102 protein-coding genes, 1 pseudogene and 1 riboswitch (1 of these 104 cut by a window edge) are annotated in these 115,343 nt (G+C 47.9%); of the genes and pseudogenes, 82 read left to right on the top strand and 21 right to left on the bottom strand.

Annotated features, from left to right (window positions below; genetic code table 11):
• Positions 1-57: 57 nt before the first annotated feature.
• The 3 genes from GGC63_RS11500 to GGC63_RS11490 are packed head-to-tail and all read left to right on the top strand — an operon-like array spanning position 58 to position 3,825.
• Positions 58-1,752 carry a DUF6138 family protein gene (locus GGC63_RS11500; protein ID WP_225948131.1) on the top strand — a complete coding sequence of 565 codons (1,695 nt, stop codon included), beginning with the start codon at positions 58-60 and terminating at the stop codon, positions 1,750-1,752.
• 45 nt (positions 1,753-1,797) lie between these two features.
• Positions 1,798-2,214, top strand: coding sequence for an immunity 22 family protein (locus tag GGC63_RS11495; protein ID WP_179136066.1), 417 nt, complete (start codon positions 1,798-1,800; stop codon positions 2,212-2,214).
• Positions 2,215-2,274: 60 nt separating this feature from the next.
• Positions 2,275-3,825 (top strand): leucine-rich repeat domain-containing protein, encoded by a 1,551-nt coding sequence (locus tag GGC63_RS11490; RefSeq protein WP_192702446.1) that lies wholly within the window; start codon positions 2,275-2,277, stop codon positions 3,823-3,825.
• Between the two features lie 171 nt (positions 3,826-3,996).
• On the opposite strand, the gene GGC63_RS11485 is transcribed toward GGC63_RS11490, so the two are convergent.
• From GGC63_RS11485 to GGC63_RS11470, 4 genes are all read right to left on the bottom strand, one after another.
• Complete coding sequence (locus GGC63_RS11485) at positions 3,997-4,476, bottom strand: hypothetical protein (protein WP_079911674.1); 480 nt, start codon at positions 4,474-4,476, stop codon at positions 3,997-3,999.
• A complete protein-coding gene (locus tag GGC63_RS11480; protein WP_079911672.1) occupies positions 4,476-5,279 on the bottom strand; it encodes a DUF3100 domain-containing protein in 804 nt (267 codons plus the stop codon). The genes GGC63_RS11485 and GGC63_RS11480 overlap by 1 nt, the downstream gene beginning before the upstream one ends.
• A gap of 21 nt (positions 5,280-5,300) precedes the next feature.
• Positions 5,301-6,560 carry a M20/M25/M40 family metallo-hydrolase gene (locus GGC63_RS11475; protein WP_192702445.1) on the bottom strand — a complete coding sequence of 420 codons (1,260 nt, stop codon included), beginning with the start codon at positions 6,558-6,560 and terminating at the stop codon, positions 5,301-5,303.
• Positions 6,561-7,082: 522 nt separating this feature from the next.
• Positions 7,083-7,466, bottom strand: coding sequence for a DnaJ family domain-containing protein (locus tag GGC63_RS11470; protein ID WP_192702444.1), 384 nt, complete (start codon positions 7,464-7,466; stop codon positions 7,083-7,085).
• A 382-nt stretch (positions 7,467-7,848) separates the two neighbouring features.
• Here GGC63_RS11470 and ahpC point away from each other — a divergent pair, with 382 nt between their 5' ends.
• From ahpC to GGC63_RS11455, 3 genes are all read left to right on the top strand, one after another.
• On the top strand, positions 7,849-8,412 hold the full coding sequence (gene ahpC, locus GGC63_RS11465; protein WP_079911665.1) for an alkyl hydroperoxide reductase subunit C: 564 nt from the start codon (positions 7,849-7,851) through the stop codon (positions 8,410-8,412).
• Positions 8,413-8,425: 13 nt separating this feature from the next.
• Positions 8,426-9,955, top strand: a complete 1,530-nt coding sequence (ahpF, locus tag GGC63_RS11460; protein WP_192702443.1) for an alkyl hydroperoxide reductase subunit F — start codon at positions 8,426-8,428, stop codon at positions 9,953-9,955.
• A gap of 301 nt (positions 9,956-10,256) precedes the next feature.
• On the top strand, positions 10,257-11,231 hold the full coding sequence (locus tag GGC63_RS11455; RefSeq protein ID WP_192702442.1) for an SDR family NAD(P)-dependent oxidoreductase: 975 nt from the start codon (positions 10,257-10,259) through the stop codon (positions 11,229-11,231).
• 43 nt (positions 11,232-11,274) lie between these two features.
• Here the strand turns inward: GGC63_RS11455 and GGC63_RS11450 are convergent, their stop codons facing one another.
• A complete protein-coding gene (locus tag GGC63_RS11450; protein WP_192702441.1) occupies positions 11,275-11,976 on the bottom strand; it encodes a DUF421 domain-containing protein in 702 nt (233 codons plus the stop codon).
• Positions 11,977-12,136: 160 nt separating this feature from the next.
• On the opposite strand from GGC63_RS11450, the gene GGC63_RS11445 reads away from it, so the two are divergent.
• Genes GGC63_RS11445 through GGC63_RS11425 form a run of 5 tightly spaced genes read left to right on the top strand, consistent with a single transcriptional unit; the run spans position 12,137 to position 17,458 of the window.
• On the top strand, positions 12,137-14,467 hold the full coding sequence (locus GGC63_RS11445; protein WP_192702620.1) for a xanthine dehydrogenase family protein molybdopterin-binding subunit: 2,331 nt from the start codon (positions 12,137-12,139) through the stop codon (positions 14,465-14,467).
• Positions 14,448-15,281 carry an FAD binding domain-containing protein gene (locus GGC63_RS11440; protein WP_192702440.1) on the top strand — a complete coding sequence of 278 codons (834 nt, stop codon included), beginning with the start codon at positions 14,448-14,450 and terminating at the stop codon, positions 15,279-15,281. The genes GGC63_RS11445 and GGC63_RS11440 overlap by 20 nt, the downstream gene beginning before the upstream one ends.
• A gap of 3 nt (positions 15,282-15,284) precedes the next feature.
• Complete coding sequence (locus tag GGC63_RS11435; RefSeq protein WP_192702439.1) at positions 15,285-15,761, top strand: (2Fe-2S)-binding protein; 477 nt, start codon at positions 15,285-15,287, stop codon at positions 15,759-15,761.
• Between the two features lie 33 nt (positions 15,762-15,794).
• The gene (locus tag GGC63_RS11430) at positions 15,795-16,841 is read left to right on the top strand and encodes an XdhC family protein (protein ID WP_192702438.1); all 1,047 of its coding nucleotides are present in this window, start codon (positions 15,795-15,797) and stop codon (positions 16,839-16,841) included.
• Positions 16,838-17,458 carry an NTP transferase domain-containing protein gene (locus GGC63_RS11425; RefSeq protein WP_192702437.1) on the top strand — a complete coding sequence of 207 codons (621 nt, stop codon included), beginning with the start codon at positions 16,838-16,840 and terminating at the stop codon, positions 17,456-17,458. Before GGC63_RS11430 ends, GGC63_RS11425 begins: the two co-directional genes overlap by 4 nt.
• Here the strand turns inward: GGC63_RS11425 and GGC63_RS11420 are convergent.
• On the bottom strand, positions 17,425-18,447 hold the full coding sequence (locus GGC63_RS11420; RefSeq protein ID WP_192702436.1) for an FUSC family protein: 1,023 nt from the start codon (positions 18,445-18,447) through the stop codon (positions 17,425-17,427). The genes GGC63_RS11425 and GGC63_RS11420 overlap by 34 nt on opposite strands.
• A 275-nt stretch (positions 18,448-18,722) precedes the next feature.
• Here GGC63_RS11420 and GGC63_RS11415 point away from each other — a divergent pair, with 275 nt between their 5' ends.
• The 6 genes from GGC63_RS11415 to GGC63_RS11390 all read left to right on the top strand — a co-directional run bounded on the left by GGC63_RS11415 (position 18,723) and on the right by GGC63_RS11390 (position 26,646).
• Positions 18,723-19,562, top strand: a complete 840-nt coding sequence (locus GGC63_RS11415; protein ID WP_192702435.1) for an SPL family radical SAM protein — start codon at positions 18,723-18,725, stop codon at positions 19,560-19,562.
• A 333-nt stretch (positions 19,563-19,895) separates the two neighbouring features.
• Positions 19,896-21,743 carry a sigma-54-dependent Fis family transcriptional regulator gene (locus GGC63_RS11410; protein ID WP_192702434.1) on the top strand — a complete coding sequence of 616 codons (1,848 nt, stop codon included), beginning with the start codon at positions 19,896-19,898 and terminating at the stop codon, positions 21,741-21,743.
• Between the two features lie 102 nt (positions 21,744-21,845).
• Positions 21,846-22,802, top strand: a complete 957-nt coding sequence (locus tag GGC63_RS11405; protein WP_079911651.1) for a 2-keto-3-deoxygluconate permease — start codon at positions 21,846-21,848, stop codon at positions 22,800-22,802.
• Between the two features lie 160 nt (positions 22,803-22,962).
• Positions 22,963-24,321 carry a four-carbon acid sugar kinase family protein gene (locus GGC63_RS11400; protein ID WP_192702433.1) on the top strand — a complete coding sequence of 453 codons (1,359 nt, stop codon included), beginning with the start codon at positions 22,963-22,965 and terminating at the stop codon, positions 24,319-24,321.
• Positions 24,314-25,306, top strand: a complete 993-nt coding sequence (pdxA, locus tag GGC63_RS11395) for a 4-hydroxythreonine-4-phosphate dehydrogenase PdxA (protein WP_192702432.1) — start codon at positions 24,314-24,316, stop codon at positions 25,304-25,306. Before GGC63_RS11400 ends, pdxA begins: the two co-directional genes overlap by 8 nt.
• A 260-nt stretch (positions 25,307-25,566) precedes the next feature.
• Positions 25,567-26,646, top strand: a complete 1,080-nt coding sequence (locus tag GGC63_RS11390; RefSeq protein ID WP_192702431.1) for an ankyrin repeat domain-containing protein — start codon at positions 25,567-25,569, stop codon at positions 26,644-26,646.
• 323 nt (positions 26,647-26,969) lie between these two features.
• Here GGC63_RS11390 and GGC63_RS11385 read toward each other — a convergent pair whose 3' ends face one another.
• Positions 26,970-27,641 carry a response regulator transcription factor gene (locus GGC63_RS11385; protein ID WP_192702430.1) on the bottom strand — a complete coding sequence of 224 codons (672 nt, stop codon included), beginning with the start codon at positions 27,639-27,641 and terminating at the stop codon, positions 26,970-26,972.
• A 2-nt stretch (positions 27,642-27,643) separates the two neighbouring features.
• A complete protein-coding gene (locus GGC63_RS11380; RefSeq protein WP_192702429.1) occupies positions 27,644-28,813 on the bottom strand; it encodes a sensor histidine kinase in 1,170 nt (389 codons plus the stop codon).
• A 207-nt stretch (positions 28,814-29,020) separates the two neighbouring features.
• Between GGC63_RS11380 and GGC63_RS11375 the strand changes: the two genes are divergently transcribed.
• Both GGC63_RS11375 and GGC63_RS11370 read left to right on the top strand, forming a co-directional pair.
• A complete protein-coding gene (locus GGC63_RS11375; protein ID WP_192702428.1) occupies positions 29,021-29,548 on the top strand; it encodes a hypothetical protein in 528 nt (175 codons plus the stop codon).
• Between the two features lie 243 nt (positions 29,549-29,791).
• Positions 29,792-30,988, top strand: coding sequence for a macrolide family glycosyltransferase (locus GGC63_RS11370; protein ID WP_192702427.1), 1,197 nt, complete (start codon positions 29,792-29,794; stop codon positions 30,986-30,988).
• A 98-nt stretch (positions 30,989-31,086) separates the two neighbouring features.
• Here the strand turns inward: GGC63_RS11370 and GGC63_RS11365 are convergent, their stop codons facing one another.
• Complete coding sequence (locus GGC63_RS11365; RefSeq protein ID WP_079911638.1) at positions 31,087-31,296, bottom strand: hypothetical protein; 210 nt, start codon at positions 31,294-31,296, stop codon at positions 31,087-31,089.
• A gap of 518 nt (positions 31,297-31,814) precedes the next feature.
• Between GGC63_RS11365 and GGC63_RS11360 the strand changes: the two genes are divergently transcribed.
• Positions 31,815-32,459 (top strand): hypothetical protein, encoded by a 645-nt coding sequence (locus GGC63_RS11360; protein WP_192702426.1) that lies wholly within the window; start codon positions 31,815-31,817, stop codon positions 32,457-32,459.
• 79 nt (positions 32,460-32,538) lie between these two features.
• Here the strand turns inward: GGC63_RS11360 and GGC63_RS11355 are convergent, their stop codons facing one another.
• Complete coding sequence (locus tag GGC63_RS11355) at positions 32,539-33,795, bottom strand: stalk domain-containing protein (protein WP_318781030.1); 1,257 nt, start codon at positions 33,793-33,795, stop codon at positions 32,539-32,541.
• Positions 33,796-34,112: 317 nt separating this feature from the next.
• Here GGC63_RS11355 and GGC63_RS11350 point away from each other — a divergent pair, with 317 nt between their 5' ends.
• The 6 genes from GGC63_RS11350 (at position 34,113) to GGC63_RS11325 (ending at position 38,705) form a co-directional block, all read left to right on the top strand.
• A complete protein-coding gene (locus GGC63_RS11350) occupies positions 34,113-35,000 on the top strand; it encodes a YwqG family protein (RefSeq protein ID WP_225948129.1) in 888 nt (295 codons plus the stop codon).
• A 63-nt stretch (positions 35,001-35,063) separates the two neighbouring features.
• Complete coding sequence (locus tag GGC63_RS11345; protein ID WP_192702425.1) at positions 35,064-35,969, top strand: DUF4261 domain-containing protein; 906 nt, start codon at positions 35,064-35,066, stop codon at positions 35,967-35,969.
• 201 nt (positions 35,970-36,170) lie between these two features.
• Complete coding sequence (locus GGC63_RS11340) at positions 36,171-36,860, top strand: queuosine precursor transporter (protein ID WP_192702424.1); 690 nt, start codon at positions 36,171-36,173, stop codon at positions 36,858-36,860.
• Between the two features lie 193 nt (positions 36,861-37,053).
• Positions 37,054-37,431: a VOC family protein gene (locus GGC63_RS11335; RefSeq protein ID WP_192702423.1), complete on the top strand. Its 378-nt coding sequence runs from the start codon at positions 37,054-37,056 to the stop codon at positions 37,429-37,431.
• Positions 37,432-37,711: 280 nt separating this feature from the next.
• Positions 37,712-37,978, top strand: coding sequence for a CD3324 family protein (locus GGC63_RS11330; RefSeq protein ID WP_192702422.1), 267 nt, complete (start codon positions 37,712-37,714; stop codon positions 37,976-37,978).
• Positions 37,979-38,153: 175 nt separating this feature from the next.
• Positions 38,154-38,705 carry a GNAT family N-acetyltransferase gene (locus GGC63_RS11325; protein WP_318781029.1) on the top strand — a complete coding sequence of 184 codons (552 nt, stop codon included), beginning with the start codon at positions 38,154-38,156 and terminating at the stop codon, positions 38,703-38,705.
• A gap of 304 nt (positions 38,706-39,009) precedes the next feature.
• Here the strand turns inward: GGC63_RS11325 and GGC63_RS11320 are convergent, their stop codons facing one another.
• A complete protein-coding gene (locus GGC63_RS11320; protein ID WP_225948128.1) occupies positions 39,010-39,252 on the bottom strand; it encodes a DUF1259 domain-containing protein in 243 nt (80 codons plus the stop codon).
• A gap of 163 nt (positions 39,253-39,415) precedes the next feature.
• Here GGC63_RS11320 and GGC63_RS11315 point away from each other — a divergent pair, with 163 nt between their 5' ends.
• A complete protein-coding gene (locus GGC63_RS11315; RefSeq protein ID WP_192702421.1) occupies positions 39,416-40,327 on the top strand; it encodes a LysR family transcriptional regulator in 912 nt (303 codons plus the stop codon).
• A 357-nt stretch (positions 40,328-40,684) separates the two neighbouring features.
• Here GGC63_RS11315 and GGC63_RS11310 read toward each other — a convergent pair whose 3' ends face one another.
• The 5 genes and pseudogenes from GGC63_RS11310 to GGC63_RS11290 all read right to left on the bottom strand — a co-directional run.
• The gene (locus GGC63_RS11310) at positions 40,685-41,077 is read right to left on the bottom strand and encodes a VOC family protein (RefSeq protein ID WP_192702420.1); all 393 of its coding nucleotides are present in this window, start codon (positions 41,075-41,077) and stop codon (positions 40,685-40,687) included.
• 231 nt (positions 41,078-41,308) lie between these two features.
• The gene (locus GGC63_RS11305; RefSeq protein WP_225948152.1) at positions 41,309-41,728 is read right to left on the bottom strand and encodes a transposase family protein; all 420 of its coding nucleotides are present in this window, start codon (positions 41,726-41,728) and stop codon (positions 41,309-41,311) included.
• Positions 41,729-41,753: 25 nt separating this feature from the next.
• Positions 41,754-42,935, bottom strand: coding sequence for an MFS transporter (locus GGC63_RS11300; RefSeq protein ID WP_192702419.1), 1,182 nt, complete (start codon positions 42,933-42,935; stop codon positions 41,754-41,756).
• Between the two features lie 74 nt (positions 42,936-43,009).
• Entirely contained in the window at positions 43,010-43,300 is a 291-nt protein-coding gene (locus tag GGC63_RS11295) for an ArsR/SmtB family transcription factor (protein WP_192702418.1), read from the bottom strand.
• A 125-nt stretch (positions 43,301-43,425) separates the two neighbouring features.
• Positions 43,426-43,920: pseudogene (locus GGC63_RS11290) on the bottom strand (aminotransferase class I/II-fold pyridoxal phosphate-dependent enzyme); the annotation flags it as partial.
• On the opposite strand from GGC63_RS11290, the gene GGC63_RS11285 reads away from it, so the two are divergent.
• The 32 genes from GGC63_RS11285 (at position 43,910) to GGC63_RS11130 (ending at position 81,036) form a co-directional block, all read left to right on the top strand.
• Positions 43,910-44,230 (top strand): PaaI family thioesterase, encoded by a 321-nt coding sequence (locus tag GGC63_RS11285; RefSeq protein WP_225948127.1) that lies wholly within the window; start codon positions 43,910-43,912, stop codon positions 44,228-44,230. The pseudogene GGC63_RS11290 and the gene GGC63_RS11285 overlap by 11 nt on opposite strands.
• Positions 44,231-44,524: 294 nt before the next feature.
• Entirely contained in the window at positions 44,525-44,908 is a 384-nt protein-coding gene (locus tag GGC63_RS11280; protein ID WP_192702416.1) for a hypothetical protein, read from the top strand.
• Positions 44,909-45,027: 119 nt separating this feature from the next.
• The gene (locus tag GGC63_RS35105; protein WP_192702415.1) at positions 45,028-45,801 is read left to right on the top strand and encodes a GNAT family N-acetyltransferase; all 774 of its coding nucleotides are present in this window, start codon (positions 45,028-45,030) and stop codon (positions 45,799-45,801) included.
• A 107-nt stretch (positions 45,802-45,908) separates the two neighbouring features.
• The gene (locus tag GGC63_RS11270) at positions 45,909-46,760 is read left to right on the top strand and encodes a nucleotidyltransferase domain-containing protein (RefSeq protein ID WP_192702414.1); all 852 of its coding nucleotides are present in this window, start codon (positions 45,909-45,911) and stop codon (positions 46,758-46,760) included.
• A gap of 102 nt (positions 46,761-46,862) precedes the next feature.
• The gene (locus GGC63_RS11265; protein ID WP_192702413.1) at positions 46,863-47,411 is read left to right on the top strand and encodes a shikimate kinase; all 549 of its coding nucleotides are present in this window, start codon (positions 46,863-46,865) and stop codon (positions 47,409-47,411) included.
• Between the two features lie 191 nt (positions 47,412-47,602).
• Complete coding sequence (locus GGC63_RS11260) at positions 47,603-48,670, top strand: Gfo/Idh/MocA family protein (RefSeq protein WP_192702412.1); 1,068 nt, start codon at positions 47,603-47,605, stop codon at positions 48,668-48,670.
• A gap of 40 nt (positions 48,671-48,710) precedes the next feature.
• Positions 48,711-49,733: an SGNH/GDSL hydrolase family protein gene (locus GGC63_RS11255; RefSeq protein ID WP_192702411.1), complete on the top strand. Its 1,023-nt coding sequence runs from the start codon at positions 48,711-48,713 to the stop codon at positions 49,731-49,733.
• A gap of 66 nt (positions 49,734-49,799) precedes the next feature.
• Positions 49,800-52,085 carry a helix-turn-helix domain-containing protein gene (locus tag GGC63_RS11250; protein ID WP_192702410.1) on the top strand — a complete coding sequence of 762 codons (2,286 nt, stop codon included), beginning with the start codon at positions 49,800-49,802 and terminating at the stop codon, positions 52,083-52,085.
• 319 nt (positions 52,086-52,404) lie between these two features.
• Positions 52,405-53,256: an ABC transporter permease gene (locus GGC63_RS11245; protein WP_225948149.1), complete on the top strand. Its 852-nt coding sequence runs from the start codon at positions 52,405-52,407 to the stop codon at positions 53,254-53,256.
• Between the two features lie 17 nt (positions 53,257-53,273).
• A complete protein-coding gene (locus GGC63_RS11240) occupies positions 53,274-54,149 on the top strand; it encodes a carbohydrate ABC transporter permease (protein WP_192702408.1) in 876 nt (291 codons plus the stop codon).
• 66 nt (positions 54,150-54,215) lie between these two features.
• Complete coding sequence (locus tag GGC63_RS11235; RefSeq protein WP_192702407.1) at positions 54,216-55,865, top strand: extracellular solute-binding protein; 1,650 nt, start codon at positions 54,216-54,218, stop codon at positions 55,863-55,865.
• 83 nt (positions 55,866-55,948) lie between these two features.
• Positions 55,949-57,223, top strand: coding sequence for an alpha-L-fucosidase (locus GGC63_RS11230; protein WP_192702406.1), 1,275 nt, complete (start codon positions 55,949-55,951; stop codon positions 57,221-57,223).
• A 98-nt stretch (positions 57,224-57,321) separates the two neighbouring features.
• Positions 57,322-62,316, top strand: a complete 4,995-nt coding sequence (locus tag GGC63_RS11225; protein WP_192702405.1) for an Ig-like domain-containing protein — start codon at positions 57,322-57,324, stop codon at positions 62,314-62,316.
• 33 nt (positions 62,317-62,349) lie between these two features.
• Positions 62,350-63,336: an acetylxylan esterase gene (locus GGC63_RS11220; protein ID WP_192702404.1), complete on the top strand. Its 987-nt coding sequence runs from the start codon at positions 62,350-62,352 to the stop codon at positions 63,334-63,336.
• Positions 63,337-63,509: 173 nt separating this feature from the next.
• Positions 63,510-64,010 (top strand): NUDIX hydrolase, encoded by a 501-nt coding sequence (locus GGC63_RS11215; RefSeq protein ID WP_318781028.1) that lies wholly within the window; start codon positions 63,510-63,512, stop codon positions 64,008-64,010.
• An 88-nt stretch (positions 64,011-64,098) separates the two neighbouring features.
• Positions 64,099-64,647 carry a DUF4375 domain-containing protein gene (locus GGC63_RS11210; protein ID WP_192702403.1) on the top strand — a complete coding sequence of 183 codons (549 nt, stop codon included), beginning with the start codon at positions 64,099-64,101 and terminating at the stop codon, positions 64,645-64,647.
• 319 nt (positions 64,648-64,966) lie between these two features.
• Entirely contained in the window at positions 64,967-65,527 is a 561-nt protein-coding gene (locus GGC63_RS11205; RefSeq protein ID WP_192702402.1) for a cupin domain-containing protein, read from the top strand.
• A gap of 270 nt (positions 65,528-65,797) precedes the next feature.
• A complete protein-coding gene (locus tag GGC63_RS11200; protein WP_192702401.1) occupies positions 65,798-66,238 on the top strand; it encodes a hypothetical protein in 441 nt (146 codons plus the stop codon).
• An 86-nt stretch (positions 66,239-66,324) separates the two neighbouring features.
• The gene (locus GGC63_RS11195; protein ID WP_192702400.1) at positions 66,325-67,332 is read left to right on the top strand and encodes a hypothetical protein; all 1,008 of its coding nucleotides are present in this window, start codon (positions 66,325-66,327) and stop codon (positions 67,330-67,332) included.
• Between the two features lie 329 nt (positions 67,333-67,661).
• A complete protein-coding gene (locus GGC63_RS11190; RefSeq protein WP_192702399.1) occupies positions 67,662-68,153 on the top strand; it encodes a DUF6530 family protein in 492 nt (163 codons plus the stop codon).
• Positions 68,143-69,357 (top strand): MFS transporter, encoded by a 1,215-nt coding sequence (locus tag GGC63_RS11185; RefSeq protein WP_192702398.1) that lies wholly within the window; start codon positions 68,143-68,145, stop codon positions 69,355-69,357. Before GGC63_RS11190 ends, GGC63_RS11185 begins: the two co-directional genes overlap by 11 nt.
• 13 nt (positions 69,358-69,370) lie before the next feature.
• Complete coding sequence (locus tag GGC63_RS11180) at positions 69,371-70,489, top strand: AAA family ATPase (RefSeq protein ID WP_192702397.1); 1,119 nt, start codon at positions 69,371-69,373, stop codon at positions 70,487-70,489.
• 20 nt (positions 70,490-70,509) lie between these two features.
• A complete protein-coding gene (locus tag GGC63_RS11175) occupies positions 70,510-71,580 on the top strand; it encodes a vWA domain-containing protein (RefSeq protein WP_192702396.1) in 1,071 nt (356 codons plus the stop codon).
• A gap of 37 nt (positions 71,581-71,617) precedes the next feature.
• Positions 71,618-71,977: a GIY-YIG nuclease family protein gene (locus tag GGC63_RS11170; protein WP_079911588.1), complete on the top strand. Its 360-nt coding sequence runs from the start codon at positions 71,618-71,620 to the stop codon at positions 71,975-71,977.
• A gap of 268 nt (positions 71,978-72,245) precedes the next feature.
• Positions 72,246-72,725, top strand: a complete 480-nt coding sequence (locus GGC63_RS11165) for a DUF6530 family protein (RefSeq protein WP_079911586.1) — start codon at positions 72,246-72,248, stop codon at positions 72,723-72,725.
• Positions 72,726-72,891: 166 nt separating this feature from the next.
• Positions 72,892-74,178 (top strand): erythromycin esterase family protein, encoded by a 1,287-nt coding sequence (locus GGC63_RS11160; protein WP_192702395.1) that lies wholly within the window; start codon positions 72,892-72,894, stop codon positions 74,176-74,178.
• 509 nt (positions 74,179-74,687) lie between these two features.
• Positions 74,688-75,527, top strand: coding sequence for a hypothetical protein (locus GGC63_RS11155; RefSeq protein ID WP_192702394.1), 840 nt, complete (start codon positions 74,688-74,690; stop codon positions 75,525-75,527).
• A gap of 153 nt (positions 75,528-75,680) precedes the next feature.
• Entirely contained in the window at positions 75,681-77,615 is a 1,935-nt protein-coding gene (locus tag GGC63_RS11150) for a polysaccharide lyase family protein (RefSeq protein WP_318781027.1), read from the top strand.
• A gap of 160 nt (positions 77,616-77,775) precedes the next feature.
• On the top strand, positions 77,776-78,663 hold the full coding sequence (locus GGC63_RS11145; RefSeq protein WP_225948126.1) for a MetQ/NlpA family ABC transporter substrate-binding protein: 888 nt from the start codon (positions 77,776-77,778) through the stop codon (positions 78,661-78,663).
• An 83-nt stretch (positions 78,664-78,746) separates the two neighbouring features.
• Positions 78,747-79,769 carry a methionine ABC transporter ATP-binding protein gene (locus GGC63_RS11140; RefSeq protein WP_192702393.1) on the top strand — a complete coding sequence of 341 codons (1,023 nt, stop codon included), beginning with the start codon at positions 78,747-78,749 and terminating at the stop codon, positions 79,767-79,769.
• Positions 79,759-80,418, top strand: a complete 660-nt coding sequence (locus GGC63_RS11135) for a methionine ABC transporter permease (RefSeq protein ID WP_192702392.1) — start codon at positions 79,759-79,761, stop codon at positions 80,416-80,418. Before GGC63_RS11140 ends, GGC63_RS11135 begins: the two co-directional genes overlap by 11 nt.
• A 93-nt stretch (positions 80,419-80,511) precedes the next feature.
• Positions 80,512-81,036, top strand: coding sequence for a hypothetical protein (locus GGC63_RS11130; protein WP_192702391.1), 525 nt, complete (start codon positions 80,512-80,514; stop codon positions 81,034-81,036).
• Positions 81,037-81,111: 75 nt separating this feature from the next.
• Here GGC63_RS11130 and GGC63_RS11125 read toward each other — a convergent pair whose 3' ends face one another.
• Entirely contained in the window at positions 81,112-81,630 is a 519-nt protein-coding gene (locus tag GGC63_RS11125; protein ID WP_192702390.1) for a DUF3231 family protein, read from the bottom strand.
• 210 nt (positions 81,631-81,840) lie between these two features.
• Positions 81,841-81,884: riboswitch (PreQ1 riboswitch) on the top strand.
• Positions 81,885-82,009: 125 nt separating this feature from the next.
• On the opposite strand from GGC63_RS11125, the gene queC reads away from it, so the two are divergent.
• From queC to GGC63_RS11075, 10 genes are all read left to right on the top strand, one after another.
• Positions 82,010-82,678 (top strand): 7-cyano-7-deazaguanine synthase QueC, encoded by a 669-nt coding sequence (gene queC, locus GGC63_RS11120; RefSeq protein ID WP_192702389.1) that lies wholly within the window; start codon positions 82,010-82,012, stop codon positions 82,676-82,678.
• Positions 82,678-83,124 (top strand): 6-pyruvoyl trahydropterin synthase family protein, encoded by a 447-nt coding sequence (locus GGC63_RS11115; protein WP_192702388.1) that lies wholly within the window; start codon positions 82,678-82,680, stop codon positions 83,122-83,124. Before queC ends, GGC63_RS11115 begins: the two co-directional genes overlap by 1 nt.
• Positions 83,121-83,849, top strand: coding sequence for a 7-carboxy-7-deazaguanine synthase QueE (gene queE, locus GGC63_RS11110; protein WP_192702387.1), 729 nt, complete (start codon positions 83,121-83,123; stop codon positions 83,847-83,849). Before GGC63_RS11115 ends, queE begins: the two co-directional genes overlap by 4 nt.
• A 37-nt stretch (positions 83,850-83,886) precedes the next feature.
• Positions 83,887-84,384 carry a preQ(1) synthase gene (gene queF / locus GGC63_RS11105; RefSeq protein ID WP_192702386.1) on the top strand — a complete coding sequence of 166 codons (498 nt, stop codon included), beginning with the start codon at positions 83,887-83,889 and terminating at the stop codon, positions 84,382-84,384.
• A 279-nt stretch (positions 84,385-84,663) separates the two neighbouring features.
• The gene (locus tag GGC63_RS11100; protein ID WP_225948125.1) at positions 84,664-86,145 is read left to right on the top strand and encodes a spore germination protein; all 1,482 of its coding nucleotides are present in this window, start codon (positions 84,664-84,666) and stop codon (positions 86,143-86,145) included.
• Between the two features lie 22 nt (positions 86,146-86,167).
• The gene (locus GGC63_RS11095) at positions 86,168-87,259 is read left to right on the top strand and encodes a GerAB/ArcD/ProY family transporter (RefSeq protein WP_192702385.1); all 1,092 of its coding nucleotides are present in this window, start codon (positions 86,168-86,170) and stop codon (positions 87,257-87,259) included.
• Positions 87,256-88,431 (top strand): Ger(x)C family spore germination protein, encoded by a 1,176-nt coding sequence (locus GGC63_RS11090; protein ID WP_192702384.1) that lies wholly within the window; start codon positions 87,256-87,258, stop codon positions 88,429-88,431. Before GGC63_RS11095 ends, GGC63_RS11090 begins: the two co-directional genes overlap by 4 nt.
• Before the next feature lie 139 nt (positions 88,432-88,570).
• On the top strand, positions 88,571-88,711 hold the full coding sequence (locus tag GGC63_RS11085; RefSeq protein ID WP_192702383.1) for a hypothetical protein: 141 nt from the start codon (positions 88,571-88,573) through the stop codon (positions 88,709-88,711).
• A 188-nt stretch (positions 88,712-88,899) separates the two neighbouring features.
• On the top strand, positions 88,900-89,643 hold the full coding sequence (locus GGC63_RS34435; RefSeq protein ID WP_225948124.1) for a DUF3892 domain-containing protein: 744 nt from the start codon (positions 88,900-88,902) through the stop codon (positions 89,641-89,643).
• A 208-nt stretch (positions 89,644-89,851) separates the two neighbouring features.
• Positions 89,852-90,844, top strand: a complete 993-nt coding sequence (locus GGC63_RS11075; RefSeq protein WP_192702382.1) for a phosphotransferase enzyme family protein — start codon at positions 89,852-89,854, stop codon at positions 90,842-90,844.
• Here the strand turns inward: GGC63_RS11075 and GGC63_RS11070 are convergent.
• A complete protein-coding gene (locus GGC63_RS11070; protein WP_192702381.1) occupies positions 90,839-91,780 on the bottom strand; it encodes a LysR family transcriptional regulator in 942 nt (313 codons plus the stop codon). The genes GGC63_RS11075 and GGC63_RS11070 overlap by 6 nt on opposite strands.
• Positions 91,781-91,909: 129 nt before the next feature.
• On the opposite strand from GGC63_RS11070, the gene garD reads away from it, so the two are divergent.
• Positions 91,910-93,445: a galactarate dehydratase gene (gene garD / locus GGC63_RS11065; protein WP_192702380.1), complete on the top strand. Its 1,536-nt coding sequence runs from the start codon at positions 91,910-91,912 to the stop codon at positions 93,443-93,445.
• Positions 93,446-93,596: 151 nt separating this feature from the next.
• Here the strand turns inward: garD and GGC63_RS11060 are convergent, their stop codons facing one another.
• Positions 93,597-94,463 (bottom strand): helix-turn-helix transcriptional regulator, encoded by an 867-nt coding sequence (locus GGC63_RS11060; RefSeq protein ID WP_192702379.1) that lies wholly within the window; start codon positions 94,461-94,463, stop codon positions 93,597-93,599.
• Positions 94,464-94,663: 200 nt separating this feature from the next.
• Between GGC63_RS11060 and GGC63_RS11055 the strand changes: the two genes are divergently transcribed.
• On the top strand, positions 94,664-95,902 hold the full coding sequence (locus GGC63_RS11055) for an oligogalacturonate lyase family protein (protein ID WP_192702378.1): 1,239 nt from the start codon (positions 94,664-94,666) through the stop codon (positions 95,900-95,902).
• Between the two features lie 187 nt (positions 95,903-96,089).
• The gene (locus GGC63_RS11050; RefSeq protein WP_192702377.1) at positions 96,090-97,376 is read left to right on the top strand and encodes an ABC transporter substrate-binding protein; all 1,287 of its coding nucleotides are present in this window, start codon (positions 96,090-96,092) and stop codon (positions 97,374-97,376) included.
• Positions 97,377-97,420: 44 nt separating this feature from the next.
• Here GGC63_RS11050 and GGC63_RS11045 read toward each other — a convergent pair whose 3' ends face one another.
• A complete protein-coding gene (locus tag GGC63_RS11045; RefSeq protein ID WP_192702376.1) occupies positions 97,421-98,260 on the bottom strand; it encodes a helix-turn-helix domain-containing protein in 840 nt (279 codons plus the stop codon).
• 252 nt (positions 98,261-98,512) lie between these two features.
• Between GGC63_RS11045 and GGC63_RS11040 the strand changes: the two genes are divergently transcribed.
• The 10 genes from GGC63_RS11040 to GGC63_RS10995 all read left to right on the top strand — a co-directional run bounded on the left by GGC63_RS11040 (position 98,513) and on the right by GGC63_RS10995 (position 115,111).
• A complete protein-coding gene (locus GGC63_RS11040) occupies positions 98,513-99,955 on the top strand; it encodes a LamG-like jellyroll fold domain-containing protein (protein ID WP_192702375.1) in 1,443 nt (480 codons plus the stop codon).
• Positions 99,956-100,000: 45 nt separating this feature from the next.
• Positions 100,001-101,788 (top strand): family 43 glycosylhydrolase, encoded by a 1,788-nt coding sequence (locus GGC63_RS11035; protein ID WP_192702374.1) that lies wholly within the window; start codon positions 100,001-100,003, stop codon positions 101,786-101,788.
• A 106-nt stretch (positions 101,789-101,894) separates the two neighbouring features.
• Positions 101,895-103,691, top strand: a complete 1,797-nt coding sequence (locus GGC63_RS11030) for a sensor histidine kinase (protein WP_225948123.1) — start codon at positions 101,895-101,897, stop codon at positions 103,689-103,691.
• Positions 103,684-105,294 carry a response regulator transcription factor gene (locus GGC63_RS11025; RefSeq protein ID WP_192702373.1) on the top strand — a complete coding sequence of 537 codons (1,611 nt, stop codon included), beginning with the start codon at positions 103,684-103,686 and terminating at the stop codon, positions 105,292-105,294. The genes GGC63_RS11030 and GGC63_RS11025 overlap by 8 nt, the downstream gene beginning before the upstream one ends.
• Before the next feature lie 115 nt (positions 105,295-105,409).
• Positions 105,410-106,993, top strand: a complete 1,584-nt coding sequence (locus GGC63_RS11020; RefSeq protein ID WP_192702372.1) for an extracellular solute-binding protein — start codon at positions 105,410-105,412, stop codon at positions 106,991-106,993.
• A gap of 27 nt (positions 106,994-107,020) precedes the next feature.
• Positions 107,021-107,977 (top strand): ABC transporter permease, encoded by a 957-nt coding sequence (locus tag GGC63_RS11015; RefSeq protein ID WP_192702371.1) that lies wholly within the window; start codon positions 107,021-107,023, stop codon positions 107,975-107,977.
• 13 nt (positions 107,978-107,990) lie between these two features.
• On the top strand, positions 107,991-108,884 hold the full coding sequence (locus GGC63_RS11010) for a carbohydrate ABC transporter permease (RefSeq protein WP_192702370.1): 894 nt from the start codon (positions 107,991-107,993) through the stop codon (positions 108,882-108,884).
• A gap of 25 nt (positions 108,885-108,909) precedes the next feature.
• Complete coding sequence (locus GGC63_RS11005) at positions 108,910-110,925, top strand: alpha-L-arabinofuranosidase C-terminal domain-containing protein (RefSeq protein ID WP_225948122.1); 2,016 nt, start codon at positions 108,910-108,912, stop codon at positions 110,923-110,925.
• Between the two features lie 13 nt (positions 110,926-110,938).
• Positions 110,939-113,311 (top strand): family 43 glycosylhydrolase, encoded by a 2,373-nt coding sequence (locus GGC63_RS11000; protein WP_225948121.1) that lies wholly within the window; start codon positions 110,939-110,941, stop codon positions 113,309-113,311.
• 36 nt (positions 113,312-113,347) lie between these two features.
• Positions 113,348-115,111 carry a glycoside hydrolase family 2 protein gene (locus GGC63_RS10995; RefSeq protein WP_192702369.1) on the top strand — a complete coding sequence of 588 codons (1,764 nt, stop codon included), beginning with the start codon at positions 113,348-113,350 and terminating at the stop codon, positions 115,109-115,111.
• Between the two features lie 133 nt (positions 115,112-115,244).
• Here the strand turns inward: GGC63_RS10995 and cyoE are convergent, their stop codons facing one another.
• Positions 115,245-115,343: the end of a heme o synthase gene (gene cyoE, locus GGC63_RS10990; protein WP_192702368.1), read on the bottom strand. Its footprint extends 819 nt past the window's final position; only the last 99 of its 918 coding nucleotides appear in the window; its start codon lies off the right edge, out of view; it ends in the stop codon at positions 115,245-115,247.

Genomic DNA, 115,343 nt, shown 5'->3' with positions numbered 1-115,343 from the left:
TCAAAACTTATAATAGAATTTACTGGAATCCTTTTACTAATAAATCAGGTGGTGAAGATGACCGTAATGGATACTCAAGCAATGGTTGAAGCAATAGCTGACGAAATAGCCGATATATTGAACGAATGGTTTGATCAAATCGATAAGAAGGATGCTGAAGACATTATTCGGCGTACCACCTTACAGATTGGCGTACATGATTATGTCCGGTTCGAATATGATGACGGGTCCATCCGTGTATTCTCATTCGACGATGATTTCAGTTCACCGGAATTCGAATCCCAAGGGTCTCGGCCCGTGGTGCCTTTAACAAAGGAAAGCATTGAGCAAGAGCTGCTGCCGCAGCTCGAAGAAAGGCTTCTTCGTCGGTTAAAAAGGTACGATAGCAGCCCCTTGCTCGATTACCGCTTCAGGATAGCAGGAAAATTCGCCTTAGCTGATGGGGAATGGGATGTCATCGTCGTCGATTATATCAATCAAAGCAAGAGAAACAATTTGCTGGAACGAATCCATCAATACATACGCAATAAGCTGGAAGCCAAGAGCTTTCCGACAGCTCCGTTGGACAGCTTCTTTCTGTCGAATCACTTAGTCGATTCCGGGCTGTTCCCGACAATAGACTTAAAGGAACTATTTCGTATTTACGACCGGGTGCTCGAATTAAACAAGAGCAAACAGGAGAAGCTGGCTGAGCATAGGGCAACGTTTATCAGAGCTTTTCGAAGCTGGACCGAGACCGAATTTCTTCCACTTTATTTCCATTGTGCGAAGCAGACATGGGGGCTTCCTGTCTACACGAAGAAGGAAGGGATTGATCCAAGCAGCATAGATTCGCAGGCTATGGAGCTTGCTCTGCAGACTGCTATTCTGATCATCAAGCATGAGCCGAATTACAGCAGAAGCACAGGTATCGAGCTGTTGGAGCTGTTGAAGGAGCTTGGGAGCACCAGGGCGGAGCAGGCTATGGAGAATGGAAGCGGCACTCTCCCCGATGAAGATATCAGTTATAAGGATAGTCAGCTTGAATGCCGGGCTAACGATATTTTTTCGACGATTACGATACATATCAAGGAGGAACGAGCGGACAGCTATGCAAAAGCGCTTGATTTTATTTGCAATCTGCTGAACAAAGGCTTCTCCAGAAGCTATCAAATCAAGCTGAAGTCCAAATCCAAGCAGCTGCTCCCTATCCCCGGGCTAGCTAAATCGCAGACGCATCGTTTCTTCGCCAATGCATTGCAATATGCCGAGCTCTTTCCGAAGCTCGAGTCTTATGCGCGATTAGCCATGGTCGAGCATGAGTGGTACGACGATACTGAAGGGGAGAAAAATTGCATGCCCGGCACATATGCAGTATTCGGCTTGGCCTTGCAGAGTAAGTCCTATTTTCCCTTGGTAGAAGCTTATATGAGCGTAGTTGACCAGGAGCATCAATCGGTACAGCAGGCGTTTACGCTGGCGCTTATCCAGCAGTACGGCATTGACTCGACAACGCTTCCGACTGTCGCAGCATGTCTCTTGAGGTGCAACGAAGGCAAGTTCGCCAAGGAACAGGCCCGATTTGAAAGCGCAGGGAGTTTGCAGGCTCTGTTGACATTCATGGAGCCGCTCAAATCCCATGAGGTAGAGCATTTGGCGTATCTGATCTGGGGCAGCAGGAAGAACCTGGAGGCAAGAGCACGGAAGGAAGCGGGCGAAGAAGAGCAGCAATTATTCGCAGCTATATTGGCAAGAATGGACAAGCGTAAGTAAGGAGAGATATCCCGGGGGTTTGAACTTGAGGGCAGGTGAATGATAATGAAGCACATTGTAACGATATGGGGGGCTAACTTTTCTACGGAAGAAGAATTAGAAGCTTTTACTGAGACCCTGTATGATGATGAAGGAGATGCGCGGCCTTCCGCTTTTTTAATTAGCATAGGATGTTCCTGGATCGATGAAGATTTTCAAGAGCTGCATTTTTTCAGAGCCGAGGAAGATCGTAAGTCCTTTATTAACTATTTGCGGTTGGAATATTCACAGCATCAAGCATTCGTTGAGCAGCTCCCTGCTGCGATCGATGAGGCGATCCAGGCTTATAACGCGATCATCCTCCAATACGGAAACCAATCGCCTTATGGAACTATTAACGAGGAGTTGTTTCGTATCAACAAAGCAGGTTTACAGGCAGTGGCTTCACCCGTGCTTCTAGCATGTGTCGAATATGAAAGCTAATTGAGCTCATGAGAAGCTCCAGGACTCAGCGCCGCTTTATTTAAGGAGGAAATGTACTAAATGAAACAATTACTACAAGAAATAATAGATCTGCTGCAGACCGATCTTCCTGAGCTAGCCGGAGCGTTAAATCCGCCGGCATCGGAGGAGGAGCTTCACAAGGCGGAAGCGGAAATGGGATTTGCCTTGCAAGCAGAGCTGAGAGAGCTTTATTTGGTCCATAATGGGGAAAAGGACGGGGGTCCGGGGTTGTTTTTTGGACTACCGTTTCTATCGTTGGATGACATGCTTGCGGAATGGAGGATTTGGGTCGGTCTAGAGAATCATGCTATGGAAGTCGAGCATTATTCTGTTCCCGCCGGCTGGATCAAGGAACAATATATCCATCGTTACTGGCTGCCGATCAGCAAGGATTGGGGCGGTAACAACCTGGGCATTGACATGGATCCTGCGGACAAAGGAATAAAGGGACAGCTTATTAATTTCGGACGCGACGAAGAGGTTAAGTATGTAATAGCTCTCCGGCTTACTCGTTTGCTTGAATTTATCCGTGATACAGCCAGGGAAGGCAATTACAGCGTCAATCGCGAGGATGAAGAATACATCACCTGGAGCTTCGGCAAGGAAGGGGAAGTTCATTTTCTTGATGCGATCCGCACAATGGAGCTTCCAGTGTGTGAGCCGTTTGGACAAGAGATAGGCGGACAAAACTTGAATGAGTGGTATGACAGTCTAGATAACGATTGGAAAGAGAGAATCATCAAGACGACCGGCTCTCCAGATGCGTTTGTTCGTGCGAAAAAGTTATATTTTATACGAGAAGGATTGACGGATATTTCTCCGCTAGGGCAGTGCACGGATGTACGTGAGCTAGTCCTGAGCGTGAACGAAATCCGCTCCATCGAAGCATTAACCGGCTGCAAGCAGCTGAAAAATTTGTACCTGGTGAAAAATCCGGTTACGGATCTAAGCCCTCTGCAAGAATGTGAGCAGCTGCAGGAGCTGATTCTTTCCGGCTCGGCCGTAACGGATGTTACTCCTCTCAGCTCGCTTCCCAAATTAAAAATACTGGATGTCCAGGATACTCAGATTCGCGATTTTTCTCCATTGAAGCCGGTGAAGAGCTTGCGTGCCCTGGAAATATCCAATCCAGATAAGGAGCAGCTTCGCAGTATAGCTGAACTCAAACAGCTTAAGGAGCTGACCATCTCCAAATTGGGTCAAATAACGGAGAGCGAATTGACTGAATTAGGCAAGCTCGTAAACTTGCGCAAGCTGGTGCTGGAGGGAGGCACTCTGCCGAATATGAAGTTTATGGAAGGACTCCATAGACTGGAAAAGCTGATTGTAAGAGAATCGGCAATAGAGGATATCTCTGCATTGATTCAGCTTGAAAACCTTCAATCTCTGGAACTAAGCGGTACTCATGCTAGCAATCTGGAGCAGCTGGCAAGTTCAGCTTCGCTCAGCAAAATAACGGCCTCATTCCAGCAATTTGCTCTTTTAAAAGACCGATTCGACCGGTTCATCGATTTTTCTACCATCACGGGTGGCATGTCAGATGAGGAGAGCAAGATCTGGCACGAATATTTGGATCGAGTGCGAGCCTAGGGAGGGATTTTCCTGCGGAGTGCCCCCGTATGATCAGCGAAGCAGAGTAGGAGAGATAGGGCAGGTTAAAATTCAAAAAACCTTAGCCGCTGCATGCGACTAAGGTTTTTTGCTGTACAGGAAATGCGGCGAGGCCGGAAAACCGTGTTGGAATCAACCCGCAGCAGGTACTTAGGAAAGATGCAGACCGATTTGCGCCAGGATAGCACTGCCTACGTACATGCCGCTAAAGACGAAGATTGCGACGATAGCAACCTTCCAGGATGTTTTGCGCAGGTCGATCAAACGATCGGCAACGGAAATTCCCGCGAAGGTCAGGATCGGCGTTGTGATCGACAGAAAGTCGACGGCTTGGATCATATGGATAAAAGTATCGGAAATAAGGCAAAAAACTAGGGAAGTAATCGATACCCAGCCGAGCACAGGGAAATCCTGAATCAGCTTGAGCGGCACTTTTTTCATCAGGCTGGAGATCAGAATTCCAATGAAGGAAAACGCCCACAGCACGATCAAACCATATATCGTCATCATCGAAATCGGAGTACTGTTCGGGTTTTTGAGCAGTTTAATTTCCTGCGTGAACAAAATCAGGGATATGCTTAACAGCAGCACCAAAGCGTACTTTACGTATTTATTTAATCCGCCTTCCATTATTTAGCACCTCTAACCAATAGTTTGTACATGAATCGTTGAATAGGTACAGCTAGAAATACCATCGTGTACGTACCCATGAAGCTGGTCAGCAGCTGGCTTGCTGATGCATAGGCCGTAATAGTGGACGCCTTGTCCGGAATTCCAGCGACCAGGGCAGAGGAAGCAGCGGTCATCATACTTGCGGAGCCGACACCCGCCGACATGGCTAAGGCTTCTACGTCGAAGCCGATAGAAAGCAGAATCGGTGTGACGATACTGAAGAACAAGGTTCCGAAGAGCGTACCGATGATGTACAGCGACAAGACACCGCGGCCTTCGTCAGAATCGAGCGTGTACTTCTCGGAAATATAGGCAAGCTCGCCTTCACGTCCGATTCCGAGAGTAGCTCCGATCGCTTCCCGGCGCAATCCGATCAGAATAGCAATCGGCAGGCCGATCAAGACAGTACATAAATGGCCGAATTCCTGGATAACGAAAATCCAGCCGACCTGCAAAATCTCATGAATTTTGGGAGCTACATCCGCCCCGTATCTGGCCATCAAGGGAAGCATGATGAAAATCAAATATTTTCCTGAAAAGTTGACGTTTTCTTTACTGTATACCTTTTTCAGGATGCCTTTGCGCACAACGGTGATCCCTAGTATCATCGTGATCAGGATCGCGTAGACCAGCGGCAGGAAGCTGATCTTAACCGAACCGAACTTCACCGACTGGATGCCGATAAACTCTGATACGGTAATGACCAAAAGCGCGAAAACAAGCAAAAGTATAAATTGGGACTTGGATGCCGTCGATTTCATGATAATCCTCTTTTCCGTTAATTACTGTTGCGCGATGGAGTTAATTAATGTCTCGTATTCTTTATAAGAACGACGATAGAGCCTGGATCGGTCGATCCGGCCATTGAAACGTTCAAATACGTCAGCGAGGAATCTCGGGAAAATTTCGTAAATGAACTCGGGATCGATATCCTTGAAGTCATCTCCATGGATCGTTCCGGTAAAACCGCTGTAGCCGATTTGAATGCAAGGGATCATATAAGACAAATCCCCGATGTCGCCTGCGGCGCTGATGGGCGTCTCGTTCCGGAAGGCGGCGATTTCGTCGTTAGCATGGAACGCTTCAATAACGAACTCGGACAGATAACGGTCCTGTACGAACGGCAAATAGCCCATCTGCGTTTCGATCGACACGCTTCCTTGCAGCGCTAGGGCACTTCCTCTTGCCGCATCGTCCATTTTGACAGCGGCTTCTTTCATATAATCGACCGTAAGCGTTCTTAAGTCAGACCCGACCTTAATCCGGTTCGGAATGACGTTGGTGGACATGTCGGATTCCATCACGATCGGATTCATCCGGACCTTTTCCGAATCCTTCATTTGCTGGCGGGCAAGGCCCAGAGCGACATTGAACAGCGTGGACATACTGTAAGCATTTTTCGCGGAGAACGGGTCGAAGCCGGCGTGGGTAGCCTTACCTTCGAACGTATAGCGCTTGTACAAAAATCCGGCCAAGTCACAGTTCGTTTCAATCGTCCGTACCGGGAATTCGCCGCCCATTGCATGGACGCAAACGCCGATGTCGATATCGTCGAACACGCCAAGCTTCATCGCTTCCGGCTTGCCACCGTAATACGAAATCTGCTTATTCTTGAGAAGCTCGTCCCGATAAGCCAGATCAAGATACTCTTCCGCAGGAACGAAGATGAACGTCATCGTGTAATCCCAAGCCTTGTAAGCGCCCGTAGTATAAAAGTACTTATACAACGCCAGCGCGATGGCTACCTGGGTATAATGGCCGCAATTATGCGCCGCACCTGTAGCTTGATCCGAACGCCAATGCGAAGGGGCGTAGACGGCATCCAGCTCTGCAATGAAAGCGATGTTCAGCTTTTTGCCGCTGCCGAGCGACGTCTTGAGTCCTGTCGTGCTGAAGGATTCGAGTTCGATCCCGTGATGGACGCGAGTCAAAAAATCCACAACAGTCTGCCGGGTCTTCACTTCTTTATAACCCAATTCGGGATTGTCGAAGATCGTCCGCGCGATCCGGTGAATCTCGTCGAATTGCTCTTTGAACAGCATAGTTACCTCCTGATGTCTATTATTTTTCCGCTATATAATATTACTTAATTTAGCATTGAAAATACATAGTTTTTTTCAAAAAGAGAGAAAGCAGACATCCTTACTGCAGGTAATCACCAGAAAGAAGGGGATATGGGATGAAATGGGAACTGTTAAGGAGAAGCATTAGGTAAAAAAAGGAAAATAGGTTAGGGTGTCGAATGATTTAGCTTTAAAAATAGAATCTATGTTAGCTAAGGGGAGCGAAAAGGAAGGGGGATCGTTTTTACCATCGAATGATGTCACCATGGTACAGATTTAACAAATCCATGAGCCTTGAGTGGGTGGAGGCATGGATTCCGCACTATATAACGGATTCATTGAATTGAGGATACTAGAGAAAGTCCTTAACGAGATTCCTAGGACAAAAGTGACCGGCATTGCTGCTGACGGGAAGCAGAATAGCCCGGGAAACAAGCGGCCAATCTGGCTTCCATTATTCGAGACCATTTGCAGTAGCGTAGGCGAGCTGCCTAGACCTCATTACTTTTCATTGTCAGTCAGCTTTTGTTTGATTTGATGCTCATATTCGGAGAATGCATCGGATGCCAGCCAGCCGCGGCCAGACATAAGTGATTGATAACGCAGCTTCTTGACGGTTAACTCGTTCTGAAGCCTCTCGCGTTCCGTATCATCCTGACAGGCGGCAATCAAGTCCCCTAGTGTAACCATTTCCTTGCGAAGCAGCATTTCCTCGGGAAGCAGACCGGCATTTTTAAGGATCTTAAAACCGACGCGAAGCTCCTCCGGGACGTTCTCCAATTCATCGGGAGGCAGCGGCTTTCCGTCACCGGGCAAATGATCGAATTCCCCTTGCCGGATGGCCTTCTGAATTTTCTCTTCCGCAATGGAATGCAAATATTTCATCGGTCTATCAACTCCTTTTACATCATCTTATCATACTTCGGCTCATTATTTTTTAATCTTCTGATCTGTACTGCTCGCGGCTTTTCCGGATACAGCCCGGCTAAACCGATTGTTTCTGCTGCAGTGTAGCGGCTAGAAAATCGGGACCATCATCAACTTCAATATAATGACGGAGACTTTTGCTAGCAAGCAACGGTTTCCCTCTTTTCTTCCTGATCCAAAGGACGTTATAGAATAAATATCCGGTACCCAACCGGAGTCTCCATGATTTTCATCATTCTTTCATAATTTCTTCATCATAACTTCATGATTAAAATGGCAGTTTGAGGTATCATATGATATGTACAAAAACGAATCCAATTTCTAAGGAGGAACTTTCACTATGTCTCTAATCGGAAAAGAAGTGTTACCATTCAAAGCATCAGCTTACCATAACGGCAAATTTATCGATGTTACAGAAGCCGACTTCAAAGGAAAATGGAGCGTTGTTTGCTTCTACCCTGCAGACTTCACCTTCGTATGCCCTACAGAGCTTGAAGATTTGCAAAACCAGTACGAAACCCTGAAAAGCCTGGGCGTTGAAGTATACTCTGTTTCCACAGATACTCACTTTACACATAAAGCATGGCATGATAGCTCCGAGACAATCGGAAAAATCACTTACATCATGATCGGCGATCCTTCCCATACGATCTCTCGTAATTTCGACGTATTGATCGAAGAGGAAGGCGTTGCAGATCGCGGTACGTTCATTATCGATCCGGACGGCGTTATCCAAGCGCTTGAAATCAATGCAGGCGGAATCGGCCGTGATGCAAGCATCTTGGTGAACAAAGTTAAGGCTGCTCAATACGTACGTAACAATCCAGGCGAAGTGTGCCCTGCAAAATGGCAAGAAGGCTCCAAAACATTGAAACCAAGCCTTGATCTTGTCGGAAAGATCTAAGGAGAGATAACTTATGGCATTGGATGCGGATATCAAAGAACAACTAACTCAATACCTGCAGCTCATGGAAGGCGATGTGCAGATCAAAGTGAGTGCGGGTTCTGATGCCGTATCCCAGGAGATGCTGGAGCTGATTGATGAAATCACCGACATCTCTTCCAAGATCACGGTAGAAAGAACCGAGCTTTATCGGACGCCAAGTTTCAGCGTGAACCGTGCGGGTGAAGACACGGGTGTTGTTTTTGCCGGTGTCCCTCTTGGGCACGAGTTCACATCCTTGGTACTTGCACTGCTTCAAGCAAGCGGCAGACCGCCTAAAGTAGAGCAGAACCTCATAGATCAGATCAAGGGCATCCGCGGCGAATACCGTTTCGAGACCTATGTCAGCCTGAGTTGCCACAATTGTCCCGATGTCGTCCAAGCTTTGAATCTGATGAGCATCCTTAATCCCGGTATCAGCCATACGATGATTGATGGCGCGGCCTTCAAGCACGAGGTTGAAACGAGAGACGTTATGGCCGTACCTTCGGTTTATCTCAATGATGAATTTTTCGGCAGCGGCCGTATGACACTTGAAGAGATTCTTGCGAAGCTCGGCAACGCACCTGACGCGGCTGAATTTGCCGATAAAGAGCCCTTCGACGTCCTTGTCGTTGGAGGAGGTCCTGCCGGCGCCAGTGCGGCAATCTACGCGGCACGCAAAGGAATTCGCACCGGGATTGTCGCCGAGCGTTTTGGCGGACAAGTCATGGATACCATGGGCATTGAAAACTTCATTAGCATGAAGTATACCGAAGGTCCCAAGCTCGTGGCGAGCTTAGAGGAGCATGTGAAGGAATACGGTATCGACGTCATGAAGCTTCAGCGTGCCAAACGCTTGGAGAAGAAGGATCTCGTCGAAATTGAGCTTGAGAACGGCGCAGTGCTGAAGAGCAAAACCGTCATTCTCTCGACCGGTGCCCGTTGGCGCAATGTCGGGGTTCCGGGTGAAGCGGAATTCAAGAACAAGGGGGTAGCTTATTGCCCTCATTGTGACGGCCCATTGTTCATCGGGAAGGATGTAGCTGTGATCGGCGGCGGCAATTCCGGTATCGAGGCGGCTATTGATCTGGCCGGTATCGTGAAGCATGTGACGGTCCTCGAGTTCATGCCTGAGCTTAAGGCCGATGCCGTCCTGCAAAATCGTCTCTATAGCCTCCCTAACGTGACGGTCCTCAAGAACGTCCAAACCAAGGAGATTACAGGCACGGACAAGGTAGACGGAATTACCTATATCGACCGCGATTCGGGTAATGAGCACCATGTCGAATTGCAAGGGGTATTCGTTCAAATCGGACTTGTTCCTAATACCGATTGGCTGGGCGATTCGGTTGAACGTACTCGCTTCGGCGAGATCGTCGTAGATCGTCATGGCGCAACGAATGTGCCTGGTGTATTCGCTGCTGGAGACTGCACCAACAGCCCTTACAAACAAATCATTATTTCTATGGGATCAGGTGCCAATGCAGCCTTAGGCGCATTCGACTATCTAATCCGTAATTAATAATTAGCATGTAATAACTCTGAAGTCCCCTTACTTAAGGGGGCTTTTTTGTACATACGACAAAAACACTCGCATCCCGTTTTACGTCTATACGCGCTGTCCACGATGGTTCAACTCCTATATCCGTGCTCAATACTTATAACCAGTCCGTAAAGCTTAAGTAACGGCGTGCCGCGGCAGCTGTTCTATTATTCTTCAGCAAATCGAAAATTAGTTATTGACTAATCAATAACAACTTGGTATAGTTTTCACATAAGTTAGTGATTGATCAATTACAATATAAAAGGAGATCTGATGAACGATGAATAAAGCGATAGTGGTGGGCGCAACCGGAGGTACGGGTGCTGTTATTACGGCGGAGTTGGCAAAAAGGGGGATTCCCGTCATTGCCTTCGGGCGGTCACGCCAAAAGCTCGAGGAGCTTGCTAGAGAACTCGGTCATCCAGGACATCTATCTTTGGCTATTGGGGATGCGTTCAAGCCGGATGATGTCGCTAAGGCCGCGAAGGAAGCAGATGTATTGTTTCATTGTGCCAATGTCCCTTACCACGAGATGGAGAGCAAGCTGATTCCCCTGGGTGAATCCGTAATGGAGGCAGCTAATCGACTGAGCTTGAAGGTAGTCGCAATAGACGGTATCTATCCTTATGGAAGGAGACAGACGAATCCGGTTACGGAAGAGCACCCTAAACAGCCGCATACCAAGAAAGGAAAAGTGCGTCTTGCTTTCGAGCAGATGATCTTTAGCGGCAGATGGGAGCAAGCGCAGGCTATGATAGTTCGTTTGCCGGATTATTACGGACCGACTGCGAATCAGGCTTCGTATCTGGGCGGGACACTCGAAGCGATCGCCGCGGGCAAAATGGCCTTTTTCATTGGCAATATGACCGTACCGCGGGAATACGTATATTTGCCTGACGCGGCTGTGATGGTTGTTGAACTGGCGGGACGCGACCATGCATACGGGCAAAATTGGAATATTCCTGGCTCCGACGTGATTTCCGGACATGAGATAGTTCGGATTGCCAGACAAGCGAGCGGAACGAAGAAGCCCGTTATTGCCCTTGGCAGGTTCGGATTGTCGCTGCTGGGCCTATTCGTTCCTGTCATGAAGGAGGTTGTTGAAATGTTATACTTAACGGAGGAACCGCTGCGCTTAAGCGGGGAGAAATACAAGCGCCACATTGGACCGATTCCGGTTACGAAGCCAGCAGACGGGATTGCAGCAACAATCCAGGAATTGCAGAGCAGAAGTGAGATATTTTTTGCAAAATAGTAATTGATTGATCAATAAAAACCGCTATCATTTTTCAGACATTCTATCTACCGCTATGAAAAGATGATGATTTTAAGTCCACAAAAAGACTGCCATCACTTTGAAGCTCGGCAAAAAACACCTCTTGAATAGAGGCGACGCCGGACTGCCTGATTTGTTCTTCCAGCCACTTATAGCTCAGTTGCAGCTCTTTCAAATTTCTTTTGACAACCTGGCCATCGACGATGAGCTCGGTAGGGAGATACAAACGATCTTGAACAGGCAGCTGGAGATCCTTTTTTGTCGGGCTTTCCATAGCTTCCTTTTTTAACACGCTTAGTTTGCCGTTAGGCTCCAGGATCGCATAATCGACCTCCCGGATGGAGAAAACGTTTTTGTCCCTTAGCAGCATGCTTAAATCATCCATATTTAATTTGCTTAAAGCCATCGCCTTTTGCTGTAATTTGCCATGCTTGATGACGATTGCAGGCTCACCGTCGAATAGAACTCTTATCATCGGTGATTTAAGGCTTAGCTGCTCGACAAAGATAGTCAGCATTGCCCAAACGGTCATGGCTGTGATACCGGAAACGACTTCGTCTTTATGTAAAACCATCTCACCCGCAATGTTGCCAAGGGCAATTCCTGTAATGTAGGTGAAGAAGGTCATTTGACTTAATTGTTTTTTTCCTAAAATACGCGTTAATAACAGCAAAACGATAAAGCCTAACAACGTTCGGATGGAGCTTTGCCATATTGCTTCCATAGTGCAGCTTCAGATCCCTTCCTTGTACCATATAAAATAGGTTCTCCTTTATCTGGAAGTTCATTCATTTAAATAGTTAATACGGACAACATCTCTTGTATATAGATAGAAAAGGAAGATAGGTACGTGCGAATGAACTCAATGTAAGGAGGGGGTCTACATCCGACGGTCGGTTGGGAAAAGCATCCCCAGAAAAGAATCGTGGGATAAGGTTACAGGGGCGGCGCAATACGTAAATGATATTCCGGCATCAAGGCTGCTGCATGCCAAACTTGCTACAAGTCCTCACGCCCACGCTTTAATAAAATCAATCGATTCATCCGAGGCCATGAAGATTTCTGGCGTTAAAGCTGTCGTTACAGGTCGTCATTATCCCGTCTTGACCGGGACGCCATTGTCCGATCGCCCTCCACTTGCAATAGATAAGGTGAGATATTACGGCGAACCTGTGGCGATAGTTGTCGCAGAAGAAGAATACATAGCTGAGATGGCGGCCCGTCGAATTAAGGTAGAATACGAGCTGCTACTCGTCGTTCAGTCCCCCAAGGAAGCTTACCGGAGCAATGCTCCGATCATTCATGAGCGGTTGGAAGAGTATGCGCGCCATGAGGAGGTGTTCCCGGAGCCCGGGACCAACGTTGCAAATCGTACTAAAATACGCAAGGGGAATATGGAAGTGGGATGGAGGACTAGTGACCAAATTGTTGAAATTGAGGTTCGTTCACCTCAGTCAGATCATGCTGCGATGGAAAGGCGCTGCAGTACGGCCCAGATTATGCCCGACGGACAAGTGATCATCCATTCCGCATCCCAATCACCCTATGAAATTCAGAAGGAGATCAGCCAAATTTTCCATATTCCGCTTCATCAGGTGACAGTCCATACTCCGCTGGTCGGAGGAAGCTTTGGCGGGAAATCTACGATACAGCTGGAGTTTCTTGTCTATATGGCAACCCTTGCTGTAGGCGGCAAAGCAGTGAGATTGATTAATTCCCGTGAAGTGGACATGGTCACTTCTCCTGTTCATATTGGACTCGAATCCACCATAAAGCTTGGCTGCACCCGTGAAGGCAAACTGATGGCTGCAGAAATATGGCATTTTTTTGACGCCGGAGCCTATTCGGACAGGGGAGCGATCATGAGCCGGGCCGCAGCCGTCGACTGTACAGGGCCGTATCACATCGAGAATGTTCATTGCGATTCTTTGTGCATGTACACGAACCACCCGTACTCGACTTCCTTTCGGGGATTCGGCCATCCGGAACTGACGTTCGCTATAGAAAGAGCTATGGATGAGCTGGCGAAACGAATCGGGATGGATCCTTTGGAATTTCGATTTTATAATGCGATAGGACCAGGGGCTACGTCTCCGACACAAACAGAGCTGAATAGAAGTAACCTGGGCGATTTGCCCATGTGTATTGCGAAATTAAAAGCATTAATTCATTGGGACGACCGTCCCCAGCGTGAAATTCATGGCCACCTCGTCAGGGCAACAGGGGTTAGCTGTTTCTGGAAAAATTCGAGTACGCCTACAAATGCCGGAGCGGGAGCCACTGTAGTATTCAATCCCGATGGGAGCGTGAATTTGCTTTGCGGTGCAGTGGAAATTGGTCAAGGGACGAGGACCGCGCTGACTCAATTGTTAGCCGAGCGCTTGCGAATGGACGAACAGAGGATCCACATAACGCCGGATGTTAACACAGCAACCGATCCCCATCACTGGAAAACCGTGGCTAGCCGCAGCACCTTTCTAGTCGGTAATGCGATTCTGCAAGCGGCCGATGATGCCATCCTTCAGTTAAAAAGCATAGCGGCTGCCGTAATGCAATGCTTGCCAAAAGACTTGGAGGTAGGAGGGGACCGGGTTTACTTGCAGAATGACCCTGATAGAGGGATTTCTATCGAGAAAATTGCTTACGGCTATACATACCTGAACGGCAATACGATCGGCGGACAAATCATCGGCCGCGGAAGCTACGCTATGCGGAACCTGACTTTATTGGATCCCGAGACTGGAAAAGGGAACCCCGGGCCGGAATGGACGGTTGGCGCTCAAGCGGTAGAGGTGGAATGGAATAGCAAAGATTTCACGTACAAAATCATCAAAGCGGCAGCGGTCTTGGATGCCGGCAAAGTGATTAACCCTGCATTTGCCCGCAGCCAAGTGACAGGCGCCATGAGTATGGGCTTAAGTCTGGCAAGCCGGGAAGCTTTTGCATTCAATGAACAAGGTGCCGTCCTTAATCCGCAATTTAGAACCTACAAATTGATTCATTATGGTGAGCAGCCACAGTACTTCGTTGAATTCGTAGAGACGCCTCATTGGGAAGCGCCTTACGGATTGCGCGGCATCGGGGAACATGGCTTGATCGGCATGCCCGCGGCTTTGGCCAATAGCTTGAGTATCGCCGCCGGTGTGCAGCTGAACCATTTGCCTCTGACGCCCGAGATGATCTGGAGGACGATACATGATACCGCTGAACTTTGAATACTTCAAGCCTTCTACCATTCAGATGGCTGTTGAACAGTTTCAGCATTTGCAGAAGCAGGGGAAGCAGCCTATCTATTATTCCGGGGGAACGGAAATCATTACATGGGCTCGAACTCACGCCATCCATCCGGATGCTGTTATCGATATAAAATCCATACCGGAATGCAATGTTATGGGCATCCATAACGGTTCGCTGATCATCGGGTCCTGCGTCACGTTATCCGCATTATCCGCCGCGAATCTGTTTCCATTGCTCAGCCAAACGGCCTTGGGAATAGCTGATCAAACAGCCCGGAACAAAATTACGCTGGGAGGAAACATCTGTGGCAAAATTCATTACAGGGAAGTAGTTCTTCCACTTCTTCTGGCCGATAGCCGTGTGCTTGTTGCAGGAGCGCATGGCATCCGGGAGGCTTCGATCCATCAGGTGTTTTCACAGCAAATCAGACTGGAGAAAGGTGAATTTCTCGTACAGATATTAACAGACCAAAGTAATTTGTCGCTGCCGTTCGTTCATTACAAAAAACGGCAGATCGGGAGCATCGGCTATCCTGTAGTGACCATAGCCGCGATGAAGAAGGAACGTAAGGTTCATACCGCATATAGCGGCGTCTGCTCGTTCCCGTTCCGATCCATCCCGATGGATGAGCTATTGAACGATTCTTCGATGGCATTGGAGACCAGAATAGAACTGGCAATCGGCAAGCTTCCCGCCCCATTGTTGACTAATGTCGAGGGGGCTGCCCCTTATCGCCGGTTCGTCCTTAAACAAACGATAGCGGATACGTTACACTCATTGGAAGGCAGGTGAAGGATGGTGTTGCGCGATTCGACTATGGTTCAGGTGCAATGTGAAGTGAATGGCGAGAAGCGAACGATCCATGCAAGAGCCGCCGAGCTTCTTTTATATACGCTTCGTGATCATCTCGGGCTTACGGGAACCAAATCCGGCTGCGATAACGGCGATTGCGGCGCTTGTACCATTTTATTAGGTAACCTGCCCATGAAATCGTGCTTAATGCTTACCGTGGAAGCCGATGGAAAGCAGGTAACGACAATTGAAGGCCTGATGAATTCCCCGGTACAAGAGGCATTTGTTCGATATCAGGCGTTCCAGTGCGGTTTTTGCACCCCGGGGTTTATCATGAACTGCGAGGGGTTACGGCGGGCACATCCCCAAGCAGACGAAGAGACCATTCGGGAGTGGCTTCAGTCCAACATTTGCAGGTGCACGTCCTATGAAGAAATATACCTTGCGGTAAAGGAAATATTATCCCCGAAATCATCATGATGGACTAATCTCGAAGCAGAGGGAGGGAAGAGTTTGGCGGATATACATCGTATTCTGGAAGCTGTCCAACGTACCGGAGCTAGGAGTGTATTGGCTACAATTACTCATGTGAAAGGGAGCGCCTACCGGAAAGAAGGGGCCAACATGCTGTTTCAGGAGGACGGTTCACAAATTGGGGTTCTCAGTGCCGGATGCTTGGAAGCTCACCTTGCAGCCTGCGTGCCGGATGTATTGGAAACCGGATTTTCCCGCAGCTTTGTGTTCGATTTGCAATCATCGGATGTCTTGTCGTGGGGGGAAGAGCAGGGGTGCGGCGGTATTGTTCAGGTGACGATGGAGCCGGTAGATGATATTCTCAAGGATCATTTGGCCACATTGAAGCATTACCTGGATCAGCAAAGCCCGGTTATGGCGATCAAAAGATTCGAACCGGATGGCTCCGTTGCCGAATACGGGTTCTTGACCCAAGATCTCCGACTGTTCGGAGAATGGAGGGGAGACCATCCTGTGTCACCTGCAGAGTTGATGTCGACCGGGGAGGGGTCATACTGCAATAGCGGTAACAGATTCCTTTCATCCGACCCGTCCTCCTTGTTTGTGTTTAGATATGAACCGAAGCCGCGACTCGTCTTATTCGGTGCGGCACCCGATGCAAGGCCGCTTGCCGCTTTGGCGGCTGCTGCCGGCTTTTCCGTGTTGGTTAGCGATTGGAGACCCGCATTGTGCGACCAACGTTATTTTCCGGATGCCGATTCCATCCTTGTTGGGTTTCCCGAAGAAACGATACCGGAGATTACGTTTTCACCTTACGATTTTGTAGTTGTGATGACTCATCATTTGAAAAGGGATCAGGAGCTGCTTCGGCTGCTGTCTATGAAGCGCTTTCGCTATCTGGGCATTCTGGGATCAAAAGGAAGAACGGAACGTTTGCTATCCGATGTGCCGATTGCTGTGAAAGCTCATTATCCTGTCGGGCTCGACATTGGAGCGGAAGGGCCTGAGGAAATTGCCGTCAGTATTGTGGCTGAACTCATAGCCGTGCTTAGAAAAAATAGCGCTACAGGGATTGGTGCACCGTGAAGCGGAATAAGATCGTAGGGATTTATTTGGCCGCAGGACTAAGCACTCGAATGGGTTCGGATAAGCTTCGGCTCCCGTTGGGGACAATGCCTTTAGGAAATTATGCGTTGAGAGCGGCCTTAAGCTCCGACTTGGATCATGTAGTGATAGTCTCGGGGGACGGTGAAGCAGATTGGATGGACAGCTCATTGTATGCGGAGCCGAAGTCTCGGAAATGGTCCGTTGTTCCGTGTTCTGATGCACACTTGGGGCAAGCGAGCTCTTTGCGGTGCGGTGTCATGGCTGCACAAGAGATGAAAGCGGAAGCGATTATGATCCTGTTAGCGGACCAGCCTTTGATCACCCCATCAATGATTAACAAACTTCTGCTTGCATATCAATCCCATCCCAACAGCAGCTTTGCAGCCTCAAGATATGAAGGCTTGGCAAGACCGCCGGTACTTTTTTCGAAGGAAAAATTCCCAGACCTGCTTACGCTGCAGAAGGACCAAGGAGCGAGGCAGCTTATCCGCAACGATCCCTCCGGTATTTGTCTAGATTTCACGAGCCCGCACTTGTTTATGGACGTGGATACTCCAGATGACTACAGGAATTTACTGGAGCTCTGGAAATCCTGAATCACCTGTTCTGCGTTCATATATAACGCAAGCGGATACTGCTCGTTTTTTAAATGAGCGGGAGCTTGTATTAGTTGGGTGGACGCTTTAGAAATGGTGTTAACAGCTTCAGGTTCCTCTAACCCTTTTTTCCAATGCTTGATGTGACTTGATAACTCTAACAAATGTTCGGACCAGATTCGTTGATGATCGATTGCAAAATGGCCGCTTTCGGACCATTTCGTTAAAACCCGCAGCATGTCAGACAGATTGGCATAACCGGACCGCAGCCGCTCCATGTGCCTCGTCAGCTGGTTCAAGATCATGCGCTTCCTGGCGCCTAACGGATTGTACTTCAAGCTCTTATCCGCTTGATCCAGCTCGGTCGTTGTCTGATGCAGCTCTTGAAATAACGACTGCAATTGGTTTTGCAGGGCTTGAGCTTTATGAGGGGGACAGCCTTCCTTGATCCATAGCGCCGTATTGGTAAACTGATGGGACAGATGATCTGAGAAATGGACCATCTTTTTGCGGGCTTTGTGAATGGAATCGGGCGGGAAAACCAGCAAATGAATGACCATAGCGACAACAGCTCCGATTAGCGTATCGCGTACCCGGTCCATGGGATAGCTCGGCATTTTGCTTTGAAAGTACATGACCAATAAAATGCTGAGGGCAACTTGTACCAGGATGGCATGGTCTAATTTCAACCAAGTTACCAATAGAGCTCCGACCAACAGGAGGAGGCCGATACTCCAACCGCTGGTACCAACTATAGGCGCAATCCATACAGTAAACAGGACACCGGCAATGGTGCCTGCAATACGCTGCCATGCAAATTGAATGGACTTATCGACGGTTAATTGAATGGATAAAATGACCGTCAGTGGCGCAAGGTACGGATGCTGGGACCCGGCCCATTCCGCAATTTCCCACGAAAGAGCTGCCGCCAGCGGGATTTTCCATACGATCGCTTTGTTTTTGATAACATCCATCCATTTCTGCTTCATGTTGTTCACTCCCATCCTCAATGCCGACTCGCTGCGGCAAATACCCCGTGATGTCTCCCTAGGCAGTTATCGTGACGGTTCCCTACAGTTTACCATTTCCCTGTATTAGGATTATCAATTGCTAGTCTGGTATACGTGAACGGCTCTTATTTTAATAATCGAAAAGCAGTAGACAGAGGAAAGTAACGGAAGCAGGGAGAAAGCTATGTTCGGATACCTCACAAAATGGTACTGTTAATAAAGAAGTCAAATCGGCCAACGGAGGTTAGGGCACCATGCAGATGGAAATACGAAATATCCTTTCGAAAAAAATTCTTAGCGATGCCAAGGGATACTTGGATATAGGTTTTACTCATTCCTTAAATCCGTACAGCGGCTGCGCTTTTTCGTGCAAGTACTGCTATGTGAGAGAAATGCCGATCCAAAAGTTCAAAGAGATCCCTTGGGGAGAATGGGTAGACATCAAAACAAACGCCGCTGAAAATTACAGGAAGGAAATCACTAGCCTTCGTCGAAGAAACAAGCCGGTTCGTCTGTTCATGTCCTCGGCGACCGATCCGTATCAGCCTATTGAGAGGGAAGCGGCTGTTACTCGGCGGGTACTGGAAGAAATGCTGGAAGCTCCGCCGGACTTGCTGCAAATACAGACCCGCAGCCCCCTTGTCACAAGGGACTTGGACTTACTGGTGAAATTGAAAGATCAATGCAAGCTTCTCGTTTCAATGACGATCGAAACAGACCGGGAGGATATCAAGCGAACGTTTGCTCCGTATGCTCCGGGAATCCGATTGCGTGTAAAAGCATTAAAAGAGGTACATGAGGCGGGTATATCCACACAGGCTTCTATTTCTCCGGTGTTACCGTTTACCCCTGATTTTCCCAAGGTGCTCGAAGGCATTGCCGATCGTATTTGGATCGATACGCTTCATATCGGCGACGGTTCGATGGGGAAGCGTTCAGAGCGTTTGGGGATGTCCCGTATATTTGAAGCGCATGATTTATCGAAGTGGTACCATAAGGATATCCATTTTAAAGTTGAAAAGTATTTTATGAAGTTTTTTCCAAGCGATAAGATACACATCTCCAAAAACGAAGCTTTTCCCGTGGACATATAAAGGCTAGACAATATATCTATGCTAACTTCTCCGCTAATTTCCCCATATATCACATGCTTGTGATGCCCTACTTACGGGCGTTTCGGCCCAATCAACCCATTCCAGATTGATACTACGCCGGTCTGATAAGCAGATCTGACAGACTAATCAACCTGCCCTCTCAGGTGAATTCTATTTGCTCACTTTAGGGAAAATAGTTGAAGCAACGGATAAAATTTTTAAGATTGTTTAGAAAATGAACATATACATTTGAATAGACCTCCAACATTTGGTTTGTAATGAGGTATAATTATGTTTGATGATTAATTTAGCAACAAAGCTTGGAGGATTTCTATGCAAACGAAAATTCGCGTATTAGCGATTGCGCCTTATCCCGGCTTAAAGGATGTACTGCTTGATGCGGCAAGGCAAAAAGAGACGATTCAAATGGACGTAGAGGTTGCCGATTTGCAGGAGGCGATCCCGCTCGTTCAGCATGCGGAGGAAAGCGGATATGACATGATTGTGAGCCGGGGCGGTACGGCAACGGTGATTCGCGAGCATGTGACCATTCCAGTCGTAGACATTCCAGTCTCGGGATATGACATCCTGAGGGTATTAACGCTTGTGAAAAATTCCAACGCCTCCGTGGCTATTATTGGATTCCCTTCCATATGCCGCGGGGTTAAAGAAGTATCCAGCCTACTGCAAATGGACATCCCTTCCTATGAAGTGCAGCACAAGTCCGAGGTTGCGGCAGCGCTGCAGAAGGCTTTTCAATCGGGTGTCCAGCTTGTACTCGGCGACATGGTTACTATCCGTACCGCTCAGGACATGGGGCATCGGGGCATATTGATCACATCCGGCAGGGAATCGGCCGCGGATATGCTGGGCGAAGTGCACAGAGTGTACGAGGTCTACCGCAAAGGTCAGGAGCAGGTGCGCTTTTACCAGCGTTTGCTGGATGCGGATTCTCGCGGGATCATCGCTCTGGATGACAAGCGGCGTGTCGAATATGTTAATGAAGCGGCTTGCCGGATGCTGCGTCAGGCAGAAGGAACACTGCGGGGGCAAAACATCGTCCTGGCTTCGGCCGCCTTGGCGAATGTAATCAAGCAGACCGGAGAAAGCCGGAACACCTCAGACCGCGAGCACTATGTGCATTTGTTTGATGAGCAGTACAAGGTCAGTGTCATGCTTCGAGAGGAGGAAGAACATCGGGGCTATTTGGTTTATCTGGAGTCGCTTACCGCATGGAGGAGTGAGCGTCGATTTGAAGCATACATCCCGTCACGTCTTGCTACTTTCACACAGCTTGTAGGCACAAGCCCGACACTGCAAAAAACAGTCAACCGCGCCAAAAAATTCGCCGAATCGGACCGGAATATTTGGATATCGGGGGAGAGGGGAAGCGGCAAGTTCATGTTCGCGCAAGCGATCCATTCGTCCAGCCGTCGGCAGCAGGAAGGCTTCTATATGATTACATGCGAGGATGTAACCGATGAAGAGATGAACCGGCTTGTTTACGGAAGTGCAGGAGTTCCCGGGTTATTGCTCGGAGGTTATACAGGGACACTGTATTTTAACCGCGCGGACCGTCTAAGTCCGGAGGCGCAGGAGATCGTTCTGCAGCTCATTCGCAGCAACCGCAACTTTCGCTTTATCGCTTCCTCCTCCATTGCTATGTCCAAGCTGGCTAAACGTGGCGATTATAACCAGGATTTGATTTATGCCGTAGGTGAGCTGCATCTAACCGTTCCGCCGCTCCGCGAACATCTGGAGGACGCGGAAGAAATGATAAGGGGACTCATCGCAGAATATAATTCACAGTTCGGGAAGCAGATCGTAGGGATGAGAGAGACGGTGCTCGAGCGGCTCACCCAATACGATTGGCCTGGTAATATCCCGGAATTTGAGAGTACGATCCAGGAAATGCTTCTTATGACAAAAGGTCATTATACCGAGTGGGAAGAAGTCCATGAAGTCTGGGAGCGTCTGATACAGCATGCAGGCTCCGGCACATCCCGCGCAGCGTATGCTCAGATTGATTTAAGCGGTACCTATGAGGAGATTGAGGAACGGATCTTGTTGCAAGTGCTGCAGGAAGAGGGAATGAATCAATCCAAAGCCTGTAAGAGACTTGGCATTAATCGGGCTACACTGTGGAGGAAAATGAATAAAATGTTTAAAAATAAAACATAAACAGGATTGAGCGACGAAGAAAGAGCTTGTTATAATACTAAGGAAAGGTCTTGTAACTTTCAAATTGTTGCAAAATAATACAAACATCTTGGAGGGTTACTTGTGAAAATTAAAGCGACAATTGAACGCATTCCCGGCGGAATGATGATTGTACCTTTGCTTTTGGGTGCCATTATTAACACGCTCTTTCCTTCGATTCCCAAGACGTTCGGTTCGTTTACCGGAGCGTTGATGACCGGTTCGCTGCCGATTCTGGCTGTATTCTATGTCTGCATGGGTTCGACCATCGATTTTAAAGCTACCCCCTATATTTTGAAAAAAGGCGGGACGCTGCTCGGGACTAAGATTTTAACTGCGGTTATCGTCGGCTTGATTGCCTCAAGATTTCTCGGTGAGGGCATGATTGAAAGCGGATTATTCGCAGGCTTGTCCGTCGTAGCGATTGTAGCAGCGATGAATGACACGAATGGCGGCTTGTATATGGCGCTGATGGGTCAGTTCGGCAAGAAGGAAGATGTCGGGGCTTACTCTATTATGTGCTTGGAGTCCGGCCCGTTTCTTACGATGATTACACTTGGCGTAGCAGGGTTGGCTGCATTTCCATGGCAGACGCTTGTAGGAGCCATCCTGCCGCTTGTGGTCGGCATGATTCTGGGGAACCTGGATAAAGAGCTGCGCGAGTTTTTGGGTAAGGCCGTACCGGTGATGGTTCCTTTCTTCTCGTTCGCCCTTGGCGCCGGTTTGAATTTGCAAAATGTATGGCAAGCCGGTATTCTCGGTGTGCTGCTCGGTATTGGTGTTGTTGTTATCTCAGGAATTACCCTTCTGTTGATGGATCGTCTGACAGGCGGTAACGGGATTGCAGGCTTATCCGCGGCATCCACAGCAGGGAATGCAGCAGGAGTTCCGGCGGCAGTAGCCGCAGCCAACTCCGTGTACGCTCCGGTTGTTCCGTCAGCGACGGCCCTGGTGGCGTCGTGCGTTATCGTCACAGCGATTTTGGTGCCGATTGTCACGGCCTGGTGGGCCAAACGCGTCGGTGTAACGGCACGGCAATAACCGGTAGGAAGGCGTGTTCCGGCAGGTTTGCCGGACATGCTTTCTCATCTATTATAGGGTTTATAAATTTCGGGGCTCCCCGCAAAGTACCTGAATCAGCTTCGAAGCCAAGGCCCCACTTTGTGGGGATATTTTATTCAAAGTAAGGGAGGGAGACGGATTGCTGCGGTTAGCAATTATTGCGGACGATTTAACGGGAGCTTCCGATTCCGGTGTGCAAGTGGCTAGAAAAGGGCTGCCGACTCAAGTAGTCTTTAATTGGTCGGAGCTGAACGCTTCATCTTCTAGAACGGAGACCATTGTCCTAGATACCGACAGCAGATCGGTGCCAGGGGAGCTGGCGTACCAGCGCGTACGAGAGGCGGCCGCGTCCTTGAAGGAGCAAGGCTGCGCCTTTATATATAAAAAAATGGATTCCACGCTTCGTGGAAATCTGGGTCAAGAAATCGAAGCCGTCCTGGATGTGTACGGCTTTGAGGGGGCCATTATCGTTCCGGCCTTTCCGAGAATAGGGAGAACGACGGTCGGCGGCAGGCATTACTTAAATGGGGTGCCGATCCATGAGACAGAGATCGGCAGGGACCCGAAGACGCCTGTTCCCGAAGCTGATATCAGCAAGCTGCTGTCGGGGCAAGCGAGGAGAACAGCGGTGAGCATTCCGCTCGCCGCTGTTCGCGGAGGTCTTTCGGCGTTGGAGGAGAGCATCGATCAAGCATTGAAGTCCGGTGCCGAGCTATTAGTGATCGATGCTGAGACGGACGAGGACCTTCAACATATTGCAGAGCTGATGCCAAAATTTAAGGAACGATTATTATGGGCTGGCTCTGCCGGATTGGCTGAATATTTGCCTCTGTCATCCATTGGAATGGACGGCTTGGATACGGCTCCCGAAGGGGCTGATGTGGCTGAAGCTGCGGCAGATGCGGAACTGAAGCAAAAGGTTCAACGCGGCGGACAGCCTGTCATGCTCGTGGCCGGAAGCATCTCTCGCGTAACACGCGCTCAGGTACAGAAGGTAAATGAGCAGCCGGATGTGGCATGCGTGGAGCTGGACCCTTTGACACTGCTCGCATCGCCGGAGCAAGCCGCTCAGGAGAAGGAGCACTGCTACCGCAGCCTGTCCTCGGCGCTTAACGTAGGCTCGGACGTTTCGTTCTATGCAGGTTCATCGCCGGAGCAGGTAGCTGAGGCGCAGAAGCTCGGGTCGAGCCGGGGGATGGATGCATCCAGCGTATCCAATGCCATCGCGGATGCATTAGGGGAAGTAGCCGCGGCTGTGTGCTCGGCATATACGCTGCAGGGAATGGTGTTGACCGGAGGCGATACCGCTAAGGCGGTATGCCGCCATCTAGATGTAAGGGGTATTGAATTGACTTCGGAGCTTGAACCGGGTATTCCGCTCGGCAGACTGATTGGCGCACGGAATGTACCTACAGTCACCAAAGCAGGAGCTTTTGGCAATGTCGATTCGTTATGGCATGCCATGCAAATTTTGAAAGGGGAGTATACACATGAATAGACCGATCATTGGTATTACCATGGGGGACGGAGCCGGAGTCGGGCCGGAGATTATTATGAAGGCGCTGAGTGATACGGAGATGTATGTGCAAAGCCGTCCTTTTGTTATCGGGGACGCCAAGCTTCTTGAGAGAGCGGCGCAGGTTGTTCACAGCGGACTCAAGGTCAATACGATTGCAGCGCTTCAGGAAGCAAAATTCGAGCACGGTACCGTTGACTGCTGGGATTTGAATTTGCTTCCCGCAGATTTGCCGTTCGGCAAGGTAAGTCCTGAGGCGGGCCATGCCGCGTTCATGTACTTGCAGCAAGCCATAGAGCTGGCGAACCGGGGAGAGATTGACGCGATCTGTACGGCGCCGTTGAATAAAGAAGCTCTTCACAAGGGAGGCCATATTTACCCGGGCCACACGGAAATTTTGGCGGAGCTGACCGGCACCGAGGACTATTCGATGATGCTGTCCGCACCTAAGCTGAAGGTCATTCATGTGACGACGCATGTCGGCATTATCGATGCGGTGAAGCAGATTAATCCGGACCGTGTGTACAAGGTGATCCGTCTGGCCCACGAAACCTTGCAAAAGGCAGGCTACGCCGCACCAAAAATTGCGGTATGCGGCATCAACCCGCATGCGGGCGAGAACGGTTTGTTTGGCTACGGCGAAGAGGAAGAAAAGGTCATTCCCGGTGTACAGCGTGCTCAACAGGAAGGCATTCAAGCCGTCGGTCCACTGCCTGCTGATACGTTATTTTTCCGTGCTACGCGCGGGGATTTCGATATCGTCGTAGCTATGTATCACGATCAGGGTCACGGCCCGATCAAGGTGCTCGGCCTGGAAGCCGGCGTCAACATCACGGTAGGACTGCCGATCATCCGTACGAGCGTCGACCATGGCACGGCTTTTGACATCGCAGGAAAAGGCATTGCCGATGAACAAAGCATGAAGGAAGCGCTGCGCCAAGCTATTGAGCTCGCTCCTAAGCGTTAATGGATTTTGCCGATAGGCTGCAGTAAGGCCCTGAATCGCCATTCTCATATTCCCAATCCAAGTCTGCTAGGCTCCATGGGAATATGAAGCGGCTGATAAGGGCCTTTTTCTTTATGGCACGAAAACCAACGCCCCGCTTTGCGGAGGTATTTTATGTCCCATAAAGAGTGTACGAATAGTCTTAAGCCCAAAGACCCGTTGTTTTTTGTCTGGCAGTTTTCTATACTCTTCATAAGACTTTGACTGGGAGCGGGTATGTCATGATTCATTTGAAAGATATTGGGAAGTTCGCAGAACTGCCGGAAATCGCGATGCACATTTACGAAGGGAATATTCCCGCATTGCTGGAAGCCGTAGCATCGGGATGGGATATAGAGGAAGGTATTGTACTTAGCCAATATACCACGTTAAGTCCATTAGATCTGGCGATAATATCCGGAAGACTGGATGTTGTTAAGCTGCTGGTCGAGCATGGAGTTAACTTGAATGTTGAACATAATCCTGCTTTTTTACGCGCAGTACGCTATGGCAAGGAAGATATGGTTCGTTACGTTGCCGAACATGGCGCCAGGATGGACATGCTGAATCAAGTTCGGTCCGGAGCTTATTCCCAAGCCTACTACGGCAAAAAATCCAATATTCCGCTTATTCGTGAGCTGGGATTGGATATTAAACAGCATGGGGGTGCCGTGCTGCGTCAAGCCGTATCCGATCATGATTTGAAAACAATCGATTATTTACTCGAGCATGGGGTGGATATTAATTACAATCAGCCGGATATGGTGTACCCTTATCGTGCGACTCCTTTAACCGTTGCAACGCGCTTGGGTAATGCAGCGATGGTAAAACATTTGATTGAACGCGGTGCGGACGTTACGCTGGCAGAGAAAGACGGCGAGAGGCCTTACACGATTGCGGTAATGAATAAAAATACGGCTTTGGCTGATTATCTGAAATCATTGGAGCCGGCTGAGTTTCATCATTTGGAAAACAAAAAATATGAACTGAAAAAGTATAAATTGACCGATGAGCTGATCCGCTTTCTTACCGGAGATGAGCTTCGTATCGAGCTACCGGCAAATGATTATGAGATCAGGTATATCGATTTTTTTACCTTGACTGATACCTTTGAGATGCGAATCGGTCGTCAAAAGCTGCTGCGGCTATCGGCCGATATCGATAATTACTCCGATGTTCAGCTCGTGTGGAATCCCAAGAAAAAAGGCATGATCGGCTGTTATGATGCGGAGCATCAAGAGTATGCCGATTTGTGCAGCTTCCCGGAGTTCCTGGCTCAGCCTGCATTGTACCTCATCCGGTTTCTTGAGGGCGAGTGTTGACATGAAGCAGTTTCCTTCAAGCATCTCGTTTCGCTATTCATGGCGATCTTATCAGCAAAGAATATAGGACAACCTGGATCAGCATTTAAAAAAACGCCATCTCCGCCAGGCTGAAAGCTATGTCCGCCCGTTTTGCCGATAAATCCGAACGGATCAGTGCTTGGAGATAAAGAAGAAGCGATTCTAAAAAAGAAAAAAATGACAACTCAGCTAAAAAGGGATAGATCATCCAGTAAAATGGACAGATCTATTCTATTTTTACTTTACAGGGATTCCTCTGACGCATTGGCTATCAGAACTTTAACCCCTCTCCGCTTTGCGCATCAATCCACCATCCCGTTTCGAAGAGCGGCGACTACGACCTGTGTGCGGTCCTCGCAGCTGAATTTTTGCAGAATGCGGTGAACATGGGACTTAACGGTGCCCTCGGTAATGAACAGCTTTTTCGCTATTTGGTCATTGCGGAGACCGTAGGCCATTTCCTGAAGGATTTGCTGTTCACGTTCCGTCAATGGGCCAATAAGCGGTGTCTTGACATCCGTTACGTTGGGGGTATTTGCTGAGGAAGCGACTCGAAGCAGGGCGTTGGCCGCAAGACTTGTCTTGTAAATGGCCTCACCGCAAAATGCGGAACGTACAGCCTCCAGCATCTGTTCTACCTCTGCGTCCTTCAATAAATATCCGACCGCTCCAGCCCGAATTCCTTGATAAATATACTCTTGATCATCAAAAGTCGTGAGAATAACCGTTTTCGTAGCCGGCCACTGTCTCATAATTTCTCGCGTAGCTTCGATGCCGGACTTTCTTGGCATTTGGATATCCATTAATATCACATCCGGTTGAAGCTGTGAAGTCAAATCTATCGCTTCCTGACCGTCGGAGGCTTCTCCGACTAACTGCATATCGGACTGCAATCCGATAACATAGCTGAATCCTTGCCTAATCATAGTTTGATCGTCGGCAAGCAGTACCTTGATTTTATGATGCTCCTGCATCCTCAATCCTCCTCATTCCATTCGCCTGATGAACGATCTCTATATGGAATAGCCGCAGTGAGTTCCAGCCCGCTTGGTGCTAAACTCGTGAGAAGAAGACTACCTCCAAGCTCCTCAAGCCTTGTCTTCATAACCTTGATGCCGTAACCTTCCTTGATATCGTTTATAGCTTTGACAACCCCGTTATCGCGGATAGACATCACAAGCTTATCGGACCGCCTAAAAAGCCCAACCTCGACTTGGGTCGCTTGCGAATGACGGATAATATTCGTAATGGCTTCTTGAAGCACTCTGAAACAGGTTTCATAGGCCTCCGCCTCAACTTCTCTATCCTGTAAATCAGTGTGAAAGGTATAAGCAATGGAAGCGGTAGCCTCCATTCGGGCGAGCAGTGATTTTAAACCTGTTACTCCAGGTATGGAGCGGTTGTCCGCAAGAGCATGAACAGAGGTGCGGATATCCTGAAGCCCTTGGCGCGCTACGGCCAGCATACCGTCCAGCGAATGTGCGGCACGCTCCGGATCTGCTTTCACCATATAGCGCAGAGCCTGTATTTGCACAATCAAGGACGTGAGACTATGTCCGACCGCATCGTGGATATCCCTTGCAATCCGTGTTCTTTCTTCGAGAACCGCGTATTGCATAGCGGTGGCCGAAGCCTGATGGAGCTGGTCATAGGCTGATTGAAGCTCCTCCAAATGCTTTTTATTTAATTCATACATTTCATTGCGTTGTCTTCGGCTTCGTATGGAGAAGTACAGGGCTGTCGCAAAGAAGAGAAAGGAGATGATATTAAAAATATCTCCGCTTCCGAATTTCACATAGAATGCTGCGGTTATGCAAATGGCCAGTATCGCAGGGGTCTGCAGTCTGATAAAGGATAGGCGAATAGCCCCCACAAATAGAATGATTGCGATGATGTATATGAGGTTAATTTCTTGAAATCCGAACACCCCGACTGCGGCTTCCAGCAAAAGCAGGCATGCAGCCAGCATTAGTCTTGTTCTTGTCCAGAGCTTCTTAGGGAGAAAAAGCATAAAGGTATAGGTTACCCAGAGTACTCCATTGAGTACGATTTTAAGGGGAGGACCTTGGAAAAAATGATTGAACTGCATTAAAAAAAATAATAAAGCGGAGTCGGTTACAGGTTTTCCGTACAAGTAATATTTCATCGTGACCCTCCTTTACCATGCAACCACTCCATTGTGCCATGTCTTCATGAAAAATATCAATCAGCAGAGCCGATTTTGGAGCAACATCTATCTGTAGATAGAGAAGAGCGGGAATACATTCTATCTTCAGCTAGTCGAACTCAATTCGCGGGAAAGGTAGTATAGAAGCATGAAACGAAACGCATCATGTTAAGGGGGCATCGCTTTATGCAATCACAGGTTGTAATCACGGCTTTACTTATTATTTTTATTATGTACCGTATGTTTTTGAGAATTCGCCGCAATATTGGCTGGCAGCAGCTGCTGCCGCGAAAAATGGGTGTATCCATAGTTCTTTTTAGTATCATTGGGCTGTTGTTTCTTATGGAAGGAACGTTCCGGGCAAGCACTGTCATATCGGATCTGCTCGGTATTCTCGTTGGAAGTATCCTGGCTTATGTTGGAGCTCAGCTTACTCAGATAGAGCTGCGCAATGGTCATTGGTTTTATCGCCCGAATCTATGGATCGGAAGCCTCGTTACTGTTATTTTTATTGGCCGCTTCATTTATCGGTTATTTGGGATATTTACGGCGGGTCCTTCAGGTGCCCTGCAATCAAGCAATCCCTGGGAAAACCCTGTATTCAGTTCGGGCTCCGGCTGGACAGCCGGTCTTATGCTTATTATGTTCGCTTACTACGTCACTTACAATGTAATGATGCTGCGTAAGCAAAGATTTGCAAGCTCGAGGGCATGAACGCCTCAAGAAGTCCGGTCCGTGCAGGAACGGACGCTTCAGCTTCTTAGAGGAGCTGAAGCGGATTGTCCTCTAACTCGCAGCCCACTCCTCAAGCACATGTATGACGCTAAGAGGCGATTAGGCACATGGCCGGTAAGATTCTATCCCCAAGAAGAGATGATTAGTTGAGAAGGGTGGAGTATACTAAACCTAAGACCGCGAAAGGCAGGCGGAAAATTTTTTACTTGAAAGGTGATGGGTATGGCACGTGTATTGGTGGTTAACGCTGGTTCCGAAGGACATATTAATCCAACGCTCGGTGTGGTTCAGGAACTGATCCGCCGCGGTGAAGAGGTGGTTTACTTTTTATCGGAACCCTTTCGTGATCTCGTAGAGCCAACGGGGGCAAAGGTCATTACGCTCGATAACGGCAAATTTATAAAGGCATTTATTGCGGGAGGAAGAAGTCCTTGGGCTCGAGTGGGCGGACTGCTGCGCACCGCCGATATCGTCATTCCCAGCCTCTTGCAGCAAATTGGAGAAGAGCGGTTTGATTACATGATTCATGACTCGATGTTTGGCTGCGGCCGACTGCTTGCACAAATCCTTAATCTGCCGGCAATCAACTCATGCACAAGCTTTGCCTCTCGGCAAAACGACTTTGACAAACTGCAGGATCGCCTGACACAACAGTTTCCGGCAGAGGTAACTGATCAAGCGAAACAGGAGTTTCAACAGCTGGTCAATAAAGTGCAGGCAGAATATCCTGTGCAGATTAACTCCGCTTATGAGGTTTTTAACAATCCGGCTCCAATGACTCTTGTCTACACATCCAAATTATTCCAACCTGATGGCGATAGCTTTGACGAGACGTATAAGTTTGTCGGTCCGTCTATCGTGCCTCGCTCTCAAGGATCGTTTGATTTTTCTAATGTGGACAAGGAGCACCTGATCTACATCTCTCTCGGCACCGTATTCAATCAAGCTGCGGATTTTTATAAGCTCTGTTTTGCCGCGTTCGCCGGAACGAACTACTCTGTCATCATGTCCATCGGAAAACAAACCAGGGTTGAAGAATTAGGGGATATTCCTGCCAATTTTATCGTTCGGGATTACGTTCCTCAACTGGAAATATTGCAGCATGCCCAATTATTTATTACGCACGGAGGAATGAACAGCACCAGTGAAGGACTTTATAACAGTGTACCGCTGATCGTTCTTCCCCAAAGTGCCGACCAGCCTGTTATAGCGCGTCGCGTGGCGGAAACCGGGGCAGGCATCCAGCTGAATAAGGAGAGTTTGACCGCGGATGAGCTCAGAGGAGCGGCAGAACGAGTACTCAAGGATGGATCATTCCGCAAAGCAAGCGAAGCCATTGGGGAGTCTTTCCGTGTCGCGGGAGGGTACCGGCGAGCCGTCGAGGAAATCTTTGCGTACAAACAAAGTCTGGGTATATAGAACTGGAATGTTTCTATGCTGAGGCTTGTCCAAACGTAATAAGGGACCGCGAAGGTCCGTCCAACGAAGAGAAGTTTGGAGGACCCTCAAGCGTCGAATTAATGGCCATAGCCGTGGTGTCCCATTCCATGATGATGATGATATGGGTGGTGAATATGATGCGGATGATATCCATAAGGGTGGTAGCCGTGATACCCATGATAGACATGAGGATGGTACCCATACGGATGATAACCATGATGCGGGTGGTACGGATGATGGTACATATGATGAGGATAATGCTGATAAGAGCGTTTGTTTTGAGCCATTGAAAAATCCTCCTTAAATTCAATATTTTTTATGTTACGTCAACAGTTTATGTTCGTTATCTGTGCATAGATGCTTATCCACATGGATTGGGCAGCAAAATAGACGCATGTCTCTATGAATCTGCCGGAGTGGACAAGGTTACCATCCTCTTGATAATAAGATATATCGCATAAGAAGGAGATTCTTACCTTTATCCCGAACAATTCCTCGAGAAATCGTTCCCATTTGTGACCGATTTCTTTTTTTTGCGCTTTCGTTTTCAAGCACAGCTCTGACGTTTGGTTTAGTGGGGTCTCTAGAAGAGATACTGCTACTTGTATGTGATAATCGATAGTTTGCTCTTCTATTCCATACTGCTTATTGCAAACGGAAGCAGCTGTTTAGTGCACTACTTTGGTAGGTCAGAACGGTGGATTCATAGACCCAACTTACAAGTATATAGTTTGTTTTTCTATCACTTCATCTTCGTTTCTTTCATAGAATAAGACATGCCAAACCTTGTAACGGAGGTGATATTTTGAATCGGAAAAAGATCATGTTTATTGTTACTTCAGTTATTTATTTCGAGCCTTCCCCGTTGTCCTACAGCAAAACTCGTTCCAGGTTTACACCCGAAGAAAGATTGAAACAAACAATGAAAACGCTGGAGTCCATACGTGTAATAATTCCAGACGCTTACATCGTCTTATTAGAATTAGGCACCAGAGATATTCAATCCAAGAAAATCCTCACTATAGCAAACCGATACATTTATTTAGGCGGTATGAAAGCCGTCAGACATGCCGTTGATAGTCCTCATAAAGGTTATGGAGAAGCTGTAGGTTTATTACTCGCTCATCGATATATTCGATCATATCCTGCCGATTATTACTATAAATTTAGCGGGAGATATAAATTGACTCGACACTTTCGATTAGAATCGTGGATGAACGACGGCTTCACGGCAAATATATCTAAGGGATGGATGTCGACTCGATTGTACGGTTTTTCAAAAAAACATTATGGAAATTGGCGAACTGCATTAATGAAAAGCCTACCGAGCTTGAAGCGGGGAAAGGCAATTGAGAAAGTGCTTCCCATTTATATGGGTAAAATCGGTAAAATAGAGAATTTGGGGATCTCAGGGGTCATTGCTCCATGGAACATAAGAATAGAAGAATAGATGAAATAGAAGAGAGGTCAACCAGTAATAGCTGGATGACCTCGAATTAAGTAGAAGTGGCTACCTGTATGCTAAAGAGCTAGTTCTCCTTCGGAATATAGAAGCGGTTCTGCCCGATTTGGATGTTACGGAACGAGTCCTTGCCGTAATTGTCATGGAAAAAGAAAACACTGCGCACGACGGTTCCGTCTTTATAAGTTAGCGTGATTGTGTTGCCCGAGATGTCATAGGTTCCTTTGTCGCTCTTCGATCCGGTCGCACTGGTGGACGATACTGCGTTATTCAATGAGGAAAGAGTCAAATCCGTGCTTTCAAAGGTACCATCGGCGGAGAAGCTCAAATACTCCGTCCATGAGCTGGAAGACGCATTGATCCCGACCAATCCGCTGTAGCCGATATACTGATATGTTCCATTGAGCTTTGTCCCCTCGGGAACCGCTGCGATAGGGGACATATCGACATCATTAATAACGAGCTCGCCCCTATCGTTAAGACGGATGGAACGGATGTCATTCGCACTGATCTGCAGCTTCCCATTCGCGATGGTGTATGTGCTGCAGCCGTCCCTGGAGCAATCGATGGTTTCCGGTCCGCCTTGAGGCGGAGGGCCGACGAAGATATGGTTATCCGGAAGGAAGGTATACAGATCCCAGCAGGCGCCGCCGCATTCAAACCCGCCAAAATCATCCCTCAGACCGTAATACATTCCCGAAAGATTCGACAGATCTACGGGCTTACTGGCTTCAGCAGGAGGTGGTGGGGATGGTTCTTGTGCAGCCGGCGTTGTCTCCTGCCCGGTTTGCGTGCCTTGAGAGGCATGCTGCTTCGCCTGCTTGGCGTCGTACTCCGCCAGCCGCCTCTGTACTTCCTCTTTGGATATGCCTGCTTGTTGTAGAAACGCATCGGTAACAATCTGAATTTCGCGGGTATATTCGTCCCAATGGACAATGGCTCCCGTGGCTTCGCCGATAAAACGCAGCGGCACCATCGTGCTGCCGTCTATAATCTGTGCGCTTTGACTTAATTCCACCCGCTTCCCATTTACGTCTGCTTTCAAATCGTTAATGGTGAGGACAATAGTCAGGCCGGGCCGCGCTCCCGTCACCTGCTGCTTGGTCTCATCCCATTTCACCTCCATGCCCATCGTTTCAAAAAGGGGCCGGAACTGCACCAGTGTAGTACCCTCAATAATTTGAGGCTCCACCTGGAAAGCGATTTTTGTAGTATCGACAAATACCTTTACAGGCTCTTCCGCAGCGGCCGGCAGACTGAACAGCAACGTCAGCAGAACAACGATGACGGGAATGAGCGCCAGCCGCTTGCCTTTGAAGTTCACGATAAACTCCTCCTTCAGCTCTATTTTCGTAACCCAACATTAGGTTAATGAATGTTCCTATATTTTCCAAGGTACCAGAGTACGAAAAAAGAGGCTGCCCCAGGATATACCCGTCTACGTGAACGGTTGCACGATCTCCCGTGAAGGGACGCGTCATTCAACGATGAACATGACAGTAGGGGACACAGACTGATCTCTATTACTTTTGGGGACGTTTTGAGCCTGAAGGCCCTAAGCGGCCTAGGTACATGGCATTATGGAAGCAGATGGGAAATCCCGGTACAATAGACATAATCATTAAAATGGGAGGACTTCAGTTGAATTTGAATGAGCAGCAGCGAAAACAAGTGGAGAGCTTAATTGAGGAGTATGGATTTGCCCATGCTTCCCAGTATATATTGGACCATATCCGTCCAAGCATTCGCTGTACGAAAGCCGGAGAGACTGGCTACGAAACCCTGTGCGATTCCCGAGCCGGAGGAGATCCGGATTTACCGGCTTCCATACAGTGGCCGCTGACAAAGGACGGGGTACCGATGACATTTCTGGCCCAGCTGAATCTGGAAGAGTTGTCTGGTCATGACACAGCATCATTGCTGCCGGTTGACGGGATGCTTTATTTTTTTGTAGGGATAGACCAGCCGGCATATCATATTGACCATCGTGTTTTGTATGTGACCAAGGAAGAGCTTGCTGGCGTCGAAAGACGCTTTGCTCCGAAAGAGACGGCCTTGGAGGAGAGCTTCCGCGGGTTCCGGCTTACGGCCAGGCCTTCTCTTGAACCGCCGAACTATGCTTATGTCGATTATGATCAGATAGAGAACGAATCGGTAGGATATGAGGATTACGAGGATTTAAGCTTTTCGATCAACGACTCCAAGAGCGACGACGTTGCTACGTTGTTTGGCTACCCGGACGGCCAGCACGATGACGCCGAGCATGAAGCAGCCCTGATGATATTGACAGGGACAAGCTACAGCTACAGCAAAAGCAAGGCGCTTGAACAGATCACCGCTCATTTTGCAGGTGATGAAGCGAAGGCCAAGCAGGAGATCGAGGATACTTTGCTGCTTCTTGAGCTGGAATCCGATAATGATATTGGATTTTGCTGGTGGGATGCAGGAGCGCTGCAATTTTTCATCCGCAAAGAGGATCTTCTTGCAAGACGGTTTGACAGAACCTATTGCTCGCTTTATTCAAGCTGAGCAAGCCAGGAGCGCTGAAATAACTAGAAATAGATGATGATCGGATAAAGGAGCTTGGAGATTATGGAAGAGTTGCTTCAGCAGGAACAAGATTTCGGATTTGCGAGAGTATATGCCGTAGAATTGAAATATAAACAGCCGCCCACTCTCGACCGACAGCTGCTTTATGAAAAAATGGAGCTGTATACAGGGAAGCTGAGTCAGCCGGAGCAGCAGCAAGAAGAAGGCTCGAGGCTGGCAGTTTGGGAGGCCAATGACGCAGATAAAGAAAACCTGCTGCATTTCTTTCATATGAATTATATGATCGCCTATTCAGAAGGGGAGATGCCTGCCCAAACCAGCCTGATGAACCTTGATCATCGTCCTGCTTCGGACTACACAACGGCCGTTCAACAAGCCTGGCATTGGCGGGAAGCCGGAGAGACGCTGAATGCATGCAGCCATTCTCTTCTGCTCGTCGACATGATGGCATCAGGCCTGGATCCTAAATCAAGATTGCAGCTATTCACTGGTGCTCTTCAGGCGCTACTGGAGGCGGCACCCTGCGATGCGATTTATTTCAGGGAAAGCGATAAGCTGGTCGAGCCAGGCGCTTATTTAACTGCAATTAAAGAGGGGGCTCTCTTATATGGAGCCATGAACATCCGTTACTATAATGTCGAGGGAAGCGGAAGCGGGCGGCAGGAAGGATTGATGGATTCCATCGGACTCGCGGCGCTGGGCATTCCGGACGTCCAGTGTCACTTCTATGATCTTGACCCTTCCCAGATGGCCGGGACTTTAATGGATATCGCCTATTATTTATTCAACCAGGGAGACGTGATCTCCGACGGTGAGACTATCGGCTTCACGGAAGATATGCGTTGGCGCTGCGAGCATCAATATGCATTGGCGGCGCCTCGGCGAGTCGTGATCGACATTGACCCGGGAGAGCCTTACTATGCCGGGAGACAAGAACATCATTCATGATCAGCCAAGAGCTGCTGCGTGTTCGCGGCAGCTTTTTTGGTTTAATTTTTCAGAACGATGAGCTCGTCTTAGCGCTTAACATATCCCTTATTGCCGGAATTAACGGGCTATGATACAATCATACTCTGCCCAATTGGCGGGCTTTATGCCGATCGCGGTTCGAAACCATCCCGCGTGATCAAAACTAAGGGGAAAGTGATTATGTTCAATTTTGTTTGGGGCGTTGCATTTGTCATCGTCAATTTCGGGCTGTTCTTGCTCAGCTACCGCCTGTTCGGGCGTAAGGGGCTGTATGCCTGGGTAGGCTTCGCTACAGTGCTGGCCAACATTCAAGTCGTCAAGACGATCGAAATATTCGGTATTGTGATGACGCTCGGTAATTCGATTTATGCGTCGATATACATGACGACGGACCTTCTTAATGAGAAGTACGGGCCCAGAGCCGCGCGGCAGGCGGTGTGGTTCGGATTTTTCAGCCTGTTTGCCTCGGCGATCATTATGCAGATGGTGCTGTTCTTCGTACCTCAGCAAGGCGATATTTCACAGGAGGCTCTTGAGACGATTTTTGGTTTGGCACCGCAAATTGCACTGGGAAGTCTGGCAGCTTATTTTGTCAGCCAATTTCTGGATGTTCGTGTCTTTAGTGTTTTGAAGAACCGGTTTCCTAATCATAACCAGTTCTGGCTGCGAATTAACGGAAGCATCGGCCTTAGCCAATTTGTCGATTCTTTAGTGTTCTGTTCCATAGCCTTCTACAAGGTGTATCCGCTAGGCGTTTGGGTACAAATTCTTTTAACAACCTATGTACTGAAGTTCGTCATTTCGGCAGCTGGCACACCGGTGTTATATTTGGCGCGTTCGTTCCGATTTCGGGAAGAAGAGAAGGAGTAAACTCCTCCAAATCATAAACACATCATAAAGATGAGCAAAGCATTTGATCCATGATCAGGTGCTTTTTTCTATTTAGGGACCTTTTCATCATATAAGAACACGAACGTTTATTTACTATAGGAACAAATGTACGTTATAATGGGATGGAATAATATACCTTATAATCCAAAAAATAAGGAAGGTTGTGTGAATATTGGTAGAGGCAACTGAAAAGCTAGTCGAAAGAATTGACGCCGTATTCCTGCCTGTAAAAAATCTCGAATCTTCTTTGAAATGGTATCAAGAATTATTTGGTTTTAAGCTGCGTTGGAAAAATGAAAGAATGGCGGGTCTTGCAGTCGCTTCAAATTGCGGCTTTCATCTTGTACAGGTTGGAAATCACACGCCGAATAAGGAATATGTTCCATTCAACTTTGCTACAAAGGATATTCAGAAGCTGCATCAGACATTAAAAGAAAAGGGTGTTAAAGTAACTGAGGTAGATACAGACACTGATTTTAAAGAGATGCGACTATTTGATTTTTGGGATCCGGATGATAATATCATCAATGTCATTGCTATTGAAACCTGAGTTGGTAAAATATTTGACAGGGGCAGCCAGCACGATCTGCTGACCTTTTATACATTATGGAAAGAGAGGTAATTGAAATGACAAGACATCTCAAGCAAACTTGTCAAAAACTTTCGATGCATAGTTTATCAATAAGCTCCATGCAAAGTCTATGTGACAAACGCTAGCGGTTGTTTGCATGGAGCCTGATGACTTAACCGCTCTAGACACATAGGATACAAAAGTTTGTCACGCAGGCTTTGCAACCGTACATCTACTAACAGATGGAGGGGCGAAGCCAATGAAATATATATCCGCGAATGAAATTTTACCCGAGCATTTACTTCGTGAAATACAACAATACGTTCAAGGCAGGGTGCTCTATATCCCGGCTCGTGAAGGCGCCAGAAAAAAATGGGGTCAGCTGTCGGGACAGAGAGAGTATCTGAACAATCGGAACTCGGAAATTAGAGAATTGTTTCGTAAGGGCATCCGTATGGATCAGCTCTCAACTACATACTGCCTGTCCGAAGACAGTATCAAGAAGATCGTGTACACAAAAGAATAATAATCCAACGGCTTGCGTTCAGTTGAACTAACAACGCAGGCTTTTTTTGTATAATAAACGGTTATAGGTATTGTCTGCCTATCATTCGGTGCTGCCTATCTATATACTTTTCATTGAAAGACCGGGACTATTCCAATCCGGCTTCACCCAACTGAGTGCTAAGGAAGTGATAGATGTGAATGCGAATGTAGTGGTACAGCTTTGCAGCGCCGATGACAAATTTATCATCAACAACATTTACCCGCTTTATTTACATGATTTATCTGAAGTGTGGGAGTTTAAGACCAATCGATATGGTGTTTTTGAAGAGAACGATACCCGGACATTAGCCGAACAGAATCGAATCTTTGACATCTGGTGGGAGCACCCGGGTGTCCTGTTTCCATACATCATCAAGGTGGATGAGATCCCGGCAGGTCTTGCTTTTGTAGCAACCCCGCCTTACGCTCCATGCCCTAGCTTTATCAATTACTTTTTGAATGAGTTCTTCCTGTTGCGTCATTATCGCGGTAAGGGGATCGGAGAACAAGCGATGCGACAACTTATAGGTTTGTTGCCAGGGCATTGGGAATTGCAGACTAACCCTTCCGAACGAAATGTGCGTGCTATCCAATTTTGGCGCAAAACGTTGGAAGCTTGTACTAATGGCGAATACTCTGAAGAAATGGGACGCCACCCCAAATACGGGGAAAAGCTTGTATTTCGTTTTTCCACAAGCAGAACGTAAGATTTTGAATGGCTATAACGTTAACCAACGAATCTGCAAAAACAAGGAGCAAACTACTCTCGCAGCTGCTCCATACTTATTAATCTATTGAGGTTACAACAGGGGGGACCTGCATCATACCAAGGTGGAGCCCCGTCAACGACCATGGTTTGTCCAGCTCAGTGCACATAAGACCGAAAGCTAACGGTGTTGACTCGAAGTGGACTCGTAAGTCCAACCCCTTCTTCTTTTCAGGCGCCGTGTCGATTATAATGAGTTCTATAGCTGATAAATAGGGCTGGAAATTCTAGACTGCTCGATTGTATTAGTTTAATCTTTTCAGAAGCGAGGCCACTTTTCTTGCAAAAACAATGGGATTTTCGACGGATTCTAAATGCACATACATTAATCTAGGCTTGTCGAATAACCAATGGTTGTGAATGGCCGTTACTTTTAGGTTAAGCTTGGTTGCATTACGGACGAAGGATTGAATTTCACGTTGTAACAAGGTAAATTCGCCTGTATTTAATGATTTCCCTGCTCTCCCTCCAACTGTCTCAGAATACAAGTATCTTATTCTAAATATTGCAGACAAGTTCTAGGTTGCAGTTGGTATATTCTATTAATAGGAGAATAGAGATCATGAAAACACCTTGATATAGGGTTTCTCTCATCCAAATTGCTAGACATAACGAATCTAATAAAACCATTGGTGAAAGGGGGCGGAGAGGATGGAGCTTAGACAGCTTGAGTATTTTGCTGCCATATGTAAGGAGATGCATTTTTCGAGGGCAGCCGAGAATCTGTGTACTACCCAATCAAATTTAAGTCAGCAGATCAAGTTTTTGGAAAATGAGCTGGGGATGCCTTTGTTCGATCGTATCGGCAAACGGATCGCTCTAACGGATGCCGGAAAAATCTTGCTGGAGCAATGCCAAATCATCTTCGAACGTATCGACTATATTAAAGGCGCTATTACGGATCTTAAGGATATAGAGGGGGGCAGATTGAACATCGGAATCCTTCCTGGAGATGGAGATTTGTTATTTGATGCACTGCTGATCAATTTTCATCTTACCTATCCCAAGCTATCGATTAGTGTAACGGAGACTATGGATGTATATGAACAGGTTATTAACGGCACAAGGGACCTTGGGGTAACCACAGTTCCTTCGAACCCGGATGACCGTGTCCGTATCATTCCTTTGTTCCACGAAGAGTTTGCTTTAGCTATCCGTTCAGATCATCCCATTACAAAATCAAAGGCAATCCCCTTTGAGCAGCTGCAGCATTTGAAGCTGGTCATGTTCGGGCCGGAGCACCAAATCACGCGAATCTTCCATACCTGCTGTCAAGAAAAAGGGATCACCATCTACAATCCGATTGTCACCTCGAGCTTGTCAACGCTCCTATCTTTAGTCGAACAAGGGATTGGAGCATGTATTCTTCCACGCCTGCTGCTTGATTATCTGAATCGAGAGAACATTTCGGCGGTTAAGCTTATTGATCCGACGCCCAGCCAGGATATCTGCATCATTCATCGGACGGATAAATTTATGGGGCGTGCGGCTAAGGTTTTTATCAACGAATTGCAGTTGTTCTTAGAAGGCGTAATGGAGCGTACTACCCGGTCATCGGGGTAATACAGCAAGCTTCTTGAAGGTATTGTAAACCAATTCAGGTAATAAGAGTTATGCAGATTGGTTTTTATTCCAGATCCTGCTTGCCATAACTTTTTATGTAACAACCTCGTCTAAAAGATGAAGGTGATATCCTGGGATGTGACTTGGAAGAATACGTCGGCGCTTGGATTGTCCGTTTCTTGGGATTCAGTGGGGGGAGAGAATTATCAATTATTACACATGAACGCCGAGTAATTTTCCTCTCTCTGGTTCGACAGTTATGTTCTAGAAATTCATACATATCTAAAGGCCATCCTTTCGGGATTGGCCTTTGTGTGCAAATCAGTGGTTCGATTGAAATACAGGAGCCAATTCTATTTAACCGTTTGTCGCCCCCAGAGAATTTCCATCGAGGTCAAAGAAACCAAATCCGCCAATCTCACCCGGCTTTAATTCGATTGTTTCACGATTCGTAGGGATTCCAAGTGATTTTAAGTAGTTGTGAAACCCGACCAGGTCTTCAGTGTAAAAATCAATGACGCTTTGAGTGTAATTATGATTGGTATTGTGGAACTTAAGCCTGTCCGCTGTATCTGTCTGCACAAGATAGATCCCCACCGGATGGTTGGGGAAATCAAGCATTGCTTCTGTCCATGACTCATCGAATTCGCCTACCGTTTTCACCCCAATCACTCGTTCGTACCATTCGATGGCGGCTTTCAGATTGGAAACAGGAATTTCCACTCCGGCTATTCTTGAAATATAGCGCATTTTATCACTCCTTCTTTGTTATTATGTTTGAAGCAAAGATGATATGAATATGGAATTCGCTTGAAATACAGTAATTTCCTTCTTGTTAGTTGAGTAAATTAAAAATTGAAATCATCTTATTACGGTGAATTAATAAATGCCTTTTTAAATATAAATATTAGCCCCATAGCCCGTTGCTGTGGGGCATTTAATGTGTATCTCGTTAATCCCAAGCCAATTAGGTGTTTCGAATCAAAGAGTTTCTTTAAGATGATTGATGTAATCACGAAAGATGTTACGTATCGTTTTTTCATGCAATCCAACTTCCTCGGATATACTGACAAACGTGCGTTTAAGGCTTTGCTTCACTATATAAGACAATAAACGTTTGGTGCAACTTCGCTTCTCGTCTATAGTGTGGTTTAGGTGTTCCCAAAAGGTTCGATTGCAGTCTCTACAGCGATACCTCTGACGCTTTATAAGTAGCCCAACATGCTTGCCTTGAATAGGTAAGTCCATACAAATCTGTTCCCTGCTGTCGTGTTTGTAAAGGTTGGCTATACTTCCACAATGAGGGCAAGTCAAAGGTGGAGAGTTTGCGACGACTTGAATTAGAATATCGAATTCATTCTCTTTAATACCTAGGATGTTGAATTTCGAAAGATTTAACATATCCATTTGAATTTCTTTTTTGCAGTTATGCTGCATACTCCTTCTTTATTTTCGCATCACTGGCCAAAATACCGCTGAATATAAACAATAACAACGAACCGGCAAAGCAAGTAGCCGCGAACAAGCCAACGGCGAAAAAACCGTTAAAAGACGCGTAAATCAGGCCAGCAATCCAAGAACCGAGCGTTGTCGCGGCGTACATGATCGAATTGGCCAAGCTAGAGATCGTGCCGCGTATGGTCGGATTTAATGAATTCAGCAGTCCCAGTATGAGTGGAAAAGTGACTCCCATGGTAACGAATATGAAAAAGTAAACACTTTCGAAAGCTTTAACCGATGGCAAGTGGGGCAAAACAATAAAACATGCAATAGAGACAAGAAATCCTGCAACCAGCGTGTTGAAACGGTTTAATGTTTTGATTATATAGGCACCGCTGAGGCTCCCGACTATATTCCCGAGACCAAGAAAAAACATCACATACCCAGCTTGATCGATTGAAAGTTGAAAGCGATCCGTCACCCATTTTCCGATGAAAGAGAAGGAGGCAAAGAATCCGCATTGAAATAAGAAATGTGCGAAGAAAGCTCTTCTCGCCATTGAACTATTCAATAGCGGGAGGTACCTACTGAGGATAGGAGATTTATCTTTTTGATCGTGATTCGGTTTCATTTCGGGCAAAGCATAATAAATGAATATTGCCACGAATAATGCGAATGCTCCGATTGTAAAGAAAGAATAAGACCAATGGATGGAAGCAAGCAGACTTCCAATAGGGATGCCGAACGCTTGGGAAGAAGCCAAGCCGGCCATGACGATTCCGGATACTTTGGCGATCTTCGTCGTTGGGAATAGGGCAGGGATCGAAGCCCAGACTTGAGGAGCCGCAAATGCTGCACTGACTCCGGCAAAAAAACGGAATAAGAACATCGACCAAAAACCTGTGGCAAAACCGCATAACAGGGTTGAAACCGAAAAGCATACCATGCCGTAAAGCATGACCTTTTTGCGATCCCAGCCATCGGAAAGCGGTCCTGCAATCAGCGCGAATAGGGCATAACCTAAGGCATAGGCTCCGACCATCCAACCGGCAGATTCGGTCGGGATATGAAACAATTGTTGGAGCGTGGGGAGGAGCGGAGAAATCAAAAAAGTATCCGTACCGATGACAAACATGACGAGGAATAATAGGATTGTTAATCTTAACATGGTATCCACCCTTTCAATTTTGTTCTAAAGTTCAATGACAATTGAACTAATTGAAGAAAAAAAGAGATTCCCTTCTACAACGTATCCAGAAATCCAGGTAAGTAAGTTTGAAATGTCTCCAAATCGATGCTCATATACTTCGCTTGAGCCTCTTTTCGTACCTTGATCAATTTCGCCTCCTTTAAAGTACGCAAGTGATATGAAGTATTCGATTTCGTAGTATCGCGAATGTTCCCTACTTCTCCACAATTCATCTCTTTCTTGCTGGCGTATAGAGCCCGTACGATGTCCAATCTTGTGTCATCAGCTAACGCCTTAAATATTTTGACTCTGTGCTCATCACTTGTTATTTTTAGAGTAGTCATAAAACTATTGTACTAAGATATCATTACAAATCAAGTCTTTAGAAACATACCACCACATTCTCCGATTTATAGGTGAAATGTTTTGATTTTGTCTTCAATAAATACATCCTCCCAAGGTCATCCTTTCAAACCTCGTCTGCCAATTCGACAAGCCTCTGGACGCCTTCTCTCAATAGCTGCTCATTCAGATAGGAATAGCTGAGGCGTATCCATGATTTGTACTCCTTGAGCGGATCGCAAATCGCTCCGGGCACAAAGGTGATTGATTGCTTGATGCATGTACTGAGTAAACGTTCAATCTCCACCGTTTCCGGAAGCTTCACCCATAAGTTGAATCCGCCAGCAGGGGAGTTCCACTGCCAGTCGGTAGCGGACAATTCCTGTTCTACGATTTCCTTGCGGACCGCAAGCGCAATGCGAAGTTTCTCTATATGCTGCTGCAGCCGCTCGCTGAAAAAATAATGCAGAAAAATTTTCTGATTCACCAAAGGCGTCCCGCTGTCCGACAACAATTTGGCTTTTATCAGGTAGTTCATGATGGAAGGGCGGCATGCAACGATGGCGATACCGAGGCCGGGAGCGATATATTTGCTGAAGCTGCGAAGATAAATGACCCATCCTTGGAACAACACGCGAATCCGCAAGGCACATGCAACGGCGGCATCATATCGGCATTCTTGCCGCATGGCCATGGGCATTGCCTACGGTTCCTCCTTGCAACAGGGCGAAACCTTCACTACGATCGAGATGAAAGTAAACTTTTTTAGACCTGTATGGAACGCCAAAATAATAGCCTATGCTATGCTGTACAAGAGTGGACAGACTATCGGGTTTGTCCAGTGCAATATTACTGACGAGAACGGTAAACTCGTCGCTCATGCTTCAAGCACTTGTATGACATTAAGAGGCGATAAGGCGCAAGGCAGGTAGACCCGCAGGACATATACCCATGAAACGAGCGGCGATGGCTTCAACTGTAGGCGATGATGTAATGGAAAAACTAACAAATAAACGGCAGGTTAACAAGAGGAGGAAACATAGCATGCAAGAAACAGTGCTCACGATCACTTCGATGCAGACGCGTCGATGTTTACGCTCCCATCGAATCCGAATGAGATGAAGAGGATAGGGTGAGGACTTTTGTTTCAGTTATTTTTGTATACTGGTGGGTTGCTTCAGTTACAAGGAGGCACCCATTGAAGGCCTAATAAGGGAGACTTATAAATGAGCTATGGAAAAATCATTGGAGAAGGCAATACGGCAACGGTGTATGAAGGGGTGGAAGGAAAAGTACTTAAGCTTTTCAAAAAGGGATATCCCATTAATGCGGTAGAAAGAGAATACAATAATACCAAGGCAATGCAATGTATGCATTTTGCAAAACCAAAGGCATATGGGATTATTAATTGCGACAACCGCATGGATATTGTGTATGATAGAGTCATGGGCGAGTCCCTATTGGATTGGGTTTTGAAAACAGGTGACCTCCAGGGATGCGCGCTGCAAATGGCAAAGCTACATAAGACTATGGTTCAAAACAGAGTTAGCCAAGTACAGAATTATAAGGAATTTTTAAAATTTTATCTGTTACATACCCCTCAGAACTAATAGATCAACAAAAGCACTAACCATTCTGGAGCAGTTGAAGTGACTCGAGACATGATACATGATTATCTATCGGTGATTATGACGGCCAGAAATATAGTAAACAGGGAGGAGATAGAACCGTGAACGTAAATACAGCTCAACAATTCGTTCTAAATAATTTTGAGGAAAAGTTAAAAGCGTTTACCCAAGCGGTCAATGGAAAACTTACCGAGGAGGAAGATTTCGTCATAGCGAATACAGAAATTCCTACCGATACGTTCAACGTGCTGCTGCCGAAATCTCCAAATATCCAAAATGCCGCAAAGCTCGCACACGGAATCGAAAATTTTCGGTTGAAAGCATATCCTTTCTGTACCTGGATGGATGCTGCGTATTTGAGTAATGAGTGGATCAATCTGCTTCGGGAATATGACCTCCAGGAAGCGGAGCGTAATGTGACGATGAAACTTGATAACACGCTTCATGTCAGTGGGAGAATGGCCCATCAGCTTACCATTACTCCTGTTAGAAATAACGAAGAACTCATGAACTACAAAGAGGTTTTTATGAGCCTATTTGAGGGTACATCGGAAAAGGATGCGTTAAAAGCGTATTTTGATAACTTTTCCCATGAAGCCTTAGGTTCAAAGATTCAAATGTTTATCGGCTGTGTAGGGGAAAATACGGTATCCACCGGTTTATTAATAGAAGCCAATGATAGCTACGGCATTTATGACGTAATGACAAGGGAAGGTTACAGGGGCAGAGGATACGGCAGTGAAATGTTCCAATTCCTTCTAAACCAAACAACAGATAAACACAAACCGGTTGTGTTACAGGCTTCCGAGGATGGAAAAAATATCTATAAGCGCTTCGGATTTATGGAAATCGGAGAAATGATTGTATTTCAATAATGGAGGAAGAGCGCTGTGACAGAATTGTTTAACAAATCCTTTCCCTACCCAACAAGGACGGCATTCATTACAATGAACTGATATAACCTTGGATCGGAGCGAAATAGATGGACGCGAACAGCGTAATTTCCAATATTGTCGACAGTTTGAAGCAAATAAATGGAGTAAGCGCCATAGTACTTGGTGGCTCCAGAGCAAGGGGGAGTGACACCCCTACTTCCGATATTGATGTTGGAATTTACTACCATTCGGAAGAGGAATTGGATCTAGCCCGGCTTCGTCAGTCCGCTGCATTCCTTGATGATGAACATAGGGAGAACCTAATAACAGGCATAGGAGAATGGGGACCTTGGATTAATGGCGGCGGTTGGCTGCAGGTGGAGCAAACCCCGGTCGATCTTTTATTTCGCGATTACCATAAAGTGTCTCAGGTCACGGAGCAGTGTGTTAAGGGAGATATTACGATAGATTATCAGCCAGGGCATCCGCATGGGTTCATCAACGCCATTTATTTGGCCGAAATCGCATTGTGCAAAGTTTTATGGGACCCTTCCGGAGCTATCGCAGAGCTGAAATGTAAAACGGCACCCTACCCGACATTGTTTCAAAAAGCGATGATCCAAAAGTTTTTCTGGGAAGCCGGCTTTTCTGTGGATAACGGATGGAAAGGAATCTATAAACAAGATTTGTCCTATATCGCCGGGTGTTGCTTCAGGGCAGTAGCATGCTTGAACCAAGTTTTGTTTGCCATTAACGAAACCTATCTTATGAACGAAAAGGGAGCAACGGCCATAGCCGATTCATTTAACATAGTACCCGGCAGCTACTCAAGCAGAGTTAATGAAATTTTTACCCTAATAGCAGAAAATCGAGAAAGTGCAGCAAAAGCTTTGACCATGCTGCGTGATTTGATTCAAGAAACAGATCATCTTTTGAAGTCCAAATCGATCTTGAGCTAACGTTGACGTTGTTTGATAATCCCACCCCGGTGATTTCGTTATCATTAAGTGGATAAAAATGGTTCGGCATATCCGCCTAAAGTCGGTTTGGAAGGTGATATAGTGGATAAAGTTCATGGGGAAAAAAATATCGTATTTATAGGCATGGCGGGATGCGGAAAAAGCACCATCGGCGTCTTGATTGCGCAAGCACTGGATATGGCATTTATAGATACAGATCATATCATGGAGCACAAATTTGGCAAGCGGCTGTGGCAAATCCTTGAAGACAACGGCAGTAAAGAATTTATTATTCAAGAATCTGTAGTGATTTGTTCGCTTGATTGCACAAATTCCGTTATTTCTACGGGTGGAAGCGCGGTCTATTCGGATAAAGCCATGAGCTTTCTGAAGCAAAATGCAGATATCCTGTTTATTGATCTCTCCTATCCGAATATAAAAAAACGGCTTGAGAACACGGACATACAAAGCCGCGGGATCGTGATAGATCAAGGGAAAACCATGTTGGATGTATACAATGAAAGAAATGGATTATACAGAAAATATGCTGATTATACGATTGATGCAAATGATAAATCTATCGAAGAGTTGGTAACAGAAATTACTGGCATATTTACGGGCAGCACAATCGATGTAAAGGAAGCTAACTAACATTAAAAGTCGCATGTCAATGCGGCTTTTTTCTTTTTTATTAAAAGAAGAACATTACTCACGCTATATACAAGAAAGTTGAATATTGCTTGCGATGGTATTCCGATCTATGTTGAAACTATCTGTACGCATGCGTGACATCGATTATGTTACCACGATACAGCATTCATCAATAGAGGAGAAGATCGTTTATGAAACACACTAGCTTGAAGGCTGGAATAATCGGAGCGGGGAATATTTTCAAATCGGCTCACGCCCCGGCCTTAGCCGGTCACCCGGAGGTCGAGCTCGTTGCATTGTGCGACATCAATTTAGAAAGAGCCAGGCAGCGTGCGGCAGAGCTTGGAATCAATAATGTATATAAGGATTACAGGGAGCTTCTGAAGTCTCATCCCGATCTGGATTTCGTAGATATTTGTACACCGAATACGTATCACAGTGAGATCGCGATTGCAGCGCTTGCTCAGGGAATCCATGTTTTTTGTGAAAAGCCGGATGCCGTAACACCGGAAGAGGCTGAGCATATGGCGCAAACAGCACGCGATAGCGGTAAAATTTTGATGGCAATGCGGAACAACCGGTTCCGGCCGTCTGTGCAATTTTTGCACAAATATATTACAGGCGGGCACGCGGGCGACATTTATACGGGACGATGCGGCTGGGTGCGCCGACGGGGAATTCCGGGCAAGGGAGGGTGGTTTACGACCAAAGCCTTGTCCGGGGGCGGACCATTGATCGACCTCGGCGTACATTTTATCGATGTAGCTGTATGGCTGATGGGGAACCCGCGTCCAGTGTCCGTAACCGGCGCGACTTACAACAAGTTCGCTTCATCCACGATCAGCGATTCGGTGCACAGCCAGTTCGGAGAAGCTCAGGCGGAAGGAATCTTCGATGTCGAGGATCTTGCTTCCGGTTTCATTCGCTTTGATAACGGATCAACCTTGCAAATCGAATTCAGCTGGGCTTCCAATGTAGAGGAGGAGATGAGCTTCGTCGAACTGCGCGGCACGAAGGCAGGACTCTCCTACAAACGCGGTGAAGCCAAAGTGTTTACAGAAGTAGAGGGGACGCTGGTCGATCTGCTGCCGAAGCTCCCGAAGGACGGTAACGGACATAAGGAGCATTTGTATCATTTTATTGATTGTATCCAAGGTCGAGCCAAGCCGCTGAACACGCCGCAGGATGGAGTGGACATGATAAAGATTTTATCTGCTATATACGAGTCGGCGAGAACCGGAGCAGAAGTGAGGCTGTAGTGGCGGCATAATTGGAATAGAAGGATGTGTTTATAACAAGATGCCATTAATTGAAAACGGATTGCTGTTTCATAATGTGACAGCACTAGAAAAGGCTCCTCATTTCGGAGGGACTCATCTACGCCGCTTCCCGCAAGCAGTGCGGCATGCACTTGGCGAACGTGGCAAATTCATTGCCGAGGAATCAACGGGCTGCGAAATCCGTTTTGTCACGACGGCATCCGATGTTCGGCTTTCTCTGGTAGCTCCCGAACAAGAAGGGGAAGTGGCCGTGTACAAAGGAGGGATACTTCACTCGTCACACCGGTTACAGGCAGGAGTTCCCCGTACGCTCCACTTGGAGGAGCCTGCGAGACTAAGTGCAATCCCAAGGGGACAGCTGCTGTCTTCGGGCTTTGCGCCGGAGGTATGGAGAATTATCTTCGGCCGATCGGCTGGTATTTTGCTTCACCTGAATACGTTCGGTCATCCGGTACGTGCGCCGAGACCTGATGAAACACCGAGTCTGAGATGGATCGCCTACGGGTCCTCCATCACACAGGGTCTCTCAAGCTATCCGCTATCCTACATCGATCAAGCGGCGCGACGGCTGCAGGCTGACGTATTGAACAAAGGGATGAGCGGCTCATGCCTGTGCGAGAAGGAGATGGCTGACTTTCTTGTCGACCAGCAGGACTGGGATGTGATGACACTTGAACTGGGAGTGAACATGCGGGACCGGTTCACGCCGGAGGCCTTTGCCGAACGCTCCGAATACCTGCTGCGCCGTGTCGTGAAGCACCACCCGGATAAGCCGGTGTTTATCATCACAGTGTATCCTAACTTCGCCACTCAATCCGACCTTCAAGCAGGGGATCGGGAGCGGCAGTATAATGAAATTTTGCATCAGCAGGTAGCTCTTCTGAGGCATCCTCATTTATACTTACTAGATGGGGCTGCCATCATGCAGGATTACTCATCGTTATCGTGCGATATGATTCATCCCGGACCCTATGGACATATGCTCATGGGTGAACGATTGGCTGGCTTGATGAGACCGGTATTACAGCAATATCGGTGGTAGCCATTACATAAACAGGCAGGTTAATCAACACTTAACCCCAAAACACGGTCATAGGAGAGATGTGCTTTGCAGAAAAAATGGTTGTACCGCTTTATTTTATCTTACATCCCGATTTTTTTTGCGGTCATCTTCTGCTTGATGCTGCTGTTTTTCCTCGGCGTTAACGAATGGACGAAGAAACAGTCGTTGAACGCTTACCATGTATATTCACAGCAAGTTATGCATATTGTCGACTCCACATTGCAAAATATCGATACACTGGCCAGTAAAAATTTGCTGCTGAATCCGAAGGTAGCCGCATATTTCGAAAATACGGGGGAGCAATCCCCCTATTCGTATTATGGTGTAACGGAGGTGCTGCTCGACTTTGTAGCTCCTCTGCCGATGATCGATTCCATTTACTTATACCGTGCAACCGACGGCAAAATATTGATGCAGCAATTTTCGTCGGATCTGAACGAGTTCGGGGACCGGGAATTTATTGAGCAAGCGGTGAAAAGCACGAAGCCGATTACGTGGAGCGGCGTTAGGCCGTTATCGCTATATCAATCAGAGGAGAGGCAGCGCACTGTTGTATCCTTGGTGAAAAAAATGCCGTACTACTCGGGTGACCAAGGATTGATAGTCATCAATATCCACTCCGGATCCTTGCAAGCACTGGTAAAGGAAATGTACGCAGGAGCCGGCGGGGGAGGCGCTGCATGTTTGGCCGATGCAAGCGGGAACAGCCTGGAGGGCCCTGGTCGCGTATGCGGTACTAAGACTTCTTCATCCGCCGACGAGGGGGAGGTCACGCTGGTTTCGCCTTATACCGGCTGGAGGCTGTATATGAACATTCAGCAGGGGAGCTGGTTTTCGTTAATGTCCACATTCTCGTACATCTGGTTCGTGCTTGGCCTCATCGCCATTGCCGGCGGAATCGGCGGGATGACTTACATCAGCCACAGGCACTATCGGCCAATCGATCAGGTGCTAAGCCGTATCGTAACCTTTACGGAGAAAAAGACGGGACGTATCCCTCAAGCCAGTGTGAAGGATGAGTTTGCCTTTATTGATCACGCTCTGGTTAGCTTAATCGAGCAATCGAATCAATTCGAAGAACAGCATGCCGAGGGAATTCAGTACAGGCGTACGATGCTGTTCAAAGAGTTGATGGAAGGCTCCAGGCACGTTACCAAGGAAGAGCTTCATCGGGAATCCGCACTATTGGGGCTGGATGCCCCGTTCAATTATGTCGTTGCAGCTATCGTGGAGATGGATGCATTTGCCGGGTTTGTAGCCAGGTATTCCTCCAGGGACCAGCTGCTGTTCAAATTTACGCTGCGCAGTGCGATTCAGGAAATAGCCGAGGAGGAAGGCGAATTCCTATGGACGGAATGGCTGAGTACTAACCGGCTCGGGCTCTTATATCGAAAAGCGGGCAGCGGGGGAGAGCGACACATGGTTGTGAAAGTAACCGAGCTGGCCGAAAGGGCCCGTGCATGGGTGGAAGCTTATCTGAAGTTTACCGTAACATTCGGTATCGGCACGACGGTCAAGGATCCCAAGGACATTGCCACGTCGTTCCGGCAAGCGGGGAAGGCGCTTGAACGCAAAATATCGTTAGGTGCCAATAAAGTAGTCGTATATGACCCGCAATGGGACTCGTTAGCTGAAGGAACAGGTGTAGATACGTTAGTGCAGGAGCTGCAGGAGACCGCACAATTGTTCCGGTTGGGCAACCCGGATTGGAAGCTGTTAATGAATCAGGCGTTTCAAGCTATAGCGGCAGGAATCTATTCCCGTGAGGATGTCACGGGGATGCTCCGCTTGTTCAAAGGGCAACTGAAACGCGAAATGCAGGAGCTGCCGCCGGAGCTTCAGGACGTGTGGAAGGCGGATGGGCTGCCCAACATTCAGGAGCTGCCCGAAGACCCGGAATGGATCGGGGAGACGCAGAGCCTGCTGCTAGAGCTGCTAGCCAGCGTAGAGCGGAAGCTCCATGGCCTGCGTATAAACCGGGAGCAATACTCGCTTGCTTCCCGGGTTCGGGAGTATGTAATGGAGCATTATGCCAGCAGCGATTTGTCATTGTCTCAGGTCAGTGATGCGCTGAATATGAACCAGAAGACGCTGAGCCGAACTTTTAAAGAGGAATTCGGAGAGAAATTCGTTGATTATTTAGCTAAGGTCAGGGTAGAACAAGCCAAAAAACAACTGATCGAAACTTCGGAACCGGTCCAGGTCATCGCTGAGAAAGTTGGATACTTGTACCCGATGTCTTTCATCCGTGTGTTCAAGAAGGTCGAAGGAATAACTCCGGGCGACTACCGTAAGGAGCACAGCCTGCGAACGGACGATTCAAGCTTATGACAGTAAAACGTGACCCGTCAGCATAGAGCAAATTGGAGCGGCAACCAGCACCTGGCCGCCAATGAGCCTAGGCAGACGGGCTTTTTCGTTATTGCAGCGTATACGAGAAAGATGAATATTGCCGAATACCGTCATCAAAAGGTAAGGTGATCTCAGCAAGGAGAGGCGGGCAACCGCTCGCCGCATTAACAGCCGGGAAGGAGGTACACATATGAATAACCAGCAAGCCTGGGAAGCAGAACTTCAAGAGAAGCGGGCTGCCCGGCGTCGACCCTTATGGAGCAGCAGACGATTTCGCCAAAACGTACCGTTGTGGCTGATGTTTCTGCCTGTCGCCGTCTTTTATGTGCTTTTCAAGTACACCCCTATGCTTGGCCTTGTCATAGCCTTCAAAAACTATACGTTCTATGAAGGCATCTGGGGCAGCCAATGGGTAGGCTTCGATAACTTCAGCAATTTGTTCACACAGGCCCAGTCGGTTCAAATTATCCGCAATACGCTCTTGCTGAGCGTGCTGTCCGTTTTCGTCGGCTTCCCGTTTCCGATCGCACTCGCTATCATGCTGAACGAGGTTCGTAAAATGTGGTTTAAACGTACGATTCAGACACTGGTGTATTTGCCGCACTTTTTCTCCTGGGTGGTCGTCGGAGGAATCGTCATCACTTTATTCTCGCAGACGGGTATGCTGAATGAGCTTGTTACAAAGCTTTTGGGAGAGCCTTACGCCTTTTTGTTTCATGAATGGTCGTGGGTCACGATCTTCTTAGGCTCCGGTATCTGGAAGGAAGCGGGCTTCAGCGCCATCATTTATTTGGCTGCTCTTACAGTCATCGATCCGAGCTTATACGAAGCGGCCAGCATTGACGGAGCGGGCAAATGGAAGCAGATGTGGCATGTGACGCTGCCGGGTATAAGTCCGACGATAATCGTCATGCTTATCTTGGCTATGGGCCGTGTTATGGAGGTCGGCTTCGATCAGGTCTACGTATTGCAAAATTCGATTGTCGCTAATATTTCAGAGGTCATTAGCACATTCATCTATCAAGCAGGCTTACAGGGCGGTCAATTCAGCCTTACAGCGGCGCTCGGCCTCTTCGAATCGCTGGTTGGCCTGGTGCTTGTCGTCCTGACGAATGCCATCGCAAGGCGCTTTAACAAACAGCTGTGGTGAAAGGAGGGTTGGTATCAATGCGCAGCTCATTTTCGAAAAAATTATTTTATGGCATTAATTATATGGTATTGGCTGCTGCCGGTTTACTATGCTTTTTGCCTCTCGTTCACCTTACGTCCCTATCCTTAAGCGGCAAAGATCCCGTCATGTCCGGGTTCGTTACGCTGTGGCCGATGGAGTTCACCTTCGAATCCTACACGATGCTGTTCAAAGGAACGCCGGTAGTGAGAGCTTTTGCCAATAATGTCTTAATAACGGTAGTAGGCGTTGCCTTGAGTATGATGTTTACGGTTTTTGCCGCCCATCCGCTTTCTAGAAAAGCTTTCTACGGCCGGCGCTTCATCACGCTTGCCATCGTTTTCACGATGCTGTTCCAGGGAGGGTTGATTCCGACGTATCTGGTCATCAAGCAGCTAGGGCTGATCGATTCTTACGGGGCGCTTTGGCTGCCAGGGCTGATCAGTACATTTAATATGCTCATCATGCGCAGCTTCTTCGAGAATATCCCCGAGGAGCTGGATGAAGCCGCTCGAATGGACGGCTGCGGGGAGTGGCGCTTGCTGATCCGGATTATTCTCCCGCTGTCGCTTCCTATGCTGGCAACGATAGCTTTATTTTACGGCGTTCAATATTGGAATTCATTTTTCAATGTGCTTATCTATTTGAACAGTCCGGAAAAATACAATCTAACCGTTCTGATTCAACAGATGGTGCGCAGTCAAACGATTTTGCAGGAAATTAACAGCATGAACCAGCAGGAAGTCCCTAATATTACCCCCGAGGGCATGAAGGCAGCAGGCATCATGATCATCATTATCCCGATGCTGCTTGTCTATCCGCTGCTCCAAAAGTATTTTGTCAAAGGGGTGATGATTGGCGCAGTCAAAGGATAACGCTATACAATGGCAGGCCTATAGTTGTCAAAATCATGTACAATACAATGGGGAGGTCGAGATTTCATGATAAAACATAAGGTCGCATGGAAGCGCGCCTATGGCACCGTGCTGGCGCTTTCGTTAATTGCAGCCGGCTGTGAAGGCGGCAGCCAAGGGACAAGTTCTGCGGACACCGGCGGGAACGCTGCGGAGGAGCCTGCAAAGCGCGGATCGATTACCGTATCCCTGTATGACCGGGGCAGCGTACCGGCGGATGAAGGAACGATGGACAATAACCGCTGGACCAAATGGGTCAATGAAAACGGTCCGGTTGATGTCAAATACGTTACGGTGCCGCGGTTTGAATCGCTTCAAAAATTTAATGTCATGTTTGCATCGGGAACGGCTCCTGATTTAATCCTTGAATTCGATACCGCTTATCAGGGACAGCTGTACAGCCAAAAGCAGCTGATGCCCCTGGACGATCTCATTGCCAAGCACAGCAAGGAATATAAGCAAATGCTGGAGAAATACCCGGCCATCAAAAAAGCCGGTACCATGCCCGACGGCAAAATGTACCTGCTCGGACGTCCGATGCAATTCGCACCGCAGCATTATCTGTTTATCCGGGCGGATTGGTTGAAAAAACTTAATCTGCAAGTGCCGAGGACGCCGGAGGAATTGCTTGAGACGGCAAAGGCTTTCGCAGCCAAGGACCCGGACGGCAACGGCAAAGCGGATACACAAGGCATAGGACTAAGCTTCGTATCCGGCATCATCCTCAATCATATGTTTGGAACGGGCTTCACGCTTTTCGGCACAGGGCAATATCCATGGATACTGGAGCATGATAAGGTCGTACACGATTGGGACCGGCTGAAGGCATCGCTGGAATTTCAGAAGCAAATCTACGACGCGGGTATTACGGACAAGGATTTCGTTACGGACAAGAACGGGGAGAAGCAGAAGCAGGCGTGGATAACCGGCAAGCTGGGCATCTACGGAGGCAATGGCGCGGATGTAAAAACCTACGAAGCTCTGAAGAAAAACGTACCGGATGCTGAAGTTATCCCGATTGAGCTGCCGAAAACGACTTTCGGGCAATACAGCCCGATGCTCTCCACACCGATCCAAATGACAGGGATGGTCAATGCTGCAGCGAAGGATCCATTGGCTGTGGTCAAAATGATCGATTTTATGGCAAGCGAGAAGTATACGGGCACGATTATGAACGGCATCGAAGGGGTTCATCATAAGATAGGGACAAATGGATGCCCGGAGCCGATCGACGCGGAGAAGAACAAGAAGGAGCTTGGCTACGCCGGCGATATGAACATGCTGGCACCGCTGCTCGGCAAGTGCTACGGCCTGGAAAATAAATCAAATCCGACCCCGGCCGAGAAGGATATGATTCAAATTGTCAATATGGCCAAAAAAGCGTACATGGACCCGAGCAAGCCGATGGTAGGGATCACCCACAGCAGCTATTTGCCTAATCTTCCGCAGGATTTGGCACCGATCAATGCCAACGCCAACAAGACGATCATCGATCTGGCCGTCAAATCGATCGTGAGCGGCAAGTCGTACACGGTAGACCAGTTTATCCAGGAGGCAAAGGTTGCTTGGGATAAGGCGGGAGGCGCCAAGGTCGATGCGTTCTACAGCAAATGGTACGAGGAGAACAAGGACAAGGCTATCCTGATGAAGGATCTGTACCAAATGGAAGCCAAATAGCATTCCGGTTGTATCCGGACAGGGAGCGCCTTGAGTTCGTTTTGGGTGCTTTCCTTATATGATGAGAGGAGATGAGAGGCAGTATGAATCGCAAAACATTCAACGATGCCCGCGACCGATTTTTCGGCCTTCGCTTCGGTATGTTTATTCATTGGGGACTGTATGCTATCCCTGCCTGGCATGAGCAGCTGCTTTGGCGAGGGAATATGAAACGAAAGGATTACGAGCAGCTGATACATCGGTTCGATCCGGTGAATTTTGATCCGGACACTTGGCTGGATGCGGCCGAGGTGGCCGGGATGCAGTACGTTTGCTTCACGGCGAAGCATCACGACGGGTTTTGCATGTGGGACACATCGTTGACATCCTACAACATCATGAATACCCCCTATGGCAGGGACGTGCTTGCCATGCTGGCGGAGGCTTGCCGGAAGAGGAACATGCCCCTGAGCCTCTATTACTCTTGTCCGGATTGGCATCATCCTCATTATCCGAATGCAGGACGACACCATGAAATGTTCGGACCGCGTCCCGGTCATGAACCGGATATAAATAAGTATTATGAATATGTCGCCGCGCAGATTCAGGAGCTGTTGACCGGATACGGTCCGATTTATCAATGGTTCTGGGACATCAACGTCGCCGAGTATCATAATCCGGCTATCAATAACCTGATTCGTTCGCTGCAGCCCGGAATCCTCATTAATAATCGCGGGCCGGGAGAAGGCGATTACAGCACGCCGGAGAGGCATGTACCGGAGGGCAGAGCTTTTCACACGCCAACCGAGGCCTGCCAATCGTTGGGACGGGAAAGCTGGGGCTATCGTGAGGAAGAAGACTATTATAGCCACAAATTTTTAATGCAAAGCATGGATAAGGTGCTCGCCATGGGCGGTAATTATTTATTGAACGTCGGTCCGAGAGCTGACGGTTCATTGGAACCTGGCAGCGTTAAAACTCTCCATGCTATAGGCTCTTGGTATAAGTCAGTCAAGGAGGCGTTTATCGATGCTGAGCCTGCTTCCCATATGGGCGGGCGTGACGAAATTGTATCGTCTGATGAAGTGCACCATGTCGTGACAAGGGATCACGTACTGCTAACCCGCAAAGGCAACGATCTCTACGTGCATGTATACAAGGATTTGCAAAGCGACTGCATCGTCCTGCGCCCATTGGATAAATTGCCGAAGCGGGCGGTCCTTATGAATAACGGCCAGGACCTTCAATGCAGCGTCGAGCTGCTGCCCTGGTACTGGAAGGAAAAGCCTTACCTGCGTATCAAAAATATCCCTGTCAACGAAATGACCGGGACTGTCATGGTCGTACGGCTTGAGTTCGACGAATCGGCGGTCGATTAGCCGGAAATGGACGATATACACGAAAATTGAATATTGTTTTTAAACCCTTACTGGCCGTATTCTATGCACGAATCGCATGAATCGAAAGGGGTGGAACAATGATTTTACGATTTTGGAAGTCTCAGATTGTATGCGCTTTCTTAATTACTGCTCTTGCAGCCTGCTCGATGAATCCCTTTACTGCAAGCAAAGCATTGGCTGCCGAAGGCGAGCTGTTAACTGACACGTTCGATGAGGTCCCACTCGGCCAAAAGCCACCGTCCTGGAGCGGCAACCCGCCTGCGGCTGCTTCACCTGCACCGAGCCCATATATTGCGAAGGCGGTTGTAGAAGAGCTGGAGGGACATCCCGGACGGCTGCTGCACATGCAGAAAAACGGGAAATCCACTGCAACCTATCAGCTGGAACGGATGCTGCCTGAACCTGCTGCGGTCAAATCCGTCTTGACCTACAGGGTGCGTCCGGAGCAGACCGATGCGGTCCTTTATTTACCTTCGCCGAAAAGCGGGACTACGGCGATAGCGAAGTTTGCTCTTAATAACGGCCAATTCGCGTACATGAAAAAAGGAGCCTCTAGCTGGACGAACATTCAACCTTACGACCGCGGTATTTGGTATGAGGTCAAGCTTGCTCTGAATGCTGAAGCCGGCACCTTCGATTTCTACATCGATAACGAGCTGAAGCTTGCCCACGAACCGATGGCGGAAGGCAGCCCATTCACCTCCTTTTACATTGGGATTTATAAGGACAGCATCGGTGGCGTATATTACGATGATTTCCATGTGAATGCCTATAAACCGGCTGTAAGCGCTTCATTCCCGCAGGCCGTCTATACGATTGCCGCCGGGTCGGGCGAGAAGCTGCCTCTTGTGTTTGAGCCGGCCGATGCGACAGATCAGACGGTCGTATGGACAACGAACCATCCTGCTGTCGCTACCGTCTCGACTGGTGGTATCGTTACGGGGATCGCCGATGGGGAAGCGATAATTACGGCTGCTCCTTCAGAGAACATTCCCCCGGTAAGTGTAACCGTCCGGGTATATGAAGTACCGGTAACGGGTATCGTTGTCACGCCCCCGGCCTCAACCGTCCCCGTTGGCAGCCGGCTGCTGCTTCATGCTTCCATTACGCCGGACAACAGCACGAACAAGAAGCTGACCTGGGTCTCGGATGATCCGCATGTGGCTTCCGTAGACCATTACGGGGAAGTTACGGGCCTCCGTGAGGGAAGCACCAAGGTGTATGCGGTCAGCGCGGACGGCTCCGTACGCGGAGAAGCCGTCGTTACCGTCATTGAACGCACTGTCCAATATCAGCTCTATGTGTCTCCAAGCGGCAATGATGCCAATTCCGGTACTCTGACCGAGCCGTTTCAAACTTTGGCCAGAGCTCAAGAGGCTGTCAGGGAACGAAATGGGACGATGAGCGGAGATATCGTAGTGAACCTGAGAGAAGGAACGTACGTGCTTCCGGAAACGCTTCGATTTGGTCCGGACGACTCCGGAAAGAACGGGCATTTTGTCACTTACCGCAGCTACCCCGGGGAGCAGGCGGCCATCAGCGGAGGACGTACTGTTACCGGATGGACTCTCGAAGATGAATCCAGACAAATATACAAAGCCTATGTCGGCACTGAATTTCAGACCAGACAGCTATTTGTCAATGGGGTTCGAGCCGTTCGTGCGCGAAGCGAAGGCGGATTAACGAATGCGGTCAAAACCTCGTACGGCTACACTTCGGATGATACCGTCATTGCCAGTTGGCGTCATCCCGATGATTTGGAATTCGTTTATAACGAAATTTGGACGAACCCGAGAGCAAATGTTGCGTCCGTTACGGTCAAGAACGGTAAAGCGGACATCGTCATGGAAGAGCCTGGGTGGACTGCGGTGACTAACAAAGGGATGACCTCGGCTACGGTTCCCGTTCACTATGAGAATGCTTATGAATTATTGAATGAAGCCGGAGAGTGGTATCTCGACCGGACGGAAGGAATGCTGTACTATAAGGCGCATCCATGGGAAAAGCTTTCTGAAGCAAACGTCGTGGCGCCGGTGCTGGAGCAGCTAATGACTATACAAGGCGATTCGGCGAATGAGCCGGTAAGAAATCTGCAGTTCGAGGGACTGCAGTTTATGTACACGACTTGGATGTGTCCCAGCACCAGCGCAGGCCATGCAGACGCGCAAAATAATTACTTGCGGTATCCCGGTTCGCCAGACACTTTGGCTGATGCGGCCGTCATGGTTCAGCTTGCCAATACGGTGAACTTTGAGAGGAATCATTTTGCGAAGCTTGGTATTACTGCGCTGCGTATGGACAACGGGGTTCAGAACAGTCTTATAAGGGGCAATGAGTTTTATGATATATCCGGCGGTGCGGTCAACATAGGACAGCCCGATTCCAACGACCGTGAAGTGTTCAATCCGGCAGACCACCGTAAAGTGATGAAAAATAACGATATCCTGAACAACCTGATTCATGATATCGGAATCGACTACAAGTCAGCTGCCGCGATTTCCGCAGGATATCCCGAGGATATGGATATTAGCCATAATGAAATCTACAACATTCCGTACAGCGGGACCCATATCGGCTACGGATGGGCCAAAGCGTTCGATCCTGTTACCAAAAACGTCAAGATCCAGAATAATCTTATTTACGATTTGATGGGAAAGGGGCTTCGTGACGGCGGCGCCATTTACAGTCTAGGGGTAACGGGAGCTTCACCTGGGAACAAAAACCTCGTATCGGGCAATTACATCCGCAATCAAATGGATGCGAACGGAGCGCTGTATGCGGACGAAGCCTCGGCGTACTGGAGGTATGAGAATAACGTCATTGACCTTAAGGATACTCCCCCTTGGCATTCGCCAAAGCGCTGGGCGCTTGTGTGGACCAAGACCATCCATGATCTGGATTTCTATAATAATTATACAACCGGAGATGATTACACTAATAATGGAAACAACGTTACATTCGAGAATACGCATGCCTATCCGAACGCAGATTGGCCTGCCGAGGCTCAGGAAATTATTGCGAATGCAGGACTGCAGCCGGAGTATGCAGCACTTGCCGACGGCAGGGTGAGCCGATGGTCGACGGAAGCGGTCAATTTGAACATTGGAGAGAGAGGCAAAATCAGGATAGCCTCAAAGAACGGTAAGGATGAGACGGTGACCCAGAGCAAGAGCGAAGTGTATTACACCTCCGCCAACCCGGCCGTAGCTCAAGTGGATGAAGAAGGGAATGTAACAGGGATTGCAGCAGGCAGTACCAAGATCCGGCTTTCTATTGTCAATGGAACCATCCTTCGAACGCTGGAAACAGATGTCTATGTAGGAGATACTTTGTCCGAGCTTCGATTGGAGGGGCAAGTCGGCAAGGTTATCTATGTAAAGGAAGGAGCTTACGTTAAGCTGGAAGGATACGGAAGTACTGCCTTCGGAAATAAAATCAAGCTGGATCCTATTCTTTACCGCACAAGTGTGCCCGAAATAGCATCGATTTCACCTGATGGAGTGCTTGCCGGCCATCAAGAGGGATCCGCCGTTCTGACGTTACAGGGTGAGTTCCTAGGCATGCGGACGGAGAGCCATGTTCTGATAAAAGTGTGGAATTACGAGACCAAGGATGATTATGTCCTGCGTAGTGAGCTGAGTCAGGCGGAGCCGTGGTATGTAAGCTCAACCGGCAGCGGAGGGAAGAAGACGGACGGACAATATATCACCGTATCAACTCCCGGAGGTCATGCGGTGTATCAAGGCCGCACATTCCAGAACGAAATGCTTGATTTCCGACTCAAGATTAACGGCACGGGAAGCTGGTATGCGCTGATGTTCGGCAATCAGGATAAAGAGAGAGGCTACAGCAATGGCAGCTCCTATCTCGTTACGGTTAGCGCAGGGGCATTGGAGCTTCAGCGGTTTAACGAGGGCGCAAGAACAGTCATCTACGGAAATATTGCAGGCTACACCAGTCTGGGCGGGGATGCAGTACCTAACACGATGCTTCCGTTAAATGAAGAGCATCGGGTTCAGCTCGGCTCCTTCGAGGAAGCGAACGGGGTGCGGCTGATCCTGAAGGTCGATGGCAAGGAGGTATTCAACTACCTGGATACGGCAGAAAATGCGTTAAGAGGGCCGGGATATTTCGGTCTTGTTTCCCGAACGGGCAGCATAACAATAGGCCGCGGGGACACAGGATCGGCCCCTGTGCTGGCAGTGGCTATCGAAGGGTTACCCGGTACCATGCAAGCAGGGGCTTCCATCCCGTCTGTGGTCAAAGCAGTGTACGACAATGGGGAAAGCGGGAGGCTGTCACCGGAAAGCGGCGTTAGATGGAGCAGCCGATATGCGAATGTAGCCTCCGTTAACGTAGAAGGCCTAGTTACAGCTATAAGTCCGGGTTCAACGGTCATCGTTGCTACATACCAGTCGGTATCCGGCTCCTACCCGTTAACGGTCACCGGTTCACACGATAAGACCGCTCCGATCACGTCGGATAATGCGCCAGCAGGTTGGGCGAAGTCGGACGTGGTAGTGCAGCTGACAGCGCAGGATACGGATTCCGGCGTAGCAGAAACTTATTATTCCATCGACAGGGGAGAAGCTTTGACGGGCTCCACAGTGCATGTGTCTGAGGAAGGTATCCATAATCTCCAATATTGGAGCATCGACAAGGCAGGTAACAGGGAGACGCCGAAGAACGCTGTGATTCGAATCGATAAAACCGCTCCTTCGCTTCAGCTCCAATTATCGGAAACCGTCCTCGTCCCGGCAAACCATCGTATGGTTACGATAACGGCGGCGACCTATGCACAAGATGGGGACTCCGGTGTAGCTAGTGTTGTCCTTCTCTCCATCGTCAGCAATGAGCCGGATGACGGCATCGGTGACGGCAGCACCTCTAACGATATTCAGGATGCAGAGTGGAATACTTCGGATAACCGTTTCTTGCTTCGTGCGGAAAGAGCGGGCAGCGGATCGGGCAGAGTTTATACCGTAACCTATTTGGCAGCGGACGAAGCGGGTAACCGGACGACAGCTTCGGCCAACGTCATTGTCCCCCATGATAATCATAAGCAGAAATGAGAAGGAACGATCCAGGATAAGGGAGTTATGACTATGAGCTTTTTGGAAAGAAAGATATCGGATCTGCATGCATACAATCCGGAGCTGACAGCTCCGGAGGATCTGGACTTATTCTGGAGCCGGACATTAAATCAGGCAGCCAACCAGGGGACTATACCCTGTGAGAGGCGTCACTCGCTTACCAGCATGCGTGGAGTCGATGCTTATCGTGTGTCGTTTCAAGGGTACGATCTTACACCTATTACCGGCTGGTACCTAGTGCCAACTCTTTGGAATGAGGGGCGCTACCCCTGCGTTATTCATTTCCACGGCTATGCCGGGAACAGCGGGCTGCCGGAGAGCTATGCTCCCTGGCTCCTTGCGGGAATGGCTGTATTCGCAGTCGACCTGCGGGGACAATCCGGCGGGACCGGGGATCTGCTGCCGCAAGTGGGTGGCATGACCAAAGGCTGGATCACGAAAGGCATCGAGGATAAGGATACCTGTTATTATAAGGCGTTGGTGGCGGATTGCTTGCGAGCAGTGGACTGGGCGGCGGAGCAGCCGGAGACCGACCCGGCACGGATCGGTGTAGCGGGGGTTAGTCAAGGGGGAGGATTAGCGATGATCGTGAGTGCGCTTAGCCGCAAGCCCTCGTTTGCAATAGCGGACATTCCCAATATGTGCCATATGGACTTGGGAATCTTTCATTCTACGGGGTCGCTGACCGAAGCGGCCGATTATGTCTCGCGTTATCCCGAACGGCTGAAGAGGGTTATGCGAACACTCAGCTATTTCGACAACATGAATTTGGCCGAACGGATAGACATTCCGATCCTCGTTTCGGTAAGCCTGAAAGACACGGTATGCATGCCAGAGACCGTATTTGCTGCATACAACCGAATCCGCTCCGAGAAGCAGCTGCATATTTATCCATTTAGGGGACATTCCACAGGGGAGAAGCATCTAAGAAAGGTACTTGAATTTGCCCTAACAAAGGTTGGGAAGTTGCCAAATAATACAAATCAAGAAGAGTCATAAGCGGAACTCGTACAAAATATGTTTTGGAGAAGCGGCAGCCCTGTAAGGCTGCTTTTCTTAATTACAAGCTGTTCTATTTGCCGCAGGAGAACAATATGGAAGGTATTCCCATTAAGAGTAAAGTGAGATAAACTATCAGAAGAACAAGGACTAATTCTGCGGAGGGCGATAGGGTGGAAGTAAGACAAATGGCAACAGCTTTCTTGATAAATCAAGAGCATGTTCTAATGATGAAGAAGGCTCGCAGCAAGATATTTAATTTCGAATTTTGGGGAGGCATTGGCGGACATCTTGAATACGAAGAGCTGAACCACCCGATGAAAGCAAGCTATAGGGAAATAGAAGAGGAAACCGGCTTCAAAAAGGATGAAATTGAAAATTTCACGCTGAAATACATATTAATAGAAAATAGCGTCGACGAAATCAGGCAGCAATATGTTTATTTTGGAGAGACCACACACAGAAGCTTTACCCCCTCGGATGAGGGAGAATTATTTTGGATTCACAAGAACGAGCTATTAAACCTAAAAACTTCAAAAGCTATCCGGTTCACCATTCAACATTATTTGGAAAATCCTGCAGAAAAGCAAATTGTTGTAGGGACTGTAACGGAGAGCAACGAACAGCTTCCAACCATCCAATGGTCAATTGCTAAACCCACTTTATCTTTCTAGTTATAGTTAACATTAAAGTTCTGTTAAAGGTAAATGTTGATATTGAATCTTATTAATGTTGATAGCAATTAGAAATTGAGGTTATTTTATGAATGAATATCGTGAAATAATTAAGAACTTAATTCAGCTACATCTTCTAACGAAGAACTCAGGCGAAGAAATCATCAATGAGATTGCATTAAACTTGTATAATGAAGAGAATTATCATTTATTCGAAAGGGATACATTTTATAAGTTGCCTGTTGTAATAAGAGATATAATACTTGTAATTAACTTAGATACAGAACTGAATATGCAAGGTATTTTGGGCTTCTTAGAGAATTCAACAGGATTTTTCTTAGATGATACTATAGAAACTTTACAACGAATACAGGCAAAAGAAGATTACGAAATACTGAAGGGAATAAAGTCTATACTGGAACAAAACAATGTATCGACAAAGGATTTAAGAAATAATGTTGATAATCAAATGGAATACTCTATAACTACTTTTTCTGAAACTCACAGCTCTAAATATGATGATATGGTATCAAAAATTATTGAAGTAGCTGATAAACTTTATCTTTATGAAGGGGATAGAAACTTATTTGATTACCTTATAAAATATGTTGATACAAACAAAAACAATTTAATATGAGAGCTTAATAAATAAGTAGAAAGCTTATGATTTTTAGGAGAACTTCCTTGAAGATAAGACGGGAATCACAATTTAATTGATTCCCAATTTATTTTTATAAATTATTAACATTAAAATATAACAGAGCCAACATTAAAGTATCCAGGTCTGCTGGTAGCCGGCGATTAGGTCGGTCCGGAAGGAAGGCTCGCCGATGCGGCTATGGCTAGCAGTAAGCTCGCTGTCCAAGAAGCACTTTGTTATAAGGCCACATAGAGGTACCTTTACAAGCCATAGTGAATAGCCTATGTTATACTTTCCGAAGGGAATGAGTACCAGGATGTATAATGCCAGGGTTATTTATCCATATCCATACTATATTGGAGCTCCAATGTATAACTATGCTAGACCGCCTATGTATTGGGCAGTTCCATACAGAACAGATTTTCCATACCGATCGGGATATCGGCAATCATCGAATATGAATGGGGATATCGAGCTAAAGGATTACGGAAGCGCACCCTTTGTTGTAGATATTAGTAAAGCAGCAGAGCAAAACAACACTTTTCGAACGGTCATATGGACAGGAAAACATTTACAAGTTGTCCTGATGAGTCTCCGGCCAGGTGAGGACATCGGATTGGAGGTGCATCCGAACGTTGACCAATTCTTGCGTATTGAAGAGGGGCAAGGTGTGGTTCGCATGGGCAAGACAAAGGATAACCTGGATATGGAAAAAAGGATCCATAGTGACTCCGCAATCGTGGTCCCTGCCGGAACATGGCACAACATCATCAACACGGGTAACACACCACTAAAATTATATACTATCTACGCACCCCCTCAGCATCCGTTTGGTACGGTTCATAGAACAAAAGCAGATGCCATGGCTGCAGAATAAAATACGTTTCATACAGATATTACCTGTAATCTGATGCTGCAGCTGACACGTTGTGTGTGAGCGACAGCATAATTCAGCCAGTGGATTCCGTTGGTTCTGCTGGCTTTTTACCTTCCGCAACATGTACCAGCAAATAGAAGGTTGAAACGCTAGGAGACTTAAGCTCATTTCCATTTAACAACAATCCTGCTTAGGGGATAGAGGTTGAGAAAACAGACACAATATGCTTTGTGTTCTGAGAACAACATTTATTCCTAAGGAGATATGATCATGACAACAACCAAAAAAGAAGAAGTCGTAACTCAAGAGCAAATCGCAAATAAAGTAAAGGCTGAAGTTGCTAGTGAGTTGACCCCATTAGAAAATCAGCTTAACCAGATTCAAAAGATTTTAACCCAAGTCCAAAACCCTTCCCAAGGCTCTGCTTCCACGGGTTCCTCTCAAAACCAGCAGCAGCTTGGCCAGCTTGTAACTCAAATGAATCAATTTAACCAGCAAGTTCAAAATCAGCAAAAGCAAGCTCTCCAGCAGCTTCAGCAATCGATTCAGCAAGCTAGCCAAACTTTGAACCAAGCCAATCAAACGGTTCAATCCTACCAAATGCTGAGCCAAATGCAGCAGCTTATTCAACAATCCCAACAATCCGCCAATCAAATGAATCAACAAGGCTTCAACAACCAAAGCAATATGGGCATGAATCAAATGCATTAATCAGGATTTTGACCATTCACGCGGCTTGCGTTTCTCGTAAGCCTTCTTTTTTAATATAAAGGTGAAGAGGAAAGGGAACATTAGCTATGCTGATCACAGCTTTTGTCTTACTATTGATTACTCTTGCTATTGGCATTGCAGCTTGGATAAACTTCCCCAAAAAAGACATAACCATTGATCATAAGGACCGTATGAATTTGGAGCACCGCCAAAAATTAAAAGAAGCCGTAAATATCGAAGCTGCCCAAGAATTTCATCCATTTGAAGTAATCAAAGATTATGATAAAAACAACAGGAAAGAAACGAAAAAAGCAACAGCTCAGCTCTATGCCGTTCCTAATAAAGTGGAAAAGCCGGACAAAAAAACGATGCCAGCCGTAACAAAAAGAAGCGTACAGAAAGAAAAAAGCCAGGCTCAGATTATCCCTCATAAAGCTGGAAAAAAGGCTAAAAGCTCAGTGCAGACTGATCCGCATAAAGTAGAGGAGAAGGCAAAAAGTCCAGTCCTTGCTGTAACGCCAAAAGCAGAGGAAAAGCTAAAAAGTCCAGCGCAGACTATACCTCATAAGGCAGAAGAGAAGGCAAAAAGTCCAACACAGGTTGCAACGCCTAGAGCAGAAGAGAAGACAAAAAGCCCAGTCCATGCTGTACCTCCAAAAGCAGAAGGGAAAGCAAAAAGTCCAGTTCAAGCTCTACCATCAAAAGTTGAAGAGAAGTCGAAGCCTCCTATGCAGGCAGCGCCTCAACATGCGGTAGAGACAAGCAACAGCTTTAACCTTGTGGCATCTATAGCAGACAGTCCTACTCCTGCTGCTCCAGTCACGTCCGTAAATAATGAGATTGCTAATCAAAAAGGCTTTAGTTCAGCCTTGAGTTCCACTGCAGGCTCCATGTCGTTGGAAAAACAGTTAGATAACATGGAAGTAACGGAAAATCAGCTTCAGATCAATGTATATCATGAGCTTGTAAGAAACTTGGACGAGGCTTCACATATTTTCGAACAAATAAATGAACAGGTAAAACTGGTTGAAATCATGAATACTATGGATAATGAATTTACAAAGCTAATATCGTCAGCGGAGATGAGTCAGTAGTCGGTAGATCTACAAAGTAGGTCCAGAGGTTACATAAATATAGGAGCTCTACACACAAATTTTGAACCATCGCTAATAGCGGTGGTTTTTTTATTTGGTGGACGTTCATCTAATCGCGTTATTATTTACCAGCATGCTTATTTTTATACATCAGAACGGATTCGTAGCAGCTTCTCCAGGGGGCTAATCTGGGGCTTCAAGTTCGACCAAGGCGAACAACGGGTTGACGAAAGGAAGCATTCAAGATAAAATGAAGCAGTAATTTAGTAAATTAGTAATTTAGTAAATTATAAAAAGACAGCAATATACTAACGAAAAGAGGAAATGCAATGAAATTGCCAGTTACTTTGAAGCACACCCCTGTTGTTGTAACAGAAAACTACGATCAAGTGGACGGCCGATTCGCCGGGAACACGGATGTGAAACGTCTTTCGCTGGGATTACACCGGTGGAAGGAGAGCGGAAAGGCTAATGTTTCAGCTAAAGTGTGGGGTGATGTGGGTGAAGAATGGTCAGGGCAAACAGGAGATATCCCACTGCATCGTATTCTTGACTTGTCCATACTGATTTGCCGGACCTTGGCGCATTTTCGCGATGCATACAGATACGAGCATTTCTATGATCCGCAGGAGCCGACGATCGACCGGATTGGTTTGCAAGGGAGCTCCATGCCTATAGCCATTTGCACCGACAATGAAAGAATCAACGAAGAGATAAAGCTGTTCAGCCAGGCTCTAAGCGATGAGGATGAAATCATCGGAGAACGATTACGTGCGTTATCAACAATATTAACGGATAGGGGTATTAAACATGTTGTCTAATCGTTATGTTCGAACGGTTATCCTGTCCCGAATTTTGCTGCAATTGGGGATTTGGATACGAAATTATGCAGTGCTTTTATATGTGACTAATTTGACTAGTAATAATCCGGTTTATGTTTCCCTGATCTCGGTTGCGGAATTCGCACCGATCTTTCTTTTCGGCCTGATTGGAGGAACCTTTGCCGACCGATGGCTGCCGAAACGGACCATGGTATGGAGTGATCTTCTTTCTGCCATATCGGTTGGGGCTGTTCTGTTAACCGTCATGAATGGCGGGTGGATGGCACTTCTCATTGGGTCATTTATCTCCGCCAGCTTGTCTCAATTTTCTCAGCCCTCAGCTATGAAGCTGTATAAGCGGCATGTGAAGGTTGAACAGCTGCAGGGCGTGATGGCGCTATCCCAAACGATTGTCGCTATCTTTACCGTGCTAGGCCCGGTAATCGGTACCTTTATTTTCCTGCAGTTTGGAATTCATACCTCTCTCATACTGACAGCCATTCTATTCCTGGGGTCTTCCATAGTGCTTACATCGCTTCCCCGTGATTTGGTAGAACCGAAAACTCACGATACCGGCGGCTTCTTAAAGGAATTGACAGCCGGGCTGCGTTATATAGGGGCTAACCCATCCTTAAGAACGTTAAGCTTGACCTTCTCGGTTGTCGGATTGGCATCAGGACTAACTCAACCGCTTCAGATCTTTCTGGTCATTGAGAATTTGGGACTGGATAAATCCTATTTGCAGTGGTTCGTCATGGCCAATGGTGCAGCTATGCTGGCAGGGGGAATTGCCATTATGGGGATAGCCAAAAAGGTAAAGCCCCAGATGCTGCTCATGGTAGGGCTGCTTGTCGCTGCCGTCTGTACGATTGGAATAGGCGCGTCTAAGATCATTTGGCTGTCCATCGTTCTTTTGGTGATCAGCGGATTATTTTACCCCTGTATTCAAGGCGGAATCCAGACATTAATCGTACGGAACACAGAAGGAGCTTATATGGGCCGGGTTTCGGGGGCTATCACGCCTGTCTTTATGGGAATGATGGTTATCGGTATGTTTATCTCAGGGTACTTGAAGCATTCCATTTCCTTGCGGGCTATTTATGCGGTGAGCGGTGGCTTGATTATTCTCGGTGCAATGCTTCTGCTGCCCCTCATCATTAAGAAAAAAAACCGATACGAGAGTGCTCAGCGCAGTAACGGATAGGAGATGAAGTGAAATGGATAACTATGATGAATTCTGTTTGTCGCCTGGAAGGCGGCTGACGGATGCGGAAAAAAAGCTGGTTTGGAAGAAACCAATAACCCATAAGGCTAGCGATGAAGAGCTGCGAATCACTAAAGAGGTTAAGCGCAACTGGAATCGCGGGGAAATGAAAATCGCCAATATTTTATTAGAAGGTGATGCCGGTTCCGGGAAGACGCAGCTTGCTAAAGCTTTATCCGCTAATTTTGGGCTGCCTTATACGAAAGTCACCTGCTTTGCTGATATGGACAAATCCGATATAATTGGTGCGATATTACCTATCCTATCCTCCGAACGATTAGAAAAGATGGAGCCTGAAGAGCGGACCATATTAAAAGTGTTGTATGAGAGCGATGGGTTTCGGGGCTTATCCGAAATTTTGACGGAGGCATTGGGTATCACCGAGGAACAGGCTGCCTTGAAAATGAAGCATTTGCTGAAGCAAGCCTTAGAATACACGGATGGTGATGCGGTTGAGTACCGGTTTTACCCATCGGAGATCGTTAGAGCCTATCAGAATGGTTATCTTCTGGAGATTCAAGAGCCTAACGTCATTCGCGACGCCGCTGTATTGATGGCATTGAACTCGGCCTTGGAGCTGGATGGCAGCATCAACCTTCCCACGGAAATCGTACACAGACATCCGGACTTTGTAGCTGTAATCACCACCAACCGGAGTTACGCAGGGACCAGACCGCTAAACGAAGCGCTTCGCGACAGAGTCCAGCATACGGAGAAGATGGATCTGCCGACCAAACAAGTCATGGTGGAACGTACAAAGGCAAAGACTGGTTACCAGGATGAAACGGTACTAAGCATTTTAGCGGACATCATTATTACTTTGGACAAAACAGCCCGCGCTAATGCGATCAAAGGTGTGGCGGGGATGCGTTCCCTATTCTACTGGGCGGATGCAGTTGCTGGTGGAGACTCCGCGAAGGAATCTCTTTATTATAAAGTCATTTACAAAATAACGACGGATTCCGAGGAAATCAAGCTCTTGGAAGAAGCGCTCCAAAGCAATGGTTTGCTGTCCGGCTTAGAGGAATTAGAAGCTGACGTAAAAAAAAACGAAATTGCTCTGAGGCCATAGAGATCAGTGCAGATGGAGAAATGGGCAGCACGGACTTGGACAATGATAAGACGGAAGAAAAAGGGATCACACTTAAAAAGTCTTCTGGCAGTGAGGAAAGCTCTTCTGAAGCCATGGATGATTCTACTCATATGGAACGTTCCGATTACCTGGAAAATGGCTCTCCCATCTATCATGAAACCAAGCCAGAGCAAGAGTCGGAGGAGAGAAAGCAAAAAGAACGTGATCTCCGGAAAAAGCTGAATAGAGCTGCCAGGGAAACCGTATCGGATTCTATTCACAGCAAGGTCAAGCTCATCGTGCACCGCCCGGATTACGATCAGGAAAACCAGCAGGAATATAACAGCTTATATGCTGGACTAAAGTCTATCGTAGGGGAAATTGCCAGAAAGACGCTGCCGCTTTTAGAGCATGAGGTATCGTCCGAATTTGCGGGAAACCGTTATTATGGCAGCAAATTTCAAGCAAATAGTGTTGCTTACCGGGATTATCGGTATTTTGCCAAAAAACGCCCGCCTACCGAATCCCCTTCTCTTGTGGTTGGATTAAGAGTTGATGAATCGGCATCTATGTCGGCTTTCGGAAGATTAGAAGCAGCCAAGCGGGCAGTCATCGCGGTATATGAATTTTGTCAAATGTGCAGGATTCCCATCATGATCTACGGGGATACTGCGGACGTGTCCAAGCTGGAGCAAATGTCCATCTTTGCCTATGCCGACTTGGATCATACCGATTCCATTGACCGGTTCAGATTGATGGGGATTCGGCCCAGAAGCAATAATCGTGATGGGATGGCCTTAAGAATTATGGCGGAACGGCTGGCCGCTTCATCGCAGCAGACTAAGCTGTTGATTAGCATCAGCGACGGTCAACCTAAAGCAATGGACGTTTATTCCGGAGATTACGCATCTGCGGACATGCAGCAAACTATCGAGGAATATGAAAGAAAAGGCGTTAGATTTTTCGCGGCTGCAATAGGTCAGGACAAGGATATTATTAGTGAAATTTATGGTCATGAAAAATATTTGGATATTTCCAATCTGCAGACGTTGCCGGAGCAGCTAGTGCGAATGATCTCGAGATTTTTATAAATATGTATGGTTTCATTATGTCAAGGAGTGAAAAAGAATGGATATGAATAAGCGCAAGGAGCTTGTTGAGGCCTATAAGCAGATGAAGACGTATATGGGAGTAGCTCAAATCAAGAACAAGGTCAACGGCAAAATCTTTATCGACAGCTATCCTAATTTGAAAAATAAATGGTTTACCCTACAAATGCAATTGGACATGGGGCGATTTGCGAATGCAGAGCTTCAGAAGGACTGGAAGGAATTTGGAGCCAATGCGTTCGAATATGAGGTGCTGGAGCAGAAGGAAGCCGATAAGGTAACCGATATGCGTTGGGAGCAAAAGCAAATACTCAAGCAGTGGCTCGAGAAGCTGCAGCCCTACGGGGATAAGGGATATAACAAGCCTCTAAAAAGCTAAAATTATATGTAAAGACAAAGCAGGAGAGGGACCCAATTCCATATTAGGAGATGAAGGAGACTTAGGTACATCTCTTATCTCATGTAGGGAGGGAATGCGAACAGCCGTAGCTTGGGATTATTCAACATCCGATGCTGCGCTGTTCCTTTTTTTACTTTCCTTTCATGCTAACCTGTCGAATTGACTATTGAAGTAAAGCACGCTACAATTATGCATTGATTTAGTAAATCAGTAATCGAGTAAATGAAGTTATGGAAAGAGGGAACATATGAAAATACCTACGACTTTAAAGCATAAGCCCGTTGTCGTATCGGAAAACTATGAGCAGGTTGACGGTCGGTTGGCCGGGAACACGGATGCCAAAGGTCTTTCCCTGGGACTAGCTCAATGGAATGATAGAGGGAAGGTCGACATTTCTGCCAAGGTTTGGAGATATACGGGGGAAAAATGGTCAAGGCAATCCGAGGAACTGCCTTTTCATCGTGTTCTGGATTTATCCATCCTGATCTGTCGGTCGTTGGAGCATTTCCGTGAAGCCTATAGATATGAGCATTTATATGACCCTCAGAAGCCCGTGATCGACCGGATCGGCCTGCAGGGGGATGCGATGACCGTAGAGATTTGTACGGATAATGAGAGAATCAATGAAGATATTAAGCTCTTCAGCCAAGCTCTGAGCGACGACGATGAGATGATCAGCGAACGTCTGCGCACATTATCCAAGCTTTTAAAGGATTTGGGATATTAATAGGCCGTGAACCGGACTGTTCAGGTTTGAACCGGAAATGAACCGTCTACCTAGCCGTTGATCTACTATTGAAGGCAAACCGAATGCCATGCTTCATGTACATAATCCGTCATGATCGGAAATACTAACCTGGTCACGACGTAGGACAGAGGGAGGCACTCGGCATATGCCAACGATACAAGCCAACAGGACGAAGATCATCGAAGAGATTCAAAAGCTGTCCCGGCCGCTCGCCGGACCGGATGCAATGAATCCGATTATAGAAGCCGCGGGAGCAAGCCGCTTTGTTTTGCTGGGAGAAGCATCCCACGGCACCTCAGAATTTTATAAGCTGCGGTCGGAGCTGACCCAGCGATTCATTCAGGACAAAGGCTTCCGGTTCATTGCCGTAGAAGGTGACTGGCCCTCCTGCTTTAACGTCAACCGGTATATTAAAGGACTGCCGGATGCGGCTTCTAACACGGAAGAGGCATTGCAGGACTTTCACCGTTGGCCGGCGTGGATGTGGGCGAACAGGGAGATTCTGGAGCTGGTAGAATGGCTCAAGAGCTTCAATGCGGAAAGGCCGCTTGCGGAGCGGGTCGGCTTCTATGGATTGGATGTATACAGCCTGTGGGAATCAATGGAGCAGATTGTCAGCTATCTGAAGCGTACCGGCTCGCCTCATGTACAGAAGGCCAAAGCCGCGTTTGAATGCTTCGACCCGTACGGCAGAGAAGGGCAGTCCTACGGCATGTCGGCTTCGCTGTTCTCTGAAGGATGCGAGGAGGAGGTCGTGCAGCTGCTGGCCAAGCTCAGGACGGAACGAAGCCGAACGCAGGACCCTGAGGAAGCGGCGCTTGACGCGGAAATTAACGGCCTCGTTGCCGTGCATGCCGAAGAGTACTACCGAGCGATGATTACCAAGGATGTTGAATCATGGAATATCCGCGACCGTCACATGGTCGAGGTGCTAAAGCGTATCGCTGCATTTTATGGTCCTGATGCGAAGGCCATAGTCTGGGAGCATAATACACATATCGGGGATGCCCGGGCAACCGATATGTCGGCGGATGGCATGATTAACGTGGGGCAGCTGCTTCGCGAGGAGTACGGGCCGCACGAGGTGTTCGCCGTCGGCTTTGGTACGCATCACGGAACGGTCATGGCTGGCCGCGCTTGGGGGGAAGACGCAGAAGTAATGGAGGTTCCCGAGGGAATACGCGACAGCTGGGAGGATCTGCTGCACCGCAGCGGTTCGGGCAAAGACCTGATGTTAATGCTGCGAGATGTCGAGGAAACGTCGGAGCTCATGCACTCCGTCATTGGACATCGCGCAATCGGCGTGGTGTACCACCCGCAATATGAACGCGGGAATTATGTGCCGACGAAGTTACCGAAGCGTTACGATGCATTCCTATTTATCGATGAGACTAAGGCCGTACAACCGCTAGCCCTTGTTCCGGTATCGTGAATCCGGCAGGTGGTTGAATGGTGTATGTGAGAATGAAGCCCCGTTGTGCAGCGATTCATCAACTGCGGGGCTTTTATACAATGGATCAACTTCTTGGCGTGATATGAGTTCAATCCTAGAAGGTTTTTATACAGCTAATACCGATTAAGATATTTTCAATATACAAAATGAGATTCAAGTGATATGATATAGAAATAAGTAAATTATTCCAATAAAAATACTGTGTATTAGGTCGTGTCGACCATTCTTTTGGAGACTCTGAAGCACGGAAACAGTCATGTATGGCTGTGCCTGCCGAAGGGTCTTTTTGTGTTGTTTCCTTATGATGACATGTAACCGACAAGGAGGTGAATCGGGTTGAGCAATAATAACCAGAAATGCCTGGCCAGGGGGTATGACTTCAGCCGGCAGCTCGGGTTTGCACGATCGCCGCCCGTTAACCGTAAGTTTACTGCTGTACGCTAGTCCGCATTCCGTTGCAAATATTGAATATAAGGAGGAATATTCCTATGGCATCGCCTGATAAACTCGTTCGCATTGGTGATATTTTATATAAAATTGAAAGACCCTGGTCCCTTCTGAAGCCGGATCATGCTGCAATCCAATCCATCAGTCATCTTACGGTGGACGAGAGTGGACGGTTGTATGTTTTGCGGCGCGAGGATCCTTTTCTGCTTATTTTTGCTCCGGATGGCACGCTTTTGGACGAATGGCGAAACAAGGATACAGAGGGCGGCCATTACGTACATGTTTCGACGCTAGGCAATATCTACATCGCGGATTGGCACCATCACCGCATTCTTGTCTACAACCCGCAAGGCGAGCTACTGCAAGCGATCGGGGACGGTCTGCCAGGCTTTAACGCACCGTTTAATCATCCGACGGATATCGCTACTACGGATGACGGTCAACTGTTCATTTCAGACGGCTACGGTAATTCCAATGTGCATCATTTTGATGCCGCAGGCAACCACATCAAAACCTGGGGAGGGCCGGGCAAGGGACCAGGGCAGTTTTCAACGCCGCATGCGATAGCCTTGGACGGGCAAGGACGGCTGTGGGTAACGGACCGCGAAAACAATCGCGTACAGCTATTTGATCAGGAGGGGGCCTATGTAAAGGAAATAGGCGATTTGTACCATCCGATGGACATTTTTATCGACCGGAAGGGACTTGTATACGTTACGGATCAAACTCCGCGTCTCAGCGTATATTCTCCCGAAGGGGAATTGGTCGCGAGAAACAAACCGGCCTCGTTAGCTCACGGTGTCGCTGTAGACCCCGACGGCATCATTTACTTGGCGGATTTATCGCCAAATCTTATCTTGAGGCTGGTCCCGCTTTCTTAAACAGGCGACAGAAATAACTAAGTAGAGCGTCTGCCAGGAAGGCTGTCATTTGGTGATGTCCATATTATTTTAAAGGAAGGGGAGATGCCTGGTTCAAATCCTACTATATACATAAGAATACCTTATATTTAAAGAAAGGAAGCCGACAATATCGTGTTTTCTTATAAAAGAATTTTATATCGCACCGGGCGCTTGTTTCTAACACTAACGCTGGCTGCTGCTGCAGCTCTGCCGATCACCTCCGTCTCCGCACAGGAAAATGAAACCATACAAAGCGGAGCTCATTCCCGAAATGCTTTATCTGTGGATGAGCAGGAACAGACCGTTACCATCAGCAATGGAATCGTAACGGCCACTGTAAACAAAGGGAGCGCTCAATTGACCTCCTTAAGCTACAAGGGCGGGCCCAACCTGCTGGCGAACGGCGGAAGCGGGTACTATATTTTGAATTACAGCAAGCACGGCAAAGCTCTCAAATTCGCACCTTCCCGCGAGCTGAAGTATACCTTGACCGCCTGGGATTCGCAGCACGTAGACATCTCGTTGTCCGTCAAGGACCCGGCCGTCATCCCATTTGAATATGATATGCATTTTGTGCTCGTGAAGAACGAGCCCGGCTTATATACCTATGAAATTCTGAGGTATCCGGAAGAGGTCGAGGGAGGTGCCTCTATCGGTCAAGGTCGGTACGCGATACGTGTCGATCCGAACATCTTCAAATACTATGCGGTGGATGACCAGCGCAAAGGGGCACTGCCTCGACCAGATGATCTCAAGAATGGTGAGGAAGTGATGGATGCGACCGTTAAGCTGCCGAATGGCGAAGTATATACCAAGTACAATCATATGGTTTACGTCGGAGATTTTGACGTAACCGGCCTGTACGGCGATCAAATCGGGATTTCACAAATTCGTCCAAGTAACGAGTTTGCCGGAGGAGGCCCCATGCAGCAAAGAAATACGCTGCACCAGACTGAGACCACTCCCATTCTTCTATGGCATGATTATGAATCGCATATGGGCAGAGATGCCCTCACCCCGACGAAGGGCTGGGAAAAGATTTATGGTCCCACCTTCTTCTATATCCACGAAGGAGATGGGCTGGACGCTCTTTGGAATGATGCCAAACGGAAGGCCGATTCGGAACAGAAGAAATGGCCTTATCGCTGGCTGAATTATCCTCTTTATGCTGCCGAATCCCGTGGAAGTGTGAGCGGACAGCTTAAGGTAACGGACGGGACGTCCGCCAAGGATGCTTGGGTGATTCTTGGGGAGCAGGATGAGGATTTCCAGAATCAGAATCTGGACTACTTGTATTATGCGCGGGCGGACGAGAAGGGGCGATTCGAGATCCCGAATGTCCGACCGGGGCGATACACATTGTTTGCTGTAGTGAAAGGAGAGTTCGGGCAGTTCAGGCAGGACGGGATTGAAGTTAAGGCGCATGGGCGAACGAAGCTGCCTGCCTATGTCTGGATGCCAGAGCGTTACGGCACTACCTTATGGCAGATCGGAATACCCGATCGGACAGCAGGAGAATACCGCCATGCCGATGATTATCACCAATGGGGGAATTGGCTGGACTATCCGCTCGATTTCCCTCATGGAGTCGATTTTTACATTGGCAGCAGCAACGAAAGAACGGACTGGAATTATGCGCATCCGGTCAATGCGACGCCAGGAGAGCCGAGTCAGGTGAAGGTACCCTATGACAAATCGCTCACTCCTTGGAAGATCCGCTTCGATCTCGATAAACCGCTAACGGGCAAGGCCACACTCACAATTGGTCTGGCCAGCTCTCGCAATGGATCATTGCAAGTTGCCCTTAACGGACAATCCATAGCGAACTTGACTGCACTGCCGGGTCCCAAAAGCGACTCCGCCATGCCGAGGAGCGCCATTCACGGATTTTACAGGGAGATTCGAATTCCCTTCGACGCCTCGCTCCTTAAGTCCGGGTCCAACGTGATAGAGCTTAAGCATGCTCAGAACATCTTCGACGAACAAGGCAATCGGATTCGCGATCTCTATACCAGCATAGAGTATGACGCGATTCGCCTGGAAGTGGATTCACAAACTGCCCCCTGAGCAGGATCAGACATTTTTTTTCTGGCATCATTCTGGTTGTGTAGCTTCGAAACAGCTGGAGTGCAGCCTGACGCCCCCGGCAACTTATACCGGAGCCTGGTGAGGAAATGAAATCGTTAAAAAAATGGAGAACTAGAATACGGAGGAGTGGAAAAGACAGATGAAACCATCGAATTTTTTGCCGATTATTTCTTTGATTTTGATATTAATGCTAAGCGGATGCGGGAAAGCTGCAGAGACGAAACCGGCGCCAGGCGCACCCTCGACAACGACAAGTAATTCAACTGCAACCCCATCTCCCTCACCTGCCCCTGCTTCGACTAGTGAGAAGGCCAAGCTGAAGGTTGGTATATCGGCGGGTGTGGAGGAAGAAATTTGGAAGAAAGTTAAGGAAACAGCGGCGAAAGATAACCTAGATATAGAGATTGTCACGTTTAACGATTACATACTGCCAAACAAGGCGTTGGCGGATGGCCAACTGGACGCCAATGCATTCCAGCATGAGCCTTATCTGAATCAATTCAAGGCCGATAACAAGCTCGATATTGTTAAGCTTGCCAATACATTGAATTTTCCTATCGGCTTATACTCCAAGAAAATCAAAAACGTCTCGGAAATTAAAGAGGGGGATGAGCTTGGTTTACCGAATGACCCGACTAACGGCGCACGAGCTTTGATTTTGTTTGAGCGGGCAGGATTAATCAAGCTGAAGGAAGGTGTCGGGGTGAAAGCCACCGTTCGCGATATTGCAGATAATCCGAAAAAGCTCAAATTCAAGGAACTGGAGGCGCCGTTCATTCCAAAGGCATTACCGGATCTTACTGCAGCGGTTATTAATACGAACTATGCGGTGGATAACGGTTTTGTCCCTACCAAAGATGCCATTTTTATAGAGCCGAAGGATTCCCCTTGGGTAAATCTGATAGCTGTTCGTACAGCCGATAAAGATAAGCCGGTATTCCAACGATTGGTGAAGGCTTACCATTCTGAAGAGGTGAAACAGTTTGTGTTGGACAAATACGGAAGTTACATCGTACCTTCCTGGTGAGAAAAAACAAACGGGTCTCTTTCCAACTGAAAGGGGCCTGTTGTCTTTCGTTTTTTATTCATCATTGAGAGAGGTGGCGTATTATGATTGAGATGATCAATGTTAGCAAAACCTTTGAACAAAAGGGTACGAGCATCGAAGCAGTCAGGGAGGTAGACCTTTGTATCAAGAAAGGGGAAATATTCGGTATTATCGGATATAGCGGAGCCGGAAAGAGCACACTCCTGCGCTGTATCAATTTTTTAGAAAAGCCAACGTCCGGCAGCATCAGGATCAATGGGGTGGAAATGTCGCAAGTAAACGAGATAGGGCTCCGGATGATGCGTCGAAAGATGGGAATGATTTTTCAGCATTTTAACTTACTTTCATCGGGAACCGTGTATGAGAATATTGCTGCGCCTTTGGAGCTGGCGAAAGTTCCCAAGAAGCAAATCATGGATAAGGTTAGGCAGCTGCTGGAGCTGGTTGGACTTCAGGATAAGGATAAAGCCTATCCGCGACAGCTGTCGGGCGGGCAGAAGCAGCGGGTTGCGATAGCAAGAGCTCTTGCCAACAATCCGGAAGTACTGCTCTGCGATGAGGCTACATCAGCATTGGATCCCCAAACGACAGACTCGATTCTTGACTTGCTTATGGATATAAACCGTAAATTCAACATTACAATAGTGCTGATTACACATGAAATGCATGTTATCAAAAAAGCTTGCGATCGCGTAGCGGTCATGGAGAATGGCCGTATCATTGAGCAGGGCACGGTCATCGACCTGTTCCAGGCGCCGAAAACCGCGACTGCCGCGAAGTTTATCAAGAGCGTATTGGATACGGACTTACCCGCCAAGCTTCAGTCTCTATTACAAAAGCAACCGGGCATAATCATTCGAGCTTTGTTTAGAGGAGAGTCCATAATGGAGCCGCTTCTGGCCAATGTAACCGTAAAGTTCGATGTGCGGCCAAGCGTCTTATTCGGTCATATCACAGAGTTGAAGGATAATATCTTCGGTGCTTTGGTCGTACATATTGCCGGAGAGTCCGATGCTATCGAGCACGGAATGCGCTACTTGAAGGAACATGGTCTAAGAATCGAGGTCATCCAGGATGTTCGATAGTTGGTTGGAAAAGACCGATTTTTATCTGAAATCCATTAATGAAACAATTATTATGGCCGGTTATTCTCTAGTGATTTCAAGTGTAATTGGATTGCTTCTGGGAGTACTCCTGGTAGTGCTTCGGCCCGGCCATCTATATGCCAATACAAGCGCGCATCATGTGCTGAATGTAACCATCAATATTCTGCGTTCCATCCCTTTCATCATTATTATGGTGGCCATTATACCTTTAACCAAATGGATCGTTGGAACGACAATCGGTGTAAAAGGAGCTATCGTTCCATTAGTCTTTTATACAGCTCCCTATATATCACGGCTGGTGGAAGCGGCACTCCTGGAGGTCGAACCCGGTGTCATCGAGGCTTATCAGGCTATGGGTGCTACCAAATGGCAGATTATTTATCGCGTCATCTTAAGAGAAGCCCGGCCGTCTTTGATTCTTGGGCTATCGATCGCCACGATCGGTCTGGTAGGTGCATCCGCAATGGCAGGAGTGATGGGAGCAGGAGGCTTGGGGGATGTGGCTATTCGGTACGGCTATCAGCGATGGGAGCCTGATGTGATGTATACCTCTGTCTTCTTGTTAGTAGTGATCGTTCAGATCGTTCAAATGTTAGGGGATTGGCTATCCAAGAAGCTGAGGAAGTAACGAAATTTCATTTGGTTTTCATTTAGGCAGGTTATAATACAGTACATCATTACGAAAGGGGATGTTGACATGCCATCGCGGGAAGCTCAATCCATGAAAAAATCGCTTTTTCCTCCCAGAGAACAACTGTGGATTGTTCTTGCAATCCTGCTAGCTGTGCTCCTTGTGCTTTGGGAATTATGGAGTCTATTTCATCTTCCGTCTGAAGCTGTGCATAACCGCCGGTTTGAGCATACTTTTAAAAATTTAGGGTCGTATGCAAGGCTTGCCTTGTTTTTTGTGCTGGCTAATTATGTGCTCATGGTTGCAATGAGGCAGCGCATGGGGGAACGATTCGGAAGTATAAAGAAATGGCTTGCTGTCCTGCTTCGGTTCGTACGCAGGTGGCATACTCCTGTGGCGGTAGTTGCCATTGCCTTCATTCTATTGCATGCGGTGGCCGTGTTTATGTACGGCTTTAAATGGAACTTTAGTAACATCACAGGATTGCTTGCCCTGATTGTATTACTGCCTGTGCCCGTTTCAGGGCTGTTTAGATACAAAAAACTGGACCGCAAATGGCATTTGCGCTCCGGCCTTGCGTTTGCCGTTTTATTTTTGATCCATGCTTTCCTATAAGGCTATGCATTTCGTTAGTAAGCTCGAAATCAAACTTGAACCCTCTCCCATAAGAAGAGGGTTCAACCTTTTTCATCAGGCTTCTACGAGCTCAGGTCTTTGAACTTGAAGCGGCGGCGGAACGAGCCAGCCTTTTTCCTTACTCATTCTTAAAATCTTCAAGCCAAGAAAGGCTTTGGTAGCATGGTATTTTCCAAATAATGCTCCAACATCCTCCCGGATGCAGGTTCCCATAACTTGGCTGCAAGCGACTAATCCCGCGGAGTTCTCCACTGCGATTAAGGATGCGATCTCTGGATCCGTCAGCCTTGCGCCTGCAGGAATATCTTCAAGCTTAGCCTCCGGTCTTTGCGGTAATGCCGGTGAAGGAGCGATTCCGTTTTTCGTTAGAATAGCATCACATTCGCTGCTTTCTAATTCTGCCTGGTCAATAATGTCACTCAAAAGATGTTTAAGATCTTTATCTCCCGCGTGATACTGGTATGCTCGACAAACCGATACGCAACCTTTGGCTTTCATGGAAAATTGCCATAAATCATGAATTTCCCCGTAATGCAACGGCTCGTCCTTCGGATTTCCGCTTAAAATACCCACACCAACAGCTCCTTTTGTAGTTAATCATGATGCAACGCAAGTTATTGTGACCAATGTAAGGCTGCTTATACCAGAAGGTTTATGTAAATCTGTGCCGACTCAGGCTCTTCCTATTCTAAACCGGCCGCAGCTGTGCTATAGTATCAAGGTACAACAACTAAAGAAGAAATTCCGGCAGAGCAGCCGTTCTTTTGAAAGACCGGCTGGGAGCCGGGAGAGGTTCGCGAACTCCCTCTATAAAAAACTATCCATGAGCGGCAGCCTCTACAGGCAGGTCGTTCTTGGCGTTCGGCGCGAAACGGGACAACCGGGTCGCGCCGAATTCTTTAGGGACCCATTCGAGAATCTCTCTCTTCGCACTAAGAAGGGGAGATGCAGTATGAACAAGAACAAAGCCGTCGTCGTCTTCAGCGGCGGGCAGGACAGTACTACTTGTCTGTTCTGGGCGCTAAAGCGTTACGACGAAGTAGAGACCGTTACATTCAACTACGGTCAGCGGCACAAGCTGGAGCTGGAGGTAGCCGCAGGCATAGCGGAAGAGCTTGGAGTCAAGCACCATGTGCTCGATATGTCATTGCTGGGCCAATTGGCTCCGAACGCGCTAACGCGCAGTGACATCGCCATAGAGCATGAAGAGGGAGCGCTTCCCACTACATTCGTCGACGGTCGCAATATGATTTTCCTTACCTTCGCAGCCATTCTTGCAAAGCAGGTCGGTGCGAATCATATCATCACGGGGGTTTGCGAGACGGACTTCAGCGGCTATCCCGATTGCCGGGACATCTTCGTCAAATCGCTGAACGTCACGCTTAACCTGGCGATGGACTATCCGTTCGTGGTCGAGACGCCGCTGATGTGGCTGGATAAGAAAGCAACGTGGGCACTTGCCGATCAGCTCGGTGCCTTCGATTTCGTGCGCAAGCGGACGTTGACCTGTTATAACGGCATTATGGCTGACGGCTGCGGGAAATGTCCCGCCTGCAAGCTGCGCAAGCGGGGGCTTGACGAATACTTGTCCTCGTCGCCGGGCAGGGAGGCTCGCATCTGATGCTGCAGCAAATATACCCGACCCTTTCTCACAATTTCGAATATGAACTGAACAAAGATATGCAGTTCGCCGCAGCTCACTATGTCCCGTCCGAGGAAGCGGGCAAGTGCAGGCGCATGCACGGTCATACGTATTATGCGAATGTGACGATAGCCGGCGACACGCTGAATGCATCCGGCTTTCTCGTCAATTTCGCGGAGATCAAGCGGCTCATTCATGATCGTTTCGACCACACCTTACTTAACGAGGATACCGATAACTTCGACGACGAAAATCCGTACCTGTTCCCAACGACCGAAGTCGTCGCCCGAACGATCGGTCGGATCGTGCAGGACTATCTGGACCAAACCGATAATCGGCCTGTCTGCCTGCAAGTCTTTTTACGCGAGACGCCGACAAGCTACGTCGTATATCGGCCGAAGAGGAAAGAGGGGGACGGACGATGAGTGGCAGTATGATCCCTGTTATGGAAATTTTCGGTCCGACCGTACAGGGGGAGGGCATGGTGATCGGACGCAAAACGATGTTCGTCCGGACCGCGGGCTGCGATTACCGATGTGCCTGGTGCGATTCCGCCTTTACATGGGACGGCTCGGGACGAGACGATATCCGCCTAATGACACCGTCAGAGGTGCTCACGGACCTGAAGGAGAAAGGCGGCGAAGGCTTCGACCATGTAACGCTTTCCGGCGGCAACCCAGCCTTGCTGCCCCAAATTGGGGGGCTGATCGACCAGTTACGGGCGATGGGAATGGAGGTTGCATTGGAGACACAAGGGAGCAGGTGGCAGGATTGGTTCCTGAGCATCGACGATTTAACGCTATCCCCCAAGCCGCCCAGCTCAGGTATGGATACCGATTGGGGAGTACTCGACGATATCGTTCGAAGACTGGAGCATAGCCGCGTCGGCTTTAGTCTCAAAGTCGTCGTATTCGACGAGGCGGATTTGGCCTTCGCTGCATTCGTTCACGAGCGGTATCCAACGGTTCCTTTCTATCTGCAGGCTGGAAACGGCAATCTGGAGGAGAAGGAGCCGGGTCGGATGCTTCCTTATTTACTGAAGCAATATGAGTGGCTGGTCAGCTCCGTGATGGCGGATGACAAGCTGCGGAAAGTGCACGTGCTGCCCCAGCTTCATACGTGGATTTGGGGTAACAAGAAGGGCGTATAACACGTTAACGGCAACAAATGTAAAGGATGGGATGAGCATGGCTGGAAGAAGTCAAGAAGAACTAACCGGCGTCACACTGCTGGGCAATCAAGGGACGGCATACCGCTTTGGATATTCGCCGGAAATACTCGAGTCGTTCGATAACAAGCACCCGGATCGCGATTATTTCGTCAAATTTAATTGTCCCGAGTTTACTAGTCTCTGCCCGATGACGGGGCAGCCGGACTTTGCAACGATATATATTTCCTATATTCCGGACCGCAAGATGGTCGAGAGCAAGTCACTCAAGCTGTACTTGTTCAGCTTCCGCAATCATGGCGATTTTCATGAGGACTGTATGAACATCATTATGAACGATTTGATTAATCTGATGGAGCCTCGATATATTGAAGTATGGGGCAAATTCACACCGCGTGGCGGGATCTCCATCGACCCTTATTGCAACTGGGGCCGCCCCGGCACCAAGTACGTGCAAATGGCGGAGCATCGTCTGTTGAATCACGACCTGTATCCGGAGAAAGTCGATAATAGATAGAATAGGCGCAACGAACGGCGGCTGGCAGATAAAAACTGTCATGCCGCCGTTTTTTTTCGCAGCAATCAACTTTGCTAGTTATGAATAAAATTGTATAACTTAGGCAATCTAGTCTTATGTATTTGTTGAGAATAGAGGAAATTTAATGTGGCACAGCTTCATTAGTTACTTACCAAAGCTGTCTGTCTGGATTGGGGCATTCATCTCCTTCTTGATCCCCTATAGCATTGACCGGATATTTCACTTCATATCCAATTCTAGACGGAGAAGGTGAAAGTGTTGTCACAAGATCTATTTACATCCGGCCTTCAGGATAATGTAAAAATCATGAAAGACATCTTGGGCGGCAGTATGGATTTCATGGTCCGTTCCCTTACTATTAGCCGTACTTCATGGAAAGCTGCGGTCGTATACATAGACGGGTTGGTTGATAAGAACGTTATGAACGAGCAAGTAATCAAGCCGTTGCTGCAAGAGCAGTCAATGATGCCGATACTAACTGCCGAGGATCCCGAGCAGCTCGTCCAGCATATTTCCGACTCCATACTTTCGATTTCTTCCGTACAAGCCTTTAGGCACGTGAACGAATGTACCTCCCAAGTATTGCAGGGGAATGCTGCATTATTTATAGAAGGCATTGCAGGTGTAATTATTCTTGGTACGGCCGGGTGGGAAGGCCGTTCGATAGATGAGCCTTTTTCCGAGGCGGTAGTAAGAGGTCCAAGGGAAGGATTCGTAGAAAATCTCAGACTCAATATATCGCTGATTCGACGCCGGATCAAGGACCCCAAATTGACCATTCTCAATTATAAAATCGGTCGTCGTTCCCAAACCGACGTTGCCTTATTATATATAAATGATATAACGAACCCTGATCTGATCGAAGAAGTGAAGAGCCGGATCGAACAAATCGATATCGATGAGATCCCCGAGTCGGGGTTTATCGAACAGCTTATCGAAGATAATTTCCTCTCCCCGTTTCCTCAAGTACAAAACACAGAGCGCCCCGATAGGGTGGCCAGCTCTTTAATGGAAGGGCGAATAGCGTTAATCATCGACGGGACGCCAATTGCTTTAATTGTGCCGGTTACCTTTGCTATATTAATGACCTCCTCGGAGGATTATTATGAGCGCTGGCTTCCATCCTCGTTGATACGATTATTACGGTATGGAGCAGCGTTCATCGCATTATTCCTGCCGGCGCTTTACATTGCTTTAATTTCTTATAACCATGGGTTAATTCCTACCAAGCTGGTTTTGTCCATCGCTGCCGGGAGGGAAGGGGTTCCCTTTCCATCTCTGATCGAGGCGTTAATTATGGAGGTTACATTGGAAATCCTCAGGGAAGCCGGCTTAAGATTGCCGAAGCCAATCGGACAGGCGGTAGGTATTGTAGGCGGTTTGGTGATCGGGGAAGCCGCCGTGCAGGCGGCCATAGTGAGCCCAATTATGGTCATCGTTGTTGCTCTAACAGCGATATCATCTTTTGCCTTTCCACAGTATGCGGCTGGATTAGCCATTCGGATGCTCCGGTTTGCCTTAATGATAGCCGCATCGGTGCTGGGGCTTTATGGGATCATTCTGATGTTTCTTTTCATTACCGCTCATTTGATGAAATTGCAGAGCTTCGGAGTCGATTACATGAAGCCGTTTGTTCCTATTCGCTTGAGCAACTGGAAGGATTTGATCATCAGACTGCCGCTCCAAACGATGAAGCGTCGTCCGGAAATGGTTAAGCCCATGGATCGCTCTCGAAAATAAAGAAGGGCAAGGGAGAGAGTGTATGGTTACGAATCGTTTAGAGGAGATTACATCGACTCAGATAGCCTCGATTGTAGCAAAATGTATGATTGGGACGGGGATTCTTATCTTACCTCGTGAAATAGCGAAAAGCACAGATTCTCCGGACGGCTGGATCTCAGTCATCTTGAGCGGTTTACTAACGCTGCTTGCAGGATATTTGGTTATGAAACTAAGCTTACTATTCCCGAAGCAAACTATTTTCCAGTACGGTAAGACCATAGTAGGGAAATACCTGGGAGTCCTTCACACCCTTATCGTCATTGCCTATTTTACTCTTTCATCGGGATATTTACTGCGGGTATTAGGGGAGGTTATTCGTATGTATCTGTTGGAAGAAACCCCGATGGAGGTAACGATGATCGCTTTCTCAACCATCGCCGTTTATTTGACAGTGGGAGGAATCCAGCCTATCGCGCGTTTTATTGAATTTTTCTTTCCTCTTATCATTGTCATTCTGCTTTCATTAATTGCTCTTAGCTTTCGGGAATTTGAACCGGATAATATCCGGCCTATTTTTGGAGAGGGAGGATCCCCTATAATCAAAGGCATCGTTCCTTCTGCCCTTTCGTTTAGCGGTTATCAGATCATGCTGATCCTGGCTGCCAATGTGAAGAAGCCCGAAAAGGCTGTGAAATCGGCTCTAACAGGCATCAGTATCGTGATTTTTTTATATACAATGGTAGTTATTGTTTCTATCGGAACTTTAACTGTTGAAGAAGTGAAAACCGTAACCTGGCCGACCATGTCCGTTGCCAAAGATATTGACTTGCCCGGTGGATTTTTTGAACGGTTCGAATCCTTCTTCTCCGTGCTCTGGGTCATAAGTATGTATACGGCGTTTGTCCCTTATCACTATGTGGCCAGTCTGGGTCTAGGTGAGCTTTTCCAAAAGAACTATCGGCCCTTTGCTTACTTGCTGCTTCCTTTTATTTATATGATCGCCATGTATCCGAAGGATTTGGATGCCGTATTCCGATTGGGTGACGTCGTAGCGTATTACTCGATATTTACGATGATTGTCATTCCCCTCTACCTGTGGATCATTGCCAAGATGAGGAGGCTAGGCACTTGAGAGGTTCTAGTGTAATACGGATTACCTTCACTTTCCTTAGCCTGGTGACGTTAATTGGATGCTGGGACCGGGTAGAAATCGAAGAAGTAGGGATCACTCTCGGTATCGGATTTGATATGGCTGATAAAAAAACGGACTCCACCGATAGGGAGGGGCGGAGGATTTCCATGACTCATCATTTTGCCATTCCCGAACAATTCTCTTCCAAGGGAGGCGTGAAGTCGAAAAAATCATATGTAAACCTGACCAGTACTGGGGAACAAGTTTTTGAAAACGTCAACGAGATATCGACGCGTTTGTCTCGTATACCGAGCTACGAGCATTTAAGAATAATAGTTATCAACGAGGAAGTGGCCAAATCCATTGATTTGAGAAATATCGTTAATTTCTTATTGCGAAATAGTGAGACAAGAAGGTCAATGCCCGTGTTGATAGCTCAAGGACCGACCGTCCAAGTATTAGAAAAGGAAGGGATTGCGACCAACCCCGCGCTCAAATTAAAGGGCATGACGGAAGATTACCATAAGTCTTTAAGTATGCCGCCATCCTTAAAGCTAGGGGATCTGTCGGAAAAGCTGACTGGAAAAAATAGCTTTGTCATTCAGAAAGTATCGACAACGGAAAGAGAGGCCAAATTGGCAGGTGCCGCCGTAATTAAAGGAAAAACAGGAAAAATGGTTGGCTGGTTAACCGAGGAAGAAACAACAGGGCTAAACTTCCTTTATCCAGATCATAAAAGACAGGGTGTTGTTAAAGGAATAGACCCGAAAAGCGGGAACGCCATCATCTTTGAGGTCCATAAATTAAATAGAACCATTTCGCCGCAATCTCTTGGCGACAGGATTGATTTTGCTGTCGAGCTGAATATAGAAGGTCGTCTCCGAGAGGATTGGGTTTATCCCGGTAATGCTTTTGATAAGGAATTCATCTCTAGGGCGGAGCTTGCAGCCAAGGAATCCGTTGAAAAATTGGTTCAAAAGGCGCTTAGCAAAACACAAAAAACATTTAAAGCTGATGTGGCGGATTTTGGCAAGAAGCTTCAAATTCAAAATCCTAAGCTTTGGAATAAGGTCAAGGAAAATTGGGATGACACCTTCAGCCGTTCGGTGATCAGCGTTAAGGTTGATGTAAAAATACTTGAGTTCGGTACGACAGCGACCAAGAAGGGATAACAATTCAATAGGGTAGGGCCGGATCATTGGCTAGGACGCGGCTCTTTTTCTTTTATGCCAAATATAGCTTTACAAGAGAACGTATATTCGCTATTCTGGGTATGGGTATATTTACCAACCAACCGGGAGGAATGTGAATATGCAAACCTATCAAGACGAAGTATTGGACAGAGAAGAGATCAAGCTCGTTGGATTTTCAATCATGGAAAGTCTGCACAAGGTTCTAGAGACCAAGAAAGACCGATCGATATCGAATATTGGACGGATATTCATGCATTAGAGAATGATAATTCCCCAATTGACATCTATTTTCCATCCAAGGGATAGGATTAAAGCGGGGAGCTCTGACATTCTGTCAGGGCTTTTTTCAATTGGTTAACAAATTGGGAAAGGTAAGGACATTGGGGTATAGCTTGTAAAAAAGGAGACATGCTATGGGTATACCTTAAAGAGGAGGGATGATCTATTATGCCAAGACGTCGAAGAGGTTCATCTTATCCAATGGACAACGCTATGTCCACAGGAAACGTAATGGAAACAGGCATGACAGGCGGAACTACTGCCTGGAACGGAACGACATCAGGTACATCCAGCTGGCCTTCCGGCACGCAGTACGGTGCTGACCGCGATTACGAAAATGCCGTTGAGCCGACCCACAATGGCAATTTTGCCTGGAATGACCAGCCTATCCCGCAATATGCAAGCTTCAACCCAAATGGGCAAACCAACGGTAGTAGTTCGTATATGTCGCAATCCAGCAATGTTGGTACTCAAACCTTTGCGGGCAGCCCAATGCCCGTGCCTGGCTCATCCGGAAACCCGCAGGCGGAGTACGGCCAAAGAAATACCGGAATTAATAATGCGGATGCCCGCAATGTCGGGTTTCAGGGAGGCTATACAGGCTATGGCCCGAACGGTCAGCCCATCCAATATGGGACGTTTATGCGCGACGGTACCCAGTACGGCAAAGGGCCGCATACCATTGACCCGAACAAAAAGATTATCGCGGCCGTTCGCTACAGCGACGGCGGCATCAGCGCTGTGAAGTTCCAGGATGGTTCTGTGGCTGATATCGCGCAAGCGATCGCAATGGCTGAAGCCGATTTGATTGAGGACGTCAACACCGGGAAAAACCGGGAAGGCCAGAAAACGCTGAGATCCTACCCTGACGGCGATCCATCCAACAACTTGTCGAATTTGCCTCGCTTCTAAATGATGACTTTGAACAAGCGGCCTTTCCCGAAGGGGAGAGGCTGCTGCTTATTTATCTTGCCGTTTTGATTCCAAACATTTTTAACAAATGATAAGTATAATATTTCTTTCCCTACTATCAAACGTAAAGTAGTGATACTATTACTATAAGTTCTGGAAATTAATCCCTGAACTTTCGGATACACATAAAAAGGGTAGGGGGATGAGTATGGTTAAACTGGCAATTAGTCATTCTGTCGTATCTTCAGATGCTTTAGTGCCATTCATTCATGATATTTATAATATTGGAGATATCCTAGAATGCCGTTTTATCAGTAATGGGCTTAATGATACTTATATAGTAATCACAAATGACAATAAATACATACTTCGAATATACAAAGTAAACTGGCGATCTATAAGTGACATTGAATTTGAGATTGAGTTGTTAAATCACTTACTAGCAAATGGAATCCCGGTTTCTTTTCCTGTCGAAAAGAAGGATGGCGGTTACCATACAGAATTGAAAGCCCCGGAAGGGCCGCGCTACGCGGTGTTATTTACCTATGCTGAGGGTGGATATTCGAATAGTAAAGAAAGTTGTTCATTATATGGTGAAGAAGTTGCCAAGATGCATGTGGTTATGGATGAATTCCACAGCGGTCACCAAAGATTTGAATTAGATCTGGATCATTTGCTGACAAAGCCTCTTCAATCGATTAAACCTTTATTAACACATAGACCGGAGGATATAGAATATCTGGAATCATTGTCTTTGCTGCTAAAGAACCGTATCCATGGACTTTCTTCTGATCTAAGCTGGGGAGTATGTCATGGGGACCTTCATGGAGGGAATGTGCATTTCCATGATGGCAGCTTGATGCATTTTGATTTCGATTGTGCCGGGCCTGGCTGGAGAGCCTATGATATATCCGTTTTCCTATGGGCAAAAGTCCGAGGACGAGAAAAAGATAAGTTTAAGAATGAATTATGGGATCTTTTCCTAGAGTTTTACCAGAAAAATAAAAAGCTTTCTCAGTGTGAGCTTGAAGCAGTTCCTACTTTTGTTGCAATCAGAGAGATCTGGTTAATGGGACTACATACGGGCAACTCGAAAGTTTGGGGAGCGTGGCAAGATGATCACTACTTTAATAAGAACCTCCAGTTTCTGAGAGAGTGGTGCGAAGAGAATTCCATAAATGAGGCCGGCTATCCATCATAACCGGCTTTTTTCATTTCCCTTCAGCTTATTCATTTTTTGCAGCCAATAATCGGTACACATCGCGATCAAATCTTTAGCTGCTTGACTTAAATAACTGTCTTTTTTGTAGCTGGCGGCGATGTCCCAAACCGGATTCTGTTGAAGGGAGAAGTAGGAGACATTCGGTCCAGGCTTGGCATAACTAATAGGAATAATGGAACAGCATATCCCCTCGGCGATCATTTCATAAAAAGTTTTGCAGCTCCTGGTTTCCAATAAAATGGGAGGTGCGATGTTATCTTCGGAAAGGAGCTGGTCGTAGATTTCCCTAAGCGTGGAACCTTGCTGCATGACGGCAAATGAATCATGTTCGAAAGGCTTCAGATTAGTCACGGGAAGTCGTTCACCTAACTTGCCTCCGCGACAGGCGAGCGGGTGGGAGCTGGGAACACCCAGAATGATTTCCTCCGAACATATAGGAATATAAGTATCCTTCGTTTTTTGAAAATCCTGGAGCGTGACAAAGCCTATATCCAGATTTCCTTGGGATATTTCATATTGCTGCTTTTTTACGGGCATTTCCAGGGGCTCGATTATAACCTTGGGATATTTTTTATAAAAAATCGGATATATAGTAGCAAACATGTCGGTACCTCGTTCCGGGGTCAAGCCGATCGATAGTTTGCCTTCTTGAAGGTCCAGCAAATCATGGATTTGTCTGTAGGTTTCTTTTTTGATGTATAGGATTTTTTTTGCGTTCTCTATATAGATCTTTCCAACTTGCGTCAGATGCCAATTGCTTCTGGAACGAACGAACAGCTGTGCCCCCAATTCTTTCTCTAGCTTCAGGAGCTGTTGATTTAAAGCGGATTGTGTCATGTACAGCTTTTCCGCAGCCTTGGTAATATTGTTTTCCTCCGCAATTTGGATCATATACTCCAGCTGTTTCAAGTCCATGTTCAACGCCTCGCAGCTCTTAATATTTTTAAGAGTAAACTAATTTATATCACTTTTACTAATTGCTAATAACAGATTACTATGAGATTAATTCTAGAACAAGTGCTATGCGGAGAGGGGATCGTTATCATGGCTGGACAACGTTCGGAAGCTGAGGAGCCGCTGTATATCAAAGTGAATCCAAAGGACAATATTGCCATTGTTGTCAACACACGAGGTTTGCCGGAGGGAACCGTGTTCCCATGCGGCCTTAAGCTTCTTCAACAGGTTCCGCAAGGACATAAGGTGGCTCTTACAGATATCGGTCAAGATGGAAGCATCATTCGTTACGGTGAGGTCATCGGATATGCGATGAGGTCGATTAAAAGGGGCAGCTGGATCGACGAAACGATGGTGAGATTGCCTAAGCCTCCGGGATTGGAGGATTTACCGATAGCAAGCGCCGTGCCGGAAGCGCTTCCACCTTTGGAAGGGTATACATTCGAGGGATATTTGAATAAGGATGGTACCGTTGGAACGAAAAATATTTTGGGAATAACAACCAGTGTGCAATGCGTGGCCGGCGTGCTTCATTATGCAGTAAAGAAGATTAAAGAAGAGCTGCTGCCGCGATATCCTAATGTCGAGGATGTTATAGCCCTTACTCACACTTACGGCTGCGGGGTGGCGATCGATGCGCCGGACGCTATCATTCCCATTCGTACGATCCAAAATATCGCATTGAACCCGAACTTTGGCGGAGAGCTGCTGGTAGTAGGGCTCGGATGCGAAAAGCTGCTGCCCGATCGCTTGGTGCCTGACAAAGATTCCGGCAGAATCATTACCTTGCAGGAGAATCACGGTTTTATTCCTATGGTAAACATGATTATGACGATGGCGGAGGAACGGCTCGATAGATTAAATCGAAGAAAGCGTGTCACCTGTCCCGCATCGGCGCTGGTTGTAGGCCTGCAATGCGGCGGAAGCGATGCCTTCTCAGGGATTACCGCGAATCCGGCCGTCGGTTACGCGGCAGATTTATTAGTGCGCGCAGGTGCTACGGTAATGTTCTCTGAGGTGACGGAAGTCAGGGATGCTATTCATTTGTTGACGCAGCGAGCCGTCAATGAGGCGGTTGGTCGGGCTTTGATCCGTGAAATGCAATGGTATGACGATTACCTGCAGAACGGCAGGGTCGATCGCAGCGCGAATCCTACACCCGGCAATAAAAAAGGCGGGCTAGTCAACATCGTCGAGAAGTCACTTGGATCCATCGTGAAATCGGGCTCGAGTCCGATTGTTGGCGTACTGTCACCAGGCGAAAGAGCTGTCGATAAAGGACTGCTGTTCGCGGCAACGCCTGCAAGTGATTTCGTATGCGGTACATTGCAGTTGGCTTCCGGTATCAATGTGCAGGTGTTTACAACCGGCCGTGGCACACCCTATGGCTTAGCTGCAGCTCCTGTCATCAAAGTCTCTACGAGAAATGCTTTGGCGGAGCAGTGGCATGATCTGATCGATCTGAATGCGGGAACCATTGCAACAGGAGAAGCAACCATTGAAGAGGTGGGCTGGGAGCTGTTCCGTCTCATTCTGGATATCGCTAGCGGAAGGAAGAAAACATGGGCGGACCATTGGGGGCTGCACAATGATTTGGCTTTATTCAATCCGGCACCTGTTACCTAGGTGATTTCGTTAGCAGAGAAAAGATTGTCCGGAAGAAGATGAACATTATCCCGTTGGATTCTTTACGCAAATTTAAACATGTTGAAACGAGGAGGCCGCCGATAGCAAATCGGCAGCCTCTTTTAATGAAGTAGGCCAGCCCTAAATAGTTTTATTGACCCTGCTCGTAGTTCCTTGCTGATCGTATTTTTCTATATTGAAGCGGAGTCACTTTGGCAGACCGCTTAAAGATTCGGTAAAAGTGCTGCAGATTCTGAAATCCGCAGCTTAAAGCGATTTGTATGATATCCTGATCGGTATTCTCTAACAGCTTCTTAGCCTCAATCACACGGCGGTTCAGCAAATATTCGAATAGGGTAAATCGGGACGTTTCTTTAAACAAGTGGCAAATATAATATTTGCTTAGACCGAAAGTATCCTCCAATTGCTCTAATGTAATGGGATTCATGTAATTGTCGTCGATGTATCGGATGAGAGCTTGAATATGAGGGTTAGAGGATGGAGCGGCGGGCTGTTTGGAGGCTATCCGGTGATATTCGATAAGCAGTAGTAGCAGGTTCAGTCTTATTTCGGACAGTGAAATAGCGTCTTGATCGGCCGTATAACGGGAATAGGCATACCTGATTTTAGAAAAAAGCGATAATAAGCTTTCTCTTTGCGCTAAATCGGTTTCAACCTTTCGCGGCCCCTCATGCACGATCCACTTCAAGACTGAAACCAATTCGGCTTCTGACAGCAATCGTTTAACGAAATCTTTGCTAAAATTGATGACATACCTCTCATAGGGACGATTGGGGCTATAAAACAGCCGATGGATTTCATACTCGTTAATAAAGAAAAAATTCCCGTCACGAATCGCATAGGTATTGTCCTTTAAAAAAATGTGCAGGTCCGCCTTAATGAAAAAATCAAACTCAAACGAGTTATGATAGTGCTGGAGCGGCTTCAGTTGTGCATCTTTCTCATTCAAGTAGCTAAAAAGGAATTGCCCCGTGTCGTTATACAAATCCGGATCCAATTCAAACCATCCCCTTCACAAAAAAGAATAACAATATACGTGAATTTCTGCAATATAAAGGAAGATGATTTTCGGCAGCTGAGCTATGCTTTACGCAAGTAATATGAGTACAGCGAAGCTGAGAAGACGATTCCAGTTATTCGCCAATATTGCGAAATCGATGGGATATAGAAGAAATTAATTGAATCAGAGGTGCTATAATGAAAGGTTCTACTTTCCGGCACGAATTCGTTCAGCGCAGAGACGAAGCAACGGGGAAGACCGTGACACAGCTTACCTCCTTGCCTGGGAATCACCATCATCTCTATTTTACGAGCAGCAGCTTCACAGCGGATAATCAAGAAGTGCTGTTCATCAGCGATCAGTCGGGGGGACATCCGAATTTGTTCAAGATGTCGCTCGAGGACGGTATAGCTGTGCAGTTGACCGACAACAGGGACGGCTATATGAAAAGCTACGTCTATTATGATGGTCAATTAAACCGCGGGTTAGCCAAAGCGAGTCCAAGCTATAACCCGGGCAGCCACAAGCTGCTATACATTCAGCATAACAGGGTTCATTTGATGGATCTTAACACACTTTCAGACGAAGTCATCTATTCGCTGCCAATGCATGTCATGACCGGGTTTACCCATATATCCGCGGATGGCCGATGGGTCTGCATCCCTTATATTGACGCGAGCGCATTTGAAGTCGGGGAAGGCAATCCGTTTACTCTGATCCGGGACAAGGTGTACAGGAAGCTTATAGAATCCAGGCTGCTGGTGATTGATACGCACACGGGATCATCGGAAATTCGCTGCTCGCACGTCGGGTGGATCACTCATGTGCAATTCCACCCGATGAATCCAGATCGGATCTTGTTTAACCATGAAGGAGGTATGGTTGAACAACGGATGTGGCTGTTTGATAACCGTTCGGGCATGGTCAGTAAGGTTCGTGATCAAACGGATGCCGCATCCGAATTATGGATTTGTCATGAAATGTGGATAGACCAAGGAAATGCCGTTTTGTATCATGGCACTCAAGGAATACCTAACGATCCAGCCATGAAGGATGAGGGAAGGAAGAAAAATGACATCATCAGCTTTGTCGGGCGGATAGATTTGGAAAGCGGCATAGCGACGGAGCTGTCGTTTTCTCCGGAGATGGACTCATACGGACACTTCACAAGCTCTTCCCATGGAGATCTTCTGGTGACCGACGGAGTCATTGATAATAAAAGCATCCACCTGTGTCAGCCCAACTGGGAGGAAGGACGGTTGTCCATCACTCAAGTTTGTCAGCACAACAGCAGTTTCATGACACAGGATGTGCATCCGCATCCGATTTTCAGTCACGATGATCGCCATATTCTCTTTACCTCCGACTCTCACAATGCACAAAAGAAGGGGAATCTTTATTTGGTTGACTTGAAACAGGAGGATGAAACAACTTAAAGCTAATTAGAAGCATAATCGGATCAATCTCGTGTGAAATTTCTCTGACACGAGCTTGATCCGATTTTTATTTTGCAGCGTTATCAGATCGGTTGTCCGAAATACTCACTTTTCATACTCACAATTGTATTCAAACTCAATAGACCGCAATGTATGATTGGAATAAATAGAAGAAAGGGGTTTCAGAATGAGAAATAGGAATAAAGCACTGAGCCTTGCATTGATCGGTATGGTAGCGATGACTACTGCTTGTTCCGGTTCCAATCCCTCACAGCAGGGGGCCAAAGAGGAGGAGAAGAAGGAGCCGATTAAGCTGACGGTTCTTCAATATCTGCTCACGGTGACGGATGAGGATTTCAACAAACTGATTGCGGAGCCGGTTAAAGCCAAATTTCCGCACATCACGATGGAGCTGGTTCGTAAACCGGCCAATCAATCCTTTGAGGATATGCTTACAGCCGGGACATTTCCCGATCTGATGCTTCAGGCTAATTTTGATATTTATAAATATACGACGCTCGGACTCGCCGAGGATTTAACCTCGCTGGTGAAGAACAACAACGTCGATTTGTCGCGGTTTGACCCGAATATCATTCAAACGCTGAAGAGCTATGGGGCAAAGGGGGAGTTGTATATGCTGCCTTTGTACAGTAATCCTGCAGCCTTGTACTATAACAAGGATATTTTTGACCGCTTCGGGGTCCCTTATCCGAAGGATGGGATCACATGGGATGAAGTGATCAGCCTCGCGCGCCAATTAAGCAGAACCGATGGAGGCCAGCCGTATTACGGTCTCGATCTGATAGCCGCCCCGCGCATTTCGGCATCGATGATGCTTCCGCTATGGGATCCGGGCTCAGGTAAAGCGGTTCTTACGACCGACAGCTGGAAATCGTATTTCGAAATGTATAAGTCCATTAAGGTTATTCCCGGCAACCAGACGAAAGGAATATTTAACGACTTTGAAAAAAATAAAAACCTGGCTATGATGGTCGCCTATAACCGGTTAACACAGCTCGAGGAGCTGCACAAGGCAGGCACCGCGCCGAATTGGGACATCGTGACCTTCCCGAGCCGCAAGGAAGCGCCATTGGTTAAAGAAACCGATGTGTCCGGCCTCTTATTATCTACCAATAGCAAGCATAAGGAAGAGGCATTCCAGGTGATGAAATTTTTGGCGGAGAAGGAAAACCAGGCACGAATGGCCAGAAGAGGTCTTATCCCGGTCATTAACGATCCGGAGGTGACGAAGGAATACGGAGCGGACCTGTCGTCTCTTCAAGGGAAGAACGTACAAGCCCTGCTGAAGATGAAAATCGGGCAAAATCCGCAGCCGACGGAGTATGAGGAAATTATTAAAGACGTCATCAATAAATCCATGAACGAGTACCTGAAGGGGAGTGTGGACGTCAATTCGATCCTAAGACGGGCAGAGGATGATGCTAATAAAAAAATAGCCGAAGCCAAAAGATAGCTCTGTTCTGTTCCTAGCTTGTCGTACTCATGTCAGCTAGACTTCTATTGAATTTTACTAAACAGCTTGCGAAAAGCACTAGGTCTTACGCCGGTTTTACTTTGGAACAAGTTCGAAAAATAATGCGGGTCTACATAGCCGAGCCTGTAGCCAATGTCGCTTATGGAGAGTTGGGTGTCAAGCAGCATCAGCTTGGCGGATTCAATTTTTTTGGTAATGACATAGTTATAGATGGTCGTTCCGACTTCTCTATTGAACAACCGATTCATTTGCCGGGTGGAAATGCCCATATGCGAAGCGAGCTGGTTCGAGTCAAAAGGCTGAAGAATGCTGTTATCCAAAAATTGCTTTATAGCCTGCACCGTGGATGATAGCGCTTCCCCTCTTTTGCGCAATGCTTCGGAGAGAGTGACAATTATCCGCATAAGGATGACCTGCTGCTCGCTTTGCATTTCCTCGACCGATTTAAGTTTAGCGCTTTCAATGGCTTCTTCAAAAAAAACTCCGGTCCCGCTATGCGGTATGACGACATGGGGAAGCAGCTGGTAAGCTTCAAGCATCTTCAACACCCAGTTGCCGCTGATGTTTAGCCATATATAGGACCATTGCTCATGGTGGTTAGGGTCGGAGGCAACTTCATGATAGCAGCCTGCCGGAAGGATGAACACGTCTCCTTGACGGGCGAGATAGGAATGCGAATTGACCTTAACACTGCCTTGACCGGATAGAACGAAGCCCACAACGGTAATTTGGGCGAGCTTTCGTATGTTGCGGTAATCCGTATCGCAGTAATTGATGCCTAGAAACTGCACGCTAAGAGGAGGAGGATCTCCTAACGGAGGCAGGTGATAGATGGGGCCATGCTTGCCGGGTTTGTTCATCATGTTCATCAAAGCTCCCTTAATGAAGTGGTTCCTTGTTCCTATTATCTTATCATGATTTGCCGTAATAGGACATGGCGTAATAGGACATGTCGCTCATTAGATAGGAGCGCTGGATATCTTTTGAGCAGATGGAATAATATAGGCGCTTGGGTGTCCTTTTTCCTCACCTGTAGCACCGATTTCTCTATTCAGTAGTCAGAGCCATCAAGATACAATGAACATAATTCACAACGAAGATAGGGGAAGATACAAGTGACAGAATCAAGCATCGGGCGTCAGAATCATAAGAATGCCTATCTTATGGGCTACTTCCGTTCAGGTCCCGGACAAAGCCACTTGGCTGAAAAATTGCATTATGCCTACAGCCGGGATGGCCTTCGGTGGTACGAACTGAACGGGAACGAGCCGGTCTGGGAAACAGGTTTAGGAGAAGGCATATTAAGGGACCCTTTTATCGGTAAAGGGCCGGATGGGAAATGGCATCTGGTCTTTACAATGCGCCCTCGAGGGCCGCTGATCGGATACGCGTCCTCGGATGATTTAATTCATTGGACAGAAGAACAAGCGCTTCCTGTCATGAAGGATATCCCGAATACAGTCAACAGCTGGGCGCCTGAGTTTACCTATGATCCCGTTCAAGAGCATTTTTTGGTATATTGGGCTTCCAGCACAGGGAAAGATTTAAGCAATAGCAAGCACTATTGCGTGCGAACGAAAGACTGGAAGACTTTTACCAAGGTCGAACTATTCTATGATCCGGGTTTTCAAACCATCGATGCGAGTCTTGCTTCGCATGAGGGAAAATATTACATGGCTGTCAAGGATGAAAGTCATGTTTACGAGCCGTTAAAATATCCGCATCCGCCTATGAACTTCTTGGCGGTGTCCGATCAACTGGAAGGTCCGTATGAAAGAATTCCTGGCGTTCAAACGCCGGACTATACAGAAGGCCCGGAATTTCTATGGATCGAGAACGAGAAAAAGTGGCTGCTGTACTACGATTATTGGGCTTATGGAAAATTTGGCGTTATGGAGTCTGCCGATATGGTTCATTGGTCCAAGGAATTGGAGGAGGAGAAGACTCGGTTCCCTTACCGCGCAAGACACGGCACGATGTTTCCCGTCAATGAGAAGGAACTTTTCCGTTTGTTGGACAGGTATGCTTTGCTGGCACAGTACCGCACACGTACATATTCTCCTGTCAGAGTTGCCGTTGAAGGAGCGGAGGGCTTTTTTCATGATGCCTTCTCCATGAGATCCATAACGCTGGAAGTTCGGCCGCAGTCTGATTTGGGCACCCAGGTATTAATCGATGAAGGCGATGCTATGAACGGGTTAGCTCTTCGTATCCGGGATGGCCGATTGGAGGCAGCGGTGTGCTCGAACGGGAACCGGCTCCTTATTTCCAGTGAGCCGTTGCAGCTAAATTTGACGCAATGGAATCATGTCGCATTGACTTATGATGAAGGAAAGCTGTGCCTATATATAAATGGCGGCCTCGCAGGGGAAGGCAGCGCATCGTTTGCCCTAGTTAGAGCCCATGATAGTGCAGGGGGCTACGGGGGAAGATTTGGGACGGATGCCTTAGGCGATCAAGGATCCGAAGCTGCCTTTGACGGAGGCATTAAGAATGTGCGGATCTATTCCGTCCCGTTACAGCTAGAGGATATTAGAGCAATGACTGCCTCCGATTAGAACATTAGAACATTATGAAGCCGAGACAGGGAAAGGAGCCGCAACATGAGTGATAATTTTCTGATACAGCCGCCTCATCCGGAAACAGAATGGTCTGCTTGCACGGGATTTTCCGAATCGGCCGCACTCGTCAAGAGCATAATGGACATCCCGTTGAAGGATGCCAGCATTTGTGCTGGGCCGGATGACATGTACTATTTAACCGGAACGACGGACGGAAAGAGCGTGCAGGTATGGTCTTCTCCCGATCTAACGACATGGACGGGGCCAGCGGTCGTATGGAGCCTGGAGCAGGATGGAACGTGGCAAATAGAGGGTGAAGGCTCCCATGGGATTTGCGCGCCGGAAATCCATTCTATGCGTGGAGCATTCTGGATCACATACGGGCTGGAGCAGGGCGGAACAGGCTTACTGCAGAGCCTGTCGGCTTCAGCCTACGGCCCTTACCGTGATATGGGAAAGATGACGGCAGACGGACAAGACGCCTCTTTATTTGAGGATGATGACGAGGCGGTGTATTGGGTATATGGAAACGGCAAGATAGCACGAATGAATGCGGAGATGACAGGTCTGGAGGAAACGCCCCGGACAGTAGAGGTGCAGCCTTGGAAGGCAGTGGGACGTGAGGATCATCCGTCCTATTCAGGGAACCTTCAGGTAGGAACGCACGGCGCTTTTCTAGCCAAGCTGGACGGTTATTATTATCTATTTTGCGCCGACGCGCTTAAGCGAATGGACAGCGATAGTGTAGATACCTTTGTGGCAGTCAGCCGATCGATCTACGGTCCTTACAGCCGACGGTATTTGGCTCTGCCGCATGGCGGACAGGTCTCACTATTTACCGGCTGGGACCAACGGCTGTATGTCTCGTTCTCCGGCTGCGGGAGCTACTCCCCTGTAGAGCAATTTCCTGCTGTTATACCCATGACCATTGCTGGCACGGGATTCATTAGACCTGTTGAGGAAGCGGTGCTTGAGAAGGGACCTGTGGGAAGCCTTAAACCTGTTGGAGACTTTCTGATTCGGGACCCGCATATTAGCGTAGGACCGGATGGGACGTATTATTTGACGGGGACCTCGGATAAGCCGCACCGAAATTTTTGGGACAGGAATAATCAGCTCTATCTATGGAAATCCCAGGATCTTAAGGAATGGACTCATCTGGCTAAAGTATGGGACCTCGCCGAGAATGGCACTTGGGAGAACAACATTTATAAGCATCCATGCCTTTGGGCTCCGGAGATGATTTATTTGTACGGCACCTTCTGGATCACCTATTCGCTTAAAGGCGGGGGCACAGGGCTTATTAAAAGCGTGTCCGGACAAGCAGAAGGACCCTATATCGATATGGGGCGAATGACGAATACGGATATTGACTCCAGTCTGTTCCTGGACGATGACGGTCAAGTATATTTTGTATGGCAGGACGGCAAAATTGCCAGGATGAAGAAAGATATGACGGGCTTTGCGGAAGAGCCCCGTAAGCTGTTATGCTCGGACGGACAGCGTGTCGGCTATGAGGGCGCATTTATCGTAAAGTATCAGGGCAAATATATTCTAGGTGCGGCGGAATGGAACGGCGATAAACGGGTGGACGGCACCTACGACTTGATGTATGCCGTTGCCGACGAGCTGTACGGACCTTACACCCCGAGGAGGGTGGCGGTTCCTCATGGAGGGCACGGAACGATGTTTATCGATCGTGAGGGGAGGCTCCGGTCCACCTTATTTGGCAACGATCGTACCGCTCCCTTCCGGACCCGAGTGGGTATCGTCCTTCTTCAAGGTGAAGAAGCTGGACAGGGGCTGCTCATAGAGCCGTGCTTCGAATAAACCAAAACATGGATCAAGCTCTTCCGAGGGCTGGATTCATGTTTTTTTGGTAACTCGTCAAATACCAAGTAATAATATAGAATTAGTAGTAGAAAGGAGGTGCCTCATGATAAGATTTTTTTCTATTAAAAAGCTGATTTCCCCGACACTAAGCATCCAAGGCAAAATCTTTGTTGCATTTAGCCTGGTCACCCTGATTGGCATCGCGGCCGTCACGAGTATCGTCTACCTTTACATGAGGGAAACCGTCAAGAACAATGCGATTACTTCTGTTATGGACAGCATAAGGCAGGCTGACGAGTCCTTAAATCTTCGCTTGGAGGAAATCGGCCGCTTAAATACGGTCGTTGCTACGAATAAAACCGTACTGAATACGCTGCAAAGCGATACCGAGGAGCCAAGCTACGAATGGTTCCAGGAGCAAAAGCAGGTTGAGGAGTTTTTATCCGCATTGATTGCGTACAAGCCCTATATTTCACGGGCTTCCGTGATTGGATTGACCGGGAAAGTGTTTTTCGTCGGCTCCCCGTGGCTGGACAAGAGCGTGATGCATTCGCCAGTGATAGATTACTTGCTTCAAAACGGCTCCGGGCATGCGTATTTTCATCATACGGGCTCCAGCGATACCATTGTAACCGGCCGTGAGCTTCGGTATAACCGTAAATTTATCGGGCTTGTCATGTTTGATCTCAACTATGAGTTTATTAAGAAGACTTACGATGTCAAGCCCACTTCGGACAGCATGCTGTTCGTCTTGGACGAGAAGAATGAATTCATCTACCAGCCCGGAACAGGGGGTGTTAATCAGGAGACGATCATCCAGCTGAATCAGCAGCTGGGCGGTTCAGGCACATCGGTGGAAAGGATCATCGATCGAAAATCCTACCTTGTGATAAGCCGGAAATCGGCGAATACGGGATGGTCCACGCTGGCGCTTGTCCCTATGAAATCACTATTAAGCGAAACGGTACGCATTCGTAATGTACTGGCTGAAGTGGCCATCATCGTCTTTGTAATTATCGTTATCGGTACTTTGCAGGTTTCTTCGAGAATCACAAGAAATATTCGCAAGCTAAGATCCATGATGATGCATGTGATGGATGGCAACATGACCCTTCCGTACGTAGAAATTCGTTCCAAGGACGAAATAGGACAGCTCTATCACGTATTCAAAAGCATGGTTGAGGAGCTAAGGCGGCTGATGGAAGGGATCGTGACCACCGAGAGAGAGAAGCGGGAGGCGGAGCTCGCGGTTTTGCAGGCGCAAATTCGTCCTCATTTTTTGTATAACACGCTGAACACGGTGAAATATTTGGCCAAGCTTAACGGTGTGCCCAATATTGTAGAAGTATCCGGGTCCTTGATCGAGCTTTTACGCGGTGTGCTGGGGAACTCGAATGAGTCTCTCACTCTCCAGGAAGAATTGCAGTATGTCCGCAGCTACGTCACTATCGAAAAATACAAATATGTGGAACCTATTCATTTGACCATTGAGATTGAAAGGGACGAATTATTACAATACCAGGTTCTTAAGCTTATGCTGCAGCCTATTGTGGAAAATGCGATTATTCACGGGATAACTTCCACGGAGCATGAAGGCATTGTCCTGATTCGAGTATATAAGGATGAGGAGCATGAAGAGCTGAGAATCGAAGTCAGGGATAACGGCAAAGGCATGTCGAAGGAGCAAATAGACGCGCTTTTTGAGGCTAAGAACGGGCAGGCAAGCTCACGCTTTAGCGGCATGGGGGTCCGCAATGTACATGAACGCATAGTTCGGCTGTATGGAGAGCCTTATGGCGTATCCGTGCAAAGCGAGCCTGGCATGTATACGAAGGTGCAGATTCGGTTTCCGCTGCTTCCGGGCTCGGATTGTGTAACAGGGGGGATGAAGCATGTTTGAAGTCCTATTGGTCGACGATGAAGCCTTGGCCCGCAATGATGTGAAAGGAATGCTGAACTGGGAGAAGCACGGATTCACCCTCTGCGGCGAAGCGGCGAACGGAGCAATGGCCCTATCTATGATCGAGCAGCATCCTCCGCATATTGCGATCCTGGATGTCAGCATGCCGACGATGAATGGCTTGGAGCTGACCCGCATCATTAAGGAACGCTTTCCCAAGATCAAGATGATTATGTTAAGCAGCTTTGACGATTACGATTATGTCCGGGATTGCCTGAAGAATGGAGCTATGGACTACTTGCTCAAACATCGTTTGACGCCGGAGGCGCTTCTCACGCTTCTGAATAAAGCGGTTGAAGATTTGCAGCTTGAAGAACGGGAGCACGAAGCCCGCAGCGCTCAGACCAAAATGATGGAGCGTCTAAGTCCCGTCATTTACCGCGAATTTGCTGCCAATTTGGCAAGAGGGGCAGGGGAGGCCGGTGAGGAGCTGGAGGCCTATGCGAGGGACCATCAGCTTTATGCTCATTCTGTAGTATACGGAAGCGCAGCAGTGCAGATCATTCCTTTCCTTCTGTTGACGGAATCCTTCACGGATATTCAGAAAAACCGGTTCGTGCAGCAAGCGACGGATGTGATGCAAATGGCTATCGGAGACATTCATAAGAGGACGGTAGGCTATGTGGGAGAGGGGCAATTTATTGTCCTGTTTGCCTCTGAGGACCGAAGTGAGCATACGGTTACAACCCAGATCAGCCAGGCTATGAGCAGCCTATCCCATTCATTAGAAAAATTTCTGAATTTAAAATGCCTCTATACCATAGGACCACTTTGCGGCCGGTTACGGCAGCTGGGTGCCAGCTACAGCAAGGCCAACCAAGAAATTACCAGTCTGTTAGATTCGGGTATGAACGTATCTGCGCAGAGGGAGACTCTATGGATGGAGGAGCAGAAGCAATTGCAGCTGTTTCTGGAGCAGTTAGACGCGGAGAGAATTGACCATGTGCTTTCCACTGTATTCGCTTCGCTACAGAGCTTGCCTGTTTACTCCATGAAGGTACAAATGACAGTTAGCGAACTCCTCCGGATCGTTGAAAGGTTTATAAAACGACATGTTCCTGATCCATCAACAGTAGACAACGAACGGATTCCGTCACGCAGCGGCCTTGGACGAATAGGAAGCGTTGCCGAGCTGGAGCAATGGATGAAACATTACTACTCAAACGGAGTTGAAGAGGTCAAGAAGCAGAAGGAACATACAGGAGCAACCTACTCGCGTCATGTTGTAAAAGCTATCCAATTCATTACGGACCATTATGCTTCCAACATCTCATTGGATGTCACGGCGGATGCCCTGATGCTTAATCCCTCCTACCTGAGCCGATTGTTCAAAGAGGAAACGCAGATGACGTTCACGGAGTATTTGAACCGGGTTCGAATCAAAACAAGCTGTGTCCTTATGGAATCCGGCGCTTATTCATTAAAACAAATTAGCAGCCAGGTAGGTTTTTTGAATTATACTTACTTTTTTAAAGTATTTAAAAGTATAACAGGAATGACGCCTCAAGCTTACATGGATAGCCTCAAACCGTCAAATAAGTAGAATGGAATGTCATATATTTAGAACCGCCGAGTGAAGAGCAGGCACTATAATAAGATCAGACCTAGAAAGCGCTTACTTATCTAGGGTGATAATCAACGATCGGAGGAACAAAGGTATGAAAAGAAATTGGGGGACGGTAGTGCTTTCCACCTTAGTAGTTTCCGGATTGACACTGACTGCATGCAGCTCGGATGCCCCGGGCAAAGAGAAAGCGGATGGCTCCAACGCAGATGCTGCGAAAGGCGTCTCTTCGGCTGGTTTTCCTATAGTGAAAGAGCCGATTAAGCTGAAAATGTTCACAAGAATTGCGCCGACCAACGGGCCGTTCAAGGAGATGCCGGTGTTCCAGGATTATGAAAAAATGAGCAATGTTCAGGTGGAGTTTATCGAAGCGCCGACAGACGGGTTTAATGAGAAAAAGAACCTGCTGTTCGCATCGAACGAGCTCCCGGATGCTTTCTATCGCTCAGGCCTAACTCCATTAGAGGCTATTCGCTATGGCTCCGGAGGACAACTAATCCCGCTTGAGAAGCTGATCGACTCGTACGCTCCAAACCTTAAAAAGCTGATGGACACGTATCCGGAGATCCGTTCAGCCATTACGACGCCTGAAGGCCATATTTATGCCATCCCTGGGATTGTAACCGTTAACTCTGCCAGGACGGATAAAAGATGGATGAATCAAGGATGGCTGAAGAAGCTGAATCTGAAGGAGCCTGAGACCACAGATGAACTGTACGAGGTGCTGAAGGCTTTTCGGGATAAAGATCCTAATGGCAACGGTAAGCCAGACGAGATTCCAATGACGGCACGCAACGGCTTAAGCATCGTCCCTATTATGGCGGGATCTTTTGGCCTGGATTTCCAGCTAGGCTATAACATCAACCTGGAGAATGACAAGGTTAACATCTGGATGGGGAATGACCGGAATAAAGAGCTGTTGATGTATTTGAATAAGCTGTATTCGGAAAAGCTGCTCGATCAGGAGCTCTTTACGCAGAAGGAAGCTCAATATCTTGCCAAGCAGGGCACAGGGAATACCGGATTCTTCTTTGATCAGACGAACAACCCTATGCTGGATACCAAAGTGGCGGATCAATATATCGGGATAGCTCCGGTCAAAGGGCCTCACGGGGACAGACTGCAGCTGGCCGCTCCGGTACCGCGGGATTTTGGAGCTTTTGCCATTACCTCGGTTAACAAGTATCCGGAAGCAACGATGCGCTGGATCGATTATTTCTACGGCGACGAGGGCTCCACTTTATTGCGCTTCGGACGTAAAGGCGACAATTATGAGCTGAAGGACGGGATTCCCTTCTACACGGATGCTTTCTTGGCAACTGGGAATCAATCCAAAATCACCCCTTATGCCGGGGGCGGGGCACCGCATCTGATCAGTGAAAAGGTCGCTTCCTACATTAACCCACCGCAGGTGCAGGAGGCCCAAAAGAAGCTGGATCCGTACATGCCGAAGATTCGCTATGCTGCGCCGATGTTCGACGAAGATACCGCTCAAAAAATCAACGTGCTGCGCAATGATATCGATAAATATTACGAGGAGCAGAGCACCAAGTTTATAGCAGGCGCCCTAAGCTTCGACAAGTGGGGAGAATTCCAGGCTACGCTGAAGAAAATGAAGATTGACGAGCTGCAAAAGCTGTATCAGGACGCTTACGATAACCTCAAAAAGCAAAAATAAGTTCATAAGATGGTTGGAGGGCTACAGATGAAGACTACAGCCAATACAGCCGGCGTTGCGTCTCGATCCAGATCGAGGCGCTCCAGCCTCTGGAGAGCTATGGCGAGCCGATACGATCTCTACCTTATGCTGCTCGTTCCTATCCTATGGTACCTTGTGTTCCATTATGGGCCGCTGTACGGATTGCAAATCGCATTTAAGAATTTCAGCCCGGCCAAAGGGATCATAGGCAGCAAATGGGTGGGGTTAGATCATTTCGAGCGTTTTATAGAATCTTACTATTTCTGGAGATTGTTGTGGAACACAGTGTCGATCAACTTATTCTCCTTGCTGTTTGCATTTCCAATTCCGATTTTACTCGCATTGTTGATTAATGAAATCCGCAGCAAAGCATACAGCAAGATTGTGCAGAACGTCACCTACATTCCTCATTTTATTTCCGTCGTCGTGATGGTGGGCATGCTGATGCTGTTTTTTTCTCCGCGAGGAGGTCCTGTGAATGCGATCATTGAGGCGTTCAGAGGAGACCCGGTTCGATTTCTGGATTCGGCTGCTTGGTTTAAGCCTCTTTTTATCGGCTCGAATATATGGCAAAACATGGGGTGGCAATCGATTATATATATTGCGGCTCTGAGCGGGGTCAACCCGCAGTTATATGAGGCGGCCAAGATGGACGGAGCAAGCCGGCTGCAGCGGATATGGCATGTGTCCATTCCGGGTATTCTACCTGTTATCGTGATCCTGCTGATCCTAGATGTAGGGCATTTTATGAATGTCGGCTTCGAGAAAATTTTGTTAATGCAAAATAATCTGAATCTGGAATCGAGCGATGTCATCTCCACCTTCGTCTACTCAACGGGGATTCTAAAAGGAGAGTACAGTTACACGGCGGCCATCGGCTTGTTTAATTCCGTCGTTAACTTGGTACTGCTGGTACTCGTCAATCGCTTTGCCCGTAAGAAGGCGGAGACAAGCTTATGGTAAGGAGGTGCATAGGGTGAGAGAACTAGTACTCAGGAAAAGGAACTCGGATGAAGCCATATTCGATACTGTCGTCAACCTATTGGCGGGCCTCATATTGATTGTCGTGCTGTATCCGTTGTTATTTATTGTCAGCGCCTCCTTTAGCGATCCTGCATTGGTACTGAATGGGGAAGTATTTTTGCTGCCCAAGCAGGTGACTCTGGAGGCCTATCGGAATGTACTTCAGAACGATCAAATTTGGAACGGATACGGGAATACGATTCTCTATACGGTGGTAGGTACGGCGGTCAATCTTGTTATGACGACGTTAGCGGCCTACCCGTTATCAAGACCGGACCTCCCCGGGCGGGGTGTCATTATGTTTTTTGTCACGCTGACGATGTTTTTTAGCGGGGGACTCATTCCATCGTATCTCCTAGTTAAAAATCTCGGCATGGTGGATACGATGTGGGCGCTGATCATCCCGGGGGCTATCGCCACTTATAATTTGATAGTCATGAGAACGTATTTTCAATCCAGCATCCCTTGGGAAATCCAGGAAGCCGCCCATATCGACGGCTGCTCGAACTGGAAGCTGCTGACCCATGTCATCCTGCCGCTTTCCAAACCGATTCTGGCGGTGATGGTGCTGTTTTATGCTGTTGGTCATTGGAATTCCTTTTTCAATGCCCTCATCTATATCCGCAGTAAGGATATGTATCCGTTACAGCTCGTGCTGCGCGAGGTGCTGCTGATTAGCCAGGCGGATGCCGTGGACAGCAATGTAGGATTGGAATCGAAAGTACTGCTCGCCGAGAGCATAAAATATGTGGTCATCATTATTTCCAGCTTGCCGGTCCTGTTGATGTATCCGTTTGTGCAAAGACATTTCGTCAAGGGCGTTATGATCGGTTCTTTAAAAGGATAATGGAAGGAAGGATGAATGGAGTTCTATGATGCAATCAAAAGCTAAAATAAAGTTGGATACAAATCAAATCGGCAAAGATCGAATCAATCCGTATTTATTCGGTCATTTTGTAGAAGACATTCGTGATCATATGGATGCTATGCTGGCGTATCCTTTATCGGATATGGATTTTGAAAGCACGGATGCTTCGTACCGGGGGCTTGCCGGATGCTGGCGTCCTTTTACGAACGGGAAAAGCACCGTCTATGCGCTTGAACCGGCTGCTGCCCGTCATTCTGGCCATAGTCAGCTGGTGCGGAGCTTTAGCGATGACGAGGCGTATGCAGGCATTAGCCAAAGTATTGCTGTGAGAGAAGATCGGAATGGTTATCATCTGAAGCTGTATGCAAGAGCTTCTATCGAGATCAAATGGCTCGTAGCCGAGATCGTGGATAAGCAGAGCGAAGAGGTGCTCGGTTCGACGCGATTGGACCTGGTCAGCCATAACTGGGCGCACTATGAGTCTAGCATCAAGGTGTCACGTGATTGCGAGCATGCGGAGTTCAGGCTGTACGTTCCTTCGGAGCATGAGCGTTGGATGGATCATGTATCGACGGGGATGCTGTGGATCGACCATGTATCCCTCTTGCCTTCGGACAGTGTAGGCAATGTCCGTAAGGAAGTCATCGATATGACCAGAGACTTGAATGCCGGCATGATGCGGCTCGCAGGCAATTATATTAGCGCCTACCATTGGCAGCAGGCGATCGGTCCTGTATATGAGCGGCCTTGCGTAATCAATGAGGCATGGGGCGGATGGACGAATAAATATTTTGGCACGGATGAGTTTATCCGATTTTGTCGCGAGCTGGAGGTGGAGCCGCTGATTTGTGTCAACGATGGATCGGGTACGCCGGAGGAAGCGGCCGAGTGGGTGGAATACTGCAACGGAGCTGCCGATACGCCTATGGGCAGGCTGAGAGCCGCCAACGGTCACGTCGAGCCGTATGGGGTGAAATATTGGGAGATTGGCAACGAGGTATGGGGAGCGTGGCAGGTCGGCCATTGCAGCGCAGAGCAATTTGCGGAACGCTGCGTGCGGTTTGCCCAAGCCATGAAGGCTGTTGATCCCGAGATTACGCTCATGGCATGTGGGGATGTCAAGATGGATTGGAACCGGACTTTGCTCGAACGGGCTGCCGAGTATTTCGATATCATCACGCTGCATTTATATCACGGTTATGGCCGTTTTGGGATGAATGAGCGTACGCCAAAGGAAGACCGTTATAAGGCTATGGTCACTTATCCGGAATGGACGAAAGATACTTTGGAGAAATTGAGGGAATTGCTCGGATCCTCTGATCGGTACATTCATCTGAAAGTGGCGATCACGGAATACAACACGATGTATTATCCGAATACCGTCCGTAAAGGGCTTCCTAATGAACATACTCTCGAGGCTGCTGTCGCGAATGCCGCCAATTTGAATGAATTTATTCGAAATTGCGATTTGGTCGAAATCGGCAGCTTCTCCGATCTGGTCAACGGCTGGCTCGGAGGATGTATCCGTGTAGGAGATACCTTCGCGGATCAGTTTCGCGGCAAAGCTCCGGGCTGGAGCGGTAAATCTCTGACCGTGTACGGGACTCCAAGCTATTATGTTATGACAATGTATGCGAGCAGAGACTTGGCCTATGTGGTAGAGAGCCATACGGAATGCGGCAGCTTTGAGGTTCATAGCCCTCTATCCGAAGCACCTCGGTTGAGCGGCCTGCCAAATTTGGATGTTGTCGCTTGTGTGAATGGCGAGGGGGATAAGCTGACGGTATTTATCGTTAACCGCAGTCTTGAGGAGACGATCACCGAGGTGCAGCTGGGCGGATTTGCGGCATCGGGGACAGCTCAGCTGTTGGAACTGACCGCGGACGATTATGAAAGCATCAATAGTGTGCACAATCCAAATCACGTTGTCTGTGTGCCCCAAGAAATACCATTTTCTAACAATCAAGTGATTTGCCGTTTGAAGGCGTCTTCCGTCTACGTCTTGGAACTATCACGTTAACAGGTCGTGACCCATGGAAAGGATGGTACGGATCAAGAAAGCAGGGCTCATTATCGGAGCTGCGGTTGTCATTCTTCTGTTTATTTGGATGATGATGATCCAGCCTTGGGAAAAGAAAGGAGCGGATCGAATGCCTCTATCCATGCAGCGGACGTATGAGAATCCGTTCACATTGGATCAGGAATGGGAGGATTACGGGATCGGCGATCCCTATGTTCTCCGTTATGACGGCAAATATTATCTGTATTGCAGTACGAAAGACCGCAGAGTCGGGATCAAGGCTTGGAGCTCCGATGATCTTGTGAGTTGGCGCTACGAAGGCCTGGTGACGGAAGAGCCCGTTAGCGTTGGTGCCTATGCGCCGGAGGTTGTCTATTGGAACGGCGCGTTCTATATGTACACGTCTCCGGCGGGCAAAGGCCATTACGTCCTGCAAAGCGACAAGCCGACGGGTCCTTTTGTGCAGAAGACGGATAATCTCGGCTTGACGATCGATGGCTCCGTCTTTATCGATGACGATGAGAAATGGTATTTCACACACGCCAAATTCGGGGGCATCATGGCGAGCTCTATGACCGATCCGTACACGATCGAACCGGGCAAGCAGTTAAACGCTTCGCTCGGGCATTGGACCGAGGGGTCGATGATTATTAAGCGCAACGGACGCTATTTCATCACCTTCACCGGTAATCACGTGTTCAGCAAAGGATACCGCGTTAACTACGGAGTGTCTCATGATTCTCCGACAGGAATCTATACGATACCGGAGAACAATCCGATCCTGATCTCCACGGACAACGACTTCAATGGTCTCGGCCACAGCGCAACCGTCATGGGCCCGAATCTAGATTCCTATTATATGGTTTACCATAATCTGATCGGTCGTTCCGCGGAAGGACCGCCGGTACGCAAGCTGAACATGGATCGCCTCGTATTCAACGGCGATAAGATGTCGGTGCTTGGGCCGACACATGGAACCCCGCAGGAGGCTCCGGAACCTCCGGTATTCCAGGATCGGCCGGGTGCTGTGCCTTCCCCAGATAAGTGGGAGCCGGCTGCTCAACCTGGTGGCGGTGAGATTCTGGTGAGCCGAGCTAGCACAGGCAGCCGTTACACTGCGGAATACAGCTTTAGCTTGGAGCAAGCTCCGAATACCGGGATAGCGTATTCGTTGGATGTATTGTTTGCTTATGCGGACTCGGCAAATTACCGAATGGCCCGGGTGGATGCGAAGACGATGCAGCTGACGTTAATCGATCGTGTGAACGGTGTCGAGTCAGCTTCTGCTGTGATTCCGCTGCCCAAGGGTACTGACTTGACCAAGCTGCATACGGTTCGTATCGAATCGGATTCAAGCGGCACAAAGCTTTACTGGGACGGGCTGCTGAAGATAGAGCAAGCTGTAATGGCCGTAAAGCCCGGCCGCATCGGCTATGCTTGGCCGCGTGGAGCGAAGCCGGAGCTGCACTATACCGCCTTCTCTAACGAAGCGGGCGGCAGCAGCGATTCGAAGGCGATCAAGCCATTGCCGGGGACGCTGGAGACTGTTCATGGTGTAAGAGAAGGCAATGCAGTTGTTCGTTCGGGGATAACATCCGATGGCAGCGATGCTGTAATCATGACCGACAAGGGCGACAGCCTCTCGTTCCCGGTGAATCCGCGCCAGGACGGCTCTTATCTGCTATCCGTTAACGCTTCCAGATCCTCAGCGGGATCTACGCTGGTGATTGAAGCGGGCGAATCGACGCAGGAAATCAAGCTGGATGCTACCTTATTCGCGGAGGATTCGGACTGGACGAAGGTGCCGCTAACCAAGCTTGAGATGAAGGCCGGGCCGCAATGGATGACCCTTCGCCTCAAGAAGGGCGAAATGGCGTTAAGGTATGTGGAAGCGAGTCTGACGGAGCCTGTACCGAAGCAGCAATCTGTTATCAAGCCGTCGGAAGTCGGCATGGCCAACCGATTCGGCGGGAATCCGCGTTGGTCGGACTATACGGTAAGCTTCGATGTAACCCTTAAAGAAGCTGTAAAGGACGAGTTGGGAGTTCTGCTGCGAACGTCCAACGAGTCTGAATTCCGCGATCAGGTTAAAGATGCTTACATGGGCTATGCCCTTGTATTTCGGGGTGACAGGGTCGTTCTGACACGCGTGAGCTACGAGAATTCAGCGGAACAAGCGTCCGGCGCTCTTGCCTTTCAGGCTGGACAGACCCGCCGGGTTACCGTAAAGCTGAAGGGAGCTTCGATTGCGGTTTACTCCGACGACAGCAAGGAGCCGATTTTGAAGTGGACGGACCCGCATGCGTTCCTTGTAGGCCGGGTAGGGCTGCGGGGCGCTTCGACAGCCTGGACGGTCTCGCCGCTTACCGTTACAGAGAACCAATAACATAACAGCTTGAGCTAAAGGAGCGATAGAAAGCAGATGACAACCAAAAAGTATATAAAAAATTATCCAAGGCCTCAATTTGTGAGAGAGAATTGGGTCGACCTGAACGGTGAATGGCGCTTCGGCTTCGACGATACACTCTCCGGTGAAGCCGAGGGCTGGCAGCGAAGCTTCAAGGGGGATCGATCCATTATCGTCCCCTTCACATACGAGACGAAGGCGAGCGGTATCGGTGAAGAAGCTCATCACCCATGCGTCTGGTACAACCGATCATTGGACATTCCTTCGGAGGCCACAGGCAAGCGCATCCTTTTGCATTTTCAAGCGGTCGATTATATAGCCAAAGTATGGGTGAACGGTGAATACGTCGGAGGGCATCAGGGCGGCTATTCGGCATTTTCATTTGACATCACGCCATACGTAACGTTCGGGGCGCCGAATGAGCTTACGGTTAAGGTAGAGGATAGTAAGGACGCTACGCAGCCGCGCGGAAAGCAGCGCTGGGTGGATGATAATTTCGAATGCTTCTATGTGCAGACGACGGGGATCTGGCAATCCGTTTGGCTTGAATACGTGGAGCAGGAATACGTCGATTCGGTAAAAATCACACCGGACCTCGATTCCAATACCGTGAAATTCGAGTATCAGGTCAAAGGAGAGCTGCGAGCAGATAGTGCGCTTCGGCTGGAAACGATCATCACCATGAAAGGCCGGCAGGTCAAACAGGCAAGCCTGACGATCGACCGCCCTTGGCTGGCGCTAGAGGTTGACCTCGTTCATGAAATGAACGGACCGTGGAAGCGCTGCTACTGGTCGCCCGCTCATCCGAATCTGTACGATGTGGAGTTTATTCTGTACCGCGACGACGAAGTGATTGACCATGTCTACTCCTATTTCGGCATGAGAAAGATCTCCATTGAGAAGGACAAAGTGCTGCTTAACAATGTACCGATCTACCAACGGCTGCTGCTCGATCAAGGCTATTGGCCGGACAGTCATTTGACGCCTCCATCCGAGGAAGCGCTGATCGAGGACATCGAGCTGCTTCTTAAGATGGGATATAACGGTGTCCGCAAGCATATGAAGGTGGAGGACGCACGCTTCCTGTATTGGTGCGATGTCAAAGGCGTTCTTGTCTGGTCCGAGATGGCGGCCACCTTCGAGTTTAACGATAAGGCGGTGCAAAATTTCACAACCGAGTGGATGGAGGTTGTCCGCCAGCAGTATAATCATCCCTCCATCATTACCTGGGTTCCTTTCAATGAATCCTGGGGCATTATGAACATATTCAAGGACCGCCGGCAGCAGCAGTTTACCGAGGCGATCTATCATCTGACCAAAGCATTCGACCCGAACCGTCCGGTCGTAACGAATGACGGTTGGGAGCATACCGTGTCCGATATTTTGACGTTGCATGATTATGTTGAGAGGAAGGAGCAATTCCTGAACCGCTATGCCGGTAAGGAGGACATCGTCAACAACCGGAAAACGTTTAACCGCTGGAAATACGCTTTCGCGGACGGCTACAGCTATCAAGGGCAGCCGATTATCATCAGCGAATTCGGCGGCATCGCCTTCAAGTCCGACAAAGGCTGGGGCTACGGCGGGCAGGTGGCTTCGGAGGAGGCGTTCCTGGAACGGTTCCGCGGCATTCACGAAGCGATCAAACAGACGGATTATATCGTAGGGTACTGCTATACCCAGATTACCGACGTCCAACAAGAGGTGAACGGGCTCTTGACGGAGGAGCGTAAGCCGAAGGTGCCGATGGAAAAGATCAGGGAAATTAACCTCTCCTAACGAGTAACAACCGATTCTAATGGGCTAGCTGCAAAATCACCTTTTTCTGACCTACGGGACAGAGGGAGGTGATTTCGCTCTAAGAGGCTTACTTGATTGATTTTCATCATTCTCTCTATCCGTAGCAGCAATTTTATAAATCAAAAATAATACCCATAAGGGAATAAATAATGACAGTTGAAAAAAGAATTGTCATATAGATCAGGGAATATACAAACATTGATTTTGCCCA

The organism is Paenibacillus sp. OAS669, assembly GCF_014873645.1.
Classification (GTDB): Bacteria; Bacillota; Bacilli; order Paenibacillales; family NBRC-103111; genus Paenibacillus_S; species Paenibacillus_S vulneris.
Note: the sequence above shows the minus strand (reverse complement) of the source record. Positions and strands in the feature narration are given on the sequence as shown.

Excerpts from the sequence above, each read along its gene's own strand:
- GGC63_RS11500 (WP_225948131.1), top strand. The coding sequence starts at position 58 with ATGACCGTAATGGATACTCAAGCAATGGTTGAAGCAATAGCTGACGAA.
- GGC63_RS11495 (WP_179136066.1), top strand. The coding sequence starts at position 1,798 with ATGAAGCACATTGTAACGATATGGGGGGCTAACTTTTCTACGGAAGAA.
- GGC63_RS11490 (WP_192702446.1), top strand. The coding sequence starts at position 2,275 with ATGAAACAATTACTACAAGAAATAATAGATCTGCTGCAGACCGATCTT.
- GGC63_RS11485 (WP_079911674.1), bottom strand. The coding sequence starts at position 4,476 with ATGGAAGGCGGATTAAATAAATACGTAAAGTACGCTTTGGTGCTGCTG.
- GGC63_RS11480 (WP_079911672.1), bottom strand. The coding sequence starts at position 5,279 with ATGAAATCGACGGCATCCAAGTCCCAATTTATACTTTTGCTTGTTTTC.
- GGC63_RS11475 (WP_192702445.1), bottom strand. The coding sequence starts at position 6,560 with ATGCTGTTCAAAGAGCAATTCGACGAGATTCACCGGATCGCGCGGACG.
- GGC63_RS11470 (WP_192702444.1), bottom strand. The coding sequence starts at position 7,466 with ATGAAATATTTGCATTCCATTGCGGAAGAGAAAATTCAGAAGGCCATC.
- ahpC (WP_079911665.1), top strand. The coding sequence starts at position 7,849 with ATGTCTCTAATCGGAAAAGAAGTGTTACCATTCAAAGCATCAGCTTAC.
- ahpF (WP_192702443.1), top strand. The coding sequence starts at position 8,426 with ATGGCATTGGATGCGGATATCAAAGAACAACTAACTCAATACCTGCAG.
- GGC63_RS11455 (WP_192702442.1), top strand. The coding sequence starts at position 10,257 with ATGAATAAAGCGATAGTGGTGGGCGCAACCGGAGGTACGGGTGCTGTT.
- GGC63_RS11450 (WP_192702441.1), bottom strand. The coding sequence starts at position 11,976 with ATGGAAGCAATATGGCAAAGCTCCATCCGAACGTTGTTAGGCTTTATC.
- GGC63_RS11440 (WP_192702440.1), top strand. The coding sequence starts at position 14,448 with ATGATACCGCTGAACTTTGAATACTTCAAGCCTTCTACCATTCAGATG.
- GGC63_RS11435 (WP_192702439.1), top strand. The coding sequence starts at position 15,285 with ATGGTGTTGCGCGATTCGACTATGGTTCAGGTGCAATGTGAAGTGAAT.
- GGC63_RS11420 (WP_192702436.1), bottom strand. The coding sequence starts at position 18,447 with ATGAAGCAGAAATGGATGGATGTTATCAAAAACAAAGCGATCGTATGG.
- GGC63_RS11415 (WP_192702435.1), top strand. The coding sequence starts at position 18,723 with ATGCAGATGGAAATACGAAATATCCTTTCGAAAAAAATTCTTAGCGAT.
- GGC63_RS11410 (WP_192702434.1), top strand. The coding sequence starts at position 19,896 with ATGCAAACGAAAATTCGCGTATTAGCGATTGCGCCTTATCCCGGCTTA.
- pdxA (WP_192702432.1), top strand. The coding sequence starts at position 24,314 with ATGAATAGACCGATCATTGGTATTACCATGGGGGACGGAGCCGGAGTC.
- GGC63_RS11390 (WP_192702431.1), top strand. The coding sequence starts at position 25,567 with ATGATTCATTTGAAAGATATTGGGAAGTTCGCAGAACTGCCGGAAATC.
- GGC63_RS11385 (WP_192702430.1), bottom strand. The coding sequence starts at position 27,641 with ATGCAGGAGCATCATAAAATCAAGGTACTGCTTGCCGACGATCAAACT.
- GGC63_RS11380 (WP_192702429.1), bottom strand. The coding sequence starts at position 28,813 with ATGAAATATTACTTGTACGGAAAACCTGTAACCGACTCCGCTTTATTA.
- GGC63_RS11375 (WP_192702428.1), top strand. The coding sequence starts at position 29,021 with ATGCAATCACAGGTTGTAATCACGGCTTTACTTATTATTTTTATTATG.
- GGC63_RS11370 (WP_192702427.1), top strand. The coding sequence starts at position 29,792 with ATGGCACGTGTATTGGTGGTTAACGCTGGTTCCGAAGGACATATTAAT.
- GGC63_RS11365 (WP_079911638.1), bottom strand. The coding sequence starts at position 31,296 with ATGGCTCAAAACAAACGCTCTTATCAGCATTATCCTCATCATATGTAC.
- GGC63_RS11345 (WP_192702425.1), top strand. The coding sequence starts at position 35,064 with ATGGAAGAGTTGCTTCAGCAGGAACAAGATTTCGGATTTGCGAGAGTA.
- GGC63_RS11340 (WP_192702424.1), top strand. The coding sequence starts at position 36,171 with ATGTTCAATTTTGTTTGGGGCGTTGCATTTGTCATCGTCAATTTCGGG.
- GGC63_RS11330 (WP_192702422.1), top strand. The coding sequence starts at position 37,712 with ATGAAATATATATCCGCGAATGAAATTTTACCCGAGCATTTACTTCGT.
- GGC63_RS11315 (WP_192702421.1), top strand. The coding sequence starts at position 39,416 with ATGGAGCTTAGACAGCTTGAGTATTTTGCTGCCATATGTAAGGAGATG.
- GGC63_RS11310 (WP_192702420.1), bottom strand. The coding sequence starts at position 41,077 with ATGCGCTATATTTCAAGAATAGCCGGAGTGGAAATTCCTGTTTCCAAT.
- GGC63_RS11305 (WP_225948152.1), bottom strand. The coding sequence starts at position 41,728 with ATGTTAAATCTTTCGAAATTCAACATCCTAGGTATTAAAGAGAATGAA.
- GGC63_RS11300 (WP_192702419.1), bottom strand. The coding sequence starts at position 42,935 with ATGTTAAGATTAACAATCCTATTATTCCTCGTCATGTTTGTCATCGGT.
- GGC63_RS11295 (WP_192702418.1), bottom strand. The coding sequence starts at position 43,300 with ATGACTACTCTAAAAATAACAAGTGATGAGCACAGAGTCAAAATATTT.
- GGC63_RS11285 (WP_225948127.1), top strand. The coding sequence starts at position 43,910 with ATGACCCATCCTTGGAACAACACGCGAATCCGCAAGGCACATGCAACG.
- GGC63_RS11280 (WP_192702416.1), top strand. The coding sequence starts at position 44,525 with ATGAGCTATGGAAAAATCATTGGAGAAGGCAATACGGCAACGGTGTAT.
- GGC63_RS11270 (WP_192702414.1), top strand. The coding sequence starts at position 45,909 with ATGGACGCGAACAGCGTAATTTCCAATATTGTCGACAGTTTGAAGCAA.
- GGC63_RS11260 (WP_192702412.1), top strand. The coding sequence starts at position 47,603 with ATGAAACACACTAGCTTGAAGGCTGGAATAATCGGAGCGGGGAATATT.
- GGC63_RS11255 (WP_192702411.1), top strand. The coding sequence starts at position 48,711 with ATGCCATTAATTGAAAACGGATTGCTGTTTCATAATGTGACAGCACTA.
- GGC63_RS11245 (WP_225948149.1), top strand. The coding sequence starts at position 52,405 with ATGTTTCTGCCTGTCGCCGTCTTTTATGTGCTTTTCAAGTACACCCCT.
- GGC63_RS11240 (WP_192702408.1), top strand. The coding sequence starts at position 53,274 with ATGCGCAGCTCATTTTCGAAAAAATTATTTTATGGCATTAATTATATG.
- GGC63_RS11235 (WP_192702407.1), top strand. The coding sequence starts at position 54,216 with ATGATAAAACATAAGGTCGCATGGAAGCGCGCCTATGGCACCGTGCTG.
- GGC63_RS11230 (WP_192702406.1), top strand. The coding sequence starts at position 55,949 with ATGAATCGCAAAACATTCAACGATGCCCGCGACCGATTTTTCGGCCTT.
- GGC63_RS11225 (WP_192702405.1), top strand. The coding sequence starts at position 57,322 with ATGATTTTACGATTTTGGAAGTCTCAGATTGTATGCGCTTTCTTAATT.
- GGC63_RS11220 (WP_192702404.1), top strand. The coding sequence starts at position 62,350 with ATGAGCTTTTTGGAAAGAAAGATATCGGATCTGCATGCATACAATCCG.
- GGC63_RS11210 (WP_192702403.1), top strand. The coding sequence starts at position 64,099 with ATGAATGAATATCGTGAAATAATTAAGAACTTAATTCAGCTACATCTT.
- GGC63_RS11205 (WP_192702402.1), top strand. The coding sequence starts at position 64,967 with ATGTATAATGCCAGGGTTATTTATCCATATCCATACTATATTGGAGCT.
- GGC63_RS11200 (WP_192702401.1), top strand. The coding sequence starts at position 65,798 with ATGACAACAACCAAAAAAGAAGAAGTCGTAACTCAAGAGCAAATCGCA.
- GGC63_RS11195 (WP_192702400.1), top strand. The coding sequence starts at position 66,325 with ATGCTGATCACAGCTTTTGTCTTACTATTGATTACTCTTGCTATTGGC.
- GGC63_RS11190 (WP_192702399.1), top strand. The coding sequence starts at position 67,662 with ATGAAATTGCCAGTTACTTTGAAGCACACCCCTGTTGTTGTAACAGAA.
- GGC63_RS11185 (WP_192702398.1), top strand. The coding sequence starts at position 68,143 with ATGTTGTCTAATCGTTATGTTCGAACGGTTATCCTGTCCCGAATTTTG.
- GGC63_RS11180 (WP_192702397.1), top strand. The coding sequence starts at position 69,371 with ATGGATAACTATGATGAATTCTGTTTGTCGCCTGGAAGGCGGCTGACG.
- GGC63_RS11175 (WP_192702396.1), top strand. The coding sequence starts at position 70,510 with ATGGGCAGCACGGACTTGGACAATGATAAGACGGAAGAAAAAGGGATC.
- GGC63_RS11170 (WP_079911588.1), top strand. The coding sequence starts at position 71,618 with ATGGATATGAATAAGCGCAAGGAGCTTGTTGAGGCCTATAAGCAGATG.
- GGC63_RS11165 (WP_079911586.1), top strand. The coding sequence starts at position 72,246 with ATGAAAATACCTACGACTTTAAAGCATAAGCCCGTTGTCGTATCGGAA.
- GGC63_RS11160 (WP_192702395.1), top strand. The coding sequence starts at position 72,892 with ATGCCAACGATACAAGCCAACAGGACGAAGATCATCGAAGAGATTCAA.
- GGC63_RS11155 (WP_192702394.1), top strand. The coding sequence starts at position 74,688 with ATGGCATCGCCTGATAAACTCGTTCGCATTGGTGATATTTTATATAAA.
- GGC63_RS11145 (WP_225948126.1), top strand. The coding sequence starts at position 77,776 with ATGAAACCATCGAATTTTTTGCCGATTATTTCTTTGATTTTGATATTA.
- GGC63_RS11140 (WP_192702393.1), top strand. The coding sequence starts at position 78,747 with ATGATTGAGATGATCAATGTTAGCAAAACCTTTGAACAAAAGGGTACG.
- GGC63_RS11135 (WP_192702392.1), top strand. The coding sequence starts at position 79,759 with ATGTTCGATAGTTGGTTGGAAAAGACCGATTTTTATCTGAAATCCATT.
- GGC63_RS11130 (WP_192702391.1), top strand. The coding sequence starts at position 80,512 with ATGAAAAAATCGCTTTTTCCTCCCAGAGAACAACTGTGGATTGTTCTT.
- queC (WP_192702389.1), top strand. The coding sequence starts at position 82,010 with ATGAACAAGAACAAAGCCGTCGTCGTCTTCAGCGGCGGGCAGGACAGT.
- GGC63_RS11115 (WP_192702388.1), top strand. The coding sequence starts at position 82,678 with ATGCTGCAGCAAATATACCCGACCCTTTCTCACAATTTCGAATATGAA.
- queE (WP_192702387.1), top strand. The coding sequence starts at position 83,121 with ATGAGTGGCAGTATGATCCCTGTTATGGAAATTTTCGGTCCGACCGTA.
- queF (WP_192702386.1), top strand. The coding sequence starts at position 83,887 with ATGGCTGGAAGAAGTCAAGAAGAACTAACCGGCGTCACACTGCTGGGC.
- GGC63_RS11095 (WP_192702385.1), top strand. The coding sequence starts at position 86,168 with ATGGTTACGAATCGTTTAGAGGAGATTACATCGACTCAGATAGCCTCG.
- GGC63_RS11085 (WP_192702383.1), top strand. The coding sequence starts at position 88,571 with ATGCAAACCTATCAAGACGAAGTATTGGACAGAGAAGAGATCAAGCTC.
- GGC63_RS34435 (WP_225948124.1), top strand. The coding sequence starts at position 88,900 with ATGCCAAGACGTCGAAGAGGTTCATCTTATCCAATGGACAACGCTATG.
- GGC63_RS11075 (WP_192702382.1), top strand. The coding sequence starts at position 89,852 with ATGGTTAAACTGGCAATTAGTCATTCTGTCGTATCTTCAGATGCTTTA.
- GGC63_RS11070 (WP_192702381.1), bottom strand. The coding sequence starts at position 91,780 with ATGGACTTGAAACAGCTGGAGTATATGATCCAAATTGCGGAGGAAAAC.
- garD (WP_192702380.1), top strand. The coding sequence starts at position 91,910 with ATGGCTGGACAACGTTCGGAAGCTGAGGAGCCGCTGTATATCAAAGTG.
- GGC63_RS11055 (WP_192702378.1), top strand. The coding sequence starts at position 94,664 with ATGAAAGGTTCTACTTTCCGGCACGAATTCGTTCAGCGCAGAGACGAA.
- GGC63_RS11050 (WP_192702377.1), top strand. The coding sequence starts at position 96,090 with ATGAGAAATAGGAATAAAGCACTGAGCCTTGCATTGATCGGTATGGTA.
- GGC63_RS11045 (WP_192702376.1), bottom strand. The coding sequence starts at position 98,260 with ATGATGAACAAACCCGGCAAGCATGGCCCCATCTATCACCTGCCTCCG.
- GGC63_RS11035 (WP_192702374.1), top strand. The coding sequence starts at position 100,001 with ATGAGTGATAATTTTCTGATACAGCCGCCTCATCCGGAAACAGAATGG.
- GGC63_RS11030 (WP_225948123.1), top strand. The coding sequence starts at position 101,895 with ATGATAAGATTTTTTTCTATTAAAAAGCTGATTTCCCCGACACTAAGC.
- GGC63_RS11025 (WP_192702373.1), top strand. The coding sequence starts at position 103,684 with ATGTTTGAAGTCCTATTGGTCGACGATGAAGCCTTGGCCCGCAATGAT.
- GGC63_RS11020 (WP_192702372.1), top strand. The coding sequence starts at position 105,410 with ATGAAAAGAAATTGGGGGACGGTAGTGCTTTCCACCTTAGTAGTTTCC.
- GGC63_RS11015 (WP_192702371.1), top strand. The coding sequence starts at position 107,021 with ATGAAGACTACAGCCAATACAGCCGGCGTTGCGTCTCGATCCAGATCG.
- GGC63_RS11005 (WP_225948122.1), top strand. The coding sequence starts at position 108,910 with ATGATGCAATCAAAAGCTAAAATAAAGTTGGATACAAATCAAATCGGC.
- GGC63_RS11000 (WP_225948121.1), top strand. The coding sequence starts at position 110,939 with ATGGAAAGGATGGTACGGATCAAGAAAGCAGGGCTCATTATCGGAGCT.
- GGC63_RS10995 (WP_192702369.1), top strand. The coding sequence starts at position 113,348 with ATGACAACCAAAAAGTATATAAAAAATTATCCAAGGCCTCAATTTGTG.